This window comes from Pseudomonas flexibilis, assembly GCF_000806415.1.
GTDB classification, from domain to species: domain Bacteria; phylum Pseudomonadota; class Gammaproteobacteria; order Pseudomonadales; family Pseudomonadaceae; genus Serpens; species Serpens flexibilis.
On sequence record NZ_JTAK01000002.1, the window covers coordinates 1 to 109,673 of the forward strand.

The 109,673-nt window shown below is 66.5% G+C and carries 109 protein-coding genes and 1 pseudogene (1 of these 110 running past the window's edge); 52 read left to right on the plus strand and 58 right to left on the minus strand.

Going from position 1 to position 109,673, the window contains the following annotated elements; all coding sequences use genetic code 11:
* Positions 1–292: 292 nt before the first annotated feature.
* Genes yacG through yaaA form a run of 3 tightly spaced genes read right to left on the minus strand, consistent with a single transcriptional unit; the run spans position 293 to position 1,891 of the window.
* Positions 293–490 (minus strand): DNA gyrase inhibitor YacG, encoded by a 198-nt coding sequence (gene yacG / locus PT85_RS03745; RefSeq protein WP_027591058.1) that lies wholly within the window; start codon positions 488–490, stop codon positions 293–295.
* Positions 475–1,098: a dephospho-CoA kinase gene (gene coaE / locus PT85_RS03750; RefSeq protein ID WP_039605990.1), complete on the minus strand. Its 624-nt coding sequence runs from the start codon at positions 1,096–1,098 to the stop codon at positions 475–477. The genes yacG and coaE overlap by 16 nt, the downstream gene beginning before the upstream one ends.
* A gap of 13 nt (positions 1,099–1,111) precedes the next feature.
* Positions 1,112–1,891 (minus strand): peroxide stress protein YaaA, encoded by a 780-nt coding sequence (gene yaaA, locus PT85_RS03755; protein WP_039559544.1) that lies wholly within the window; start codon positions 1,889–1,891, stop codon positions 1,112–1,114.
* A 247-nt stretch (positions 1,892–2,138) separates the two neighbouring features.
* On the opposite strand from yaaA, the gene PT85_RS03760 reads away from it, so the two are divergent.
* The 4 genes from PT85_RS03760 (at position 2,139) to moaE (ending at position 4,948) form a co-directional block, all read left to right on the plus strand.
* Entirely contained in the window at positions 2,139–3,515 is a 1,377-nt protein-coding gene (locus PT85_RS03760; RefSeq protein WP_039559546.1) for a PhoH family protein, read from the plus strand.
* A 248-nt stretch (positions 3,516–3,763) separates the two neighbouring features.
* Positions 3,764–4,249 carry a cyclic pyranopterin monophosphate synthase MoaC gene (gene moaC / locus PT85_RS03765; RefSeq protein ID WP_039605991.1) on the plus strand — a complete coding sequence of 162 codons (486 nt, stop codon included), beginning with the start codon at positions 3,764–3,766 and terminating at the stop codon, positions 4,247–4,249.
* Entirely contained in the window at positions 4,246–4,494 is a 249-nt protein-coding gene (gene moaD, locus PT85_RS03770; RefSeq protein ID WP_039605992.1) for a molybdopterin converting factor subunit 1, read from the plus strand. The genes moaC and moaD overlap by 4 nt, the downstream gene beginning before the upstream one ends.
* Before the next feature lies 1 nt (position 4,495).
* The gene (gene moaE / locus PT85_RS03775; RefSeq protein WP_039605993.1) at positions 4,496–4,948 is read left to right on the plus strand and encodes a molybdopterin synthase catalytic subunit MoaE; all 453 of its coding nucleotides are present in this window, start codon (positions 4,496–4,498) and stop codon (positions 4,946–4,948) included.
* Here the strand turns inward: moaE and PT85_RS18160 are convergent.
* From PT85_RS18160 to PT85_RS03785, 3 genes are all read right to left on the minus strand, one after another.
* Complete coding sequence (locus PT85_RS18160) at positions 4,942–5,106, minus strand: hypothetical protein (protein WP_175444350.1); 165 nt, start codon at positions 5,104–5,106, stop codon at positions 4,942–4,944. The two genes, moaE and PT85_RS18160, sit on opposite strands and share 7 nt — an antisense overlap.
* 122 nt (positions 5,107–5,228) lie before the next feature.
* The gene (gene rhlB, locus PT85_RS03780) at positions 5,229–6,704 is read right to left on the minus strand and encodes an ATP-dependent RNA helicase RhlB (protein WP_039559550.1); all 1,476 of its coding nucleotides are present in this window, start codon (positions 6,702–6,704) and stop codon (positions 5,229–5,231) included.
* A gap of 206 nt (positions 6,705–6,910) precedes the next feature.
* A complete protein-coding gene (locus PT85_RS03785) occupies positions 6,911–7,570 on the minus strand; it encodes an alpha/beta hydrolase (protein WP_039605994.1) in 660 nt (219 codons plus the stop codon).
* Between the two features lie 330 nt (positions 7,571–7,900).
* Between PT85_RS03785 and PT85_RS03790 the strand changes: the two genes are divergently transcribed.
* The 4 genes from PT85_RS03790 (at position 7,901) to PT85_RS03805 (ending at position 12,089) form a co-directional block, all read left to right on the plus strand.
* On the plus strand, positions 7,901–8,929 hold the full coding sequence (locus tag PT85_RS03790; RefSeq protein WP_039605995.1) for an amino acid ABC transporter substrate-binding protein: 1,029 nt from the start codon (positions 7,901–7,903) through the stop codon (positions 8,927–8,929).
* A 99-nt stretch (positions 8,930–9,028) separates the two neighbouring features.
* Positions 9,029–10,210, plus strand: coding sequence for an amino acid ABC transporter permease (locus PT85_RS03795; protein WP_039605996.1), 1,182 nt, complete (start codon positions 9,029–9,031; stop codon positions 10,208–10,210).
* A 2-nt stretch (positions 10,211–10,212) separates the two neighbouring features.
* The gene (locus PT85_RS03800; RefSeq protein WP_039605997.1) at positions 10,213–11,310 is read left to right on the plus strand and encodes an amino acid ABC transporter permease; all 1,098 of its coding nucleotides are present in this window, start codon (positions 10,213–10,215) and stop codon (positions 11,308–11,310) included.
* An 11-nt stretch (positions 11,311–11,321) separates the two neighbouring features.
* A complete protein-coding gene (locus tag PT85_RS03805) occupies positions 11,322–12,089 on the plus strand; it encodes an amino acid ABC transporter ATP-binding protein (protein WP_027588791.1) in 768 nt (255 codons plus the stop codon).
* A 77-nt stretch (positions 12,090–12,166) separates the two neighbouring features.
* Here PT85_RS03805 and mvaT read toward each other — a convergent pair whose 3' ends face one another.
* Complete coding sequence (gene mvaT / locus PT85_RS03810; protein WP_027588790.1) at positions 12,167–12,541, minus strand: histone-like nucleoid-structuring protein MvaT; 375 nt, start codon at positions 12,539–12,541, stop codon at positions 12,167–12,169.
* Between the two features lie 350 nt (positions 12,542–12,891).
* Between mvaT and purU the strand changes: the two genes are divergently transcribed.
* Genes purU through PT85_RS03825 form a run of 3 tightly spaced genes read left to right on the plus strand, consistent with a single transcriptional unit; the run spans position 12,892 to position 14,221 of the window.
* Entirely contained in the window at positions 12,892–13,743 is an 852-nt protein-coding gene (gene purU / locus PT85_RS03815) for a formyltetrahydrofolate deformylase (RefSeq protein ID WP_039605998.1), read from the plus strand.
* Positions 13,740–13,949: a hypothetical protein gene (locus PT85_RS03820; protein WP_039605999.1), complete on the plus strand. Its 210-nt coding sequence runs from the start codon at positions 13,740–13,742 to the stop codon at positions 13,947–13,949. Before purU ends, PT85_RS03820 begins: the two co-directional genes overlap by 4 nt.
* Before the next feature lie 38 nt (positions 13,950–13,987).
* Positions 13,988–14,221: a hypothetical protein gene (locus PT85_RS03825; RefSeq protein ID WP_027588788.1), complete on the plus strand. Its 234-nt coding sequence runs from the start codon at positions 13,988–13,990 to the stop codon at positions 14,219–14,221.
* 102 nt (positions 14,222–14,323) lie between these two features.
* On the opposite strand, the gene PT85_RS03830 is transcribed toward PT85_RS03825, so the two are convergent.
* The 3 genes from PT85_RS03830 to PT85_RS03840 all read right to left on the minus strand — a co-directional run bounded on the left by PT85_RS03830 (position 14,324) and on the right by PT85_RS03840 (position 20,216).
* The gene (locus PT85_RS03830; protein ID WP_039606000.1) at positions 14,324–17,377 is read right to left on the minus strand and encodes a multidrug efflux RND transporter permease subunit; all 3,054 of its coding nucleotides are present in this window, start codon (positions 17,375–17,377) and stop codon (positions 14,324–14,326) included.
* 7 nt (positions 17,378–17,384) lie between these two features.
* Entirely contained in the window at positions 17,385–18,491 is a 1,107-nt protein-coding gene (locus tag PT85_RS03835; protein ID WP_027588786.1) for an efflux RND transporter periplasmic adaptor subunit, read from the minus strand.
* Positions 18,492–18,587: 96 nt separating this feature from the next.
* The gene (locus PT85_RS03840) at positions 18,588–20,216 is read right to left on the minus strand and encodes a methyl-accepting chemotaxis protein (RefSeq protein WP_039606001.1); all 1,629 of its coding nucleotides are present in this window, start codon (positions 20,214–20,216) and stop codon (positions 18,588–18,590) included.
* Positions 20,217–20,545: 329 nt separating this feature from the next.
* Between PT85_RS03840 and PT85_RS03845 the strand changes: the two genes are divergently transcribed.
* The gene (locus PT85_RS03845; RefSeq protein ID WP_139182001.1) at positions 20,546–20,746 is read left to right on the plus strand and encodes a hypothetical protein; all 201 of its coding nucleotides are present in this window, start codon (positions 20,546–20,548) and stop codon (positions 20,744–20,746) included.
* 21 nt (positions 20,747–20,767) lie between these two features.
* Here the strand turns inward: PT85_RS03845 and PT85_RS03850 are convergent, their stop codons facing one another.
* The 7 genes from PT85_RS03850 to PT85_RS03880 form a co-directional block, all read right to left on the minus strand.
* Entirely contained in the window at positions 20,768–21,865 is a 1,098-nt protein-coding gene (locus tag PT85_RS03850; protein WP_039606002.1) for a DUF1513 domain-containing protein, read from the minus strand.
* 146 nt (positions 21,866–22,011) lie between these two features.
* Positions 22,012–23,076 (minus strand): imelysin family protein, encoded by a 1,065-nt coding sequence (locus tag PT85_RS03855; RefSeq protein ID WP_039606003.1) that lies wholly within the window; start codon positions 23,074–23,076, stop codon positions 22,012–22,014.
* Between the two features lie 10 nt (positions 23,077–23,086).
* Positions 23,087–24,508 carry a di-heme oxidoreductase family protein gene (locus PT85_RS03860; protein ID WP_039559575.1) on the minus strand — a complete coding sequence of 474 codons (1,422 nt, stop codon included), beginning with the start codon at positions 24,506–24,508 and terminating at the stop codon, positions 23,087–23,089.
* 142 nt (positions 24,509–24,650) lie between these two features.
* A complete protein-coding gene (locus PT85_RS03865) occupies positions 24,651–25,979 on the minus strand; it encodes an imelysin family protein (protein WP_027588780.1) in 1,329 nt (442 codons plus the stop codon).
* 99 nt (positions 25,980–26,078) lie between these two features.
* Positions 26,079–28,148, minus strand: coding sequence for a putative bifunctional diguanylate cyclase/phosphodiesterase (locus PT85_RS03870; protein ID WP_039606004.1), 2,070 nt, complete (start codon positions 28,146–28,148; stop codon positions 26,079–26,081).
* Positions 28,149–28,336: 188 nt separating this feature from the next.
* Complete coding sequence (gene sodB / locus PT85_RS03875) at positions 28,337–28,918, minus strand: superoxide dismutase [Fe] (protein ID WP_039606005.1); 582 nt, start codon at positions 28,916–28,918, stop codon at positions 28,337–28,339.
* Between the two features lie 180 nt (positions 28,919–29,098).
* Entirely contained in the window at positions 29,099–29,710 is a 612-nt protein-coding gene (locus tag PT85_RS03880) for a LysE/ArgO family amino acid transporter (protein ID WP_027588777.1), read from the minus strand.
* Between the two features lie 101 nt (positions 29,711–29,811).
* Here PT85_RS03880 and PT85_RS03885 point away from each other — a divergent pair, with 101 nt between their 5' ends.
* On the plus strand, positions 29,812–30,702 hold the full coding sequence (locus tag PT85_RS03885) for a LysR family transcriptional regulator ArgP (RefSeq protein ID WP_027588776.1): 891 nt from the start codon (positions 29,812–29,814) through the stop codon (positions 30,700–30,702).
* Here the strand turns inward: PT85_RS03885 and PT85_RS03890 are convergent, their stop codons facing one another.
* A complete protein-coding gene (locus tag PT85_RS03890; RefSeq protein ID WP_175444344.1) occupies positions 30,703–30,987 on the minus strand; it encodes a hypothetical protein in 285 nt (94 codons plus the stop codon).
* A 230-nt stretch (positions 30,988–31,217) separates the two neighbouring features.
* On the opposite strand from PT85_RS03890, the gene PT85_RS03895 reads away from it, so the two are divergent.
* Positions 31,218–32,063 (plus strand): coiled-coil domain-containing protein, encoded by an 846-nt coding sequence (locus tag PT85_RS03895; RefSeq protein WP_039606007.1) that lies wholly within the window; start codon positions 31,218–31,220, stop codon positions 32,061–32,063.
* Positions 32,064–32,152: 89 nt separating this feature from the next.
* Here the strand turns inward: PT85_RS03895 and sbcB are convergent, their stop codons facing one another.
* The 3 genes from sbcB to PT85_RS03910 form a co-directional block, all read right to left on the minus strand.
* Positions 32,153–33,604 carry an exodeoxyribonuclease I gene (sbcB, locus tag PT85_RS03900; RefSeq protein WP_039606008.1) on the minus strand — a complete coding sequence of 484 codons (1,452 nt, stop codon included), beginning with the start codon at positions 33,602–33,604 and terminating at the stop codon, positions 32,153–32,155.
* A gap of 41 nt (positions 33,605–33,645) precedes the next feature.
* Positions 33,646–34,053, minus strand: coding sequence for a PilZ domain-containing protein (locus tag PT85_RS03905; RefSeq protein WP_407681078.1), 408 nt, complete (start codon positions 34,051–34,053; stop codon positions 33,646–33,648).
* Between the two features lie 173 nt (positions 34,054–34,226).
* Entirely contained in the window at positions 34,227–34,595 is a 369-nt protein-coding gene (locus PT85_RS03910; protein WP_027588771.1) for a hypothetical protein, read from the minus strand.
* Positions 34,596–34,757: 162 nt separating this feature from the next.
* Between PT85_RS03910 and PT85_RS03915 the strand changes: the two genes are divergently transcribed.
* From PT85_RS03915 to pyk, 3 genes are all read left to right on the plus strand, one after another.
* Positions 34,758–35,564, plus strand: coding sequence for a tetratricopeptide repeat protein (locus PT85_RS03915; RefSeq protein ID WP_039606009.1), 807 nt, complete (start codon positions 34,758–34,760; stop codon positions 35,562–35,564).
* A 67-nt stretch (positions 35,565–35,631) separates the two neighbouring features.
* A complete protein-coding gene (locus tag PT85_RS03920) occupies positions 35,632–36,555 on the plus strand; it encodes a universal stress protein (RefSeq protein ID WP_039606010.1) in 924 nt (307 codons plus the stop codon).
* A 55-nt stretch (positions 36,556–36,610) separates the two neighbouring features.
* Positions 36,611–38,062 (plus strand): pyruvate kinase, encoded by a 1,452-nt coding sequence (gene pyk, locus PT85_RS03925; protein ID WP_039606011.1) that lies wholly within the window; start codon positions 36,611–36,613, stop codon positions 38,060–38,062.
* A gap of 30 nt (positions 38,063–38,092) precedes the next feature.
* On the opposite strand, the gene PT85_RS03930 is transcribed toward pyk, so the two are convergent.
* Entirely contained in the window at positions 38,093–39,142 is a 1,050-nt protein-coding gene (locus PT85_RS03930) for an acyltransferase family protein (protein ID WP_052237603.1), read from the minus strand.
* A 195-nt stretch (positions 39,143–39,337) separates the two neighbouring features.
* Here PT85_RS03930 and PT85_RS03935 point away from each other — a divergent pair, with 195 nt between their 5' ends.
* Entirely contained in the window at positions 39,338–40,231 is an 894-nt protein-coding gene (locus PT85_RS03935; protein ID WP_139181999.1) for an SGNH/GDSL hydrolase family protein, read from the plus strand.
* On the opposite strand, the gene PT85_RS03940 is transcribed toward PT85_RS03935, so the two are convergent.
* From PT85_RS03940 to PT85_RS03950, 3 genes are all read right to left on the minus strand, one after another.
* Positions 40,225–40,578 (minus strand): DUF1428 domain-containing protein, encoded by a 354-nt coding sequence (locus tag PT85_RS03940; protein WP_039559590.1) that lies wholly within the window; start codon positions 40,576–40,578, stop codon positions 40,225–40,227. The two genes, PT85_RS03935 and PT85_RS03940, sit on opposite strands and share 7 nt — an antisense overlap.
* 82 nt (positions 40,579–40,660) lie before the next feature.
* Positions 40,661–41,620 carry a polysaccharide deacetylase family protein gene (locus PT85_RS03945; protein ID WP_052237604.1) on the minus strand — a complete coding sequence of 320 codons (960 nt, stop codon included), beginning with the start codon at positions 41,618–41,620 and terminating at the stop codon, positions 40,661–40,663.
* A gap of 210 nt (positions 41,621–41,830) precedes the next feature.
* Positions 41,831–43,021, minus strand: a complete 1,191-nt coding sequence (locus PT85_RS03950) for a YfaP family protein (protein WP_039606013.1) — start codon at positions 43,019–43,021, stop codon at positions 41,831–41,833.
* Positions 43,022–43,278: 257 nt separating this feature from the next.
* Here PT85_RS03950 and PT85_RS03955 point away from each other — a divergent pair, with 257 nt between their 5' ends.
* Positions 43,279–47,775: a DEAD/DEAH box helicase gene (locus tag PT85_RS03955; RefSeq protein ID WP_065365780.1), complete on the plus strand. Its 4,497-nt coding sequence runs from the start codon at positions 43,279–43,281 to the stop codon at positions 47,773–47,775.
* Here PT85_RS03955 and PT85_RS03960 read toward each other — a convergent pair.
* Both PT85_RS03960 and PT85_RS03965 read right to left on the minus strand, forming a co-directional pair.
* The gene (locus PT85_RS03960; protein ID WP_039606014.1) at positions 47,744–48,250 is read right to left on the minus strand and encodes a hypothetical protein; all 507 of its coding nucleotides are present in this window, start codon (positions 48,248–48,250) and stop codon (positions 47,744–47,746) included. The two genes, PT85_RS03955 and PT85_RS03960, sit on opposite strands and share 32 nt — an antisense overlap.
* A gap of 178 nt (positions 48,251–48,428) precedes the next feature.
* Positions 48,429–49,139, minus strand: coding sequence for an RNA pseudouridine synthase (locus PT85_RS03965; protein ID WP_039606015.1), 711 nt, complete (start codon positions 49,137–49,139; stop codon positions 48,429–48,431).
* Positions 49,140–49,243: 104 nt separating this feature from the next.
* On the opposite strand from PT85_RS03965, the gene PT85_RS03970 reads away from it, so the two are divergent.
* Complete coding sequence (locus PT85_RS03970) at positions 49,244–49,834, plus strand: response regulator transcription factor (RefSeq protein ID WP_027588798.1); 591 nt, start codon at positions 49,244–49,246, stop codon at positions 49,832–49,834.
* 98 nt (positions 49,835–49,932) lie between these two features.
* The gene (locus tag PT85_RS03975; RefSeq protein ID WP_027588799.1) at positions 49,933–50,448 is read left to right on the plus strand and encodes a hypothetical protein; all 516 of its coding nucleotides are present in this window, start codon (positions 49,933–49,935) and stop codon (positions 50,446–50,448) included.
* Positions 50,449–50,501: 53 nt separating this feature from the next.
* Here PT85_RS03975 and PT85_RS03980 read toward each other — a convergent pair whose 3' ends face one another.
* Positions 50,502–50,942, minus strand: a complete 441-nt coding sequence (locus PT85_RS03980) for a YhcB family protein (protein ID WP_027588800.1) — start codon at positions 50,940–50,942, stop codon at positions 50,502–50,504.
* Positions 50,943–51,147: 205 nt separating this feature from the next.
* On the opposite strand from PT85_RS03980, the gene PT85_RS03985 reads away from it, so the two are divergent.
* The 6 genes from PT85_RS03985 to PT85_RS04010 all read left to right on the plus strand — a co-directional run bounded on the left by PT85_RS03985 (position 51,148) and on the right by PT85_RS04010 (position 57,109).
* Positions 51,148–51,777, plus strand: coding sequence for an alpha/beta hydrolase (locus PT85_RS03985; protein WP_039606016.1), 630 nt, complete (start codon positions 51,148–51,150; stop codon positions 51,775–51,777).
* 32 nt (positions 51,778–51,809) lie between these two features.
* Positions 51,810–53,174 carry a tryptophan--tRNA ligase gene (locus tag PT85_RS03990; RefSeq protein ID WP_039606017.1) on the plus strand — a complete coding sequence of 455 codons (1,365 nt, stop codon included), beginning with the start codon at positions 51,810–51,812 and terminating at the stop codon, positions 53,172–53,174.
* A 227-nt stretch (positions 53,175–53,401) separates the two neighbouring features.
* Positions 53,402–54,496, plus strand: a complete 1,095-nt coding sequence (gene zapE, locus PT85_RS03995; protein WP_027588803.1) for a cell division protein ZapE — start codon at positions 53,402–53,404, stop codon at positions 54,494–54,496.
* Positions 54,497–54,647: 151 nt separating this feature from the next.
* Positions 54,648–54,839, plus strand: a complete 192-nt coding sequence (locus PT85_RS04000) for a CsbD family protein (RefSeq protein ID WP_027588804.1) — start codon at positions 54,648–54,650, stop codon at positions 54,837–54,839.
* Positions 54,840–55,104: 265 nt separating this feature from the next.
* A complete protein-coding gene (locus PT85_RS04005) occupies positions 55,105–56,730 on the plus strand; it encodes a methyl-accepting chemotaxis protein (RefSeq protein ID WP_039606018.1) in 1,626 nt (541 codons plus the stop codon).
* A 118-nt stretch (positions 56,731–56,848) separates the two neighbouring features.
* Positions 56,849–57,109, plus strand: coding sequence for a hypothetical protein (locus tag PT85_RS04010; RefSeq protein ID WP_027588806.1), 261 nt, complete (start codon positions 56,849–56,851; stop codon positions 57,107–57,109).
* A gap of 36 nt (positions 57,110–57,145) precedes the next feature.
* Here PT85_RS04010 and PT85_RS04015 read toward each other — a convergent pair whose 3' ends face one another.
* The 10 genes from PT85_RS04015 to napF form a co-directional block, all read right to left on the minus strand.
* Positions 57,146–57,586 (minus strand): DUF3597 domain-containing protein, encoded by a 441-nt coding sequence (locus PT85_RS04015; protein WP_027588807.1) that lies wholly within the window; start codon positions 57,584–57,586, stop codon positions 57,146–57,148.
* A 94-nt stretch (positions 57,587–57,680) separates the two neighbouring features.
* Positions 57,681–58,049 carry a SpoIIAA family protein gene (locus tag PT85_RS04020; RefSeq protein ID WP_039606019.1) on the minus strand — a complete coding sequence of 123 codons (369 nt, stop codon included), beginning with the start codon at positions 58,047–58,049 and terminating at the stop codon, positions 57,681–57,683.
* A gap of 87 nt (positions 58,050–58,136) precedes the next feature.
* Positions 58,137–58,763: a hypothetical protein gene (locus PT85_RS04025; protein WP_027588809.1), complete on the minus strand. Its 627-nt coding sequence runs from the start codon at positions 58,761–58,763 to the stop codon at positions 58,137–58,139.
* A gap of 317 nt (positions 58,764–59,080) precedes the next feature.
* A complete protein-coding gene (locus PT85_RS04030; RefSeq protein WP_407681079.1) occupies positions 59,081–59,689 on the minus strand; it encodes a NapC/NirT family cytochrome c in 609 nt (202 codons plus the stop codon).
* Between the two features lie 18 nt (positions 59,690–59,707).
* Complete coding sequence (locus PT85_RS04035) at positions 59,708–60,148, minus strand: nitrate reductase cytochrome c-type subunit (RefSeq protein WP_039606020.1); 441 nt, start codon at positions 60,146–60,148, stop codon at positions 59,708–59,710.
* A complete protein-coding gene (napH, locus tag PT85_RS04040; protein WP_039606021.1) occupies positions 60,145–61,053 on the minus strand; it encodes a quinol dehydrogenase ferredoxin subunit NapH in 909 nt (302 codons plus the stop codon). Before napH ends, PT85_RS04035 begins: the two co-directional genes overlap by 4 nt.
* Entirely contained in the window at positions 61,050–61,814 is a 765-nt protein-coding gene (gene napG, locus PT85_RS04045; RefSeq protein ID WP_039606022.1) for a ferredoxin-type protein NapG, read from the minus strand. Before napG ends, napH begins: the two co-directional genes overlap by 4 nt.
* Before the next feature lie 44 nt (positions 61,815–61,858).
* A complete protein-coding gene (gene napA / locus PT85_RS04050; RefSeq protein WP_039606023.1) occupies positions 61,859–64,390 on the minus strand; it encodes a nitrate reductase catalytic subunit NapA in 2,532 nt (843 codons plus the stop codon).
* Positions 64,381–64,680 carry a chaperone NapD gene (locus tag PT85_RS04055; RefSeq protein WP_052237605.1) on the minus strand — a complete coding sequence of 100 codons (300 nt, stop codon included), beginning with the start codon at positions 64,678–64,680 and terminating at the stop codon, positions 64,381–64,383. The genes napA and PT85_RS04055 overlap by 10 nt, the downstream gene beginning before the upstream one ends.
* Entirely contained in the window at positions 64,677–65,165 is a 489-nt protein-coding gene (napF, locus tag PT85_RS04060) for a ferredoxin-type protein NapF (RefSeq protein ID WP_037008303.1), read from the minus strand. Before napF ends, PT85_RS04055 begins: the two co-directional genes overlap by 4 nt.
* Before the next feature lie 250 nt (positions 65,166–65,415).
* Here napF and PT85_RS04065 point away from each other — a divergent pair, with 250 nt between their 5' ends.
* Positions 65,416–66,609 (plus strand): sugar transporter, encoded by a 1,194-nt coding sequence (locus PT85_RS04065; protein ID WP_039606024.1) that lies wholly within the window; start codon positions 65,416–65,418, stop codon positions 66,607–66,609.
* A 99-nt stretch (positions 66,610–66,708) separates the two neighbouring features.
* Here PT85_RS04065 and PT85_RS04070 read toward each other — a convergent pair whose 3' ends face one another.
* Both PT85_RS04070 and PT85_RS04075 read right to left on the minus strand, forming a co-directional pair.
* Positions 66,709–68,712 carry a peptidase U32 family protein gene (locus PT85_RS04070; protein ID WP_039606025.1) on the minus strand — a complete coding sequence of 668 codons (2,004 nt, stop codon included), beginning with the start codon at positions 68,710–68,712 and terminating at the stop codon, positions 66,709–66,711.
* 179 nt (positions 68,713–68,891) lie between these two features.
* Complete coding sequence (locus tag PT85_RS04075) at positions 68,892–69,668, minus strand: dienelactone hydrolase family protein (protein ID WP_039606026.1); 777 nt, start codon at positions 69,666–69,668, stop codon at positions 68,892–68,894.
* A gap of 106 nt (positions 69,669–69,774) precedes the next feature.
* Here PT85_RS04075 and PT85_RS04080 point away from each other — a divergent pair, with 106 nt between their 5' ends.
* The 3 genes from PT85_RS04080 to PT85_RS04090 all read left to right on the plus strand — a co-directional run bounded on the left by PT85_RS04080 (position 69,775) and on the right by PT85_RS04090 (position 72,087).
* Entirely contained in the window at positions 69,775–70,119 is a 345-nt protein-coding gene (locus tag PT85_RS04080; protein WP_027591518.1) for a hypothetical protein, read from the plus strand.
* 319 nt (positions 70,120–70,438) lie between these two features.
* The gene (gene ccoN / locus PT85_RS04085) at positions 70,439–71,878 is read left to right on the plus strand and encodes a cytochrome-c oxidase, cbb3-type subunit I (RefSeq protein ID WP_051587509.1); all 1,440 of its coding nucleotides are present in this window, start codon (positions 70,439–70,441) and stop codon (positions 71,876–71,878) included.
* Positions 71,878–72,087, plus strand: a complete 210-nt coding sequence (locus tag PT85_RS04090) for a hypothetical protein (RefSeq protein WP_037009630.1) — start codon at positions 71,878–71,880, stop codon at positions 72,085–72,087. Before ccoN ends, PT85_RS04090 begins: the two co-directional genes overlap by 1 nt.
* Positions 72,088–72,148: 61 nt before the next feature.
* Here PT85_RS04090 and PT85_RS04095 read toward each other — a convergent pair whose 3' ends face one another.
* Positions 72,149–73,000 carry a LysR family transcriptional regulator gene (locus tag PT85_RS04095; protein ID WP_027591521.1) on the minus strand — a complete coding sequence of 284 codons (852 nt, stop codon included), beginning with the start codon at positions 72,998–73,000 and terminating at the stop codon, positions 72,149–72,151.
* 207 nt (positions 73,001–73,207) lie between these two features.
* Here PT85_RS04095 and PT85_RS04100 point away from each other — a divergent pair, with 207 nt between their 5' ends.
* A complete protein-coding gene (locus PT85_RS04100) occupies positions 73,208–73,759 on the plus strand; it encodes a porin family protein (protein WP_039559618.1) in 552 nt (183 codons plus the stop codon).
* Between the two features lie 76 nt (positions 73,760–73,835).
* Here the strand turns inward: PT85_RS04100 and PT85_RS04105 are convergent, their stop codons facing one another.
* Positions 73,836–74,528 (minus strand): GNAT family N-acetyltransferase, encoded by a 693-nt coding sequence (locus PT85_RS04105; protein WP_039606028.1) that lies wholly within the window; start codon positions 74,526–74,528, stop codon positions 73,836–73,838.
* A 228-nt stretch (positions 74,529–74,756) separates the two neighbouring features.
* Between PT85_RS04105 and PT85_RS04110 the strand changes: the two genes are divergently transcribed.
* Entirely contained in the window at positions 74,757–75,008 is a 252-nt protein-coding gene (locus tag PT85_RS04110) for an FmdB family zinc ribbon protein (protein WP_039606029.1), read from the plus strand.
* A 116-nt stretch (positions 75,009–75,124) separates the two neighbouring features.
* Here PT85_RS04110 and PT85_RS04115 read toward each other — a convergent pair whose 3' ends face one another.
* Positions 75,125–75,652 carry an REP-associated tyrosine transposase gene (locus PT85_RS04115; protein ID WP_039606030.1) on the minus strand — a complete coding sequence of 176 codons (528 nt, stop codon included), beginning with the start codon at positions 75,650–75,652 and terminating at the stop codon, positions 75,125–75,127.
* A 187-nt stretch (positions 75,653–75,839) separates the two neighbouring features.
* Between PT85_RS04115 and PT85_RS04120 the strand changes: the two genes are divergently transcribed.
* From PT85_RS04120 to PT85_RS04135, 5 genes and pseudogenes are all read left to right on the plus strand, one after another.
* Positions 75,840–76,679, plus strand: a complete 840-nt coding sequence (locus PT85_RS04120) for a CAP domain-containing protein (protein WP_039606031.1) — start codon at positions 75,840–75,842, stop codon at positions 76,677–76,679.
* A 107-nt stretch (positions 76,680–76,786) separates the two neighbouring features.
* Positions 76,787–76,987 carry a type II toxin-antitoxin system Phd/YefM family antitoxin gene (locus tag PT85_RS04125; protein ID WP_051587529.1) on the plus strand — a complete coding sequence of 67 codons (201 nt, stop codon included), beginning with the start codon at positions 76,787–76,789 and terminating at the stop codon, positions 76,985–76,987.
* A gap of 162 nt (positions 76,988–77,149) precedes the next feature.
* Entirely contained in the window at positions 77,150–77,893 is a 744-nt protein-coding gene (locus PT85_RS04130) for a class I SAM-dependent DNA methyltransferase (RefSeq protein ID WP_039606032.1), read from the plus strand.
* 175 nt (positions 77,894–78,068) lie between these two features.
* Positions 78,069–78,233 (plus strand): annotated as a pseudogene (locus tag PT85_RS18165) (type II toxin-antitoxin system RelE family toxin); the annotation flags it as partial.
* Positions 78,217–78,543 carry a helix-turn-helix domain-containing protein gene (locus PT85_RS04135; RefSeq protein ID WP_039606033.1) on the plus strand — a complete coding sequence of 109 codons (327 nt, stop codon included), beginning with the start codon at positions 78,217–78,219 and terminating at the stop codon, positions 78,541–78,543. The pseudogene PT85_RS18165 and the gene PT85_RS04135, both read left to right, overlap by 17 nt.
* A 79-nt stretch (positions 78,544–78,622) precedes the next feature.
* Here the strand turns inward: PT85_RS04135 and PT85_RS04140 are convergent, their stop codons facing one another.
* Positions 78,623–79,099, minus strand: a complete 477-nt coding sequence (locus PT85_RS04140; RefSeq protein WP_139181996.1) for a hypothetical protein — start codon at positions 79,097–79,099, stop codon at positions 78,623–78,625.
* A 58-nt stretch (positions 79,100–79,157) separates the two neighbouring features.
* Complete coding sequence (locus tag PT85_RS04145; protein ID WP_027591766.1) at positions 79,158–80,099, minus strand: LysR family transcriptional regulator; 942 nt, start codon at positions 80,097–80,099, stop codon at positions 79,158–79,160.
* Positions 80,100–80,210: 111 nt separating this feature from the next.
* On the opposite strand from PT85_RS04145, the gene PT85_RS04150 reads away from it, so the two are divergent.
* On the plus strand, positions 80,211–80,810 hold the full coding sequence (locus tag PT85_RS04150) for an NAD(P)H-dependent oxidoreductase (protein WP_027591767.1): 600 nt from the start codon (positions 80,211–80,213) through the stop codon (positions 80,808–80,810).
* 108 nt (positions 80,811–80,918) lie between these two features.
* Here the strand turns inward: PT85_RS04150 and PT85_RS04155 are convergent, their stop codons facing one another.
* From PT85_RS04155 to PT85_RS04165, 4 genes are all read right to left on the minus strand, one after another.
* Positions 80,919–81,455, minus strand: a complete 537-nt coding sequence (locus PT85_RS04155) for an REP-associated tyrosine transposase (protein ID WP_027591768.1) — start codon at positions 81,453–81,455, stop codon at positions 80,919–80,921.
* A gap of 189 nt (positions 81,456–81,644) precedes the next feature.
* The gene (locus PT85_RS17950) at positions 81,645–81,815 is read right to left on the minus strand and encodes a hypothetical protein (protein WP_155956157.1); all 171 of its coding nucleotides are present in this window, start codon (positions 81,813–81,815) and stop codon (positions 81,645–81,647) included.
* 180 nt (positions 81,816–81,995) lie between these two features.
* The gene (locus PT85_RS04160) at positions 81,996–83,240 is read right to left on the minus strand and encodes a ribonucleotide-diphosphate reductase subunit beta (RefSeq protein ID WP_039606034.1); all 1,245 of its coding nucleotides are present in this window, start codon (positions 83,238–83,240) and stop codon (positions 81,996–81,998) included.
* A 156-nt stretch (positions 83,241–83,396) separates the two neighbouring features.
* Positions 83,397–86,240, minus strand: coding sequence for a ribonucleoside-diphosphate reductase subunit alpha (locus PT85_RS04165; RefSeq protein WP_052237606.1), 2,844 nt, complete (start codon positions 86,238–86,240; stop codon positions 83,397–83,399).
* 665 nt (positions 86,241–86,905) lie between these two features.
* On the opposite strand from PT85_RS04165, the gene PT85_RS04170 reads away from it, so the two are divergent.
* From PT85_RS04170 to PT85_RS18635, 3 genes are all read left to right on the plus strand, one after another.
* Positions 86,906–87,613: a response regulator transcription factor gene (locus tag PT85_RS04170; protein WP_039606036.1), complete on the plus strand. Its 708-nt coding sequence runs from the start codon at positions 86,906–86,908 to the stop codon at positions 87,611–87,613.
* A 123-nt stretch (positions 87,614–87,736) separates the two neighbouring features.
* Positions 87,737–89,332, plus strand: a complete 1,596-nt coding sequence (locus PT85_RS04175; RefSeq protein WP_027591409.1) for an ATP-binding protein — start codon at positions 87,737–87,739, stop codon at positions 89,330–89,332.
* A 161-nt stretch (positions 89,333–89,493) separates the two neighbouring features.
* Positions 89,494–91,632, plus strand: a complete 2,139-nt coding sequence (locus tag PT85_RS18635) for a methyl-accepting chemotaxis protein (RefSeq protein ID WP_039606037.1) — start codon at positions 89,494–89,496, stop codon at positions 91,630–91,632.
* 91 nt (positions 91,633–91,723) lie between these two features.
* Here the strand turns inward: PT85_RS18635 and dgt are convergent, their stop codons facing one another.
* Positions 91,724–93,190, minus strand: coding sequence for a dGTPase (gene dgt, locus PT85_RS04185; protein ID WP_039606038.1), 1,467 nt, complete (start codon positions 93,188–93,190; stop codon positions 91,724–91,726).
* 92 nt (positions 93,191–93,282) lie between these two features.
* On the opposite strand from dgt, the gene PT85_RS04190 reads away from it, so the two are divergent.
* Positions 93,283–93,714 (plus strand): group II truncated hemoglobin, encoded by a 432-nt coding sequence (locus PT85_RS04190; protein ID WP_027591646.1) that lies wholly within the window; start codon positions 93,283–93,285, stop codon positions 93,712–93,714.
* Between the two features lie 35 nt (positions 93,715–93,749).
* Here the strand turns inward: PT85_RS04190 and PT85_RS04195 are convergent, their stop codons facing one another.
* The gene (locus PT85_RS04195; RefSeq protein ID WP_027591647.1) at positions 93,750–94,181 is read right to left on the minus strand and encodes a universal stress protein; all 432 of its coding nucleotides are present in this window, start codon (positions 94,179–94,181) and stop codon (positions 93,750–93,752) included.
* 130 nt (positions 94,182–94,311) lie between these two features.
* Between PT85_RS04195 and PT85_RS04200 the strand changes: the two genes are divergently transcribed.
* The 3 genes from PT85_RS04200 (at position 94,312) to metE (ending at position 97,840) form a co-directional block, all read left to right on the plus strand.
* Positions 94,312–94,866 (plus strand): O-antigen ligase family protein, encoded by a 555-nt coding sequence (locus tag PT85_RS04200; protein ID WP_027591648.1) that lies wholly within the window; start codon positions 94,312–94,314, stop codon positions 94,864–94,866.
* Between the two features lie 92 nt (positions 94,867–94,958).
* Positions 94,959–95,294: a YajD family HNH nuclease gene (locus PT85_RS04205; RefSeq protein ID WP_027591649.1), complete on the plus strand. Its 336-nt coding sequence runs from the start codon at positions 94,959–94,961 to the stop codon at positions 95,292–95,294.
* A gap of 251 nt (positions 95,295–95,545) precedes the next feature.
* A complete protein-coding gene (gene metE / locus PT85_RS04210) occupies positions 95,546–97,840 on the plus strand; it encodes a 5-methyltetrahydropteroyltriglutamate--homocysteine S-methyltransferase (protein ID WP_039606039.1) in 2,295 nt (764 codons plus the stop codon).
* A 233-nt stretch (positions 97,841–98,073) separates the two neighbouring features.
* On the opposite strand, the gene glpD is transcribed toward metE, so the two are convergent.
* Positions 98,074–99,579 (minus strand): glycerol-3-phosphate dehydrogenase, encoded by a 1,506-nt coding sequence (glpD, locus tag PT85_RS04215; RefSeq protein ID WP_039606040.1) that lies wholly within the window; start codon positions 99,577–99,579, stop codon positions 98,074–98,076.
* Between the two features lie 96 nt (positions 99,580–99,675).
* On the opposite strand from glpD, the gene ybaK reads away from it, so the two are divergent.
* The 3 genes from ybaK to PT85_RS04230 are packed head-to-tail and all read left to right on the plus strand — an operon-like array spanning position 99,676 to position 102,452.
* Positions 99,676–100,146, plus strand: a complete 471-nt coding sequence (ybaK, locus tag PT85_RS04220) for a Cys-tRNA(Pro) deacylase (protein WP_039606041.1) — start codon at positions 99,676–99,678, stop codon at positions 100,144–100,146.
* A gap of 10 nt (positions 100,147–100,156) precedes the next feature.
* On the plus strand, positions 100,157–101,647 hold the full coding sequence (glpK, locus tag PT85_RS04225) for a glycerol kinase GlpK (RefSeq protein WP_039559658.1): 1,491 nt from the start codon (positions 100,157–100,159) through the stop codon (positions 101,645–101,647).
* Between the two features lie 16 nt (positions 101,648–101,663).
* The gene (locus PT85_RS04230) at positions 101,664–102,452 is read left to right on the plus strand and encodes a PhzF family phenazine biosynthesis protein (RefSeq protein WP_037009278.1); all 789 of its coding nucleotides are present in this window, start codon (positions 101,664–101,666) and stop codon (positions 102,450–102,452) included.
* A gap of 38 nt (positions 102,453–102,490) precedes the next feature.
* On the opposite strand, the gene PT85_RS04235 is transcribed toward PT85_RS04230, so the two are convergent.
* Positions 102,491–103,600, minus strand: coding sequence for an ABC transporter ATP-binding protein (locus PT85_RS04235; protein ID WP_027591077.1), 1,110 nt, complete (start codon positions 103,598–103,600; stop codon positions 102,491–102,493).
* Positions 103,597–104,520 (minus strand): ornithine carbamoyltransferase, encoded by a 924-nt coding sequence (gene argF, locus PT85_RS04240; protein ID WP_027591076.1) that lies wholly within the window; start codon positions 104,518–104,520, stop codon positions 103,597–103,599. The genes PT85_RS04235 and argF overlap by 4 nt, the downstream gene beginning before the upstream one ends.
* Positions 104,521–104,814: 294 nt before the next feature.
* Here argF and grxD point away from each other — a divergent pair, with 294 nt between their 5' ends.
* Entirely contained in the window at positions 104,815–105,144 is a 330-nt protein-coding gene (grxD, locus tag PT85_RS04245; protein ID WP_027591075.1) for a Grx4 family monothiol glutaredoxin, read from the plus strand.
* Between the two features lie 60 nt (positions 105,145–105,204).
* Here the strand turns inward: grxD and bfr are convergent, their stop codons facing one another.
* The 4 genes from bfr to pyrC all read right to left on the minus strand — a co-directional run bounded on the left by bfr (position 105,205) and on the right by pyrC (position 108,029).
* The gene (bfr, locus tag PT85_RS04250) at positions 105,205–105,675 is read right to left on the minus strand and encodes a bacterioferritin (protein ID WP_027591074.1); all 471 of its coding nucleotides are present in this window, start codon (positions 105,673–105,675) and stop codon (positions 105,205–105,207) included.
* A 198-nt stretch (positions 105,676–105,873) separates the two neighbouring features.
* Positions 105,874–106,095 (minus strand): bacterioferritin-associated ferredoxin, encoded by a 222-nt coding sequence (locus PT85_RS04255; protein WP_027591073.1) that lies wholly within the window; start codon positions 106,093–106,095, stop codon positions 105,874–105,876.
* Positions 106,096–106,308: 213 nt separating this feature from the next.
* On the minus strand, positions 106,309–106,986 hold the full coding sequence (rnt, locus tag PT85_RS04260) for a ribonuclease T (protein ID WP_027591072.1): 678 nt from the start codon (positions 106,984–106,986) through the stop codon (positions 106,309–106,311).
* Positions 106,983–108,029 carry a dihydroorotase gene (gene pyrC, locus PT85_RS04265; RefSeq protein ID WP_039606042.1) on the minus strand — a complete coding sequence of 349 codons (1,047 nt, stop codon included), beginning with the start codon at positions 108,027–108,029 and terminating at the stop codon, positions 106,983–106,985. Before pyrC ends, rnt begins: the two co-directional genes overlap by 4 nt.
* A gap of 202 nt (positions 108,030–108,231) precedes the next feature.
* On the opposite strand from pyrC, the gene PT85_RS04270 reads away from it, so the two are divergent.
* Both PT85_RS04270 and PT85_RS04275 read left to right on the plus strand, forming a co-directional pair.
* Positions 108,232–109,143 (plus strand): flagellar protein MotY, encoded by a 912-nt coding sequence (locus tag PT85_RS04270; protein ID WP_051587475.1) that lies wholly within the window; start codon positions 108,232–108,234, stop codon positions 109,141–109,143.
* A 102-nt stretch (positions 109,144–109,245) separates the two neighbouring features.
* On the plus strand, positions 109,246–109,673 hold the beginning of the coding sequence (locus PT85_RS04275) for an argininosuccinate synthase (protein WP_027591070.1). It continues 793 nt past the right edge of the window; only the first 428 of its 1,221 coding nucleotides appear in the window; its start codon is at positions 109,246–109,248; its stop codon lies off the right edge, out of view.

Consider the following 109,673-nt stretch of genomic DNA (forward strand, 5'->3'; position numbering starts at 1 on the left):
GATGACAGGATCATCACTGCATCCGGTCCAACCTTGCTTATGCGAGCTCACGCCACGGGCAGGCCCTGGATACCGTTCGGACTTGGCGGATGAGTGTGGAAGGGGGCAGAACTCTCTACGTCGCAGGCTCGAAGCCCTAGGGCGGTCGCGTCTTGCACTCCCTTCCCCCGATGATCAGTCGGGGACTATCGCCTCAAAAAGGTCGGTAGTCGAGATACAAGGGCGGTCGGCGCTTTCGGCCGCGTCGGCCACGGCGCGGTTGCCCTGGTGGACAAGAAAGACGTTGTCCACCCTACGAATGCTTGTCCAGGTCCTCGGAGAACAGTTCGTCGTTCAGCGGGTCGCCGGGGATGGCGTGTTCTTCCGCCGCCCAGGCGCCGAGGTCGATCAGTTTGCAGCGCTCCGAGCAGAACGGCCGAGTCGGCGTCGCCGGGGTCCATTCCACCGGGGCGCCGCAGGTCGGGCATTTGACGATTAAAGGTTTGTGCATTGGGGCTGGCCTCCACGCAGGGTCAGGTAAAAGCGGTGCAGGCGTTCGACTTCCTGTTGCAGCCAGGCCAGGTCGCGGTCATTGACGATCACGTCGTCGGCCTTGGCCAGGCGTTCCTCGCGGCTGGCCTGGGCAGCCATGATGGCGCGTACCTGCGCCTCGTCGTTGCCGTCGCGCGAGACGGTGCGGCTGATCTGCACGGCCTCGGGCACGTCGATCACCAGCACGCGCTGGCAGAGTTGGGATTGGCCGGACTCGATCAGCAGCGGTGATTCGAGGATCGCATAGGGCGAGGTGGCGCGGGCCAGCACCTCGATGATTTCCTGGCGAATCAGCGGATGCAGCAGGCGTTCCAGCCAGCGGCGCTCCCCGGCGTCCTGGAAGATGCGCGCGCGCAGCGCGGCGCGGTCCAGGCTGCCGTCGGCCTGCAGGATGTCCGCTCCGAAATGGTCGGCGATCTGCGCCAGCGCCGGGCGGCCGGGCTCCACCACCCAGCGCGCGGCCTGGTCGGCGTTCACCAGGTCGATGCCCAGCTGGATGAAATGGGCGGCGGCGGCGCTCTTGCCGCTGCCGATGCCGCCGGTCAGGCCGAGAATCCAGGGCTTCATGGAAGGCTCCGCATCAGTCTTCGGGATGGTCGCGCAGGAACACCAGCTTGTCGGCGCCGGATTGCTCCGCGCTGAAGCGATAACCCTGGTAATCGAAAGCCTTGAGGCGCTCGGGATCAACGATGCGCTCCCTGATCACATAGCGCGCCATCAGGCCGCGCGCCTTCTTGGCGTAGAAGCTGATGATCTTGTACTGGCCGTTCTTCAGGTCCTTGAACTCGGTGTCGATCACCCGTGCCTTGAGCGCCTTGCGCTGCACGGCGCCGAAGTATTCGTTGGAGGCCAGGTTGAGCAGCACCTCGTCGCCCTGGGCGGCCAGCGCTTCGTTCAGCCAGCCGCTGATGCGCTCGCCCCAGAAGGCATATAGGTCCTTGCCGCGGGCGTTGGCCAGCCGGGTACCCATCTCCAGCCGATAGGGCTGCATCAGGTCCAGCGGTCGCAGCACGCCGTACAGGCCGGAGAGCATGCGCAGGTGGTCCTGGGCGAAGGCGAAATCCTCTTCGCTGAAGTCCTCGGCATTCAGGCCGGTGTACACATCGCCCTTGAAGGCCAGCAGCGCCTGCTTGGCGTTCGCCGGGGTGAAGTCCGGCTGCCAGCTGCCGAAGCGCGCGACGTTGAGCGCGGCCAGCTTGTCGGACAGGTGCATCAGCTCGGCGATCTGCTGCGGAGAGTACTCGCGCAGCTGCTCGATCAGCACCTGACTGTGGTCCAGGTGCTCGGGCAGCGTGTAGCGCTCGGTTGCCGGCGGCGTGTCGTAATCGAGGGTCTTGGCGGGGGATATCACCAGCAGCATGGGCAGGTCTCCGGAAACGTTGCGGGCGATTGTAGGGAGCATCGGGTCACGACTCCACCTATCGGCACCATTGGCGGGCAGGCCGGACACGGAACTGTCATCCGCGCCGGTGACTATCGACAGCGGCCCGTCTCTTGCTTGACCAGCGGGCAGGTCCGGCGGGAACGAGCAGGACGCGGGACTATCCTTTCCCTGGGCAAGCAGGACGGCGACTGCCGCCTGTCCCCGTCAGCAAAGGTGATTGCCAATGGATGACCACGCGAAACCGATCCTCTATGTCCTCGACACCAACGTGCTGATCCACGACCCCAATGCGCTGCTGAATTTCCAGGAGCATCAGGTCGCCATCCCCATGACGGTGCTGGAGGAGCTGGATCGCCTGAAAACGGGCAAGCACAGCACGGCGGCCGAATGCCGACAGGCGATTCGCCTGATCGACCGGACGCTGGGCGAGGCCACGCCCGAGCAGGTAGAGAACGGAGTGCCGATCCAGCGTGGCAAGAGCGGGCCACGGGGCAGCCTGTCGATCCTGATGAATCGCCCGTCGGCGCAGCAGAGCCCACTGCCGGAAACCATCAACGACAACCGCATCATCAACCAGCTCCTCGACCTGAGTCAGCGCCAGCCGGAGCGGGATGTGGTGCTGGTCAGCAAGGACATCAACATGCGCCTCAAGGCGCGCGCCTGCGGCATCGCCGCCGAGGATTACCAGACCGACCAGCTGGTGGATGATATCAGCCTGCTGTCGCGCGGCTATCACACCCTTTCCGGCTCATTCTGGGAGCGGGTCGGCAAGGTGGAAACCCGCCAGGAGCTGGGCCGCACCTGGCACCGGGTGCGGCTGACCGGCAACCTGCCGGCGGTGAATCTCAACGAATTCATCCTCGACGAGCAGGGCTTCGTCGGCTGGATCAAGCACATCGACGGCGACGAGCTGCTGATCCTCGATCTGTACCAGGACAAGCTGCTCGGCCTGGAAGCCTGGGGCCTGCAGCCGCGCGACATCTACCAGGCGCTGGCGCTCTATGCGCTGCTCGATCCGGACATTCACCTGGTCAACCTGTCCGGGGCCGCCGGTTCCGGCAAGACCATCCTGGCGCTGGCCGCGGCCATCGAACAGACCATGGTCAGCAAGCGCTACCGGCGCATCATCGTCACGCGCAGCGTGCAGGGGCTGGACGAGGACATCGGCTTTCTGCCCGGCACCGAGGCGGAGAAGATGGAGCCCTGGCTGGGCGCCATCACCGACAACCTGGAGGCCCTGCACATGGAGGACGAAAGCACGCCGGGCAGTGTCGACTACCTCCTGCAGCGCGTGCCGCTGCAGTTCAAGTCGCTCAACTACATCCGTGGGCGCAGCTTCCAGCAGAGCCTGTTGCTGATCGACGAGTGCCAGAACCTCACGCCGCACCAGATGAAGACCATCATCACCCGCGCCGGCAGCGGCACCAAGGTGGTATGCCTGGGCAACCTGGCGCAGATCGACACGCCATACCTGTCGGCCACCAGCTCCGGGCTCACCTACCTGACCGAGCGCTTCAAGGACTTCGCCCATGGCGTGCACATCACCCTGCAGGGCGTGCCGCGCTCGGTGCTGGCCGAGTATGCGGAGGCGAACATGTAGGGTGGATCGCGCTTTACCGATCCACCGACGCTCCGCCGAGGCGCGCCGTGCCGGCGCGATGGTGGACAAGGAAAACGTTGTCCACCCTACGGACTGGCCGAACATGCATGTATTCGTAGGGTGGATCGCGCTTTACCGATCCACCAACGCACCGCAAGGCGCGCCTGGTGGCTTAGCGAAGCTTGACCAGGCGCAAGCCCACCACCGGGGTGGCGGGTAGAATGGCCCCTCGTTCCGAGGAGAATGCGATGAGCCTGACCCATCTCGATAATCAGGGCCACGCCCGCATGGTGGATGTCACCGACAAGGCGGTGACCTTCCGCGAGGCAGTGGCCGAGGCGCGGGTGCGCATGCGTCCCGCGACCCTGGCGCTGATCCAGCAGGGCGGCCACCCCAAGGGTGATGTGTTCGCCGTGGCGCGCATCGCCGGCATCCAGGCGGCCAAGAAGACCCACGAACTGATCCCGCTGTGCCACCCGCTGCTGCTCACCGGCGTGAAGGTGGAGCTGATGGCCGAGGGCGAGGACTGCGTGCGCATCGAGGCGCGCTGCAAGCTGGCCGGGCAGACCGGCGTGGAGATGGAGGCGCTGACCGCCGCCAGCATCGCCGCGCTGACGATCTACGACATGTGCAAGGCCGTCGACAAGGACATGACCATCGAGCAGGTGCGCCTGCTGGAGAAGGCCGGCGGCAAGAGCGGCCACTACCGGCGCGCAACGGAGGACACCCCATGATTCGCCTGCAGTATTTCGCCCGCTACCGTGAGGCGCTGGGCAGCGACGGCGAGCAACTGGACTGGCAGGACGGCTTCGCCACCCTCGGTGCGCTGCGCGATCACCTGCTCGCCCGCGGCGGCGCCTGGGCGGTGCTGGCCGAGCGCAACCTGATGTGCGCGCGCAACCAGGAGCTGTGCGGGCTCGACGAACCCCTGGAGGACGGCGACGAGGTGGCCTTCTTCCCCACGGTCACCGGAGGTTGAGATGAGCGTTCGCGTGCAGACTGCATCTTTCGATCCGGGTGCCGAGCTCAACGCGCTGCATGCCGCCCAGCTGGGCATCGGCGCGGTGGTCGGCTTCGTCGGCTATGTGCGGGACTACAACGACGGCCAGGACGTGGCCGGCATGTACCTGGAGCATTACCCGGGGATGACCGAGAAGGCGCTGGCGAAGATCGTCACCGAGGCCGAGGCGCGCTGGCCGCTGCTGCAGGTCGAGGTGCTGCACCGGGTCGGCGCGCTGACCCCGGGCGAGCCGATCGTCTTCGTCGGCACCGCCAGCGCGCATCGGCAGGCGGCGTTCGCCGCCTGCGACTTCATCATGGATTACCTGAAGACCCGCGCGCCGTTCTGGAAGCGCGAGGACACCGCCGAAGGCGTCCGCTGGGTCGAGGGCCGCGACAGCGACCAGCAGGCCGCAGCGCGCTGGGATCAGTAGAGGACGGTGTAGAGCTTGAGCAGCACGGTGGACAGGGTGACCACGATGCCCATGGCCATCAGGCAGACGCCGACCATATGGTCACGAAAATTGAAGCCGAAACCCAGCAGCAGGAAGCCGGTGACGATCAACAACAACATCCAATGAAGGCTTTCCACGAGAATTCTCCGGCAATCGATAGCAGCGCAATGATATCTCACCCGCCGACCGGCGGTCTGACCTGCATCAACGCGGCAGCAGGACAGGGCGGGCCGGAGGTCGGCAGCCCTGTCGGCGGAGCTCAGTGCTTGCGCGGCACCGGCTTGAGCAGCTCGTCCGGTGGCATTTCGCACTGGATCTTGCGGCCGATCAGCGCCTCGATGGGCGGCAGGGCGAAGGCGTCGTCCTCGCCGGCGAAGCTGATCGAGGTGCCGCTGGCACCGGCGCGGCCGGTGCGGCCGATACGGTGCACGTAGTCGTCCGGCACTTCCGGCAGGGTGAAGTTGATCACGTGGCTGATGCCGTCGATGTGGATGCCACGGCCGGCCACGTCGGTGGCCACCAGCACGCGGATCTTGCCCTCGCGGAAGCCCTCCAGGACCTTGATGCGCTTGTGCTGCGGCACGTCGCCGGACATTTGCGCGGCGCTCACGCCGTCGCGGGTCAGGCGTTCCTCGATGCGGCGCACCTCGTCCTTGCGGTTGGCGAACACCATCACCCGGCTCCAGTCGTTCTGGGTGACCAGGTTGTAGAGCAGCTTGTACTTGTCCTTGCTGGCCACGGCGTAGACGTGCTGTTCGACGGTCTCGCTGGCCACGTTTTCCGGCTCGATCTCGACGATGGCCGGATCGACAGTCCACTGGCTGGCCAGGTTCATCACGTCGTCGGTGAAGGTGGCGGAGAACAGCAGGGTCTGGCGCTCGCCCTTGAATGGCGTCTGGCGAATGATCTGCCGTACCTGGGGAATGAAGCCCATGTCCAGCATGCGGTCGGCTTCGTCGAGCACCATGACCTCGACCATGTCCAGGTGCACCTCGCCGCGCTGGTGGAAGTCCAGCAGGCGGCCGGGGGTGGCTACCAGGATGTCGCAGAAGCGCTTCTCCAGGCCCTTGAGCTGTTTGTCGAAGTCCATGCCGCCGACGAAGCTCATCACGTTCAGGCCGGTGTACTTGGTCAGGTCCTCGGCGTCCTTGGCGATCTGCACCACCAGCTCGCGGGTCGGCGCAATGATCAGCGCGCGCGGTTCGCCCATGTAGCGCTCTTTCGGCGGCGGGGTCTGCAGCAGCTGGGTGATGGTGGACACCAGGAACGCGGCAGTCTTGCCGGTGCCGGTTTGGGCGCGGCCGATGGCATCCTTGCCCTTGAGGGTGTGACCCAGCACCTGCGCCTGGATCGGCGTGCAGTAGGTGAAGCCCAGATCATGGATGGCATGCATCAGTTCCGGGGCCAGCGGGAAGTCATGGAAGCGGGTCTTGCCTTCGACCGGCTCGACCTTGAAGTCCTCCAGGTTCCAGGACGCGACGGGCGCCTTGGGCTTGCGCGGCGGACGCTCGCGGCGGGGCTTGTCGGCTTCCGGCGCTTGCGGCTTGGGCTGTTCGCTCCTGGCGGCGCGCGGCGGGCGGCTGGTGCGGGTGTCGTCGCGGGGCGGACGGGGAGTCTTGTCACGCGGCGCCTGGCCGTCGGTGGCGCGCTGGCGCTCGGGAACGGTGGGGGTCGCAGTGGGCGGAGTGGTGGGCTCTTCACCCTTCTTGAAAATGTTCTTGAGTGCCTTGAGCACGGTGATCTCGATCGGTGGTTAAGGAATGAACGCCGGCAGTGTAAAGCAAGACGCTCCTTGGGCGAAGGGCCATGCCGGGGCTGGCGGGACCGCGTTCTCGAACGCACCCCGCAGACCCGGTGTCATCCCGGCCGCCAGGGGCAAGGCCGGTGCGCGGGTGTTCGGTACTCGACGCCGCTGCCCGGCATGCGTCCCCCGGCCGCGTTTCAGGACAAGCGTTCCTGCAGCCATTGGCCGATGGCTTCGATTTCGGCCAGGCAGACCTCATGGCCCATCGGGTACTCGTGCCAGCGCACGGGAACGCCTCGCGCGGCGAGGAAGTCATGGGCGGCGCGCCCCAGAACGCGGGGCACCACCTCGTCACGGCTGCCATGCACGCAGAGCACCGGCAAGTTGTCGCGTCCGGCATCCAGCTGCAGCGAGGGTTCGAAGGTGGGCGCGTAGGTCGAGAGCGCCAGCACGCCGCCCAGCGGACCCTGCCAACGCAGGAACGCGGTGTGCAGCACCACGGCGCCCCCCTGGGAAAAGCCGGCCAGGAAGATGCGCGACGGATCGATGCCGCTGTCGCGCTGGGCCTCGATCAACCCGATCACCCGCTGTGCGGACGCCTCCAGCTGAGCCTTGTCGATGGTGCGGCCATCGGCGCCCATGCTCAGGATGTCGTACCAGCTGGGCATCGACCAGCCGCCGTTGATGGTCACCGGCTGGCTGGGCGCCTGGGGTAGCACGAAGCGCGTGCTCGGCAGGGATTCCTGCAGCTGTTCGGCCACCGGTTCGAAATCGAAACGGTCGGCGCCCAGGCCGTGCAGCCAGATCACGCAGGCATCGGCTGGCTGGCGAGGATTGAGGATCAGCGGCTCGGTCATGGTGGCTCCAGGTCGGTGCGGATGCCCCGTTCGGGGGCGTGCCAGCGGGGGTCTGGCGTGATGTCGGGACGGAAAGGATACGCCGGCCGTGCGTTCGGGGGTATCCGCTGTTCTGGTACGCCCCTTGCTCGGCAGGGTTGGCAGCAGTGCCGGAAGTGCGGACCCGATCGCATCGCGTAGGGGCGGAATGGTCGGGCTGAGTTTGCCAACTAGACTGCATGTTCAAGGTTTGCACGGATCACTGCCCACCGCCGCCATTCGGTCGTTCGAACAACACAGGGAATGGTGTGTGCCGAGAATCCAACACAACAAAAGCAACCGGAGGTTCGAATGAAAAGGCTCAAATCCATGATGGCCGTTCTGAGCGCCGTCTCGCTGCTGGGGGCGGCTGGCGCGGCCCAGGCCGGCGCTACCCTCGATGCGGTTAAGAAGAAGGGCTTCGTGCAGTGCGGGGTCAGCGACGGCTTGCCGGGGTTCTCCTATGTAGACGCCCAGGGCAAATACCTGGGCATTGACGTCGACGTATGCCGGGCCGTCGCGGCGGCGGTGTTCGGCGATGCCGACAAGGTCAAGTACAGTCCGCTGACCGCCAAGGAGCGCTTCACCGCCCTGCAGTCCGGCGAGGTCGACGTGCTGTCGCGCAACACCACCTGGACCAGCTCGCGCGACTCCGCCATGGGGCTGAACTTCACCGGCGTCACCTACTACGATGGCCAGGGCTTCCTGGTGAACAAGTCGCTCGGCGTATCCAGCGCGAAGGAGCTGGATGGCGCCACGGTGTGTATCCAGGCCGGCACCACCACCGAACTGAACCTCTCCGACTACTTCCGCGCCAACAACCACACCTACACGCCGATCACCTACGACACCTCGGACGAAAGTGCCAAGTCGCTGGAATCCGGCCGCTGCGACGTGCTCACCTCCGACCAGTCGCAGCTGTATGCGCAGCGCATCAAGCTGGCCAAGCCCGACGATTACGTGGTGCTGCCCGAGGTCATCTCCAAGGAGCCGCTCGGCCCGCTGGTGCGTCAGGGCGACGAGGAATGGTTCGACATCGTGCGCTGGACGCTGTTCGCCATGCTCAACGCCGAGGAACTGGGGGTCGACTCCAAGAATGTCGAGCAGATGGTCAAGGCCGCCAAGAACCCTGACGTCGCCCGCCTGCTGGGCGCCGAAGGGGAATATGGCAAGGACCTCAAGCTGCCCCGCGACTGGGTGGTGCAGATCGTCAAGCAAGTCGGTAACTACGGTGAGGTGTTCGAGCGCAACATCGGCAGCCGCAGCGAACTGAAGATCGAGCGCGGCCTCAACGCCTTGTGGAATCAGGGCGGCGTTCAGTACGCACCACCGGTGCGCTGATCGCTGGCATTCCGCCGCCCGCTGGCGGGCGGCGGTTCCCATCGTGCCCGAGCCGCGGCCCGAATCGGGTCGAGGTGGGTGGCTTCCGAGAGAATTCCCATGCCAGTAGCAACCTCTCCCGGGCGGCGCGGTTCGCTGTTGAGCGATCCGCAGGCCCGCGCCTGGATCTTCCAGGTCGTCGCCGTGGCCGCCGTCGTCGCCTTCGGCTGGTTCCTGTTCCACAACACGCAGGCCAACCTGCAGCACCGCGGCATCACTTCCGGCTTCGGCTTTCTCGATAACGCCGCCGGATTCGGCATCACCCAGCACCTGATCGACTACAGCGAAAGCGACAGCTACGGTCGCGTGTTCTGGGTCGGCCTGCTCAATACCCTGCTGGTCAGCGTGATCGGCATCATCCTGGCCACGGTGCTCGGCTTTGTTCTCGGCATCGCCCGGCTGTCGTCGAACTGGCTGATCCGCCAGCTGGCCACCGCCTACATCGAGGTCTTCCGCAACATTCCGCCCCTGTTGCAGATCTTCTTCTGGTACTTCGCGGTGATCGGCCCGCTGCCGGGGCCGCGCGACAGCCTGAGTCTGGGCAACCTCATTTTCCTGAACAATCGTGGGGTGCAGATGCCGGCGCCCAGCGCCAGCGAGGCGTACGGCCCCTTCATGCTGGGGCTGCTGGCGGCCCTGGTGCTGGTGGTGCTGCTCGGTCGCTGGGCCAGGGCCAGGCGCCTGGCCACCGGTGAGCGTTTTCCGGTGTTCTGGAGCAGCCTGGCGCTGGTGGTAGCCATTCCCGGCGCCTGCGTGCTGCTGTTCGGCTCGCCGGTCAACTGGTCGGTCCCGGAGCTGCAGCGCTTCAATATTCGCGGCGGCTGGGTGGTCATCCCCGAGCTGGTATCGATCGTCATGGCGCTGGCCATCTACACCGCCGCCTTCATCGGCGAAACGGTGCGCTCGGGCATCCAGGCCGTCAGCGGCGGGCAGACCGAGGCCGCTGCCTCGCTGGGCCTGCGTCACGGCAAGGTGCTGCGCCTGGTGGTCATTCCGCAGGCGTTGCGGGTGATCGTGCCGCCGCTGACCAGTCAGTACCTGAACCTGACCAAGAACTCCTCGCTGGCGGCAGCCATCGGCTATCCGGACATGGTGTCGCTGTTCGCCGGCACCGTGCTCAACCAGACCGGACAGGCCATCGAGACCATGGCCATCACCATGAGCGTGTACCTGGCGATCAGCCTGAGCATCTCGCTGCTGATGAACGCGTACAACGCGCGCATCGCACTGGTGGAGCGATAGCTATGGATACACATGTCTTCAAGCCCGATCAGCCCGCGCCGGCGCTGAGCGTAGGGCCGCTCGGCTGGCTGCGCGCCAACCTGTTCTCCGGCTGGTTCAACACGCTGCTGACCCTGCTGGGCCTGTACCTGGTCTGGCAGATCGTGCCGCCCTTGATCGACTGGGCCTTCATCGAGGCCGACTGGCGGGGCGAGACCCGTGCCGACTGCTCTCGCGAGGGCGCCTGCTGGGTGTTCGTCGGCGAGCGCTTCGGCCAGTTCATGTACGGTTTCTACCCACAGGACCAGCGCTGGCGGGTGGACCTCACCGTACTGCTGGCGGTGGTGGGCGCGGCACCGCTGTTCGTGGCGGCGTTTCGTCACAAGCTGCGTTACGGGCTGGCGTTCCTGCTGGTCTATCCGCTGCTGGCCTGGTGGTTGCTGCATGGCGGTTTCCTGGGCCTGATTGCTGTGCCGACCAGCCAGTGGGGCGGCCTGATGCTGACACTGGTGATCGCCGCGGTTGGCATCGCCGGCGCGCTGCCGCTGGGTATTCTGCTGGCGCTGGGGCGACGCTCCGATCTGCCGGCGATCAAGGTGCTGTGCGTGACCTTCATCGAGTTCTGGCGCGGAGTACCACTGATCACTGTGCTGTTCATGTCCTCGGTAATGCTGCCGCTGTTCCTGCCCGAGGGCATGAACCTGGACAAGCTGCTGCGCGCCATGCTCATGGTGATCCTCTTCGAGGCTGCCTATATCGCCGAGGTGGCACGCGGCGGACTGCAGGCCATCCCCAAGGGGCAGTACGAGGCCGCCCAGGCGATGGGGCTCGGGTACTGGCGCATGATGGGCCTGGTAGTGTTGCCGCAGGCGCTCAAGCTGGTCATCCCCGGCATCGTCAACACCTTCATCGCGCTGTTCAAGGACACCAGCCTGGTGATCATCATCGGCCTGTTCGACTTCCTCAACAGCATCAAGCGCGCCACTGCGGACCCGGCCTGGTTGGGCATGTCCACCGAGGGCTATGTATTCGCGGCGGTGGTGTACTGGATCTTCTGTTTCGGGATTTCCCGTTATTCGCAGCGCCTGGAGCGAAGACTGGAAACCGGCCATCGGCATTAAAGGAGTGGACCATGAACCCAGCGACCCCGCAGACCGCGTCCGGCGAGAAGCTGATGATCGAGATGATCGATGTGAACAAGTGGTACGGTCAGTTCCATGTGCTCAAGGACATCAATCTTCAGGTGCGACGTGGCGAGCGCATCGTTATTTGCGGACCTTCCGGCTCGGGAAAGTCCACCACCATTCGCTGCATAAACCGGCTGGAGGAACACCAGGCCGGGAAAATACTCGTCGAAGGGGTGGAACTCACCCGCGATCTGAAGCAGATAGAAGCGATCCGCAGCGAAGTAGGCATGGTGTTTCAGCACTTCAATCTGTTCCCGCATCTCACGGTATTGCAGAACTGCACCCTGGCGCCGATGTGGGTGCGCAAGCTGCCGCGCCGCGAGGCCGAGGAAGTCGCCATGTATTACCTGGAGAAGGTGCGTATTCCCGAACAGGCCAACAAGTATCCCGGCCAATTGTCCGGCGGCCAGCAGCAACGAGTGGCGATCGCCCGGGCGTTGTGCATGAAACCCAAGATCATGCTATTCGACGAGCCGACTTCCGCCCTTGATCCGGAAATGGTCAAGGAGGTGTTGGATACCATGATCGCGCTGGCGGAAAGCGGCATGACCATGCTGTGCGTGACTCACGAAATGGGCTTTGCCCGCACGGTAGCCAATCGGGTGATATTCATGGACCGCGGAGAGATCGTCGAGCAGGCCGATCCGGAGACCTTCTTCCATCATCCCCAGAACGAGCGGACTCGCCTGTTCCTCGGGCAGATCCTTTATTAGAGCGGAGCGATTGATTGCTCCGTCGCTAGAAATGAAAAACGCCAGCATATGCTGGCGTTTTCATGTGCCGCGGGGAATCAGCCGAGCAGGGTGGCCCAGCCTTCCACTTCGTCGGAACCCCACTTGGCTTTCCACTCTTTCAGGATCTTGTGGTTGCCGCCCTTGGTTTCGATGACTTCATTGGTGTGCGGGTTGCGATACTGCTTGACCTTGCGGGCGCGTTTGGCGGCCGGTGCGGCCTTGGCTGCCGCGCGAGTACGCGAGGCGGAGGCCGGGTCGAGGATGGCGATGATATCGGGCAGCGACTTGCCATACTGAGCCATCAGATCGCGCAGGTTCTTCTCGAATTCGATTTCCTTCTGCAGCTTTCCATCCTGCTGCATGGCCTTCAGGCGTTCCTGCAGTTCCTTGATGGCTTCTTCAGTGGCGCGGAATTCGGAAATAAGAGACATGTTTTTTCCTTTTGGAAATGAGGCAGGATTCGTCGGCAAATGATAGTCAGACAAATTCAGCAAGTAAACTGAAAGACCTATTACAAAGATTGTTTTCCGGGGGTGGCTTCACATTATGAGGGCGGTGTCTGCATGAATACACCGTGTTAGAAAAACTCGGGATATTTGCAGGAGCCAGCCGGTTGTATGCCGTGACGCGTATTGCATAATGGCGACCTGCTGGTAATTAGGTGGCAAACGCTGGCGCGAGGCGCCCCGGACCGTGCGTGCCAACGGGTAGTACACGCGGCTATGCAGCCCTTCGTGCGGATGGCTAGAATTGGCCCCTTTGCAATTCTGGAGTTCCCCACATGCGCACGTTCCGGCTGGTAATCGCCTGCCCTGATCGCGTCGGTATTGTTGCCAAGGTCAGTAATTTCCTGGCGACCTATAACGGCTGGATTACCGAGGCCAGCCACCACTCGGATCACCAGAGCGGCTGGTTCTTCATGCGTCACGAGATCCGGGCCGACTCGCTGCCCTTCGATCTGGACGGCTTCCGCCAGGCCTTCGCGCCCATTGCCCGCGAGTTTTCCATGGAGTGGCGCATTGCCGACTCCGCGCAGAAGCGTCGCGTGGTGCTGATGGCCAGCCGTGAATCCCATTGCCTGGCCGACCTGCTGCATCGCTGGCGCAGCGACGAGCTGGATTGCGAGATTCCCTGCGTCATCTCCAACCACGACGACCTGCGCAGCATGGTGGAGTGGCACGGTATTCCCTTCCATCATGTGCCGGTCGATCCGGCCAACAAACAGCCGGCCTTCGAGCAGGTGTCGCAGCTGATCGACGAGTACAGCTCCGATACCGTGGTGCTGGCCCGCTACATGCAGATCCTGCCGCCGGACCTGTGCCAGCGCTATCGCCACCAGGTGATCAACATCCATCACAGCTTCCTGCCCTCGTTTGTCGGCGCCAAGCCTTATCACCAGGCCTCGCTGCGCGGTGTGAAGCTGATCGGCGCCACCTGCCACTACGTCACCGAGGAGCTGGATGCCGGCCCCATCATCGAGCAGGGCGTGGAGCGCGTGACGCACCGCGACAGCATCGAGACGATGGTGCGCCTGGGCAAGGACGTGGAGAAACTGGTGCTGGCGCGCGGTCTGCGCTTCCACCTGGAGGACCGTGTGCTGGTCCACGACAACAAGACCGTGGTGTTCGATTGAGCGACCCGTTCGAGCGCGCCGCCGCCAGCGCCCCGCCGACCCTTGGCGAGGGCTGCCTGCAGCGTTTCGATCCGGAGCAAATGGGCGATGACCTGGGCACCGAGTTCAGCGATGCCGCCGCGCTCTGGGCCGAGTGGCAGCGCTCGGCCGAGGGCGAACAGGACCATCGGTCACAGGACAGCACCGCAGCGGCAGCGCTGGGCTAACGTTCTCAGGGCTGTACTGGCACCCAGAGGATGCTGCCATGAAGCCTGGCAACGCACGGGGCCTGTTTCTCGTGTGTGCATTGGGCGTGGCCTCGGCGGCGGCGGCCGCCTGGCACGAACCGGGACCGGGGGTTGTGCATGGAGTCAGCAAGGGAATGAAGCAATGCCCGATGCCGCCCAATGTGCGCGCGAAGATGGCCCAGGTTGAACCGGGAGATGAACTGCTGCTGTTGCTGTTCGCATTGTCGCAGGGACGCCGGTCGGAGGGATGAGACCGACGGCGACGGAAAGACGAGCCGGTAGCACTCGACAGCCCCGCGGCGTTCTGCCTGCGGGGCTTTTCATTTGTGGGGCGGCCAAAACGACGTTGCGCCCTACGCGGGTTCGCCTTGCGGCTCGGCGACCTGCGCATGCCGCCCGGCCAGCAGGGTATAGACGCTGGGCAGCACGAACAGGGTGAACAGGGTGCCGACGGTCATGCCGCTGGCAATCACCAGGCCGATGTTGAAGCGACTTACCGCACCGGCGCCGCTGGCCAGCAGCAGCGGGATCATGCCGCAGACCATCGCCGCGGTGGTCATCAGCACCGGACGCAGGCGGATGGCCGCCGCTTCCTCCACCGCCTTGCGGGCGCCCCAGCCATGCCGCTCGCGCAACTGGTTGGCGAACTCGACGATCAGGATGCCATGCTTGCTGATCAGACCGATCAGCGTCACCAGTCCCACCTGGGTGTAGATGTTCATGCTCGCCAGGCCGAGGAACAGCGGGATCAGCGCACCACAGATCGACAGCGGCACCGTCACCAGGATCACCAGCGGATCGCGGAAACTCTCGAACTGGGCGGCCAGCACCAGGAAGATGATGGCCACCGCCAGGGCGAAGGTCACGTACAGGGCGCTGCCTTCCTGCACGAACTGGCGCGCCGGCCCAGCGTAGTCGAAGGTGTAGCCACGCGGCGCTTCTTCCCGGGTGATCTGCCGCAGGGTCTCGATGGCCTCGCCCATGCTGACGATCGGCACGCCCTGGATGGTGGCCGCGTTGAGCTGCTGGAACTGGAACAGCTGCGTGGGGCGGGCACGGAGGTAGGTGTGGATCACGGTGGACAGCGGCAGCATCTGGCCTTCTTCGTTGCGCACGTAGTAGCTGTTCAGCCAGCCCGGATCGGCACGGAACTCCCGCTCGACCTGGGCGATCACCTTGTAGCTGCGGCCCTCCACGGTGAAGCGGTTGATCTCGCCCTCACCCAGCAGGATCGCCAGGGTCTGTCCCAAGCTCTGCATGGACACGCCCATCTGCGCCGCCTTCTGGCGGTCGATCTCCACCACCAGCTCCGGTTTGTCGAACGCCAGGTTGACGTCCAGGAAGGCGAACTTGCCCGATTCCTCGGCGTGCTTCTTCACCCGTTCGGCCACGTCCAGCAGCAGTTCGTAATCGTTGGCGGTGTTGATGACGAACTGGAACGGCAAGCCCTCGCCCGTGCCGGGCAGCGAGGGCAGGTTGAAGCCGAAGACCTGCAGGCCGGGTATCTCGTTGAGGCGCGCCTGCACTTGGGGGAGTAGCTCCATCTGGGTACGCTGCCGTTCGTCCCAAGGCTTGAGCAGGAAACCGCCGATGCCGCTCTGCACGCCGTCGAAGCCGTTGATCTGGAACGCGGAGTAATACTCCGGAAAGCTTTGGAAGATCGGCTGGAAGCCCTCCGTGTACTTGTTCAGGTAGTCCAGATTGGTGGCCTGCGGCGCGCTGGACATCATGAAGATCACGCCCTGGTCCTCGTCGGGAGCCAGTTCGCTCTGGGTGAACATCAGCAGTGCCGGGATCAGCGCGAGGATCAACGCGGCGAACACCAGGATCACCGGGCGCGTGTCCAGGGTGGAGGCCAGGGTGCGCCGGTAGCGGTTCTTCAGGCCCTCGAACAAGCGGTCGATGCGCTGGGCCAGCCCCGACGATGGGCTATGCGGGCGCAGCAGGTGGGCACACATCATCGGCGACAGGGTCAGCGCGACGATGCCGGAAATGATCACCGCGCCAGCCAGGGTGAAGGCGAATTCCTTGAACAGCACGCCGGTGATGCCGGTCAGCAGGCCGATCGGCGCATACACGGCCGCCAGGGTGATGGTCATCGACACCACCGGCAGGGCAATCTCTCGCGCGCCGAGCAGGGCCGCCTGGTAGGGCGTGTGGCCTTCCTCGATATGCCGGTGGATGTTCTCCACCACCACGATGGCGTCGTCCACCACCAGGCCGATGGCCAGCACCATGGCCAGCAGGGTGAGCAGGTTGATTGAGTAACCCATCAGCTGCATGAAGAACAGCACGCCGATCATCGACAGCGGGATGGTCACCACCGGGATCAGCACCGAACGCAGCGAGCCGAGGAACAGGAACACCACCAGGATGACGATCAGCACGGCCTCGGCCAGGGTCTTCACCACCTCGTCGATGGACGCCTGGATGAAGCGTGTGGCGTCGTAGGCAATTTCCATGCGCAGGCCGGGCGGCAGCTGGGCCTGCAGTTCCGGCAGCAGGGCGCGCACGCCGTCGATCACGTCCAGCGGGTTGGCGCTCGGGGTGCCGTTGATGCCGATGTACACCGAGGGAATGCCGTTGAAGGAGCTGACGCTGTCGTAGCTTTCCGCGCCCATCTCCACCCGTGCCACATCGCGCAGCAGCACGCGGCTGTCGCCCTCGGTGCGCAGGGGGATGGCGGCGAAGTCTTCCGGGGTCTTCAGGTCGGTGTCGGCATTGAGGCTGGTAACCACGTACTCGCCCTTCACCTCGCCGGCGGAGGACAGGAAGTTGTAGCGGCGCACCGCGTCGGCCACGTCACCGGCCGTCAGGCCGTGGGCCGCCAGGCGCACCGGGTCGATCCACAGGCGCATGGCGAACACCTGGTTGCCGAGGATTTCCGCCTCGGCAATGCCCGGCAGGGTGGACAGCTTGGGTTGCACCACGCGCGACAGGTAGTCGGTGATCTGCGGGTTGGACAGCGATTCGCTGAACACGCTGATGTACATCAGTGCCGTGGAGTCGGCAGCCTGGCGGGCCAGCACCGGGTCTTCGGCCTGCTGCGGAAGGCGGTTCTTCACCTCGTTGGCCTTGGCCAGCAGTTCGGTGAACAGCCGGTCGCCATCGCTGTCGATCCGTGCATAGATGGAAATCACCGACACGTTCTGGCGGCTCACCGAGGTCATGTAGTCGATGCCTTCGGCACTGGCCAGGCTCTGCTGCAGCGGCTGGGTGATGTAGCCCTGGATGGTCTCGGCGTTGGCCCCCGGATAGGCGGTGGTCACGGTGACCAGCACGCTTTCCATCTGCGGATACTGACGGATCGCCAGGCTCTGGAAGGCCTGCGCGCCGAGCAGCAGGAGCAGCAGGCTGACCACGCTGGCCAGCACCGGGCGGCGGATGAAGGGATCGGTCAGGGCCATGGTCGCCTCAGGGAGTGGCCGCGCGGGCGGCAGCCGGCGCCAGGGTGACCGGGCTGCCGTGGTCCAGCTTGAGCTGGCCGGAGGTGACCACCCACTCGCCGGCGTGCAGGCCCTGTTCGATCACCACCAGCCCATCACGGCGCTCGCCGGTGGTCACGAAGCGGCGCTCCGCCACCTGCTGCTTCTGCTCGTCCCCGGCGTCCTTTTCCTGCACCACATAGAGCGCATTGCCGTACAGGCTGTAGGTGACCGCGGTTTCCGGCACCACAATGCGTTGCGGCTCGCCCGGCAGCACCACTTCCAGCTGGGCGAACATGCCGGGCAGCAACCGCTCCTCGGGGTTGGCGAGGCGGGCGCGCAGCTGCAGGTTGCGGGTGCTGTCGTCCACCCGGGGGTTGATGGCGATGATCTCGCCTTCGAAGCGTTCGTCCGGGTAGGCGGCCACGCGGATCAGCACCCGCTGGCCAACCGCCAGCTGGGGCGCGCGGTTCTCCGGCAGGGAGAAATCCGCCTCCAGGCTGGAGAGGTCCTGCAGGGTGGCGATGGGCGCGCCGGCGGCGAGGAAGTCGCCGCGCTCCACCCGGCTCAGGCCGATACGGCCGGAGAAAGGCGCCAGCACGCGGCGCTTGTCCAGGGTGGCGCGCAACTGCTCGACGTTGGCCTTGGCCTGCAGGGCCTGGGCATCCAGGCGGTCGTACTCGCTGCGGGAGATGGCCTGCCGGCCGACCAGGTTGCGGGCGCGGTCGCGTTCGACGTTGGCCAGCGCCAGCGCGGCCTCGGCGGATTTCAGGCTGGCCTGCTCCACCTCGCTGCTCAGGCGCAGCAGCGGCTGGTCGCGCTCGACGCGCTGGCCGGACTGGAACAGAAGCTCGCTGACGGTGCCGGAGATTTCCGCGGTGAGATCCACCCCCTGCACGGCCTTCAGGCTGCCGATGGCCGGCAGGCGTTGCTGCCAGGCCAGGCTGCGCGCCGGTTCCGCCTCGACGCTGATGGGCGGAGGCGGGGCGGAGAACATCTGGACCTGCTGATAGATCGAGTAGCCCTTGTAGGCAGCCAGTGCCAGGACCACTACAGCCACTGCAGCAAGCATGAGCAGCATGCGGCGGAGCACCATGAGGGAGGTTCCTGCGAAGGTGCATCAACCTTAGACAGCGGAACTAGAGGGGTCAAAGCGCGCCGGCGACGCTTCGTCGGCGCGCTGGAGCAGCGATCAGTCCAGGTGGATCTGCCGGGTCACCGTGCCGAGCTCGGCGGAGATCTCCAGCAGTTGGCCGGCGGCCTGGTGGGTGCGCTCCACATGCTGCTGGTTGGCCCGGGCGATACCGGTGATGTCGGTGAGGTTGCGGGTCATTTCCTCGGCGACCGAGGTCTGTTCCTCGGCGGCGGTGGCGATCTGCCGGTTCATGTCACGAATCGCTTCCACCGCCTCGCTGATGCCCCGCAGGATTTCGACGGCGCGGTCCACCTGCCCGACGCCTTCGCCGCTGCTGCGCTGGCCGCTCTCGATGGCCTGCACCGCGTTGCGTGCGCCGCCCTGTACCGCCTCGATGATCTGCTGGATCTCGGCGGTCGATTCGGCGGTGCGGCGGGCCAGGTTGCGTACTTCGTCGGCCACCACGGCGAAGCCGCGACCCTGCTCGCCGGCGCGTGCCGCTTCGATGGCTGCGTTGAGCGCCAGCAGGTTGGTCTGCTCAGCGATGCCGTGGATCACTTCCAGCACCGCACCGATGCGCGCACTGTCGTTGGCCAGGCTGTGCACCACGTCCGCGGTGTGGCTGATTTCCTCGCGAATGCTGGCGATGCTGCTGACCATCAGGCGCATGGCCTGTTCGCCCTGCTCGCAGGCGGCGTCGGCACTGTCGGCGGCCTGCGCCGCCTCGGTGGTGTGGCGAGCGACTTCCTGGGCTGTGGCGGACATCTCCTGCATCGCGGTGGCCACCTGGTCGGTGCGCTCGAACTGGGTGCGGCTGTCGCTGGCCATCTTGCGCGAAACCGCTTCGAGCTGGCGATTGGCGCTGTCCAGTTCTTCGCTGCTGTGCTTGAGCTTGCGGAAGGTCTCGGTGAGGAAGTCGCGCAGGCGGTTGGAGGCCTGGGCCAGGCGGCCGAGTTCGTCCTGGCGGCGGGCGTCCACCGGCTGGCCGAGGCGACCCTGGCTGAGGGCGTCGATATGGCTGATCAGGCGGTTGATGGGTTCGATCAGTTGGCGGCGCAGCATCAGCTGCCCCAGTACGAAGACCACGGCCGCCGAAGCCAGCATGACGAGCAGGCCGAACACCACGGTATTGCGCGTGCTGCGCTCCAGCTCGGGCACCTGATCCTGGGTCCGTTCGCGCCAGGTGACGGTCAGCTGTTCCAACTGGTCGCTGAATTCGCGGTCGATGCCGCGCACCACGTCATCGCCGGCCGAGGCATCGAATCCGCTGTTCAAAAAGGCCTGGCGACCTTGCCGGTAGGCATCGCCAATGCGCCGGTGCTCCTGCTGCAGGTTCTGCAGTTGGCTGCGCAGCTCCCCACTCAGCTGCGGGAGGTTCAGCAGGTCGCCCAGCTCCCCTTGGACGCCCTGTTCCTCCTGCTCGAAGCGGCGCCAGAAGTTGGCGGCTTCATCGTTGCTGCTGCTGCGCAACAGCAGGTTCTTCCATTCCTGCACCTGGGTCTTGAAGCCGATGTTCGCCGAGGCCACGCGCAGGCTGATGGTGGCGGGCCCCTCCAGCAGGCGCTGATACGACCTGGCGCTGTCGTTGAGCATCTGGAAGCAGGCGAGGGCAATCAGCAGCATCAGCAGCAGGCTGCCACCCAGCAGGGTGAGTACCTGGCCGCGCAGGGAACGGGCAAATGGCATGGGAAAACGTCCTTCGAGAGCAGGCCGATCTGTGACCTCTGCAGGGTTTCGGCGTTGCTTACACAAACTTGAGGTGCCGCCGATCGTCTGTCAGGGCAATGTTTGCAACGTGACCGCGAGCGCCCGTAGGGTTTTCGTGGCCTGCGGCAGGCCTTTGGTAAGCGTGATAAGCGTCACAAAAAAAGAACGCAGACATCACTGCATGGCTTTAGAAATCAACGCCTGCTGTCGCTTGTCCCCACGAAGGGCAATCCTGCGTTCCGGCATGGATCGCCTACGTTTTGGCTCTATACGTTCTGCCCAATCAGCCCCTGTGAGGACTACCAACAATGAGACCACTTGTCATGCAGTGGCTGCTGCGCTCCTTTGACAAGACCGCGGTCGTGGCGGCGCTCGCGCTCTGCGGCCTGTGGCTGCTCGGCCAGCCCGGCCAGCGCGTGCTGATCATGCTGGGGGCGGTGTCCACGGCCGGCGTGCTCGGCGGGCTGTTGACCCGCCGGGCCATGGCGCGGAGCGCTCAAGAGGATTAGGTTCCGGCGCCGGCGCGCGTATCAGGCCAGGCGCAGGTGGTTGTCCCAGAAGCCGGCCGGCAGTTCCAGGTACTCGGTGACAATCCGGCTCCCGCGGCAGTCGTAGTGGCGGCAGCGGCCGACACCGGCGCTGACCACGAACCCGTCGCGCGAGGCGGCCACACCAGCGCAGTCCGGCAGCGGTGCGTCGAGCAGCAGCTCGGTGCTGTCCAGATCCCAGATATAGAAGCGGTTGCCACGCGGCGCGGTGATGGCCAGCCGGCGCAGCTCGCTGTGGATGGCCACGCTGGCGGTGTACTGGTGCATTGCCCGGCGCTGCACCTCGCCCAACGGGAAGGGCTGGAACGGCTGGCCGGGGCGCTTGATGGCCACCAGCGGTACTGCGTGTTCGGGATCGCCCTCGTACTGCTGGCCGGTGACCAGGGTGCCGTCGCTGGCCACCGCCATGTGGCGCACGCTGTTCATCTGCTCAGGCAACTGCTCCTTGCTGATCAGGGTGCCGTCGCGGCCCATGATCACCAGGCTCGGTTCCATGTTGTCCAGGTTGAGCATCTCGCGACTATCGGCTTCAGTGCGGATGCCGCCGTTGGCGACCGCCAGGGTTTCGCCGTCGGGCAGCCATAGCAACTGGTGCGGGCCGACGCCGTGGGTGGGGTGTTCCGTGACGCGCTCCAGGCGGCTGTTGCCCTGCAGGCGATAGACGCCCAGCACGCCGCGGCCCGGGTCCGTGGTGTCGTTCTCGGTGCTGTAGAACCAGTCACCGTCCTGGTGGAACACGCCGTGGCCGTAGAAGTGCCGGTGTGCCGGGCTGGCCAGGGTCTGCAGCAGCGTGCCGTCGCGGGTATCGATCAGGTAGCTTTCGCGGCTCGGCCGGCGACCTACGAACACGGCCAGTGGCAGGCTGGGGTGCGGTACCACGTCGTGGCAGCGCTCGGCGATGCGCGTGCTGAAGGCCTCGCGACCATCCAGGTAATAGCCCACGGCATAATGATTGCCGTCGGCATCGTCGCGGGCGGAGAGCAGCAGTGGGGTGGCCTGGCGCTGGACCAGCGTCCAGCCGCCGACGGTGCCGGCGGCGACCAGCAGGCCGCCCAGGGCGAGGAAAGTGCGGCGTTGCATAAGACTCCTCGAAGGCAAGTGGGGAGAGCGAAGGGGCTTTCAGGTGCAGGTCGCGAAAGAGCTCGCTCCCACAGGTCAGTGCCAGGCCTGTGGGAGCGGACTTGTCCGCGAGCCTTCATGTCGCGCTCGCGCGTGAAGCAGCCCGTTCAATCCCCGTCGTGGGCGTTGAAGCCGATCTGGATGCCCAGCGCACGGGCCAGTTCGCCTTCCTGCAGGCGATGCAAGCGGTTCAGGCTGTCGTACAGCGCGTTCAGCGCGGTGCGTCCGGCCTCGTCGGCCAGCAACTGACCGAGCGGCTGGTCCAGTGCGCCCAGGCGCTGCCGGGTGTCGGCATAGGCCGCACCGATCCGCGTGGCCAGTTCGCTGTGCTCGCTGTTCAGCAGGCTGCGCAGACCGTCCTGGTTGGCGCCTTGCCAGAGGCGCTCGGCGCTGTCCACGGCGGCTGCCAGGATGGCCAGGCTGGCACCGCTGCGCCAGGCCTCGGCCTGGTAGGGCTGCGGCACGCCCTTGCTCTGGCGGCCCAGCGGTGCGCCCAGCTTCTTCTTCAGGCCATCGATGGCCGACACCTGGGTGCGCAGCAGGTCGGAGACCGCTTCCTGGGCGTCGGCGTAGCGGTCGTTGGGGAAGCTGCGCAGGCGCGCCTGCATGCCGTCCTCATCCTTCCAGCGCGCCAGCACGTCGCTGCTGAGCGCCTGCTGGTGGTTGCCGATGGCGATCAGCAGAGGGCAGTAGCGCTGTTGGACGGCGCTGTCGCCGAGGTCGATGTTCGGGTCGAACAGCACGTACTCATAGGCAGTGAGGCCCTGGACCACCACGCTGCCCTTGTCCAGCTCGGCCTGGGTCAGCTGCGGCTGGCTGTTGAGCAGGGCCTCGACCTGGCGGGCCACCAGGTTCTTCTTGTCCGGCCAGAACTGCACCTGCCAGGCCAGGTTGTTTTCGCTCAACGGGCCGAGCTGCAGCGGCTGCAGTGCGGACCAGCTGCGATGGGCGCTCAGGTAGCTCGCGCGGGCCTGCTCCAGGCTTTGCTCGCCGGCGCAGAAGGTCTGAGCGCTGTCGACCAGCTGGCGGTCGGCCTCGGCCCAGGCGGTATAGGCCGGCAGCAGCACGCCGTCGGTCAGCGCGGCGCTGACCCGGGTGTACGGCTCCTCGGCGCCGCAGCCGGCCAGCAGCAGGCCCAGCACGGCGACGGCGAGTGGGGTGCGTTGCAACATGGAAACTCCTTCAGAGTGAATTCAGGAAGGCCAGCAGCGCCGCGCGCTGTTCGGCATTGAAGCTCAGCACCCGCTGCTTCGCAGGTTCGGCTTCCCCGCCGTGCCAGAGCACGGCCTCGAGCAGGTTGCGGGCGCGGCCGTCGTGCAGGAACTGGGTATGACCGTTGACCGCCTCGGTCAGGCCGATACCCCACAGCGGCGGGGTGCGCCATTCACGGCCGCTGGCCAGGAACTCGGGCCGGTGGTCGGCCAGGCCCTCGCCCATGTCATGCAGCAGCAGGTCGGTGTAGGGGCGGATGGTCTGGTTGGCCAGCTCCGGCTCGGCGGCGTCGGCGCGCGTCACGTGGCTCGGCGTGTGGCAGGCGGCGCAGCCGACCTCGTGGAACAGCCGCTTGCCGGCCAGCACCCGGGCGTCATCGACGCTACGGCGCGCCGGTACGGCCAGGTTGCGCGTGTAGAACAGCACCTGGTTGAAGATGTTCTCGCTGATCTCCGGATCGCCGCCGTTGGGCATTGTCCGGCAGGCGTCCTGGGCCGCGCTGCAGTTGTCGCCGCGCAGCAGCGGCGTGGACAGGCCCATGTCGTTGAGGAAGGCATCGGCGTTTTGCTGGGCCAGGCTCGGTTGCCCGGCTTTCCAGCCGAAGCGGCCGAGCACCTGCTCGCCGGTGGCCTGATCGCGCACGTAGTTGGGCCGGCCGGAAATGCCGTCGCCGTTGCGGTCGTCCGGGTCGGCGTTGGCCAGGATCGCGTCTTCGGCGATGGCTTCCAGCAGGCCGAGGCCGATCATCGGCGGTGCGATGCGCGCCGAGAACAGCGTGTCCTGATGCAGCGCCCCGTAGCCGAGCTGGTCGATCTGCAGGCGTGGCTGGCGCAGCTCCACCGCGAAGCCGTCGGCGAAATGTTCGGTGCGGGTGTCGTAGGCCACGCGCACACGGCCCTCCGGGGCCACACCGGGAATCGCCATGTCCTGCAGCTGCCCGCCGTACACCGGCTCGGGCACCACGCCGGCCTGGGCCAGCAGCGCGGCGTGCTCGGGGCGGGCCGGCAGCGACAGGCGCACCAGCATCGACACGCTGTGGCTGGCATCGCTGGCCGGCGGATGACCGCGGCCGTCCTTGATGTGGCAGTTCTGGCAGGCGTTGGTGTTGAACAGCGGACCCAGGCCGTCGCGCGCGGTGGTACTGGCCGGGGCGATGACCCAGGGATTGCGGAAGAAGCTGTTGCCGACGTTGAAATCCAGGCGGCGGCTGGGCGGCAGGTTGGCCGAGGGCAGGGAAAAGGCATTGACGTCGCTGCGGTTGACCGTGGCGGCGCCGCCGGACAGGGCTTCGCCGGGTTCGGCGCGGCTGAAATCGAGAGTGGGTGACTGTTCCTGGCAGGCGGCCAGCAGAACAGAGATCAACAGCAGGCTACAGCGGGGGAGGGCGGACATCGAAAACGCTCCGGTGCGGGAAGGCGCACGGGGTATCAAGGCAATGGGAATGATTTCTATCTTGGGATGAGGTCAAAAGTCGCAAGGGCTGAAGGAGCCTGCGGGAGCGGTTGGCCGCTCCCGGAGGGTGCCGGAGCGTCGATCAGAACGCGTGATCGGCGGTGTCCGGATTGAGGTCGCCGATGCCCAGCTTGGCGGCAGCCTGCTCGATGGAGGCGGTCTGCTTGACCAGCGCGGCGATGGCGTCCCGGATCAGCTGCTGGCCTTCGCTGTTGTCGGCGGCGATCAACTGGTCGTAGTGCACGCCCTGCGCGGCACTGTCCACCAGGGCCTGCAGCCGGGCCTGGCTGGCGTCCAGATCGGCCTTCAGGGTGCTGTCGGTGCCGGCGTCGACCTGGGCGACCAGCGAAGCCAGGCTCGGGCCGCTGAGCAGCTCGCCGTTCACCCGGCGGTACTCGCCCAGGTAAACATTGCGGATGCCCAGGCCGTTGTAGAAATGCGAGTTGTGGGTGTTGTCGCTGAAGCAGTCGTGTTCGTCCTCGGTGGAGTTGGCTTCCAGCGAGACCTTCATGCGCTCGCCGGCCAGCTCGCCCAGAGACAGGCTGCCCATGCCGAACAGCATCTTGCGCAGGCCGTTCTCGGCCGATTCGGCCTCCAGGCTGGCGCGGTAGTTGTCGGCACCCGGCTGCCATTGGGCGACCATGTCTTCGAGGTCGGCGACCAGCAGGTCGGTGGCGGCCTTCAGGAAGTCGCGGCGACGCTCGTTGTGGCCGCCGGTGGCGCCTTCGCCCACCAGGAAGTCGCTGTAGGGACGCTGGCCGGCGCCGGCGCCGGTGCCGTTCAGGTCCTGGCCCCAGAGCAGGAACTCGATGGCGTGGTAACCGGTGGCGACGTTGGCCTCGGAACCGCCCAGTTCGTTCAGGCTGGCCAGCAGCTCGCCGTTGATGGTGGTGACGTCGATCACTTCTTCGCCGACGCGGATCTCGGTGTTGGCGATGATGTTGGCGGTGGCGCCCGGGTTGCCCAGGGCATGCTGGTAGTCGCCGGCCACGTAGTCGATCAGCCCCTCATCGAGCGGCCAGGCGTTGAGTTGGCCTTCCCACTCATCGACGTTGGGGTTGCCGAAGCGGAACACCTCGGTCTGCATGTAAGGCACGCGGGCGGCCAGCCAGGCCTGCTTGGCGGCCTCCAGGGTGGCTTCGCCGGGGGCGGCGAGGAAGGCGTCAACGGCGGCCTGCAGGTCCTTGGCGGTGTTCAGTGCGTCGCCGAAGATGGCGGCGGCCAGGTCGGCATAGTGCTTGACCACGGCTTGCGCCTCGGCCTGATCGAAGGCGGCCGCCGCCGGGGCGTTCTGCTGGCTGGCAGGCGCGGCGGACTGGCTGGCAGGCGTGGCGTTCTTGTCGTCGCCACAGCCGGCCAGGGAAATGGCGAGGGCGAGCAGGCTGGCCGAGGCCAGGGGCAAACGGGGCATGGCTGAATCCTTTGCGGGTGTGGGGGAGGGTTTCCTCGTTAACCCGGCAATAATGCGAAAGATTTGCATCCTTGCACAAGGGCTAATTGAGACTCGCCCTCATTCGCGGGGGCTGCTGCGCCTTTCGCGGGGCAGGTTGCCATGCAGCAGCGGAGCCAGCTCACGCGCCGGCAACGGCTTGCTGTACAGGTAGCCCTGGCCTTCGTCGCAGCCTTGGCTGATCAGGTAGCGTTCCTGTTCGCTGGTCTCCACCCCTTCGGCGATGACCTGCAGGGCGAGATTACGGGCCAGCTGGATGATGGCGCGCACGATGGCGGCATCTCCCTCCAGGGTCGGCTCGGTCTTCAGGTCGCGCACGAAGCTCTTGTCGATCTTGATCTTGTCCAGCGGCAGGCTCTTGAGATAGCTCAGCGAGGAATAGCCGGTGCCGAAGTCGTCTATGGCGATCAGCGCGCCGGCCTGACGCAGCCTGAGCAGGTGCTCGGCGGCGGCGTGCACGTCTTCCATCAGGCAGGTCTCGGTGATTTCCAGCTCCAGGCTGCCGGACGGCAGCCGGTGGCGCTGCAGCAGCTCGGCGACCAGGCCGGGCAACTGGCCGTGATGCAGCTGTACGGCGGACAGGTTGACCGCCATGCGCAGGTGCGTGAGGCCCTGGTCGTGCCACAGGCGCAGTTGCCGGCACGCCTGGTCGAGCACCCAGGCGCCGATCGGCAGGATGCTGCCGTTCTGCTCGGCCAGCGGAATGAAATGGTCCGGGGCGATGGGACCGTGCAGCGGGTGTTGCCAACGCAGCAGCACCTCGACGCCGCAGATGTGCTGGGTGCGGTAGTCGATCTGCGGTTGGTAGACCAGGTGCAGCTGATCGCAGGCCAGGGCCTGCAGCAGGTCCTTGTCCAGCTCGCGGCGGCGGCGCATCTCGCGGTCGACGCTGGCGATATAGAACTGGTAGCGGTTGCGGGCGCGGCGCTTGGCCAGTGTCATGGTCAGCTCGGCCTTCTGCAGCAGGTCACCGGAGTCGGCGCCGTCCTCGGGATAGAGGGTGATGCCGAGGGTGGCGCGCAGGTGTACCGGCTGGCCATCCAGCTCGAACGGCTCGTCCAGGCTGTCGAGGATGCTCTGCGCCAGCTCAGCGGCCTGGTAGGGCTGCTGTGGGTCGTTCTGGATCAGGGCGAACTGGTCGCCACCCAGGCGGGCCAGGCACTGCACCTGTCCGGCGTAGCGGCGCAGGCGTTCGCCGACGGCGGCCAGCAGCTGGTCGCCGCAGGGGTAGCCGAACTGCTCGTTGATCTCGCGAAAATCGTCCAGGCCCAGGCACAGCACGGCCACCTGCTGCTGCCGCTGGCCGGCCTCGGCGAGGATGCGTTGCAGGCGTGTCTGCAACTGCAGGCGGTTGGGCAGGTCGGTGAGCGCATCGTGCTCGGCGGCGCGCAGCAGGTTGTGCTCGGCCTGCTGGCGCAGCTGGCTGTGGTGCTCGATGGCGCCGAGCAGGCGGTTGGCGGTATGCACCCACTGCCCCAGCTCGTTGTGTTCGTGGCCCTTGGGCAGCGGCAACTGGTGTTCGCCGGGGCGTTCCGGGTTGATGCGTCCCAGATGGTCGAGCAGGCGCTCCAGCGGGCGGGTCAGCAGCCACTGGTAGATCAGGTGCAGCAGCAGCGCCAGGCCCAGGGCGCGCAGGAGGCCGCTGAGCAGCAGGAACAACGCGTCCTTGAGGAAGGCCTGGCCATAGAGCGCGGTATCCAGGCACAGGCGCAGCTCGCCCACGGGCGCTTCATCAGGCAGTTGTCCCCGGAGTGCCACGCTCAGTGAGTGTTCGCGGCCGAACAGTGCATCGGTCACGGTGCGCCCGGGCAGCTCCAGTGGCGGGCGACTGCGCTCGGCCAGCGGCGGCTCGTCCGCATGACCGATGAAGGCACGGCGCACCGACTCGTGCTGGAACAGCCCTTCGATGACCTGTTCGGCCATGGCGCGATCCAGGGTCAGGGCCGCCTGCGCAGAGGGGTCGCGGAACATGCTGAGGATGCGCTTGGCATCACTGTCCAGGGTCGCGCGCACCTGGTGCAGGGTGTAGAGGATTTGCGCGGAGCTCAGCAACAGGCCAACCGCCAGGGCGGACAGCAGCGCGACCTGGAGCAACTTGCGGGACAGGCGACGGTGGCGTACCTGCGTCAAAGGCGGTGGTTCCTGAACAACGGCATGAAGGAACAGGGCAGGCGGCCTGCTCGCTGTCGATTCCTTCTGTGTCGGAAGGCGGGGCGCAGACTTTAATGCGTCAGAAAAACCGGTACGGTGCGGAAGTCGGCGAATCGCGAGGGGTGCAGCGGGGACCTGCGGCGGCCGAGGCCGCCGCAGGGGGAACGTCAGGCAGCGTAGTTGGCGGCCACGAAGTCCCAGTTCACCAGGTTCCAGAAGGACTCGACGTACTTCGGACGCAGGTTGCGGTAGTCGATGTAGTAGGCGTGTTCCCAGACGTCGCAGGTCAGCAGTGGGGTGTCGCCGCTGGTCATCGGGTTGCCGGCGCCGATGGTGCTGGCCAGAGCCAGGGAGCCGTCGGCCTTCTTCACCAGCCAGGCCCAGCCGGAGCCGAAGGTGCCGATGGCGACCTTGGTGAACTCTTCCTTGAACTTGTCGAAGGAGCCGAAGGCGGCGTTGATGGCGTCAGCCAGGGCGCCGGTGGGTTGGCCACCGCCGTTGGGCTTCATGCAGTGCCAGTAGAAGGTGTGGTTCCACACCTGGGCGGCGTTGTTGAAGATGCCGCCGGAGGAGCTCTTGACGATCTCTTCCAGGGACTTGCCCTCGAACTCGGTGCCGGGGATCAGGTTGTTCAGGTTGGTGACGTAGGCCTGGTGGTGCTTGCCGTAGTGGTATTCCAGGGTTTCGGCGGAAATCTGCGGGGCCAGGGCGTCCTTGGCATACGGCAGCGGCGGCAATTCAAAAGCCATCGAAATTCTCCTCTCTTCAGGGGGCAAGGCAGGCGGCTGGCGGGTTTGCCAGCAAGGGTCTCGGGAGTGTGACTCCCTGTTCTATGAGCCCGGGAATCATAGCATCGGCACCCTGGCATATCCACGCGCGAACCGTGCGGGAAAAGGCTCTGGCGCAACGGCTGCGCGCCGGGCCGAGGCTCACTCGCCCAGCAGCAGGCGCGCGGCGATGCCCAGTAGCGTGGCGGCCACCGCCAGATCGATCAGCCGCCAGGTCAGGGGGCGCGCCAGTTTCGGCGCCAGCCAGGCGGCGCCCAGTGCCAGGCTGAGGAACCACAGCAGCGAGGCGCTGGCGGCGCCCAGCACGTAGGCGCCCGGCACGGCTTCGCGGGCGCCCACCGAGCCGATCAGCAGCACCGTGTCCAGGTAAACGTGCGGGTTGAGCAGGGTCACGGCCAGCGCGGCGAGCAGCACGGCGCGCAACGAACGCGGTCGGCGGCTGGTGTCCTGTTCCAGGCCCTGGGGACGCAGCGCACGCATCAGCGCCAGGCCGCCGTAGTAGATCAGGAATGCCGCACCGCCCCAGCGCGCGACGGCGAGCCACAGCGGATGGCTGGCGAGCAGGCCCGCCAGGCCGAATACCCCCACGGCGACCAGCACGGCGTCGCAGGCTACGCAGAGTAGCGCCACCGGCAGGTGATGTTCGCGCCGCAGGCTTTGCGCCAGTACGAAGGCGTTCTGCGCGCCGATCGCCATGATCAGGCCGGCGGCGATCAGCAATCCGTTGAAATAGCTTTGCCAGGCAACGTGCATCAGACAGGTATCCGCGGTTGGAGAGAAAGCGCTGGCAATTCTCCCTGGCGGGTCTATATAAGAAAAACAAATCCTATTTATGTCTCATTAGGAGAAGCGATTTGTTCGACTACAAATTGCTGGCCGCGCTGGGTGCCGTGGTGGAGCAGGGCGGCTTCGAGCGGGCAGCCCAGATGCTGGGGTTGTCGCAGTCGGCGGTGTCTCAGCGCATCAAGCTGCTGGAAACCCGCGTGGGCCAGCCGGTGCTGGTGCGTTCCACGCCGCCGGCGCCGACCGAACTGGGTCGGCGCCTGCTCAACCATGTGCAGCAGGTGCGCTTGCTGGAGGGTGAGCTCAGTGAGCTGCTGCCCAGCCTGGATGAGGGTGGTCTGCCGGATCGTCTGCGCATCGCCCTCAGCGCGGACAGCCTGGCCACCTGGTGGGCACCGGCGCTGGCGGATTTCTGCGCCGCTCAGGCGCTGCTGCTCGACCTGCTGCTGGAAGACCAGGACGTCGGTCTCAAGCGCATGCGTGCCGGCGAGGTAGCGGCCTGCCTGTGCGCGGTGGAGCGGCCGGTGGCCGGCGCGCGCAGCCTTCCTCTGGGACGGATGCGCTACCGGGCACTCGCCAGTCCGGCGTTCATCGCCCGGCATTTTCCGGACGGGGTGACGCCGCGGCGGCTGGCCCAGGCGCCGGCCATCGTGTTCGGTCCGGATGATCGCCTGCAGCATCGCTATCTGGCGGCGCTGGGACAGGAGGGGGGGTTCCTGCATCATCTCTGTCCGTCCTCCGAAGGGTTCGTACGCCTGATCGAGAACGGCATCGGCTGGGGCCTGGTGCCCGAGATCCAGGTACGCGAGGCGTGCGCGGCGGGCCGCCTGCGCGAGCTGTTGACGGACCGGCCGATCGACGTGCCGCTGTACTGGCACTACTGGCGCAACGGGGGCAGCCTGCTGGCCACGCTGACCGGTCACCTGCAGCGGCGTGCTGGAGAGTGGTTGCTTCCAGACTGATCAGCCCAGCACGCGCTGACCCCGGTAGATGCGCACGCGCAGGTTGTCCGGGGGGCTCTCCTGTTCCCGGTGGGCCTTCAGAACCGCGCTGGCCGAGGGCTGATCCTTTTCGATCAACTGGGCCAGGCGTTCCCCCAGTTGATAGGTTTGCGGTTCGCGCGAGGTACGGCTGGCCATCAGCAGTGCCTCGACCGCGTCCGGCTGGTGCAGGTGGATATCGATGCCCTGCTCGTTGCGCACGCGGCGGCGTAGCAGTTGCATGCAGTCGATGAGGGCCTTGTTCATCTCCATAAAGTCTCCTGACGCCGGCGTGCGGGGAACTGCAGCTCTCCCGGCAGAAGCAAGCGGCATACCAGTCCGTTCGGCAGCACGCCCGGCGGTTTTGCGTGGCGTGCGCCGGGTCCTGCGCGCACCGGGCTGGTGCGCACAGGCAATCGCGTGGTGCGGGCTGCCGGTTGCAGGTTGGCGTGGTTATACTTTCGCCGTTTGCGCCCCTACGTTTCCAAGAGCACACCATGCGTAACGATGCCTTTGATGAAATCGACGATCTGCCCAGCCTGAGCGTTGAGCCCCGTGACCGAGACACGGTTTCCCCGGCGCTCGCCGAGCCGCGGCGGGAAAGTCGAGCGGTGGCCGAGACGCCTGCGCGCGGCCTGGCCGGTGGACTGGTCTGGGCACTGCTGCTGGCGGCGCTGATTGCCCTGGCCGGTCTGGCCTGGTGGAGCTACAAACAGCTGAGCCTGATGTCGCAGCAACTGGTGGCCACTCAGGAGAGCTTCGCGCGCATCAGCGAGGAAGCGGCCGGGCGCATCCAGGACATCAGCGGCAAGGTGGTCGCCACTGAAAGCAGCATCAGCGCCGGCACGGAAAGCCTGCAGCGGCAGCTGCGCCAGATGGAGGGCAAGCTGGAAGCGCTCAGCCGGCAGATCCGCGTGCAGGAAGCCAAGCAGGACAAGCGCCTGGATGCCCTGGAGGGCGAGATCAAGGCCCAGCTGGCCGCTGCCGGCAAGCTTGATGAGCGCATCAAGGCCCAGGGGGGCGAGCTGGCCGCGCTGAAGGGCGTGCCCGAGCAGCTGGGCAAGATTCGCAGCGAACAAGGCAAGCAGGTCGAGGCGTTGCTGGCGCTGGACAAGGTACTCAAGACCCTTACCAACGACGTTCAGGCGCTGAAGAAGCTCAATGCCGGTCCGACCCTCAAGCGCCTGGAGCAGGACCTGCTGGTGCTGCGCAGCGAAGTGGCGGGTCTGCCAAGCGGTACCGGCACCACCGAGTTCGACACCTTCCGCGCCCAGGTGACGCGCAACATCACCACCCTGCAAACGCAGATCCAGACCCTGCAGCGGCAGATCGACGGCCGCTGAGGGGCGTAGGCCCCGGACAACGCTTTCCTTGTCCACCATGGCGACCGCGCCGTGGCCCGCCGGCGGCGACCGGAACCGCGCTGACCGCCCTACAGCTCAGGCGTGACGCAGCCCAGCCGCCGGGCCAGCTCCCCGGCATATGCCTGCCAGTCCAGCAGCAGTGCGCGTTTGGCGCCGTCGGCGCCAGCCAGCTGGGCGTTCAGTTCCTGCTCGAAGGCCGCCAGGGTGTTGGGCGCGCCGCGTGCCGGATCGAGCAGTCGCTCGCGGCAGAACGCCTGCCAGCGCAGCCGTTCCTCTGCCGTCAGGCTGTCTGGAAGATTGCGCGCCCGATAACGGAACAGCAGCTCCGGCAGGCGCGGGTCGTCGAAGGACCAGGCCTCGCTGGCCAGCGCCTGCGGCTCACTGAGGCGCACCTGCTCGCACAGGCGGTGATCACGTTCGCCGAGGAAACCGCCGTACAGCTGTTGCTCGGGGTCATCCTGTCCATTACCGGCGAAGGTTTCCTCGGCATACAGCGCGGCCAGCTTGTCACGCCATTGTGTGGCCTGGTCCCGCAGCAGCATGGCGCGCCGCTGGCACAGCTCCAGATCCAGCCCGAGGCGCTCGCGGTCCTCGCCGCGCAGCACGTTCAGCGGCGCCAGCACCGGACACTTGTTGATATGCACCAGCTTGAGCGGGACCGGCAGTTGGTCGTCGGCCAGATCGTCGCGTCGGGTGTACAGCCGCTCGCGCAGGGTCTCGGCATCCAGTTCCAGCAAGGGCGCGGGATCGGCCTGCAGGTCGCAGACGATCAGTGCGTTGCGGTTGCGCGGATGCCAGGCCAGCGGCAGCGCCACCGCCAGGTAATGGCGCTCGGCGGCGAAGCGCCCGGAAATGTGCACCAGGGGTTGCAGCAGGCGCACCCGCTCCATCACCTGATGCTTGCTGCGCAACTGGTACAGGTACTCGTAGAGGCGCGGTTGCCGCTCGCGCAGCAGGCGTGCCAGGCCAATGGTCGCCGTGACGTCGGACAGCGCATCGTGGGCCTGGCCGTGGTCAATGCCGTTGGCCTGGGTGAGCAGCTCCAGGCGCAGGCTGACACGGCCGTCCTGTTGCGGCCAGACGATGCCTTCCGGACGCAGCGCATAGGCGGCGCGCACCAGGTCGATCAGGTCCCAGCGGCTATTGCCGCCCTGCCATTCGCGGGCATAGGGGTCGAAGAAGTTGCGATACAGCCCGTAGCGGGTGAACTCGTCGTCGAAGCGCAACGAGTTGTAGCCGGCGCCGCAGGTGCCGGGGCGCGCCAGCTCGGCGTGCAGGCGGGTGAAGAATTCGGCTTCGTCCTGGCCCTGGTCGAGCAGGGTCCGCGGGTGGATGCCGGTGATCAGGCAGGCGGCCGGGTGAGGAAGGATGTCGTCGGCCGGACGGCAGTAGAGGTTGACCGGTTCGCCAATGATGTTGAGCGCTTCATCCGTGCGCAGGCCGGCGACCTGCAGTGGGCGATCGCGGCGCGGATCGGTCCCGGTGGTTTCGTAGTCGTACCAGAAAATGCTCGGGGTCACGGTGGCCTCCTGTTGCGAGGCCGCGAGTTTAGAGGCTTTTTTCAGTGAGCGGGCTTATGGCCGGTGAAGGCGAAGTAGTCGCGCAGGGCTTCAACCAGCTCGAGAAACTCCGCCGGTGGCGACTCGAGATGGAAGCCGGAGTCGTAGCTGCCCGGGGTGACGTCTTCTCGGGTCCACTGGCAGGTGGCGTGGAAGTCGATGGGTCGCCAGACGCCCTCGGCGCCGGGAATCTTCAGGCGCATGTCGAAGCGCGCGCCGACCAGCAGCGGCCACTGGCTGATCAGCATCAGCCCCTCGCACGACAGGTTGCCGAGGTAGCCCAGCGGCTTGTCGGTGATCCGGTTGTAGACCTTGAGGTAATAGGGCAATTGCTGGCGCTGAATGCGCCGACGCCCGACGCCGGGCACAGCCTGGTCGTGGCTGACACGCGCTTGGCTCGACTTCTCCAACTCGGGCACTCGTACCTCCAGTTACCAGGAACACCGAACCGCGACCCTGCGGGGAATGGGCCAGCAGTGCAGGCCCCTTCCGCATGGATTCAAGGTGTATTCAAGGAGCGGAGATTAGCCGCTATCGGCGTCGATCTCCAGTGCAGGCGCCGGGGTGCGACATTTGTCGTCAATCAGCGGGCGCCGACGGTTTTCTCCGGATCGAAGTGGCCGAGCTGGCGCAGGGTTTCCAGGCGGGCCTTGGCGCGGTAGGAGTATTCGCTCAACGGGAAGCGATTGATGATGAACAGGTAGGTCTGGGTGGCGTCCACGAACAGGCTCTGCCGCTCCAGGCACTGACCGCGCAGCATGGAAATCTCCGGCTGCATGTAGACGCGCGAACGGCTGGCGCGCTCGGCCAGCGACAGCTCCAGCATCACTTTCTCGCAGTTGCCATCGTCGTAGGCGCGATAGGCCGAGTTCAGGTGCTTGTCCAGGTTGGCGCGGGTGCTGCAACCGGCGACGGCCAGGCTCGCCGCCAGCAGGATGAGGGGGAGTTTCATGAGGGTATCTCCTTTGCTTTGCCATCATATCGACAGTACCCCCGATTTCTTCAATCGAATCGCGCGGCTTTTTGCCCACAACCTCCGTTGGGTGTGAGGTCCGCGCCCGCCCGCCCGACGAGCGGCATTGCTAGACTCAGGCGCCTACGCATCTGCCAAGGAATGCCCATGCGCCGCCTGTCTTCCGCTCTACTCATGCTGCTGTTTCTCGCAGGCTGCTCGCCGACCACTCCGCTGTTCGTGGCCCATGTGGCCACCCACGAAGTGGTCGAGTACAAGACCCTGAAGAGCAAGCGCATGGCCGCGGCGGTGGAAGAGGAGGGCGACCTGCTGACCTACAGCGCCCTGGCCATCCGCGACGCCCACAGTCCGCAGGCCGAGCAGCTCTACCTCTCGGGTTACCGGGACCGCGGCCTGAGCGACGAGGTGCGCGCCATCGCCCTCTACCAGATCGGCCTCATCTACATGAGCCGCTACAACGACCAGCGCGACGATGCCACCGCACAGCTTTACCTCAATCGCGTGCTCGATGAATTCCCCGCCACCCGCGCCGCCGAGCGCGCCGCCGAGCGTTTGATGGCGCTGCGCGGCCGGGTCGACGAGCCGCTGCAGAAGAATGCCCGCGAGCTGCTGACTGACTGGAAGCCCGGGGCCGATCTGGATCTCAACAAGCCCAGCCTGGATCAGGACATGACCCTGCTGTCGCGCCGCGCGGTGCTCAAGAATCGCGTGGCCGAAGCCGAGGAGCTGTATCTGCTGGCTCTGCGCGATCCAGGCGTGGCAGCCTCGATCAAGGAGAAGGCGCTCTACCAGCTGGGGTTGATGTACATGGCGGCGGACAACCCCCGCGCCGACCGCGACAAGGCCATCAACTATCTGCGCCGCCTGCTGGTGCAATACCCGAACGGCGAACTGGCCGACAAGGCGGCCCGCCACCTGGACCGGGTGCTGAACAGCCCGGCGGCCTGATGCAAGTCAAGCCGGTGGCGGCGAACTGTGCTGCAATGGCTCCACAGCCAACCTTCAAGGAGCCGCAATGAAGATCCGCCAACTGCTGGTCGTCATCGACCCCACCCAGGAAGCCCAGCCCGCCCTGCAGCGTGCTGCCTGGGTCGCCCGCCGCAACGGGGCGGCACTGGAACTGCTGCTCTGCGAGCATCAGTCCGCACTCGAAGGTGGTCTGCTGGACGGACCGCGCCTGCAGCACGCACGTGATGGTCTGCTCGAGCAACGGCGCGCCTGGCTGGAGCAACTGGCCGAGCCGCTCCGCGCCGAGGGCCTGACGGTTACCTGCGAAACGCGCTGGGGACGGCCCTTGTACAAGATGATTCTGGCCCGTGTGGGCGAGCTCAAGCCCGACATCCTGTTCCGCAACGCCTATCAGCACAGCCTGCTGCAGCGCCTGTTGTTCACCAGCAACAGTTGGCAGCTGATCCGCAAGTGCCCCTGCCCGCTGTGGCTGGCCGGCGCGCGCGAGTGGCAACCCAAGCGCCTGTGCGCCGCGGTCGATCCGCTGCATTCGGCCGACAAGCCCGCCGCCCTGGATCACCAGTTGCTGGCCATTTCCCGTGAGCTGGCGGAGTCGCTTCAGCTGCAGGCCAGCTACGTGCATGCCTACGCACCACTGCCGCGCACCATGGTGTTCGATGCCGAACTGGTGGCCGATTACGACAGTTACTGCCGCAAGTACGGCGAGCAGCACCGCCAGGCCTTTGACCGCCTGCTGGCCGGTTATCCCGGCGCGGAAGGGCAGGGGCACCTGGTCGAGGGCTTCGCCGAGCAGGCCGTGCCGCGTTTTGTCGAGGAGCAGGACATCGATCTGCTGCTGATGGGGGCGATTGCCCGGGGCCACCTGGACAACGCGCTGATCGGCAATACCGCCGAGCGCATCCTTGAGGCCGTGCGCTGCGATCTGCTGGTGGTCAAGCCGCAGGGATTCGGTAGTTCCGACCAAACATGACTACAGGCGACGGGCGTAGTAGCCTCGGGGCAGACCGAATCAAGGAGTCCCCCGCATGTCGTCCCGTCGCACAAAGATCGTCGCCACCCTGGGCCCGGCCAGCAGCAGTCCCGAAGTACTCGAGCAGCTGATCCTCGCCGGGCTCAACGTGGCCCGGCTGAACTTCTCCCACGGTTCGCCGGACGAGCACAAGGCCCGCGCCCGCCTGGTGCGCGAGCTGGCCGCCAAGCATGGCCGCTTCGTGGCGCTGCTCGGCGACCTGCAGGGGCCGAAGATCCGTATCGCCAAGTTCGCCAACAAGCGCATCGAGCTGAAGGAAGGCGATAGCTTCCGCTTTTCCGTCACCCATCCGCGCGACGCCGGCAACCAGGAGGTGGTCGGCATCGACTACCCGGACCTGATCAAGGACTGCGGCGTCGGTGACGAGCTGCTGCTGGATGACGGCCGCGTGGTGATGCGCGTCGACGCCACCACCGCCGACGAACTGCTGTGCACCGTGCTGATCGGCGGCCCGCTGTCCGACCACAAGGGCATCAACCGCCGCGGCGGCGGTCTGACGGCGCCGGCGTTGACCGCCAAGGACAAGGCCGACATCAAGCTGGCTGCGGAAATGGAGCTGGACTACCTGGCGGTGTCCTTCCCGCGCGACGCCGCCGACATGGAACTGGCGCGCCGCCTGCGCGACGAGGCGGGCAGCAAGGCCTGGCTGGTGGCCAAGATCGAACGCGCCGAGGCGGTGGCCGACGATGAAGCGCTGGACGGCCTGATCCGCGCCTCCGATGCCGTGATGGTGGCCCGTGGCGACCTGGGTGTGGAGATCGGCGACGCCGAGCTGGTCGGCATCCAGAAGAAGATCATTCTGCACGCCCGTCGCTACAACAAGGCGGTCATCACTGCCACGCAGATGATGGAGTCGATGATCCACAGCCCGATGCCGACCCGTGCGGAGGTATCCGACGTGGCCAACGCCGTGCTGGACTACACCGACGCGGTGATGCTCTCGGCGGAAAGCGCCGCCGGCGATTACCCGGTGGAGGCGGTGAAGGCCATGGCGCGTATCTGCGTGGGCGCGGAAAAGCATCCCACCAGCCAGAAATCCAGCCACCGCCTGGGGCAGAAGTTCGGCCGTTGCGACGAAAGCATCGCCCTGGCGGCCATGTATACCGCCAACCACTTTCCGGGCGTGAAGGCCATCATCAGCCTCACCGAGAGCGGCTTCACGCCCCTGATCATGTCGCGCATCCGGTCTTCGGTGCCGATCTACGCCTTCACCCGTCACCGCGAGACCCAGGCGCGCGTGGCGCTGTTCCGCGGCGTGGAAACCGTGCCGTTCGACATGGCCGAGCACGCCCTGGACAAGGTCAGCCAGGCGGCGGTGGACGAGCTGCTGAAGCGCGGCGTGGTGGAACGCGGTGATTGGGTGATCCTGACCAAGGGCGACACCTACCACACCATTGGCGGCACCAACAGCATGAAGCTCCTGCATGTCGGCGAGCCGCTGGTCTGAGGTGGGGCGAGGGGCGTCGTCGGGCGCCCTTCAACGTCCCGGCAGCGGCGTGCCGATGGCGTGCGAACGGGGCGTCAACAACTTGCTGCGCAGCCAGTCGGTCATCGGTTGTTCCACGAACCGGTAGATGCCGACCGCTACCAGCAGGCACAGGCCGATGGTCAGTGGCGCCATCACGAAGGCCAGCGGCCCCGGCGCGTCGAAGACGTGGAAGACCTTGTTGAACACCTTCATCACGTAGGGGTGAAACAGGTACAGCGAAAAACTGGCATCGCCGATCAGCACCACCCGCGGGGGCAGTTGGCGATCTGCCAGGCCATGCACCAGCGCCAGGAAGGCCAGCGCGGCGGGAATGCCCCAGCTGCCGCTGCGCCCCAGCCAGGGATGGAGCAGACCGCTGAAGGGCAGGCAGACGATGCAGGCCACACCCATGACGATGAGTGCCGTGCGGGTCTGGCGCGCAATCCCCGCTGTCCGCCAGGCGGCGGTGTGCCTGTAGAAGGCGTAGCAACCCATGCCCAGCACGAACTCCAGCAGGATTTCATTGGTGTAGAACGCCAGCACCACCGACTCGAAGCGCACCAGCGCGCCCAGCAGCACCAGGCCCAGCAGCAGGCCCGAGGCGATCAGCAGGCGATGCCGGTGGCTGATCGCCATGGCCAGGGCGAACACCGCGTAGAAGAACATCTCGAAGTTCAGCGTCCAGCCCAGGAACAACAGGGGCTGCACGCTATCGCCCTTCAGGTAGGGAATGAACAGCAGCGACTTGAGCAGCCCGGCGACATCGGCCGTGGTGTTGTCCAGCAGGTCGGGCAGCAGCAGGGCAACGCCGAAGACCCCGAAGGTCCCCAGCCAGTAGAGCGGCACCACCCGGATGACGCGCTTGGCGAAGAAATGACGCGTCGACCTCTCGGTGACCAGGGCCATGATGAAGCCGCTGATGACGAAGAAGATGTCCACGCCCCAGGCGCCTTCCCGGAACAGCGGAATGTGGTAGACGACCACGGCGGTCGCCGCGATCGCGCGCAGCAGCTGGATGCTGTCAAGCTTGTCGGCCGAGGCCGTGTGAGCAGATGTCATGCGGAAATCCCTTTCGATAGAGCGCCCGACCACCGTCGAGCACACGGGCCCTTTCCCAGGTCCGCAGCCCAGTCAAGCAGACGGCGGCTGAGAAGCGAGCGGCTTTTTGACAGACGGTCGAATCGCGTCTAGACCCTGCCACGGTCGTGCATTCGGCCGACCGCCAAGGACGATGCCACCACAGGGAGAAATGCCATGCGAACACTGGCCGGCCTGACACTGCTTGTCTGGGCGCTGAGCGTGCGTGGAGACGCCGTCCAGGCCCCTGGAACGGACGTGAAGTGGCTGCATGGCCTGCCCTCCATCGTCTGCTGGGGGGACTCGCTGACCACCTCCAGCTACCCGCACTTCCTGGCCAAGCTGACCGGGCGCACGGTCACCAACCGTGGCGTGGGCGGCAACACCAGCGCGCAGATCGCCGCCCGCCAGGGAGGCCGGCCGACCTACGTGAAGCTGACCGGCGGCAAGATACCCAGCAGCGGCACGGTGGACGTCGCGGAGTTCACCGTGGTGCCCATGACCCAGTACGGCCGGCAGCAGCTCGAAGGCACGCTGGGCGGCGTGCGCGGCGTGCTGCGTCGCCACTCCGACACGGCCTACACCTTCACCCGTGCCCAGGCGGGGGATGCCGTGGACGCGCCGGTCGCCCTGCCGTTTCTGATGGATATCGGCGACACCGACCACGAGATCGCCGTGATCTGGGCGGGGCGCAACAACTACGACGAACCGCAGCAGGTCATTTCCGACGTGCGCGCCATGGTCGAGTTCCTCAAGCCCCTGCACAAGCGCTTCCTGGTCATGCCGCCGCCGAATGCCGATTTCGCCCATGAATACATTGGCGGCCGACACTACGCGGACTTCGTCGCCATCCGCGACGGGTTGCGCGAGGCCTTCCCGAACAACTTCCTGGATATCTGGCAACTGCTGGTGGAAAGCTACGACCCCCGGGACCCCGGCGATGTCGCGGACTACCGGCACGGCATCGTGCCCCGCTCGCTGCGTGATGACCGCATCCACCTCAACGAGAAGGGTGCGCGGCTGGTGGCCGAGAAGGTGCGTGACTACCTGATCGACTTCAAGGGCTACTGATCGAGGATCATCTCGAAACCGCCGAAGATCAGGCGCTTGCCGTCATAGGGCATCGGATTGGTTTCCGGAGCCAGGCGTGGATCGCTCATCACCTTCTGGTGGGCGGCATCGCGCACGCTCTTCGACGGCCAGAGAATCCAGGAAAACACCACCGTTTCCTCCGGCGTGCGCTGCACGGCCATCGGAAAGGACGTCAGCTTGCCCTCCGGCACATCGTCGCCCCAGCACTCGACCACCTTGAGCGCACCATGCTCCTTGAACACCTGCGCGGCGATCTGTGCGTGGTGCTGGTATTGCTCCCGGTTGGCGGTCGGCACGGCCGCCACGAAGCCATCGACATAGGTCATGTCGGATTCTCCTATCGGTACATGGAGCTGATCAGGCTAGGCCGCATACGGTAAATGGCGAGCGCAGCGACCGGAGCAGCGCTCAGTGCCGGGCCGCCAGCTCGCGGCAATCCGGCCAGGATACGGCGTCGCCGAGTGCGGCGAATACCCCGGGCAGGGCAGCGCTTGCCTTGCCATGCACGTCATGAAACAGCAGCACGCCACGGCGTTTTATCAGCATCAGCCCCAGCATGCGCTGGCCGATGGCCTCGGCGTCGAGCGCGCGCTGCCAGTCCTGGGAATCGAGGTTCCACAGCGCCACTTGGATGCCCTGGGCCGTGAAAAAGGTGCCGCTGTCCGCCGTGCGCTGGCCATACGGCGGGCGGAACAGCGGCAGGAGCGTGGAATCTGGCAGCGTGCTGTGCAGCAGCGCGCGGCTGGTGAGGACCGAGTCCTGCCAGCCGTCCCAGCGGGCGTGCGAGCGATGCTCCCAGCCATGGGAGGCCACGCACTGGCCGGCATACAGGCGATCCAGCGCCTCGCCGCCGTCTCTGCTCAGACGCGCTTGCAAGTTCTCGCCGAGCACGAAGAAGGTCGCGTTGCGGCCGTGCCGCGCCAGCATGGCTCGCGTGGCTTCAGTGTGGGCGCCGGGCCCGTCATCGAAGGTCAGGAAGAACTGGCGGTCGTCCAGTTCGTCGCCGGACCACTCGTGGCGGCCGAAGGTGGCGATTTCGCTGCTGACCGTGGGGAACAGCGCGGCGAGGCGCATCTGTTCCGTCAGGTAGGCCTGGCTGAACGCCGTCAACTGGCTATGCCAGGTGGCCAGCCCGCCGCCGAGCCCGGCCAGCGCGTTCTGCGCCGCCTCTCCGAGCGTGGCGAAGTCGTCGAGCGGGCCGACGCAGCTCCAGTCGCCGGCCCGGCAGTCGGCGCTGGCCAACTGGTAGTTGCGCCAGGCGCGCGCCCGCTCCGCTTCCAGCCACTGATCGAGCGAGGCCTGATTCAGGCGCTTGATGCGCAGGTGCGCCAGCAGCTGGGCCTCGTCGCGTGGGGGCAGGCCGTGCATCGTGCTGGCGTAGACCAGCAGGGCGGCGCGCGAGGCGCGGTCGAAGCCGGCCGGCGTGTCCAGTGGCTCGACCCAGGTGCGCAGGTCGAGCGTGGCGACGTCGGCCGGGCCGGCCGCATGGGCGGCGCTGCCGGCCCAGGCCAGTCCAGCCAGCAGGGCGATGGCCAGGCCGAGGGGCCAGGCCGAGGGGCCAGGCCGCGCGCCGCGCCATCAGCGCGCGCCGTTCTGCAGCATGCGCTCGATGGCCCGGTCATAGACCGCATTGGCCTTCTGGTCGCGGGCGTAGCGGTACTCGCGCAGCGCGTCGGACCATTGCCCGGCAGTCTCGTAGATGCGGCCGTTGTTGTAGTGCGAGCTGGCGCGCACGGTGGGCGCCGAGGCGCCGCTGGCCAGGGCGATGGCCTTGCGGTTGGCCCACAGGGCCTCGGCCACGCGGTTGGCCTTCTGGAAGGCCAGGCCCAGGTTGCTGTAGGCCTGGCCGTAATTGGCATCCTCGTCGATGGCTGCCCGGTAGAGACGGATCGCTTCGTCGTACTGGCCAGCGTGGTAGGCCTGCTCGCCCTGGCGATTCAGCCCTTTGGCGCGCTGCAGCCGGTCGGCGCCGTAGTCGGTGCGCTGGCTGACCAGGGTGCCCACCACATTGCCGAACTCCGAGGTGCTCAGCCGCTCCAGGCTGGAGACGTTCTTGAGGGTATTGAAATCCTCGATGTCGCCCGACTCGGTGACCGCAAACACGGTCCACAGGTTGCCCACCTGGTTGCGCGGTACGTAGTAGGTCTTGATCAGCGTTTGGCCGACATAGACGAACACCTTGGCGTTGCTCTCGGACAGCCGGTTGCTGTTCATCCGCGCGCGGTCGCTGAAGTTGTGCACCGCATAGACGTAGCGCGAGCCGTCGTGCTTGCGCTCGATGGTGATGGTCTCCGGGCCGTAGCTGGTGGTGTCGTCGACATCCAGCAGGGCATCGCGGCCGCGCATGTTGCTGAAATAGACGTGGTTGCCGGGGAACAGCAGGTGGGAATCCAGGTCTTCGGGATAGCGGCCCCAGTTGAGGACGATGCGCATGCCGTCGAGGTTTTGCATCACCGGGCTGATCGCGTAGGTCATGCCGTCACAGGGGCACTTGACCACCAGGTCGGAATAGCCGGGCTTCTTGACGATCAGCAGGCTGTCGCTGGCGTCGAACGCCGGGTTCAGGGTGGCCTCGCCGCGGGCGTTGGTCACTGCCGTCACCGACTGCTCGCCGTTCTTCTGCAGGATCAGCGAGGCGCCTTCGATTTTCTGGTCGCGGATGGTGGCGCTGAGGATCTGGATGTCCAGCGGCGCCGCCTGGGCGACGGGGGCGAAACAGGCCAGCAGAAGGGCAAGCGGGCTCAGATACTTCACTAGCGTTGTGTACATCGGTTTTCTCTGGGAATTTCGTTGGGATCGGTAGGCGCACACGCGTCGGACGTGATCGAGACCCGCGGCCCTCTAACTCAAGCGTTTCAAGCTCGCGGCATAGTGCCGTCGTGGGCCTTCGGGCGAAATGCCCCGTGTCAACGCCTTGCTGCATGAAAATGCTCCTGCCGGGCGCTCCGTTGGCTTTGAAGGTCTCTTCGTTGGCTCGCCGACCGCCAACGCTTGAGTGCTTTCCCTGCCCGTTCCATAGTGCCGGCATGAACCGCGCCGCCGACCATGACCCGCTGGCCGCCTTCCACCCCGCCGTGCAGGGCTGGTTCCGGCGCGCCTTCGCCGCGCCGACCCCGGCGCAGACCGCGGCCTGGCCGAGCATTCGCGCCGGGCGTTCTACCCTGGTGGCGGCGCCCACCGGCTCGGGCAAGACGCTTACCGCCTTCCTTGCCGCGCTGGACGACCTTCTGCGCCAGGGCCTGGCCGGGTCGCTGGGCGAGACCACCCAGGTGGTGTATGTCTCGCCGCTCAAGGCGCTGTCCAACGACATCCATCTCAACCTGGAGCTGCCGCTGGCCGGCATCGCCGAGGAACTGCAGCGCCTGGGCCTGCCGCCGGTAGAGATCCGCACGGCGGTGCGCACCGGCGACACGCCGCAGGCCGAGCGCGCGGCGCTGCGCAAGCGCGCGCCGCACATCCTGGTGACCACGCCCGAATCGCTGTATGTGCTGCTCGGCTCGCCTTCCGGACGGGCCATGCTCGCCGGCGCGCGCAGCGTGATCGTCGACGAAATCCACGCGGTGGCCGGTAACAAGCGCGGCAGCCATCTGGCCTTGAGCCTGGAGCGCCTGCAGGCGCTGTGCGCCTGGCCGCTGGTGCGCATCGGCCTGTCCGCCACGCAGAAGCCGCTGTCGGCGGTGGCGCGCTTTCTCACCGGCGGGCAGGATTGCACGGTCGTCGACATCGGCCACCAGCGTGCCCTGGACCTGGCCCTGGAAGTACCGCCTGTGCCGCTCGAGGCGGTGATGAGCAACGAGGCCTGGGAACTGGTCTACGACCGGCTGGCCGAGCTGGTCCGCGAGCGGCGCACCACGCTGGTGTTCGTCAACACCCGGCGGCTGGCCGAGCGGGTGGCCCGGCACCTGTCCGAGCGCCTCGGCGAGGCGGCGGTGGCTGCCCACCACGGCAGTCTCGCCAAGGAGCAGCGCCTGCAGGCCGAGCGGCGGCTGAAGGCGGGCGAGCTGCGCGTGCTGGTGGCCACCGCCTCGCTGGAGCTGGGCATCGACATCGGCGACGTGGAGCGGGTCTGCCAGATCGGCTCGCCGCGTTCCATCGGCGCCTTCCTGCAGCGCATCGGTCGCGCCGGTCACCAGGTCGGCGGGGTTTCGAGCGGACGGATCTTTCCCACCTCCCGGGACGAGCTGATCGAATGTGCCGCGCTACTCGATGCCGTGCGGCGTGGCGAGCTGGATCAACTGCATATCCCGCGCGCGCCGCTGGACGTGCTGGCCCAGCAGATCGTCGCCGAGGTGGCCTGCCAGGAATGGCGCGAGGACGCGCTGCTGGCGCTGATCCGCCGCGCCGAACCCTATGCCGACCTGGATGAAGCGCACTATCAGGCGCTGCTGCGCATGCTTGCCGAGGGCTATACGCGCCGGCACGGCGCGCACCGCGCCTACCTGCACCGTGACGCGGTGACCGGCACCCTGCGCGGCCGGCGCGGCGCGCAACTGACCGCGCTGACCAGCGGCGGCACCATTCCCGAGACTGCCGATTACGCGGTGCTGCTCGAACCCCAGGCGCTGAACATCGGCACGGTGAACGAGGACTTCGCGGTGGAAAGCCTGGCCGGCGATGTGTTCCAGCTCGGCAACCAGTCCTACCGCATCCTGCGCATCGAACCCGGGAGGGTGCGCGTGGAGGACGCCCATGGCCAGCCACCGAACATTCCCTTCTGGCTCGGCGAGGCGCCGGGGCGCAGCGACGCGCTGTCCGCCGCCGTGGGGCGCTTGCGCGGGGAGGTGGAGCGGCGGCTGATCCCCAATGCCCTCGGCGGGGCGCCCCCGGTGGACAAGGAAAACGTTGTCCACCCTACGCAGGGTGTGCAGCCCGGTAGGGCGGTCAAAAACGCAGCGTTGGCCGCCGCAGGCGTTGGTGGGGCGCCATTGGTGGAGAGGTGCGCACCCGACCGCCTGGAGCCGGCCATCGCCTGGCTCACCGACGAGCTCGGCCTGCCGCTGGCCGCCGCCGAGCAGATCGTCGACTACCTGGCCCGAGCCCGGGCCGCGCTGGGTGCGCTGCCCACGCAGCACTGCCTGGTGATGGAGCGCTTCTTCGACGAATCCGGCGGCACGCAACTGATCATCCATGCGCCGTTCGGCAGCCGCATCAACCGCGCCTGGGGGCTGGCGCTGCGCAAGCGCTTCTGCCGCACCTTCAACTTCGAGCTGCAGGCGGCGGCCACCGAGGACGCCATCATCCTCTCGCTGTCCACCAGCCACAGCTTTCCCCTCGACGAGGTATGGCGCTACCTGCGTGCGGCCAGTGCCGAGCAGGTGCTGATCCAGGCGCTGCTCGACGCGCCGCTGTTCGGCGTGCGCTGGCGCTGGGTGGCCGGGGTTGCCCTGGCGCTGCCGCGCATGAGTGGCGGGCGCAAGGTGGCGCCGCAGATTCAGCGCATGCGCAGCGAAGATCTGCTGGCCACGGTATTCCCCGATCAGGTGGCCTGCCTGGAAAACATCGTCGGCGAGCGCGAGATTCCCGATCATCCGCTGGTGGCGCAGACCCTGGAGGACTGCCTGCACGAAGCTATGGACAGCGAAGGCTGGCTGGCCCTACTGCGCCGCATGGAGGCCGGCGAGGTGCGTCTGCTGCAGCGCGACCTGCCGGAGCCCTCGCCCCTGGCCGCCGAGGTGCTCAGCGCGCGGCCCTACGCCTTTCTCGACGACGCGCCGCTGGAGGAGCGGCGCACGCAGGCGGTGCTGGCGCGGCGCTGGAGCGACCCGCAGTCCACCGACGACTTGGGCCAGCTGGATGCCGAGGCCATCCTCGCCGTGGCCGAGGAAGCTTGGCCCCAGGCGCGCACCGCCGACGAGTTGCACGAGGCGCTGATGGCCCTGGCCTGCCTGACCGATGCGGAAAGCCGCAGCGATCCGCAGTGGCCGGCGCTGCTGGAGGCGCTGGCCGCCAGCGGGCGGGCGACGCGCATGAGCGTTGCGGTAGGTGAAGGCCTGTGGCTGCCGCTGGAGCGCCTGGCGCAGTTTCGCGTGCTGTATCCCAACGCCGAATACGCGCCGAGGCTGACGATTCCCGCCGCGTTCGCAGAAGTCGGCGATGAGGACGCCGTGCGGGTGGATGTGGTGCGCGCGCGCCTGTCGGGCGCTGGCCCGCTGCCGTTGCCGCGCATCGCCCGCGCCCTTGCGCAGCCGGCCAGTGCGGTGGCGCAGGCGCTGGCCGCGCTGGAGCGCGAGGGCTATGTGCTGCGTGGGCGCTTCACCCCTGGCAGCCGCGAGGAAGAGTGGTGCGAGCGGCACCTGCTGGCGCGCATCCATCGCTACACGGTCAAGCGTCTGCGCCGGGAGATCGAGCCGGTGGAGCGCCGCGATTTCCTGCGCTTCCTGTTCGACTGGCAACGGCTTACCCCGGCGACCCGTGGCGAAGGGGCGGACGCCGTGGCGGCCGTGCTCGAGCAGCTGGAGGGCTATCAGGCGGCGGCCGCCGCCTGGGAAGGCGAGCTGCTGCCGGCGCGCCTCAAACGCTACGACAGCGCCTGGCTGGATGCGCTGTGCCGCTCCGGTCGGATGGTCTGGGCTCGCCTGGCCGGGCGGCAGACGGCCGGCGCCGGGCCGGTGCGCGGCACGCCGATCGTGCTGTTGCCGCGGCGCCGGCTGGCGCTGTGGATGTCCCTGGCCGGCACTGCCGAGGCGCAGCCGTCGCCGCGCGCCCGGCGGGTGCTGGACGTGCTGGAACGCCAGGGTGCGCTGTTCTTCGACGAGCTGCTGCAGGACGCCCATCTGCTGCGTAGCGAGCTGGAGGATGCCTTGGGCGAGCTGGTCGCCCTGGGCCTGCTGAATGCCGACGGCTTCGCCGGCCTGCGCGCGCTGCTGACGCCGGTCGGCAAGCGCCCGACCCGCACGGGACGGCGGGCGCGCGGCGGTGCTCTGATGGGCGGCATGGCCGATGCGGGGCGCTGGGCCTTGCTGCGTCGCCCGGCTGAGGAAGGCGCTGCTGCAAGGGCTGGCAGGCGCCAGCCCTTGGCCGGGGGAGAGGGTGAGCCCGACCCCCTGGAACACATCGCCCGCGTGCTGCTGCGCCGCTACGGTGTGGTGTTCTGGCGCCTGCTGGAGCGCGAGGCCGACTGGCTGCCGCCGTGGCGGGAGCTGCTACGCGTCTATCACCGCCTGGAGGCGCGCGGGGAAATCCGTGGCGGGCGTTTCGTCACCGGCATCAGTGGCGAACAGTTCGCCCTGCCCGAGGCGGTCGGCCTGTTGCGCGAGGTGCGCCGCCGGCCGGCGGCCGGTGAGCTGATCCGCGTCAGTGGCAGCGACCCGCTGAACCTGGCCGGCACCCTGCTGCCTGGCGAGAAAGTGCCGGCGCTGCCGGGCAACCGCCTGCTGTATCGCGACGGTGTGCCGGTGGCGACGCGGATTGCCGGCAAGGTCGAGTTCCGCGATGTGCCGGACGAAGGCGAGCGGGAGCGCTTGGGTCAGGCGCTGGTACGTGATGAATGGCTCACTGGCCGCGCACGTGGGCCGGCGGGTTGACCAGCTGATCGACCACCATCAGCGCGCGGGGGAACGAGGGGTAGCCACCCTTGGCCACGTCCAGCCCGGCATAAGCCTCCCGGTAGCGCAGGGCATGGGCGCGGTCGGCCTGCGGCGCCAGGAAGGGCTCGTTGTAGATCTTGTAGAGCAGCGCCAGTGCGTGCGGATGGCGGCGTTCGGCGGAGCGTTCGAGCAATGGCAGGATGCGCTCCAGCGCCGCGCGCTGGCGGATCAGCGACACTGCCTGGTAGAGCGCCACTTCGCCACGGGGGTCCTGGTCGGCGATGCGCGCCAGCAGGGCATCGGCCAGTTCCAGGCTGCTCTGTGGGCCTGAGGTGACCAGCAGGCGGGCCTGCATCAGGTCGTTTTCCTGCAGCAGGCGCTGGGCGTGGCTGTCGAGCACGAGCGGCTCGCAGGGCTTGGCGGCACAGCCGCCCAGCGCCAGGGCGGCGCCAAGGAGAATCCATCGGGTCATGTACGGGTCCGTCGTCCGCAGGGTGGGCACCCTGCTTGGTGATAGTCGAGGAACCGGATCAGTGTGGATCGGCGCTGGCTGATTTGCGAAGCAGCGCACGGATTGGCGCGCGTGACGGGCGCGCCGTCGCCGGTGCGTGGTGGCCAAAAAAGGGCGTTGACCACCCGACGCCGAAAGCCTAGAAACGCTCGTTCGGCTTCAGGTAGCGCCATTGCCCCTGCGGCAGCTTGGCCATGCTCACGGTGCCCAGGCGGATGCGCCGCAGGCTGACCAACTGCAGACCCACCAGTCTGCACAATGTGCGGATGTCGCCCGGCTGGGGCGCCTTCAGGGCCAGGCGCAGGTGGGTTTCGTTCTGCCAGCTGGCCTTGCACACCGGCAGGGTGCGTTCGCCCTGGCGGATGCCGCGCTTGAGCTTGTCCAGGCCGCCATCGACGAGCGTGCCCTTGACCTCGGCAACGTATTCCTCTTCCAGCGGCTTGTGGCGGTTGGTCAGGTGACGGGTCACGCCCCAGCTCTGGGTGAACACCAGCAGGCCGCTGGCCTCGCGCTCCAGCAGACCGACCGGCTGCTGGCGTACCAGATGCTTGTGCACGGCGCGCAGAGTAGGGTCATCCTCGGCCCAGCGATTCTCGCGGGTCAGCAGCGCCAGGGCCTGCTCCACGCTGCAGCCGGCCGGCTTGTGCAGCAGCAGGGTGGCCGGCGGCACATCCTCGGCCTCGGCGCCGGGCAGCAGCACGATGGGCTCGTCGGTCACCTTGAACTGCGGCTGTTCCACCACCTCGCCAGCGACGGTGACCCAGCCGCCTTCGATGTACAGCTCGGCTTCGCGACGCGAGCAGCCGAGCAGTTCAACGAGGCGTTTGGACAGACGGACGGGTTCGGACATGGCAGTGGGCTCCTGAAGGGGCTGCGATTGTAGCCCCAGGTCAATAAACAGGCGGGGGTATTTGACGATAGAATGCGCGCCTCAATTGCCCGAAGGGCTGTTCGATGTCCTGCGTCTATCTGATCGACGACGACGAACTCATCCTCGACCTGCATGCCGAGCTGTTAGGCGCAGCCGGCCTGAAGGTTCGCCGTTTCTCGTCCTCGCGCGCCTTCCTGTCGTCCTATGTGGCGGCGGGCGACTGCGAGTGCATTCTCTCCGACCTGCGCATGCCCGAACTGGGCGGGCTGGAACTGCAGGCCGAGCTGCTGGCGCGCGGTGTCGAAACGCCGTTGATCTTCATCACCGGGCACGCCGACGTGGCCACCGCCGTGGAAGCCATGCGCCGGGGGGCCTTCGACTATGTGGAAAAGCCCGTGGACGGCCGGCAGTTGCTGGCGCGGGTGCGTGCCGCGCTGGCGCGCTGCGCCGAGCTGCATCAGGCCGGCCAGGCCCGACGCGCGCGCGAGCAGCGGTTGGGCTTGCTCACCGCGCAGGAGCGGCGCATCGCCGAGTGGGTGGTGCAGGGCAAATCCAGTCGGGAAATCTCCGAGCTGGCGTCGATCAGCGTACGGACGGTGGAAAATCACCGGGCCCGCATCATGGACAAATTGCAGGTGAGTTCGGTGGTGGAGATGGTGCGCATGCTGTTGTAGACCGCTTCGGTGGTCGCGGACAGGGAACTGTTGATGCCCCGGTGGGTCGTTTTTCATGAGCGAACGCTCCATGTGTGTTCCCATGAAGAGGCTTACCCATGAAAAGATTTATGAGCTTGTCCGTATTGGCCGCCGCGCTGTTGCCGGTTGCCGTTCTGGCCGCGCCGACGGCGGGAACCCAGGAAATCACGCTCAGTGGCGCCGGCAGCAGCGACAAGGATTTCGATTCCACTCTGCTGAACGTCCAGGGCAGTTGGGGGCAATACCTGAATGATTCCTCCCTGTGGGGGATCCGCCAGTTCGTCGGTATCTTCGATACCGAGGGAGAAAGCACCAAGTTCCAGGGTGCGACCCGGGTGTTCTACGACTACCACTTCGGCACCGGCAACACTCGGCCGTTCATTGGCGCCAGCCTTGGCGGCATTTATGGCGACAATGTCGACGACACCTTCATGGCCGGCCCGGAAATCGGCCTCAAACACTGGGTCAACGACAGTACCTTCATCACCGGTATGGTCGAGTACCAGTTCCTGTTCGACAGCGGCAGCGAGGCCGAAGATACCTACGATGACGGCACGCTCTTCTACAGCCTGGGTTTGGGCTACAACTTCTGAACCCTGCCCTGAAACGAAAACCGGAACCCTAGGGTTCCGGTTTCTTTTGGGGCTCAGGGATGTTTGAGCCCGTAGTGTTCGTCCAGGGTGCCTGGTGCGCCGGCCGGCTTGGGGGCGTAGTCCTTGGGCGCCTGGGAGTCGAGCAGGTCGGATTCCGGAGCCTGCAGACGCTCGCGCTTCTGCTGGTCGTGCAGGGCTGACAACAGACGTTGGCGTGTCACTTCGTCCAGCGCCAGGCGATCGATGCCCTCGGTGAGGTGTTCCTGCACATCCTGGTAGCTCTGGGTGAGCTTGCGCACCAGGGCGGCCGTGGTATTGAAATGAGTGACCACTTCACTCTGGTAGGTTTCAAAACGCTCCTGCAGTTCGTCGAGCTGACTCTGGGTGCGGCTCGGCGCGGCACCAGGTGCCAGGCGGGAAATCAGAAAACCGATGACGACCCCGACAAGCAGGGCAATGGCCGGCACCAACCAGACCATGAGCGACTGTTCCACGAGTCCTTCCTCTATCTGCGGGTTTGTTTTACGTTAGCGACCCCAGTCTGCCCCCGAATGCCGCACCGTACAATGCTACGAAACGCCGGGATTTACTGGTGGCGCGGCCGTCTGTCCGGCGGCGCGCCGTTCTCCGGTGGTGCGTGCACCGCCCGGACCTGAACCAAGACGAGTCGACCCCCAACCGGGTCACGGAGTTCCTGCCTTGCTCACCCGCGAAACCCCTCTGCAGCTCGACGGCCCCAGCGGCGCGCTCGAAGCCCTCTACCTGCCAGTGCCCGACGCGCGCGGCCTGGCGCTGATCTGTCATCCCAACCCGGTCAAGGGCGGCACCATGCTCAACAAGGTGGTCTCCACCCTGCAGCGCACCGCCCGCGACGCCGGCTACAGCACCTTGCGCTTCAACTACCGGGGCGTGGGCGCCAGCGCCGGCAGCCACGACATGCACATGGGCGAGGTGGATGATGCCGAGGCGGCCTGCGACTGGCTGCACGCCCAGCATCCCGAGCTGCCGCTGAGCCTACTCGGTTTCTCCTTCGGCGGCTTCGTCGCCGCCGCGCTGGGCGGGCGTCTGGAGGCGCGTGGTCAGCAGCTGGAGCACATCTTCATGGTCGCCCCGGCGGTGATGCGCCTGGACGAGAACGTGCCGTTGCCGCAGACCGGCACGCTGACCCTGATCCAGCCCGAGGACGACGAGGTGGTGCCGCCCGAAGCGGTCTACGCCTGGTCCGAAGCCCTGGCGCGTCCCCATGAGCTGCTGAAAGTGGCAGAATGCGGCCACTTCTTCCATGGCAGGCTGACCGACCTCAAAGAGCTGGTCAGCGAGCGCCTCTGAGCCGCCTGCCACACGTTCGACGGATTTGACACATGACCACGCGCATCCTTACCGGCATCACCACCACCGGCACCCCGCACCTGGGCAACTACGCCGGCGCTATCCGCCCGGCCATCGTCGCCAGCCGCGCCGCTGATGCGGACTCCTTCTACTTCCTGGCCGACTACCACGCGCTGATCAAGTGCGACGACCCGGCGCGCATTCAGCGCTCGCGTCTGGAAATCGCCGCCACCTGGCTGGCCTGCGGTCTGGATACCAACAAGGCGACCTTCTATCGCCAGTCGGACATCCCCGAGATTCCCGAGCTGACCTGGCTGCTCACCTGCGTGGCCGGCAAGGGCCTGCTCAACCGTGCCCACGCCTACAAGGCGGCGGTGGACAAGAACGTCGAGGTCGGTGAAGACCCGGATGCCGGTGTGACCATGGGCCTGTTCAGCTACCCGGTGCTGATGGCCGCCGACATTCTGATGTTCAATGCCCACAAGGTGCCGGTCGGCCGTGACCAGATCCAGCACGTGGAAATGGCCCGTGACATCGGCCAGCGCTTCAACCATCTGTTCGGCCAGGGCCGCGAGCTGTTCACCCTGCCCGAGGCGGTCATCGAGGAAGAGGTGGCGACCCTGCCGGGCCTGGACGGTCGCAAGATGTCCAAGAGCTACGACAACACCATCCCGCTGTTCGGCAGCGCCAAGCAGCTCAAGGACGCCATCGCCCGCATCGTTACCGACTCGAAGCTGCCGGGCGAGCCCAAGGACCCGGACAACGCCCACCTGTTCACCCTCTACCAGGCTTTTGCCAGCGCCGAACAGCAGGCCGCCTTCCGTGCCGACCTGCTGGCCGGGCTGGGCTGGGGCGAGGCCAAGCAGCGCCTGTTCGAGTTGCTCGACAACGAGCTGGGCGAAGCGCGCGAACGCTACCATGCGCTGATCGCCAAGCCGGCCGACCTGGAGGACATCCTGCTGGCCGGCGCCGCCAGGGCGCGGCGCATCGCCACTCCGTTCCTGGCCGAGCTGCGCGAGGCGGTGGGCCTGCGCTCCTTCCGCGAGCAGGTGCAGGTCGCCGGCGCCAGCAAGAAGAAGGCCGCCAAGACCGCACGCTTCGTCAGCTTCCGCGAGCCGGATGGCAGCTTCCGCTTCCGCTTCCTGGCCGCCGACGGCGAGGAATTGCTGCTGTCGCGGCCGTTCAGCGACCCGAAGAGAACCGGTCAGGTCAGCCAGCGGCTGGTCGCTCAGGGGCCGGATGCGCTGGAGCTGCGCGAGGACGAGGGCACCCAGTTCACCCTGTGGCTGGACGACGAGTGCATCGCCGACAGCCCGAGCTTCGCCGATCCCGAGGCCCTCGACGCGGCCATGCTGCGGGTGCGCGACGCCATCGCCGGGCTGGCCGCCGAAAGCTGACTTCGTTGTTGGTTCGGCGCCGAGCCGCTGGGGTGGGAGCGGACTTTTCCGCGAGCTTTGGGTATGGCCTGGAAAAGAGCTCGCGAATGAATTCGCTCCTGCGGGCACGCGCCGGTCGCCACTTTTCATGACCTGAGGAAAGAGCTGCCTTGAACGATCTGAGCAAATTGCCAAGCACCGAGGGCGCCGTTAAAGTGTCGGCCCCCTCCACCAACCCCGACGCTGCCATGACTCCACTCCAGCGCTATCAGGCCGATCTGCAACGCCCCGACTTTTTCCACGACGCCGCCCAGGAAAACGCCGTGCGTCACCTGCAGCGCCTGTACGACGACCTGGTGGCCGCACAGCAGCAATCGAGCGGCCTGCTCGGCAAGCTGTTCGGCAAGAAGGCGCAGGGCCCGATCAAGGGCATCTACTTCTGGGGTGGCGTGGGTCGCGGCAAGACTTACCTGGTGGATACCTTCTTCGACGCGCTGCCGTTCGAACAGAAGATGCGCACGCACTTCCACCGCTTCATGAAGCGCGTGCACGAGGAACTGAAGACCCTCAAGGGCGAGAAGAACCCGCTGCCGATCATCGCCAAGCGCTTCGCTGGCGAGGCCCGGGTGATCTGCTTCGACGAATTCTTCGTGTCGGACATCACCGACGCCATGATCCTCGCCACCCTGCTGGACGAGCTGTTCAAGAACGGCGTGTCGCTGGTGGCCACCTCCAACATCGTGCCGGACGGCCTGTACAAGGACGGCCTGCAGCGCGCCCGTTTCCTGCCGGCCATCGCCCTGCTCAAGCAGCACACCGAGATCGTCAACGTCGACAGCGGCATCGACTACCGTCTGCGCGCCCTGGAGCAGGCCGAGCTGTACCACTGGCCGCTGGACGCCGAGGCCGAGCTGAGCCTGGAGCGCAGCTTCAAGAGCCTGCTCACCGAGAATTGCACGGTGCGTGAAAACGAGCCGCTGATGATCGAGAACCGCATCATCCGCGCCCGCAAGGTGGCCAACGACATCGCCTGGTTCGAATTCCGCGAGCTGTGCGACGGCCCGCGCAGTCAGAACGACTACATCGAGCTGGGCAAGATCTTCGAAGCGGTGCTGGTGGCCAACGTCGAACGCATGGATGCCATGAAGGACGATATGGCGCGGCGCTTCATCAACCTGGTGGACGAGTTCTACGACCGCAACGTCAAGCTGATCCTCTCCGCCGAAGTGGAACTCAAGGACCTGTACGCCGGCGGCCGCCTGGAATTCGAATTCCAGCGCACCCTGAGCCGTCTGCTGGAAATGCAATCCCACGAGTTCCTGGCGCGCCCGCACAAGCCCTGAGTGCGTGATCGCCGCTGCAGGGCTGGCATAGAGCCAGCTCTGCAGCGATTCATGTTCCACGAGCCTCTGTCCCGCCCTTTGCCGGGTGGATGAAACCTTTCCCCGACCCGCCACTCCACTGCACTGAACCCATCAGTGAGGGAGATTTGCCATGAGCAGTGCAGGCGACAAGGCCCGCGGTATGGCCAACGAAGCGGCAGGCAAGGTCAAGCAGGGCGTCGGTGAAGCCACCGGCAACCAGGGCATGCGCCAGGAAGGCAAGATCCAGGAGCGCAAGGGCGAAGCCCAGCAGGTCAAGGGCGACGTCAAGGACACCCTGAAGAAAGGCATCGACAAGGCCTGACCTTCCCCCACCGCCCGCCGATGGGCTTTCCGGCCCATCGGCTCCCCTTCGATTCCGTTCCTTCAATCAGGCCGCAACGCGTTCGATCTTGCCGTCGCCGGCGTTCGGATAGGTGGAATGCTGGCGCCATTTTATTATCTTTTTCCTAATGAATGCCGCTCCGTTGCCGATTAGATGATCAGCGGCAGGCGGGCTCGTGGGGCCGCTGCCCACTGACAGACACGCAAAAAAAGAACAAACCTTCAGCGGAAAAGGGATTCCCCCCATGTTTCTCAGGCGATTCAAGGTTGGCCATCGGGCCATCGTCAGTTTTTCCATCGTGGCCCTGCTGGTCGTGCTGCTCGGCGTGTTCGCCAAGAGCCAGATGCAGGTGATTCGCGGCGCCACGCTCACCATGCAGGACAACACGCTGCCCAGCTATCGCGCCCTGGGCTGGATCGGCGAGCAGATGCTGCGCCTGCGCATCATGTCGTTTCGTCTCTATGTGGACCGCGAGCCCGACAAACTCAAGGCCAGTCTGATCCGCGCGGACGAGATCGCCAACGATCTCGCCAAGGCGGTGAACGATTACGAGAAGTTGGTGGTCAGCGAGGCAGAGCGCGAGCAGTTCCGCCTGGTGCGCCAGGCCATGCAGGACTACGTGAACATCCACAAGAGCCTTGTGGACGCTTCCGCCCGGGGCGAGCTGGAGCCGATGCGCGCCCTGCTGGGCGGCGACTACAACCGTCTGTCCATCGAGCTGGGTAAGCAGTTGAACCGGCTCATCGAGATCAAGGGGCAGATTGCCGGCGATTTCGCCCAGAAGGCCCATGAGCAATACGAACTGGCCGATATCGGCGTGCTGGTGTTCATGGCGCTCGCCGCGCTGCTGACCATCGTGCTGGCCAGCGTGCTGACCCGCAGCATTGTTGCGCCGCTCTCCGAAGCGGTACGCATGGCCGAAGTGGTGGCCAACGGCGACCTTACCCACGCCATTCGTGTGGAAGGCCGGGACGAGCCGGCCCAGCTGCTGGCCGCCCTGGAACGCATGCAGCAGAACCTGCGGGATACCCTGCAGCGCATCGTGGATTCCTCGAACCAGCTGTCCTCGGCCGCCGAAGAGCTGAATACCGTCACCGAGAACTCCAGCCGCGTGCTGCAACAGCAGAACCAGGAAATCGAGCAGGCGGCCACCGCGGTCAACGAGATGACCACCGCCGTGGATGAAGTGGCCCGCAACGCCACGGCTACCTCGGAAGCCTCCCAGGCCTCCGACCGCACCGCGCGGGAAGGTCGCAACCAGGTGGAGCGCACTATCGAATCCATCAACCAGATGACCCGCGAGGCCGGCAGCAGCGCCCAGGAAGTCGACAACCTGGCGGGCCAGGTGCGCAGCATCAGCACCGTGCTGGACGTGATTCGCGCCATCGCCGAACAGACCAACCTGCTGGCGCTCAACGCCGCCATCGAAGCGGCCCGGGCCGGTGAGGCGGGGCGCGGCTTTGCCGTGGTGGCCGATGAGGTACGTGCCCTGGCGCATCGTACTCAGCAGTCCACCCAGGAAATCGAGCAGATGATCCAGGCGGTGCAGCAGAGCACCGACCAGGCCATGAGCGCGATGCAGACCAGCAACCAGCGCGCGCAGAGCACGCTGGAAATCGCCCATGCCGCCGGCGAAGCGCTGCGCCAGATCACCGAGTCGATCGGCCATATCACCGAGCGCAACCTGATCATCGCCAGCGCTTCGGAAGAGCAGGCCCAGGTGGCTCGCGAGGTGGACCACAACCTGGTCAACATCCGCGACCTGGCCATGCAGACCTCCGCCGGCGCCAACCAGACCAGCGCCGCCAGTCACGAACTGGCGCGTCTGGCGGTGCGCCTGAACGAGCTGGTGACCGGCTTCCGCCTGTAAAGGGGATGAAGCGGCCAGCCCGGCGTCGGGCTGGCCGCTTTCGTCGGAACGTCTTGCAGGGGCCCGCAGGCTGGGCCAGCCTCCCTCAACACCAATGGGTATCCGCGAGGGCCTGGCCATGCAACGTCTGCATTGCACCTACCGCAACCACACCATCGTCGCCGACGTGATCGAGTACGAGGGCAGCCCGTTGCCCTGGGCGGCCGGCTGCCGCATCACCGCGCCCGACGGGCGCAGCAGTCGCCGGTTCCCGCTGCCCCACGAACGCGCCTTCCTGTCCGACCGGGACAAGGCCGAACAGGTATCCCTGGCCCACGGCAAGTGGCTGGTCGACCAGCATCTCGACCAGAGCCGCGAACTGTTCGCCTCGGCGGCCTGAACGAAAACGGGGCTGCCCTGCGCAGCCCCGTTCGGGTCACAGCAGTTCCGGGGGAATCGTGCCGCCGTGCTCGGCCAGGCGCTTCATGACCTCCTTGTGCAGCCACATGTTCATCTGCGCCGAGTCCGCCATCTTGTCCGGCGGGCAACCCAGCTCAGTGGCCAGCTCCTTGCGGGCTTCCAGGCTGCTGTTCAGGCCGAGCAGCTTGAGCAGGTCGACAATCGAGGTGCGCCAGTTCAGCTGCTCCGAATGCGTGGCGGCCATGCTCTCCAGCTTGGCGGCCACATCGACCTGGCTGACCGGTGCCGCCGTGGCGCCCGGTGCCGCTGTTGGGCTCGGCGGCACCACGCCGGAATCGACCGTGGTGCCGCCCGCGGCGGTGGTGGTCCCGGATGGCGGGGCGCCCGCCGGGCGCTCCGTGGCATGTGCGTCACGGCCGATGCCGAGTTTTTCCTTGATCAGATCGAACAGGCCCATGGGTGGATCCTCCGCTGGTGGTGGTTCTGATGCGACCGCGGATTCGGGCGGGCATTCACTGGTCGGCGGGCTGATCGATAGAGGGTGGCGCGGCTCAGGCTTCGTTGAGCCAGTCTTCGGCTTGCGGTTCCTGGTCGGTGCGAAAGGCGCGAACCTGCAGGCCGGGGATCAGCGCGCCCTCCAACTCGCTGGCGTGGCGCAGCCAGGCGGTGTCGGTCAGCACGGCGCAGCGCTCGAAGCGCTGGATCAGCCGGAACAGTTGCGGCAGGCGCGCCAGCTCGACGGCGAAGGCGCCGAGAGTGGGCAGATCGAAGGCTTCCAGGCGGTAGAGCAAACGGCCCTTGTGCAGGCCGGTGGAGGCATTGAGCAGATGGTCGAGCAACTGGGCCATGGCGTCGCTGTCGAGCTTGCCGTGGATCTCCAGGTCGACGCGGTTCTCACCGCTGCGCTTGACCGTGAACATGACGTGTTCCTCACCTGCGGGTTGCTACAGGCAGGCTAGTTCACCGTTGGCGGGCTGTCGGGCGAGGACCCGGCAGCCCGGGGCTGTTCAGCGCAAGCGCATTTCCTTGCCGCTCTTGGCACCGGCCGGGGGGGCCATCTCGGTGGGGGCGGGAATATCGATATGGCGGGTCGCCGGCAGGCGCTTGAGGCGATTCAGCACCGAGACCACCGAGTCCAGCGAGCGCAGGGTGTTGATCTCCACGTGGGGATTCTCAACCGGCCGGCGGGTATGGATCTGGTACTGGCGCCACCAGACCACGGTCTTGCCGGCCTGCGCGGGCAGGTCCAGGGTCAGGATGCGCGTCATCTCCGCATAGGGGATGAACCTATCGACGCGGGAGGCGACCTCGGCGGGCAGGTGCAGGCCGTCCTCGTCGAAGAAAGCGTCGAGCTCCGCGCGGGGTTCGACGCGCCGCTTGGCGGGCATCAGGGCCAGCACCCCTGCCAGCACCCCCAGCGCCAGGCAGGCAATGCCGGCTTCGGGCTGGCCGAGCAGAAACGCCGGCACGCTCAGCAGCAACAAGGGGAACCACAGCCATTTCCAGAAACGCTTGTAGACATTCGGCGAGTCGCTCGGGGTCGGCAGGTCCGCAGGATTGCGGGAAAAGCTGTCGATCGTCTCGGGGAAGATCTTGATGATGGTTTTCGGGACGGTGTCTGCGGGGGTCGTCATGCGTCGTTATCCTTGAATATCCGAGGCGTCGACCTTGCAAAAGGGGCCGCCATCGGTCCTGGCCCGGCATTGCCGGGGTCCGCCCACAGCCCGGACGGCGGACAAAGGGCAGCGACACGCGCGCCTGATTGATCCGTCAACGGGTAATGGCTATGTGGCAGCAAGCGAGAGTACAGGGTTGCCGAATCGGCGCAAAGACCCGCTTTTCAGAAAAAGCGCGACGTTGATGCCGCGTTGGCGGGGCGTTGCGCCACAGGGGGTTCCGGCTACGAAAGATGCTCTGAAAATGGGGCGCAGACGCGCCCCGGAACTCGGATTCAGCGGGTCGAGACGGGGTGCAGCACGTCTGCGGGCAGCGCGCCGGGAAGCGTATCGCCAAACCCCTGGTCGATGGCTGGCAGCTTGTGGGCAATGCCCTTGTGACAGTCGATACAGGTCTGACCCTCGGCGAAGCCCTTCTGGTGTGCGTTCGAGGAACGGCCGGCCTGTTCGGCATAGTCGAAATAGCTGAAGTCGTGGCAGTTGCGGCATTCCTGCGAATCGTTGCGCTTCATGCGCGCCCATTCACGCTGCGCCATGACCGCGCGCTTGGCCTCGAACTTTTCCGGGGTGTCGATGCTGCCCAGCATCTTGTGCAGCAGTTCGTTGGAGGCATAGAACTTGCGCACCATCTTCGGCCACCACTCCTTGGGCACGTGGCAGTCCGAGCAGACCGCGCGCACCCCGGTGCGGTTGTTGTAGTGAATGGTGTTGCGGTATTCCTGGTACACGTTCACTTCCATCTCGTGGCAGGAGATGCAGAACGTCTCGGTGTTGGTCCATTCCATGGCGGTGTTGAAGCCACCCCAGAAAATGATGCCCAGCACGAAGGCCAGGCCGACGGCGCTGAATACCAGCCCGATCGCCCAGGCCCACACTTTCTTGATCTTGTTCATGACGAGTCCCTACAGGCCTGGGGCCGGGCTGAATACGTTGTCCACCAGCTGCTTGGCATCGGTCTGCGGCACGTGGCACTGCAGGCAGAAGTAGCGGCGTGGGCTGACGCTCGAAAGCTCCTGGCCTTCGCGGTCGCGAAAGTGGGTCAGCGACACCTTGGTGGCGCCAGTGGCCTGAGCGCGGCTCCAGGAGTGGCAGTCCATGCACTTGTTGTAATTGAGGGTCACCTGGTAGTTGGTCACGCTATGCGGGACCAGCGGCGGCTGCTGCACGAAATCACGTGGCAGCAGGCCGCCGGCGTCACGGATCTCGCGGTAGTTCTCGGCCGGATGTTCCGCGCCGCCGACAGCGGTTTCGCGCAGGCTCTTCACGCCCTCGGCGCTGGCCGAGAACGGGAGGGCCAGCATGAGCGCAGCGATGCCCACGGCTTTCTGGATGGCAGTTTTCATGATTCGCTCCTGTTGAAACGCGTCGTCAGGCGGAACACATCCTGGCTGCACACATCGACACAACGGCCGCAGGTGGTGCAGTCGGAAGAAAGAATGAGGGGATGGTCTTGTCCGGCCGCCTTGAGGGCGGGACGGATGACCTGGGGTTCGGGGCAGACCTTGAAGCAATCCATGCAGTCGTCGCAGGCCCGGCGGCGGGGCGCCGCCACGCGCAGCAGGGCGAACTTGCCCAGCAGCCCGTAGAACGCGCCGACCGGGCAGACGTGGCCACACCAGCCACGTGCGGCAAACAGCAGGTCGTAGAGAAACACGGCGGCCACCACGCCCCAGGCCGCGCCGGCGCCGAAGATCAGCGCGCGGTGCAGCATGGAAATGGGGTTCACCCATTCCCAGGCGATGCCGCCGCTAATCAACGACACCAGCAGAGTGGCCAGCAGCAGCCAGCGCCGCAGGCTTTCCGGCGGTGTTGGCGAGGTCTTGATCTTCAGCGTGCGACGCAGCCAGCCGGCGGCGTCGGTCACCGGGTTGATCGGGCAGAACCAGGCGCAATACAGGCGCCCGCCGATCAGCCCGTAGAACAGCAGCACGATCAGCGCGCCGGTGAGCGCCGCCGTCTCCGGCAGATGCCCGGCCAGCAGGCCTTGCAGCAGCATGTAGGGATCGGTCAGCGGCAGGGTGTCGAGCGTGACGCTCGACGCCAGGTTGCCCTTGACCGGCCACCAGGCCTGTTCCAGATGGCCATTGCGGGCCAGCCACAGGCTGATCGGACCGATCAGGAACAACCCCAGGAAACCCAGCTGCGAAGCGCGGCGCAACAGCAGGAAGCGGTTGGCGCCGAGCCAGCCCTTGGTTTCCAGGGCGGCGGCGGTCGGCTTGCGCCCGGCCACGCTCCTGGGCGAACTCATGGCGCTTCTCCCGTATCGAGCCCGCGTACCGGCAACTGGATCTGGTCACCGATCAGCGAACCGCCGGCCTTGTCCTTCTCCTCCCAGCCCTTGCGGTAATGGTCGGCGGCCTTGGCCTGGGCCAGCGGGCGCGGCAGCACCTTGATGGCCGAGGCCTCGGGCAGCACACAGGCCTGCTCGCACTTGCCGCAACCGGTGCAATGCTCCGAATGCACGGTCGGCAGCAGCAGGGCGTGGCGGTCCGAACGCGGGTTGTGGTAGCGCTCCAGGGTGATGGCTTCGTCGATCACCGGGCAGACCCGGTAACAGACGTCGCAGCGCAGCCCGAGGTAGTTCAGGCATTGCTCCTGATCGATCAGCACCGCCAGGCCCATGCGCGCATCGTTGATGTCGGTGAGCGCGTGGTCGAGGGCGCCGGTCGGGCAGGCCGGCACGCAGGGAATGTCGTCACACATCTCGCAGGGCACGTCGCGCGCGGTGAAGAACGGCGTGCCGGTGGGCACGGGCTCGCCGAGCGTGGCGAGCTTGAGCGTGTCGTAGGGACAGGCGCGCACGCACAGGCCGCAGCGCACGCAGGCTGCGAGGAAGTCCTCCTCCGCCAGCGCGCCCGGCGGACGCAGCGCGGTCGGCGCCAGGGCGCGAGCCTGGTGGCCGTAGAGCCCCACGCCGAGCCCCAGCACACAGGCGCCACCGATCGCTGCGGCGGACTGCTGCAGGAAGCGGCGACGGCTGTTGGCGGGCATGTCTGGTTTGTCGGTCATGGCAGCGACTCGGGGTCCGGGGGCGCCGTGGCGCCCCGTTCACCTCAGGCCTTGAGCACCTTGACGGCGCATTTCTTGAAGTCCGTTTCCTTCGAGAGCGGGCAGGTGGCGTCCAGCAGCAGCTTGTTCACCAGCCGGCCCTCATCGAAGAACGGCATGTACACCAGGCCGCGCGGCGGCTTGTTGCGGCCACGGGTTTCGATGCTGGCCACCACCTCGCCGCGCCGCGACACGATGCGTGCCTGCATGCCGCGCTGCAGGCCACGGGCCTTGGCGTCGTCCGGGTGGATGTAGAGCACTGCCTCGGGTACCGCCTTGTGCAGCTCGGGCACGCGGCGGGTCATCGAGCCGGTGTGCCAGTGTTCCAGCACGCGGCCAGTGGACAGCCACAGGTCGAATTCCGCGTCCGGAGACTCGTGCGGCGGCTGGTAGGGCAGGGCGAAGATGTTCGCCTTGCCGTCCTTGTGGCCGTAGAAGCGCACGCCTTCGCCGGCGGGCACGTACACGTCGTAGCCTTCGCGGAAGCGCCACAGGGTTTCCTTGCCATCCACCACCGGCCAGCGCAGGCCGCGGGCGCGGTGGTAGACGTCGAAGTCCGCCAGGTCGTGGGCATGGCCGCGACCGAACTGGGCGTATTCCTCGAACAGACCCTTCTGCACGTAGAAGCCGAAGTGCTTCGACTCGTCGTTCATGTAGTCCTTGATGGCGTGTTCGTTGACGCGCTTGAGGTCCTTGAGGTCGAAGCGGGTGGTCATCTTGTTGGCGAACAGGATGTCGTACAGGGTCTTGCCCCGGTGCTCCGGCTGCTTGGCCAGCAGCTCTTCAGGCCAGACTTCCTCCACCTTGAAGCGCTTGGCGAATTCCAGGTACTGCCACAGGTCCGAGCGCGACTCGCCCGGCGCCTTGACCTGCTGGCGCCAGAACTGGGTGCGGCGCTCGGCGTTGCCGTAGGCGCCTTCCTTCTCCACCCACATGGCGGTGGGCAGGATCAGGTCGGCGGACAGCGCCGACACGGTCGGGTAGGGGTCGGACACCACCACGAAGGCTTCCGGGTTGCGCCAGCCCGGCAGGATTTCGTGGTTGATGTTCGGACCGGCCTGCATGTTGTTGGTGGTCGAGGTCCAGTAGCACTTCAGCGTGCCGTCCTTGAGTGCACGGCTCTGCGCCACGGCGTGCAGGCCGACCTTGGCCGGGATGGTGCCTTCGGGCAGGTCCCACAGCTTCTCGGTCAGCGCGCGGTGCGCCGGGTTGGTGACCACCATGTCCGCCGGCAGGCGGTGGGCGAAGGTGCCCACCTCGCGGGCGGTGCCGCACGCCGACGGCTGGCCGGTGAGCGAGAACGGCCCGTTGCCCGGCTCGGAGATCTTCCCGAGCAGCAGGTGCACGTTGTAGATCATGTTGTTCACCCAGGTGCCCCGGGTGTGCTGGTTGAAGCCCATGGTCCAGAACGAGACGACCTTCTTGTCCGGGTCGGCGTACAGCTCGGCCATGCGCTTGAGCTTGTCGGCCGGCACCTTGGACAGCTTGGCGGTGTACTCCAGGGTGTAGGGTTCGACGAACTTGGCGAACTCCTCGAAGGAGATCGGCGTGTGGGCGTTCGGGTCGCCCTTGCCGTTGTAGCCGTTCTGGGTGGCGGCCTGTTCGCGCGGGTCGTTGGCGCGCAGGCCGTAGCCGATGTCGGTGACGCCCTGGCGGAAGTTCACGTGCTTCGCCACGAACGCCTGGTTCACCTTGTCGTTCTGGATGATGTAGTTGCAGATGTAGTTGAGGATGGCCAGGTCGGTCTGCGGCTCGAAGACCATGCCGTTGTCGGCCAGCTCGAAGCTGCGGTGCTCGAAGGTGGAGAGCACGTGCACTTCGCAGGGCTTGTGGGTCAGGCGGCGGTCGGTGATGCGGCTCCAGAGCACCGGGTGCATCTCGGCCATGTTCGAGCCCCAGAGCACGAAGGCGTCGGCCTGCTCGATGTCGTCATAGCAGCCCATCGGCTCGTCGATGCCGAAGGTGCGCATGAAGCCGACCACCGCTGAGGCCATGCAGTGGCGGGCGTTGGGGTCGATGTTGTTGGTGCGCAGGCCGGCCTTGTGCAGCTTGGAGGCCGCGTAGCCTTCCCAGATGGTCCACTGGCCGGAACCGAACATGGCCACCGAGTCCGGGCCGTGCTGCTTGATGGCTGCCTTCCACTTGGCCGCCATGGTGTCCAGCGCTTCCTCCCAGCTCACCGGGGTGAACTCGCCGTCCTTGTCGTACACGCCGTTCTTCTTGCGCAGCAGCGGCGTCTGCACGCGGTCGGCGCCGTACATGATCTTGGACAGGAAGTAGCCCTTGATGCAGTTCAGGCCACGGTTGACCGGCGCATCCGGGTCGCCCTGGGTGGCCACCACCTTGTCGTTCTGCACGCCGACCAGCACCGAGCAGCCGGTGCCGCAGAAGCGGCAGGGCGCCTTGTCCCAGCGCACGGCGTTGCGCGTACCGGCCTGTTCGGCGGACAGCACCGTGGTGGGCACGGCCATCCCTGCGGTTGCGGCAGCGGCGGCGACAGCATTGGCCTTGATGAAATCGCGTCTGTTCAATGACATGGTTGGACTCCCGTTGCCGGTTGCAGGGTTGTTAGCGCCGGATCGAACGCCTCGGCGTGTTCCCCGTTGAATTCGTAAGCCAGGGTTGCGGACAGCACTTGCGGCACCTTGTGGGCCGCGATGATCGAGTCGGCGACGGAGTAGTCCACGCCGTCCTCCACCGTGACGATCATGCGTCCGGCGTCGAAATCCTCGGCGTGCACCTGCACGCCGGGAATCTGTTCAAGGCCGGCGCGGGCGGTGGGGATCTGCTCGGGCATGACCCGCAGCACCAGGCTCACGATTCTCATGCGGCCTCCTTCTTCGATTGGGTGGTGATGGCGTCGACCGGGCAGGTCGCGATGCACTGCCCGCAGCCGTTGCAGCGGTCGGTGTCCAGCTCGGGTCGGGCAATGCCGCCCAGGCGGGGCCGGAAACGGATCGCGTCGGCCTCGCAGCGTTCGGCGCACAGCCGGCACTCCACCCCCCGTTGGGTCAGGCAGGCCGGGTCGATATGAGCGCGCCAGATAAAGGGCTCGCCGGCGTCGTCGCCCAGCAGCGCACCGCGCGTGCAGGCCTGAACGCAGTCGCCGCACAGGGTGCAGCCGGTAGTGGAAAAATCGATGACGGGAAACCCGCCGCTGCCCGCCTTGAGTATCCCGGGGCCACAGGCGCGGATGCAGGCGTCACAGCGGTCGCAGCGCTCTGAGAACAGCGACTCGGCCACGGCCCAGGGCGGTCGCGCGCCGGGTACGGAAAGACCGGCGGAAAAGAAACGACGCTTCGATGCGTCCATACGGCTAATCCTCGTTGTTAATGTGGATTAAGCCGTTTGTCGCATTTTCGGAAACTGACCCAGGTCAATGATCGCCGCGTCATTTCGGCGCATTGGCTGATATCGATGCGTGCCTGAGAGGCGCTCGCATCGCCGCGCGTCGTCCACGCCGGCGGGGGTGGTTGGCGGCGGCCTGGCCGAGTTCTAGAATGCGCGCCTTCCCTCCCGCTCCTGTTGGCGTTCCGTCCTCCGACGCCTGGTTTTCCTCTCCATGACAACGTCGCATACCGCCCAGCCGGGTCGTTGGCTGTCTGTGGCCGCGCTGGCCCTGGCCGCCTTCATTTTCAACACCACCGAATTCGTGCCCGTGGCGCTGCTCACCGACATCGGCGCCAGTTTCGGCCTGCCGCCCGAGCGCGTCGGCCTGATGCTGACCATCTATGCCTGGCTGGTGGCGCTGGCCTCGTTGCCCCTGATGCTGCTGACCCGGCATATGGAGCGGCGCCGCCTGCTGATGGGCGTGTTCGGGCTGTTCGTCCTCAGCCACCTGCTGTCGAGCGTGGCCTGGAGCTACGCGGCGCTGGTGGCCAGCCGCATCGGCATTGCCTTTGCCCATGCGCTGTTCTGGTCGATCACCGCGTCGCTCGCCCTGCGCGTGGCGCCGGCCGGCCGCGAGGCGCAGGCGCTGGGCCTGCTGGCCACCGGCACCACGCTGGCCATGGTGTTGGGCATTCCGCTCGGTCGCATGGTGGGCGAGTGGTTGGGCTGGCGCGTGACCTTCCTGGGGATTGCCGGGCTGGCGCTGCTCACGGCGATCATCCTGGCGCGCACGCTGCCGCTGCTGCCGAGCCAGAACGCCGGTTCGCTGAAGAGCCTGCCGGTGATCTTCCAGCGCCCGGCGCTGGTGGTGGTGTACGTGCTCACCGTGCTGGTGGTGACCGCGCAGTTCACCGCCTACAGCTATATCGAGCCGTTCGCCCGCGAGGTCGGCGGCTTCATCGGCAACCAGATCACCCTGTTGCTGCTGCTGTTCGGCGGCGCCGGGCTGGTGGGCTCGGCGCTGTTCAGCCGCTACAGTCCGCGCTACTCGCGACCGTTTCTGCTCGGCGCCATCGGCGCCCTGGCGCTGTGCCTGCTGCTGCTCGAGCCGTTGTCGCAGAGCTTCGGCCCGCTGGGTGCGCTGTGCTTCTTCTGGGGCATCGCCATCCTGTGCTTCACCCTGGCGCTGCAGTCGCGCGTGCTGAAACTCGCCTCGGATGCCACCGACGTGGCCATGTCGCTGTTCTCCGGGCTGTACAACGTGGGCATCGGCGCCGGCGCGCTGCTGGGCAGCCTGGTCACCCGCCAGGTTGGGTTGGAAAGCATCGGTTGGGTCGGCGGCCTGCTGGCCCTCTGCGGGCTACTCATCTGCGCGGTAGCGATGCTGCGCATCGCCCCGCCCATGACCCCGGCGCAGGCGGGATAACCGTAGGGTGGTCAATGCGCAAGCATTGACCACCGTTTGCGCACCGAACCGGCAGCCATAACGGCGCCGGAACCCCGGGCCGCCGCCGGGCGCCCTGCTTCAGCGTCCCGGCTTGCTGCGGATGGTCTTGAGCAGGTCTTCCGGCGTGATGGAGGCCACCACCTGGCTGGCCGCGCTGCCCGGCTGCGGCAGGTTGAGGATGTGGCCCTTGATCTTGCCGATCACGTGCATTTCGCACGGCTTGCAGTCGAACTTCAGGGTCAGCACCTCGTCGCCGTGCACCAGCTGCATCGGCGCCACCTTGGTGCGTACGCCGGTCACGCCCTTGGCCTGCTTCGGGCACAGGTTGAAGGAGAAGCGCAGGCAGTGCTTGGTGATCATCACCGGCACCTCGCCGGTTTCCTCGTGGGCCTCGTAGGCCGCGTCGATCAGCTCCACGCCGAAACGCTTGTAGAAGGCACGGGCCTTGTCGTTGTAGACGTTGGCCAGGAAGGTCAGGTGCGATTCCGGGTACACCGGCGGCGGCACGGCCACCGGCTTGCGGAAGCCGCGCGGATGCTCCAGCACGCGCGCGGCGGTCAGTGCCTCCACGGTGTCACGGCGCAGGCCCTTGAGCTGCGAGGCGGGCACGAAGGGCACCAAGGGCGCATCGATCTCCACGGCGTCGGCGTGGTAGATCGTGGTGCCCAGCTGGCCGAGCAGGTCGCGCAGCTGCTCCAGCGCCTGCTCCGGCTTGTTGGCCGCGCTGAACGGGCCTTCCAGGGTCTGGCTGACGCGCACGCCGTCCTCGCTGGTGGCGGTCAGCGTCAGGCGCTGCTCGTCCAGTTCGGCTTTCCACGACAGGCCGATGCGCCGCTCGGCGGAGGTCTTTTGCAGCGCCTGCTGCCAGTTGTGGTCCAGGTTGCGGCTCAGCGGATGGTGCGGGCGCAGCTGGCGCAGGGCCGCCGGCAGCTCGTTGGGCTCCACGCGGTACTGCCAGCGCGGCGCGCCGTCTTCTTCGAACTGCTGTTGCAGCTCCACCACGCTGGCGCGGAAACCCACCACCTCGCGCTTGACCAGCACGTTCAGCCCGTCGCCGTTGGACAGCGGCTCGTGGGTCACGGCCACGAAGTCCTGCTTGCCGACCTTGAGCACTTCGCCCACCGGCAGGCCGGTGAAGGTCGGCGAGTCGAAGGCGCCGATGTCTTCCTTGCGGTCGTTGACGAAGTAGTCGGTGCTGCCGCGGTGGAAGGTCTTGTCCGGGTCCGGCACGAAGAAGTGCTCGGTGCGGCCGCGGGAGGCGCGTTCCAGGTCCGGGCGTTCGAGGAGGATGTCGTCCAGGCGCTGGCGGTAATAGGCGGTGATGTTCTTCACGTAGCCCATGTCCTTGTAGCGGCCTTCGATCTTGAAGGAACGCACGCCGGCCTCGACCAGCGCGCGCAGGTTGGCGCTCTGGTTGTTGTCCTTCATCGACAGCAGGTGCTTGTCGTAGGCCACCACGCGGCCCTGGTCGTCCTTAAGGGTGTAGGGCAGGCGGCAGGCCTGGGAGCAGTCGCCGCGGTTGGCGCTGCGGCCCGTCTGCGCATGGGAGATGTAGCACTGGCCCGAGAAGGCCACGCACAGTGCGCCGTGGATGAAGAATTCCAGGGTGGTGTCCACCGCCGCGTGGATGGCGCGGATTTCCGTGAGGTTCAGCTCACGGGCCAGCACCAGCTGGCTGAAACCGGCGTCGCCGAGGAAGCGCGCCTTCTCCAGGGTGCGGATGTCGCACTGGGTGCTGGCGTGGATCTCGATCGGTGGAATGTCCAGCTCCATGATGCCCATGTCCTGGATGATCAGCGCGTCCACGCCGGCGTCGTACAGCTGATGGATCAGCGCGCGCGCCGGCTCCAGCTCGTCGTCGTGCAGGATGGTATTCAGGGTGACGAACACCCGCGCATGGAACAGGTGGGCGAACTCCACCAGCCGGGCGATCTCCTCGACGCTGTTCTCGGCATTGTGCCGCGCCCCGAAGCTCGGCCCGCCGATGTACACGGCATCCGCCCCGTGCAGGATCGCCTCGCGGGCGATGGCCGTGTCGCGGGCGGGACTGAGCAATTCGAGGTGGTGCTTGGGCAGGGACATGGCGATCAGGCTTCGGGGGCGAAAACGAAAGGGGCGCCATTGTAGCGGCAAATGGTCACGGGGCGGACGCTGCCCGATACTCCGGCACAGAACCTGTAGGGGCGGCGCCACCCCGAGCCCGTGGGAGTGAATTCATTCGCGAGCTTTCGGGGTTGCACCCTCACGGCGGGGCTACGAGGCTACCGGGCAAACGCCTCATCCAGCAGGTTGTTCATGGCCTGGAACGCCCGCTCGGCCACCAGCGGGTGGTACTCGTTGCGCCCCGGCACGTTGGCGTAGGGGTCGGTGAAGGAGTGCACGGCATTGCCGTAGCTGACCAGTTGCCAGTCCACGTCGGTCTTCTGCATGGACGCGACGAACTCATCCACCTGCTGCTTGGGCACCGCCGGGTCGTCGGCGCCGTGCAACACCAGCACGCTGCCCTGGATGTTGCCGTTGTCGGCGGGATTGGGCGTGTCGAGGTTGCCATGGAAGGACACGAAGGCCTTGAGCGGCGCGCCGCTGCGCGCCAGCTCGAGGATCGCTCCACCGCCGAAGCAGAAGCCGATGGCGCCCACCTGTTGCGTATTCACCTTGTCGGTGTGCTTGAGCAGCGCGTCCAGCGAAGCCTGGGCCCGCTTGCGCATCAGCGGGTGATCGCCACGCAGCGCGCCGGCCACCTTGCCCGCCTCCTCCGGGCCACTGGGGCGCACCTCCTTGCCATAGAGATCGGCGACGAACACCACGTACTTGTCGCTGGCGGCGCGCGCGGCCTTCTCGGCGGCGCGCTCGGTGGCGCCCAGCCAGTTGGGCACCATCAGCAGCCCGGGGCGTGGGGTGGTCACCGAATCGTCGTAGACCAGCAGGCCCTGATAGGGTTGGCCGTCGATCTGGTAGTCGATGCGTTCCACCTTGACCTCGGCGTGGGCCAGACCGATGGAGGAGACGAACAAGAGCGGCAACAAGGCGGTCTTCATGGCGGATCTCCGGTGCGGGAATGCTGAAACCCTAGCAGGGGTAGCGAGCGCTGAGCGCAAGCCGGGCTATGTTCAAGAGACCGTACTCCCGGAGGGGAAACTGGCCATGAGCAGGTTCGACATCGAAAGCTGGTGCAAGAAGAGTCCCACCGACAAGTCCGAGCCGATGGGGCAGATGAGTTTCCATATCAGCGAGAACGACCACCTCAACCTGGAGCAGGCCGAAGAGCGCCTGCAGAACAGCGGCGAACCGGAAGCCTGGGTGGACGTGGACATGACGTCCTTCCAGTTGGTCACGCCCCCCGAATGCGGGCCGTTGTCGGACTGCCGCCTGCGTGTCTACCTGCGCGAGGACGACCAGCGCGGCCAGTTCCACCTGGTCGGCCACCGCGCCAGCGACGGCAGCCTGGTGTACACCAACGCGATCATGGTCGACATGCTGATGGAATGAGGCCGCTGCGCTCAGTACCGGCCGGCCGGTGACGCAGGGAAGGCTGGCTCGCTGAGGTCGCGGTGCTTGATTCTGATCATGGGGCGCAGCCGCCGCGAGCGGCTAGGATGGCGGTGTCTGGGTGATAAATAGAAATTAGTAAATTGATATTCAAATATTATTAGTTTGTTTTGATTTAACCGGATCGACACACTAGCCAGGCCTGTCAGTCAGAAGGCCTGCGCTGCCGCATGGGCGTGTCTGACCAGGGGTACCGGCCGCAGAGCCGGCCCGACGAGTCGTGCTGACAGGCTTCCCAGCGTGCATAGGACTCCCGGTAATGATCCCCGCAGACGATTCCTTTCCTTCCCCTTCCTACAACTACGCCGTCGTACGTCAATTCACCCTGATGACCCTGTTCTGGGGGGTGGTGGGCATGGCCATGGGCGTGGTCATCGCGGCCCAGCTGGTCTGGCCGGAGCTTAACCTCGGCCTGCCCTGGACCAGCTTCGGACGCATCCGGCCCATCCACACCAACCTGGTGATCTTTGCCTTCGGCGGCGGCGCGTTGTTCGCCACCTCCTTCTACGTGGTGCAACGTACCAGCCGGGCGCGGCTGGTCTCGGACGGCCTGGCCCGCTTCGTGTTCTGGGGCTGGCAGGCGGCCATTGTGGCCATGCTGATCAGCTATCCGCTCGGCTACACCACCTCCAAGGAATACGCCGAGATGGAATGGCCGATCGCCCTGTGGATCACGCTGGTGTGGATCGCCTACGCCTATCTGTTCTTCGGCACCATCGCCCGGCGCACCGTCAGTCACATCTACGTGGGCAACTGGTTCTACGGCGCCTTCATCGTGGTGACCGCCATGGTGCACATCGTCAACCACATCGCCACCCCGGTGAGCTGGCTGAAGTCCTACCCGGTGTATTCCGGCGCCACCGACGCAATGATCCAGTGGTGGTACGGCCACAGTGTGGTCGGCTTCATCCTCTCGGTGGGCTTCCTCGGCATGATGTATTACTTCGTGCCCAAGCAGGCCGAGCGGCCGATCTACTCCTACCGGCTGTCCATCGTGCACTTCTGGGCGATTATTTCGCTTTACATCTGGGCCGGTCCGCATCACCTGCACTACACCGCGCTGCCCGATTGGGCGCAGACCCTCGGCATGGTGATGTCGGTGATTCTGCTGGCGCCCAGCTGGGGCGGCATGATCAACGGCATGATGACCCTCTCCGGGGCCTGGCATAAACTGCGCGACGACCCGATCCTGCGCTTCCTGGTGGTATCGCTGGCGTTCTACGGCATGTCCACCTTCGAAGGCCCGATGATGGCGGTGAAGACGGTCAACTCGCTCTCCCACTACACCGACTGGACCGTCGGCCACGTGCACGCCGGCGCCCTCGGCTGGGTCGCGATGATCAGCATCGGCACGCTCTACCACATGATTCCCCGCCTGTGGGGGCGCGAGCGCATGTACAGCAGCCGGCTGATCAGCGCGCACTTCTGGCTGGCGACCATTGGCACCGTGCTGTACATCGCCTCGATGTGGGTGAACGGCATCACCCAGGGTCTGATGTGGCGCGCGGTGAACCAGGACGGCACGCTGACCTATTCGTTTGTCGAGGCGCTGGAAGCCAGCCACCCCGGCCTGATGATCCGCCTGTTCGGCGGCGCCATCTTCGCCAGCGGCATGTTGCTGATGGTCTGGAACAGCTGGCGCACCGTGCGCGCCGGTCAGGTGAACCCGTTACCCCTTGCCCTGGAGGCTCGTGCCTGATGATCTTCGTGCTTCTTTCCGTGCTGGTCGGCGGGCTGTGCCTGGCCGTGCTGCGCACCCCCGACGCCGACCTGCGCCAGGCCGCCCTGCAGCCCTTCGCCGACGATCCGCCGGCGGCGCGACAACTGGAACAGGAAACCGGCTTGCGCTGCGAGCGCGTGGTCGAGGTGCCGTTCGAAGACCCGCGACCTTTCCATCTGGAGGCCTGAGTTTTCCCCCACGTCCAGGGACGGACGCTCCCCTTCGCGCCGCATGCGGCGCGTTTTTTGTTCAGAGCAGCGGCGACCAGTCGCCCGACTCGCCGACAACGTCCCGCACGCAGTCGATGGCGCGGGCAACGGTTACCGAGCAGCGCTCGCGGGCGTAGATCAGGTAGACCGGGTAGGTGAACTCCGGCGCCAGCGGAACCCGTTCGAGCACGCCGCTCTCCAGGTAGCCCTGCACCACGCGGCTGCGAAAATAGCCGCTGCCGCCGGCTTCCAGCAGGAACTGCAGGGCCAGCGGGCCGAGGTCGAAGCTCAGCGACGGATGCGCGAGGTCATGCAGGGCCGCGTCGTGCCGGCGACGGAACTCATCGCCCCAGTCCACATACACGTAGGGCGCCGGTTGTCGCGGGTTGCGTACCTGGATGAGCTTTTCCTCCATCAGCAATTCGCTCTGCAGGCCCGGCCCGTACAGCGGCTGGTAGACCAGGACGGCATCCAGCCTGCCGTCCTCCAGCTCGCGCACCAGGCTCGCTCCGGCGCCACTGCGGCTATGCACCTCCAGCCCCGGCAGCGCCTGGCGCAGGGCGCAGACCCACTTGAGCATCAACGGAGCGCACAGGCTCGGCTCGCCGCCCAGGTGCAGCGTTTCGGCACGTTCGGCCGGCAGCGGCAACACCTGCTGCGCCTCGTCCCAGGCCTGCACCATGCGGCTGGCGAACTCCACGAACGCTTCGCCATCGGGCGTCAGCCGCGCACCGGAACGATTGCGCACGAACAGGCTGCAGTCGAGCTGGCTTTCCAGCGTCTGCACGCGCGCCGTCACCGCCGCCTGGGTCAGGTGCAGACGTTCCGCCGCGCCCACGAAACTGCCGCAGCGCACGATCTCCAGAAAGGTACGTGCCAGATCGACCGCCATACCGACCCCCCGGCTTGAAATGAGGCGGCGAGTATACGCCCGCCGGGCCGCAGGCTTTCGCATCACACACCGTTGCAGGCAGTTGCGCCATTTCCCGTGAACTGTGTCACAGCGCTGGGCCCGGACGGCAGGCCGGCATTGAGCACAAAACAGCCATGAAGTCACAATGCCATCACTGAGGAAGTACTTGCCTGTTATGGAGAAATGATGAACGCAATCAAGACTTTGGGCTTAATGACCGCCGGTGCCTTTGTGCTGGCCTGTGGCATTGCCCAAGCCGATGAAACGCCGCGCGTGTATGTAGGCGTGGGCTACTCGCACATGACGCTGGACGGGGGCACGGCCGACTACACGCTGCCCATCACGACCTTCCACGCGGGGGTCGAGATCGCGCCCAACCTGAGCGTCGAAGGCCGCTACGGCATCAACGCCGGGGATGACGAGCAGTACGACTCGGGCGTGCTGGTGACGTACGAAGTCAAGAGTTATTGGGCCGTCGTGCTCAAGGGCCGGGTGCCGGTCACCGACGCCTTCTCGTTCTACGGCATGGCCGGTGTGAACAGCCTGTCAGTCGACTTCCACGGGCAGAGCTTGGGCTGGCCGCTGTACACGCTCAGCGGCTCGGCCGAGGAAACCGGAACCACGCTGGGTGCCGGTGGCGAGCTGAGACTGGGTGATTCGCTGGCGCTGACTGTCGAATACCAGCGGATGCATGAAGACGTCTCCGGCTACAACCTGGGACTGAACTACCGCTTCTAAGCGCGGCGCCCGATAGGCGTGCACCGGCGGCGGTCAGCCAGGCGCTGTCCGCCCCACCCACGCCGCGCGGCGGGCATCAATGCAAGCGTGTTGCCCGCCGTTCCTCCATATGCGCCTGCGCCTGGCGCGCCAGCTGATCCAGCAGGCGGTCGCGTTTGCGTTCGGCGTCGCCCATGGCGTCGCGGCCATGCTGCTTGAGCAGGTAGCTGTAGATCTGCCGTACCTCGGTGGACTGGAAGATCGGCTCCAGATCCTGCACCGCCAGCGTGCCGTGGCTGGCTTCGCGGCGGGTGTTCAGCACCACCTGCGGGCCGTGGGCGGCAATCGCCTGGAAACCCAGCGCCTCGAAAAACGGCGCCTTGCCGGCCACGCACGCCACCTGGGCGTGGGGATAACGGGCGATCATCTCCGCCACCAGCGCGCTGCCGATGCCGTGCTTGCGGTGGCTGGCCTGCACCGCCAGGTACAGCAGCGCGCAGGCCTGCGGGTCGTCCATATAGGGCAGGTACAGCGCGAAGCCCAGCACTCGCGCCGGGTCCTCATCGTCCAGCGCCAGCATGAGCTTCGGCTGGCCCGGCTGCGCGCCGTCCATGCGCTCCAGGTAGCGATGTACCTCGAAGCCCACCACGTACTGATAGAGCTGATACAGCGGATTGCTTGGCGTCAGCGACACCGGGCTGATATCGCTCAGGTAGTCCACCACCATCTGCAGCACCTGGGCTTTCAGGGACTCGGGCGGCGGGGTGTCCAGATGGGCGAGGGTGAACATGGGAAGACTCCGGGCTGACGCGGCGCGCCATTGTACCGATCCCGTCAGGGATGCGCGGAGGCGTGGGAGGATGTCGGCCCGGCGGGCCGCCAGAAGCTCGCGAATGAATTCGCTCCCACGGTCGACTTGTCCGCGAGCTTTGCGCTTTACGTAGCTACCTCCGGGGGGAGCTGTGCAACGCCAGCCGGAACGCTAAAGTAGCGCCACCCGCAACACCGGAGAGCCTCCATGCCCACCTACGACTACCGCTGCGAAGCCAACGGCCAGGTCTACGAAGTCCACCATCCGATGGCGCTCAGCCCCAGGACCTGGGGCGACCTGCGCGCCGCCTGCTGCTCGCTGCCCGACGATGCCGCGATCCCCGACAACGCCCCGGTCACCAAACTGATGAGCGCCGCCGGGGTGGTCAACAGCCGCGTCCTGAAGAACCCCGAAGCGCCGGCCTGCGCGCGTGGGGGTTGTGCCGGCAACTGCGTGTAGTGCCCCCGGCCGGTGGACAAGGCTGCGCCGTTGTCCTCCCTACACCGTCGCGACCCCGGCGTAGGGTGGAAGACTCGCGCAGCGATCTTCCACCACAAATGGCACCCATGCCCGTCTCACTCTCCCCAGCGCCCAATCTCGTCTCCAACCCCAGCCCAATCGGGCGCATACACCCCATCGCGCACCGCCCGATGAAAACTCGACCACGGCCAGTCCGCCACGCGCGCCACATGGCCATGCTTCACCGGGTTGAAGTGCAGATAGTCGAAATGCCGCTGGTAATCGCCATCGTCGCGGATCAGATGTTCCCAGTAGCGCCGCTGCCAGATGCCGCGCTCGCCACGGGCGGCCTGTGAGGTATCTGGCGTACCGTGCCCGGGCAGACGGCGCGAAAAGGCGGCCTTGATGATCCTCCAGCGCCCGGCGAAATCGAGGTCGCCTGCCGGCAGGGTCCAGATGCAATGCATATGCTCCGGCAGCACGACCCAGGCATCGATATGGAACGGATGCCGCGCGTGGGTGGCGCGCACCGTGGCACGCAACAGATCGACCTCTCGCGCGAGCAAGTCGCTACGCCGGTCGCGCAGGTTCACCGTGAAGAAATAGGTGGCGCCCGGTACGCGGGCGCAACGGTAGTTGGACATGGTTCCTCCGTGAACCCCTGGCTCCCGTCCGGTGGACAAGGCTGCGCCGTTGTCCACCCTACGCTAGCCGCAACCCCGGCGTAGGGTGGAAAACTCGCAAAGCGATTTTCCACCGTGGCGTTCCGACCCCACCGGAAACCCCGCGCCCTTTGCCGGATCACAACTGCATCCGCAAAAGGAGGTTGCCATGCCCGCCCGCGCCCCACTGCTGCGTTGTGCCCCGCTAACAGCCCTGCTGTTCATCGCCCACCTTGCGGCCGACGAAGCCCAGCAACTGATCCAGTCCATCAACCAGTACCGTGGCGAGGCGAACGGCTGCGCCGACGCCCCCGCCACGGCGCTGCCGCCGCTCAGGGCGGATGCGCGACTGGTAAGCCCTGACGAGGATTGGGAGGCCTCACTGGAGCGCAACGCCTACCCGCTGCAAAGCGCCGAAGCCATCCGCCTCAGCGGTCCAACCGACGCCAAGGCGGCGATGCAGGCGCTGCGGGAAAGTTTCTGCCGGGTGCTGCTCGATCCGCAGTACCTGGACATCGGCGTCAGCCAGCACCAGGAGCAATGGCGCATTGTCCTGGCGCGACCGCAACAGCAGGCCCAGCTCGGCGACTGGCAACAGGAAGGCCGGCGTCTGCTGGAACTGATCAACGCCGCGCGCGGGCAGGCGCGGATGTGCGGCAAACAGGCCCAGCCGGCCACCGAACCGCTGAGCTGGAACGACACCCTGGCCAGCGCCGCCGACACCCACAGCCGGGCCATGGCCAGCGGCAACTTCTTCGCCCACCGCGACAAGGACGGCCGCATCCCCGGCGACCGCGCCGAACTGGCCGGCTACAGCGCCAGCCTGATTGGCGAAAACCTCGCCGCCGCGCATATCAGCGCCCAGCAGGTGCTCGACGGCTGGCTGGCCAGCCCCGAACACTGCGCCAATCTGATGAACCCGCAATTTCGCGAGATGGGCGCGGCTTATGCGCAGGACGACAACAGCGACGCAGGCATCTACTGGACGGCGGTGTTCGGGGCGCCGTAGGAGTCGGGCATGGCGAACTAAATTTGGTCTGAAATTGGCCTAAGTGCTACGCAACGCATCGCTGGCTACCTGCTGAGTGGGGTGGTAGCGCAAAGAGGAGTCCTTTAATGCGCGTTGAAACGATCAGTTACCTGAAGAAACACGCGGCCGACCTGCAGCTCGACGAGCCGATGGTGGTCACCCGCAATGGCGTGCCGGCGTACGTGGTGGAGTCCTATGCCGAGCGAAAGCGTCGTGACGAGACGGTCGCGTTGGTGAAATTGCTGGCTATGGGCTCCCGCGAATATGCGCAGGGCAATCCCTGGTAGAAGCCTTCCTCTTTCGGCATCGCTAGGGGCGCCCGGTGGACGGGCTCGCACAGGTCGATAGTGGCTCAGCCTGCTGTTCCGGCTGTTCGGCACGCCCCGCTTGAGGCGCACGAGGGCTCAGGCCGGTATGATGCCCGGCCATTTTTGGCGAGCAGTCCCACCATGCCCGGCAACGCCCTCTACACCGACCTGTCCGGTTACTACGACCTCATGTGCGCCGATATCGACTATCAGGCGCAGAGCCACGGCGTGCATCGGCTGCGGCAGCTGTTCGGCAATGGGGGAAACCGTCACCTGGACCTGGCCTGTGGCACCGGCCCGCACGTGCGGCACTTCCTCGACGCCGGCTACCGGAGCAGCGGCCTCGACATCAACCAGCCCATGCTGGAGCTCGCGGCCGAGCGCTGCCCGGAAGCGCAGTTCTCCCGGCAGGACATGTGCGGTTTCACCGTGGAGGAACCGCTCGACCTGATCACCTGCTTCCTCTATTCCATTCACTACAGCGGCAGCATCGAGCGGCTCCAGGCCTGCATCGCCAGCGCCCATGCCGCGCTGGAGGAGGGCGGGCTCTTCTGCTTCAACGCCGTCGACAAGGACAAGATCGACAACGCGCTGTTTGTCGCGCACACCGCCGAACATGCAGACGGCCTGCTCCACTTCCGCTCCGCCTGGCACTACGGCGGCGCGGGTGAGCGGCAGTCGCTGAAAGTGCGCATCGCCCGTACCGTGGCGGACGAAACCCAGGTCTGGCACGACGAACACCCCATGGTCGCGGTGAGCTTCGCCGAACTGCAGGCGCTGCTGCAGCCGTACTTCGAGGTGCATGTGCTGGAGCATGACTACGAAAAGATCGTGCCGTGGGACCAACGCTCCGGGAACGCGCTGTTTGTCTGCGTGAAGGCCTGAGAAGAAGCGCTGTCGGCCAGCCCGGCCGGTAGACAAGGCGCAGCATTTCTCACTGTCCTGAGCATCACCGGACGTAGGGTGGAAAACTCGCGAAGCGATTTTCCACCGTGGAGGTGCAGGAGCCTTGCTTCGGGGATGCGCGCTGTTTGGGAGGTGGGGGCCATGCCCGCACTAAGCCCTCGCTCACATGCCCAACGTCCAGAACGTCAAGGCGCTCGCCCATCACCAGTACGGCTACAGGCTCCGGGTGGGCAACTACCGCATCCTGTTCGACTGGGACGGCGGCGTGAAAATCGTCAGCATCGAAGAGGTCAGGAAGCGCGATGAACACACCTACTAACGTGCAGATCATCCACGGCGCGGACGGCCGTCCCGCCTTCGTCGTGGTGCCTTACGCCGACTATATCGCCAGCCACCCTGTCGAAGATCTGGTACCCAACGAGGTCGTGGGCTACATGATCAAGGACGGCATGACCGCCATCGCCGCCTGGCGCCGGCATCTGGGGCTGACCCAGGCCGAGGTGGCCGAGCGCCTCGGCATCTCGCAGCCCGCCTATGCGCAGCAGGAAGCCGCCGAGCGCCCCCGCAAGGCGACACGCGAGCGAATCGCAAAGGCCCTGGATATTCCGGCGCCGCTGCTGAACCTGTAAACCGCGCGCAGCACGCAGAACGGGTGGCCCAAACCGCCATATCAAATGCGGATGGACCACGCCATTGGCCGCCCCGCCATCATTGCTCCGGGTGGAATCTGGGCTCCAGAAAGGCGACCGGAAATTCCGGCCGTGGCCTGCCCACCTGGGTGGAGCGGCGGTCATGGGCCCGGCGGGCCAGGAACACGATGGAGCCATCCGGCTTGCGCATGAGGTTGCCGGCCTTCACGCTGCCCAGCGTGGCCAGCAACCAGCGTGACTCTTCGCGGAACCGCTCGAAATCCACGTCCTGGAAGTTGCGCATGGGGATAAAGGCGACGACCGCGCCTCTTCTGACAGCGGCCCACCCTATGGACAAGTCGACAAATTCACTCTGGTCGCAGTCCTGTTCCGGCAGCGTCGTTTCGGTCATGGAATGGCCTCGCAGGATGTCCGAATCATCGGCGCAGCCAGTGGCAGGCTGATCAATGTCCATTGAATAACAGCGCCACTGCTGCGCTGCCCTACGGTATGGCAGCGTCAATGAAAAAGGCTTGTCGTGGAGCAAGCCTTTCATGGTCTGCACAGGTGACCGGTACTCAGGCGTAGGTGGACCTCGCCACTCGGGGGGCTCGTTAAATAAATCTGTCCCCTTTTCTCTTCGGCCGCGACTCCACCACCGCAAGGCGTGCCGGCAGCTTCGCCAGCAGGGCATCCACCGCCACCCGCGTCTTCAATGGCAGGTGCGGGGTCTGTGGCCACAGGGCGCTGATCGGGTAGGTCAGGCTCGGCTGCTCCGCCAGCACCTCTCGCAACTCTCCGCGCAGCAGGTACTCGCGAGCCAGCCAGTAGGGCAGCCAGGCGATGCCGAGACCGGCCAAGGTAGCGTCGGTGACGGCGCGAAGGTCGTCCATCCGTAGACGGGCTTTGGGTCTGATCGCCTGTACCTGGCCATCGACACGCACCTGCCATTCGAGCATCCGGCCCAGGCGCGTGTAGGCCACGGCGTCGTGCTGCTGCAACTCCGCGAAGCTGCCAGGCTCGCCATGGCACTGCAGATAGGCCGGCGATGCGCAGAACGTCATGCCGTGCTCGCCCAGCCGGCGGGCCACCAGGTCGCTGCTGTCGGGCAGGACGCCGTTGCGGATCGCCAGGTCGAAGCCTTCCTCCACCAAGTCCACGGTGCGGTCGCTGAAGGACATTTCCAGCACCAGCTCGGGATGCTGCTGCGCCAGCTCGATCAGGATGGGCGCGATGCACAGATGGCCGAACAGCACCGGCATGGACACCCGCAGCTGGCCGTTGACCTGCCACTTGCCGCTTTCCAGCGCCGTTTCGCCCGCGCGGATTTCCTCCAGGGCCCGCAGGCAGTGCCCATGGAACCTCGAGCCTTCGTCGGTCAGGCTCAGGCTACGCGTGGTGCGGTGGAACAGCAGCACGCCCAGGCGCTGCTCCAGACGGGCAATGCTCTTGCCCACCGCGGAGCGGGTGATGTGCAGCTGGCTGGCCGCCTGGGCGAAGCTGCCGGCCTCCGCCACCACGACGAAGACGTCGACGCCGTTCAGGCTGTCTCGCATGGCTTTGTATCCATAGGGGAACCAATCAAGAGAAATACTATCGCCATTGGTGAGAAAAATGGAATGGTAGGCTATGCGCATTCCCACAAACTCCCCAACTGGAGCGCATTCATGAGCAAGATCCTCGTCCTCAAGTCCAGCATCATGGGCAGCAACTCCAGGACCAACGCCCTGATCGACAGTTTCCTGGCTGAACGACTGGCCAAGGGGCATCTCGATGAGGTGCTGGTGCGCGACCTGGCCAGCCTCGATCTGCCGGTGCTGGACCATGAGCTGTTCCACGCCCTGCGTGGCGTCGGCCAGCCGAGCGAGCGCGCCCGACAGGTGGTGGCGCTGTCAGATCAGTTGATCGCCGAGCTCAAGGCCAGCGACCTGCTGTTGATAGGCGCCCCCATGTACAACCTGAACGTGCCGACGCAGCTGAAAAACTGGTTCGACCTGGTGGCCCGCGCGCAGGTGACCTTCCGCTATACCGAAAGCCATCCGGTGGGCCTGATCGAGGGTGTCCGCGCGGTGGCCTTCAGCTCGCGTGGCGGTGTGCACCTAGGGCAGGCGAGCGACGCGGTCACTCCTTATCTGCGCGCGGTACTCGGCCTGGTCGGCATCGCCGAGGTGGAATTCGTCTACGCGGAAGGCCTGGACGCTCGCCCCCACGGCGTCGAGAAAGGCCTGGCCGACGCCCATGCGCAGATCGTCAGGCTGAGCGCCTGAAGGTCGCCTCGCCGATGCCATCTCTGCAAGGCATCGGTAGATGAAATGTCGGCCTGTTTTATTGATGGCTCCCACGCGCTGCGTGGGAGTCTTGCCGGTGGCTCCACGTCAACTCGGCAGCCGGTCGATCACCAGCAGCCCGGCTTGTCCCTGATAGTCGCGAGCACTGGAGTAGCGCCAGTGCTCGGCCAGATCCACATAACCGCGACGCACCGGATTGTGGTGGATGTAATCCAGCTTCTGGCGCATGACCTCCTCGCTGCAGACCAGCTCGGCATGGCTGCCTTCCTGCCAGAGCTGGTATTCCCGATCTTGCTTGTGTGCCCGCTTGCTGAAGCTCAGCCGCTGCAGGACCGACTCCGCGCCGCGTCGTTGCAGGTCGTCGAGGATCCGGCGGGCCGTGTAGGACTTGAAGCTGCTGACGCAGCGGGCCAGATCGGGTGCCTGCGCGAGATAGTGCAGGTGGTTTTCCATCACCACATAGCCATATAGCCGGAGCCCTTGGTGGGTCTGCTGGTAACGCCAGCAGTCGAGCAGGATGTCGACCAGTGCAGGACGGGAGAACAGCGGTAGCCACTCCATCACGGTACAGGTCAGGAAGTGCGGTTGCGCGGGATCGGTAATGACGTAGCGGCTGCGGCCCATGGGATTCGTCCGTGAATCGGTTAGTGGGTCTGGCGTCGTACTCGGCTGATGGCTCCCACGCTCTGCGTGGGAGCCTAGCCGGTGACGCTCTGCGTCGCTACGGGGGCGGGTGGACGCAGGAGCGCCGAGGGCGACGTTCCCACGCGGAGCGTGGGAACGATCAATCATCCATCAGGCCAAGCGCCCCTCTTAAGACTGCTCAACAGTTACAGCTATTTCAGCTTGCCCTGACTCAAGGTTCATGGCTGCCCGAACAGTCGACTTATCTTTAACCAAGAGCACAAGTGCAACAACAGCCGCAACGAACATCACGCCAATGACAACAGCAACAACAACGCCGAGATTTTCTTCGTTATCCATAATAAAGATGCCGCGAATATTGTTTATGGACCGGCACGGTCCAGTCTCTAGCCTCAAAAGAACGCCAGCTGCACTGGGAGATAAGGTTAAGATTGAAATTGAATGTTCAGGGCATGGAGCTGCCGAATATATCCGACAGCTCCATAATGGCGACTCATCTTTACGCCTATCGAGAGTCCATCAATCCCAGGCCAGCGCCCCACCCGTCTGATATTCCGTGACGCGAGTCTCGAAGAAGTTCTTCTCCTTCTTCAGGTCCATGATCTCGCTCATCCACGGGAACGGGTTGGTGGTGCCCGGATACTGCTCCGGCAGCCCAATCTGCGTCAGGCGGCGGTTGGCGATGAACTTGAGGTAGTCCTCCATCATTGCCGCGTTCATGCCCAGCACGCCGCGCGGCATCGTGTCGCGGGCGTATTCGATTTCCAGTTGGGTGCCCTGCAGGATCATCTGGGTCGCTTCGTCCTTCATCTCGGCGTCCCACAGGTGCGGGTTTTCGATCTTGATCTGGTTGATCATGTCGATGCCGAAGTTCAGGTGCATGGATTCGTCGCGCAGGATGTATTGGAACTGCTCGGCGGTGCCGGTCATCTTGTTGCGGCGGCCCATGGAAAGAATCTGGGTGAAGCCGCAATAGAAGAAGATGCCTTCCAGCACGCAGTAGTAGGCGATCAGGTTGCGCAGGAACTGCTTGTCGGTCTCGACGGTGCCGGTGGTGAAGGTCGGGTCGGAGATCGAGCGGGTGTACTTGAGGCCCCAGCTGGCCTTTTTCGCGACGCTGGGAATCTCGTGGTACATGTTGAAGATCTCGCCTTCGTCCATGCCGAGGGATTCGATGCAGTACTGGTAGGCGTGGGTGTGGATCGCCTCTTCGAAGGCCTGGCGCAGGATGTACTGGCGGCATTCGGGGTTGGTGATCAGGCGGTACACGGCCAGCACCAGGTTGTTGGCCACCAGGCTGTCGGCGGTGGAGAAGAAGCCCAGGTTGCGCTTGACGATGCGGCGCTCGTCCTCGGTCAGACCGTCGGCGCTTTTCCACAGGGCGATGTCGGCGGTCATGTTGACCTCCTGCGGCATCCAGTGGTTGGCGCAGCCGTCCAGGTACTTCTGCCAGGCCCATTCGTACTTGAAGGGCACCAGTTGGTTGAGGTCGGCGCGGGCGTTGATCATGCGCTTCTCGTCCACGCGCACGCGGGCGCTTTCGCCTTCCAGTTCGTTGAGGCCTTCCTGGATGTCCAGCTCGTCCAGCGCGCGCTTGGCGCGGGCCACGGCGTCGGAGTCGCCGGCGCTGACGGTGCGGGCCTGCTCGACGGAGCCGCCGACGGCATGGTCTAGGGCGTCGGTCTGCGCGGTGGCTTGCGCGGCGGCGGCCTTGGCGGCGGGGGTGGTTTCTTCAGGTTGGTCGAATTCGTCCCAGCTCAGCATGAGGTGTGCTCCTGATCGGGGGACCGGCGTGGGGCCGGTCGTTGTTCGGGTGGCTGTGGTGCACGCAACGGCACCGATGGCGTTTGGCGCGGCCTGGCGGGCCCCGCAGGGCGGGGCCGTGGTGGATATGGAAAGCGATATCCACCCTACGGTCGGTTACTGGCAGGCTTCGCAGTCGGGGTTGTCGATGCTGCAGGCTTTCGGCACCGGGGCGGGAGCCGGGGCGGCTTGCAGGCTTTCATCGATCACCGAGCTCACGGCGTTGAGCTTGCCGGTGGTGATGGTCGACTTCTCGGTGCTGGTGGCGGCCAGGGCGCGGAGGTAGTAAGTGGTCTTCAGACCCAGGTACCAGGCCATGCGGTAGGTGACGTCCAGTTTCTTGCCCGAGGCGCCGGCGATGTACAGGTTCAGCGACTGGGCCTGGTCGATCCACTTCTGGCGGCGGCTGGCGGCTTCGACGATCCACTTGGTGTCCACTTCGAAGGCGGTGGCGTACAGCGCCTTGAGGTCGGCCGGGATGCGTTCGATCTGCTGCACGGAGCCGTCGTAGTACTTGAGGTCGTTGACCATCACCGGGTCCCACAGGCCGCGGGCCTTGAGGTCGCGCACCAGGTAGGGGTTGATGACGGTGAACTCGCCCGAGAGGTTCGATTTCACGTACAGGTTCTGGTAGGTCGGCTCGATGGACTGCGACACGCCCACGATGTTGGAGATGGTCGCGGTCGGCGCGATGGCCATGATGTTGGAGTTGCGGATGCCACCCTTCACGCGCTCGCGCAGCGGGGCCCAGTCCAGGCTCTCGGTGCGGTCGACCTGGATGTATTGCTCGCCACGGGCGTCGATCAGGCGCTGCAGGGAATCCAGCGGCAGCACGCCCTGGCTCCACAGCGAACCCTCGAAGGTCTGGTAGGCGCCGCGCTCGTCGGCCAGGTCGCACGAGGCCTGGATGGCGAAGTAGCTGATCGCTTCCATGGAGCGGTCGGCGAACTGCACGGCGGCGTCGGAACCGTAGGCGATGTGCTGCTGGTACAGGGCGTCCTGAAAGCCCATCAGGCCCAGACCCACCGGGCGGTGCTTGAGGTTGGCGTTCCGCGCCTGGGGCACGCTGTAGTAGTTGATGTCGATGACGTTATCGAGCATGCGCACGGCGGTGCGCACGGTGCGCTCCAGCTTGGCGAGGTCGAGCTGGCCATCGACGATGTGGTTCACCAGGTTCACCGAACCCAGGTTGCACACGGCGATTTCGTCGGCGTTGGTGTTCAGGGTGATCTCGGTGCACAGGTTGGAGCTGTGCACCACGCCCACGTGCTGCTGCGGGCTGCGCAGGTTGCACGGGTCCTTGAAGGTGATCCACGGGTGGCCGGTCTCGAACAGCATCGAGAGCATCTTGCGCCACAGGTCCTTGGCCTGGACGACCTTGTGCAGCTTGAGCTTGCCGTAGCCGGCCAGGGCTTCGTAGTACTCGTAGCGCTCTTCGAACGCCTTGCCGGTCAGGTCGTGCAGGTCGGGTACGTCGGAGGGCGAGAACAGCGTCCAGGGGCCGTCCTGGAACACGCGCTTCATGAACAGGTCGGGCACCCAGTTGGCGGTGTTCATGTCGTGGGTGCGGCGGCGGTCGTCGCCGGTGTTCTTGCGCAGTTCGAGGAATTCCTCGATGTCCAGGTGCCAGGTTTCCAGGTAGGCGCACACCGCGCCCTTGCGCTTGCCGCCCTGGTTGACGGCCACGGCGGTGTCGTTGACCACCTTGAGGAAGGGCACGACGCCCTGGCTCTTGCCGTTGGTGCCCTTGATGTAGGCGCCCAGCGCGCGCACCGGGGTCCAGTCGTTGCCCAGGCCGCCAGCGAACTTGGAGAGCAGGGCGTTATCGCGGATGGCGCTGTAGATGCCGCCCAGGTCGTCCGGCACGGTGGTCAGGTAGCAGGAGGACAGCTGCGGACGCAGGGTGCCGGCGTTGAACAGGGTCGGCGTGGAGGCCATGTAGTCGAAGGACGACAGCAGGTTGTAGAACTCGATGGCGCGTTCGTTCTTCTTCGGCTCTTCCACGGCCAGGCCCATGGCCACGCGCATGAAGAACACCTGCGGCAGCTCGAAGCGCACGCCGCCCTTGTGGATGAAGTAGCGGTCGTAGAGGGTCTGCAGGCCCAGGTAGGCGAACTGCTGGTCGCGCTCGTGATCCAGCGCGGCGCCCAGCTTGGCCAGGTCGAAGGTCTTCAGCTGCGGGTCGAGCAGTTCGAACTCCACGCCCTTTTCCACGTAGGCGGTCAGCGCCGGCGCGTACAGGTCGGCCATTTCGTGGTGGGTGGCGCTGTCGGCCACGCCGAGGAAGGAGAGAGCTTCGGCGCGCAGGCTGTCGAGCAGCAGGCGGGCGGTCACCTGGCTGTAGTTGGGCTCGCGCTCCACCAGGGTGCGCGCGGTCATCACCAGGGCGGTGTTGACGTCCTTGAGGGACACGCCGTCGTAGAGGTTCTTCAGGGTCTCGCGCTCGATCAGTGCGCCGTCCACCTCGGCCAGGCCTTCGCAGGCTTCGCGGATCAGCGTCTGCAGGCGGCCCAGGTCCAGCGGGCGCTGGCTGCCGTCGTCCAGGGTGACGCGGATGCTCGGGTGCGGCTGGGCCACGTTGTGGGCCTCGGCGGCGCGCTTGCGTTCCTGGGAACGGGCTTCGCGGTACAGCACGTAGTCGCGGGCGACCTTCTGCTCGCCGGCGCGCATCAGCGCCAGTTCCACCTGGTCCTGGATGTCTTCGATATGGATGGTGCCGCCCGACGGCATGCGGCGGGTGAAGGTGGCGGTCACCTGCGCGGTGAGGTGGGCCACGGTGTCGTGGATACGGCTCGACGCCGCTGCCTGACCGCCTTCCACGGCCAGGAAGGCCTTGGTGATGGCCACGCTGATCTTGTCGTCGGTGTAGGGCACCACGGTGCCGTTACGCTTGATGACCTTCAGGCTGCCGGGCGCGGTGGCGCTCAGTTCCGGGCTGATGGCGGTATTGTCGGTTTGCATGGGCTGCTCCACGTTTCCAATGCTTCTTCCGCGTGACGGCTATGGCCGCTCGCCGGGCAAAAAAACGCCATGCCGGGGAAAAATCGCCGGCAAATTGGCGTGACAAGGGGATGGGGTGGCATACGGCGTAAACGCCTCCCTGGCTCCCGGATTGATCGAGGCACGCGCCTCGCTCGCAACACCTGGTGACTGACCTCAGTTCGTGCCCGCAGGGGCGTCGTCTGTCGACAGCGGCGATTCCTCGCCCGTGGCGTTGCCCGTCCGGCCTGTTCGGCCCTTGACGGGTTGGATTCCTTTCGTTCTCTCGGGTTCCGCCGAAACACAACATGTAGTGTGTTCTGCTTGATGCGGCGCAAGATAATGGCAGCCGACGGGAAAGACAAGCCACCCCGCCGAGCCCTTCTGTGGATAAGCCTGTGGGTTTCCTTTGCACACCCCGCTGCAATGGGCATGGCGGCTCGCTCAGCGCTTTTCATCGTTTTGTGAGGGATTTCTCCCCCTATATGTAGTGGCGGGGAAACCCGGGGGAGCCGCGTCAGCCTCAGTGCTTTTCAAGGTGCGCCCTGATCGCGGCCGAAGCCGCTCCCTGGCAAGCCAGGGCCGTGTCGGCCCGGCGCGGCAAACCCGATACAATGCCGGCCATTCGCAAGCCAAGGAGAGATGTCATGCCGGACCGCTGTCACATCCTCATCGTCGAGGATGACGCCCGCCTGGCGGAGTTGACCCGCGACTACCTCGAATCCCAGGGGCTGGCGGTGAGCGTGCAGGCCGATGGCCGGCGGGCGGTCAATCAGATCCTCGCCGAGCGTCCCGCGCTGGTGGTGCTGGACCTGATGCTGCCGGGCGAGGACGGCTTTTCCATCTGCCGGCGGGTGCGCGAACAGGGCTACGACGGCCCGATCCTGATGCTCACCGCGCGTACCGACGACCTCGATCAGGTGCAGGGCCTGGAGATGGGCTCCGACGACTATGTGTGCAAGCCGGTGCGTCCGGTGGTGCTGCTGGCACGCATCCGCGCCCTGCTGCGCCGGCACGAGGCGCCCGCCGAGGCGGTGCAGCGCCTGAGCTTTGGCTCGCTGCAGCTGGACCACGCGCGCCTCGAAGCCACCCTGGGCGGCGAACGCGTCGACCTGACCGGCGCCGAGTTCGACCTGCTCTGGCTGCTGGCGCTCAACGCCGGACGCACGCTGTCGCGCGAGGAGATCTTCACCCAGCTGCGCGGCATCGAATACGACGGCCAGGACCGCTCCATCGACGTGCGCATCTCCCGCATCCGCCCCAAGCTCGGCGACGACCCGGTCACCCCACGCCTGATCAAGACCATCCGCGGAAAGGGCTATCTGTTCGTGCGCGAGGTGGCGGAGGAGCTTTGATTCGGCGGCCGGCCGCCGCCGCAGCGGTGTGGCAGTGGACAAGAAAAGCGTTGTCCACCCTACGATCCCCATTGCGGGGCAGGCCGGTTAGACTCCTGCCCATTCTGGTCAGGAACGCGCCCTGTGAATTCCATCTTCCTGCGTATCTACGCCGGCATGCTGGCCGCCCTGGTGCTGGTGGCACTGCTGGCGGTGGGCAGTCTTCAGCTGGTCAACGCGCTGCGCCACGACCACTACCGCGAGCGCCTGGCCCAGGGCTCGTTCCGGCTGATGGCCGACAACCTGGCCGGCATGGACGCGGTGGAGCGCACCCGCGCCATGGCGCTATGGGGGCGACTGTTGGGCACGCCGCTGCATCTGGAGAGCCTGGCCGACGTGCAGCTGGATAGCCGTGGCCGCACGCGCCTGCTGCGCGGTCAGGTGCTGGTCGAGCGGCTGAATCCTTCGCTGATCTACAGCCTGGTCAGCGAGAAGGAGCGTCTGGTGCTCACCGCGACCGTGGAGCAGGTCAGCGAGCAGCTGGCGCGCGCCACGCTGTTCCTGATCAGCGACGAGCTGCGCCGCTACCCGGCCCCCGAGCAGCGCCAGCGCCTGGCCGAGCTGGCGGAGGCCAAGGGCTTCGGCTACCCCGTGCACCTGCGCGCCATGGACCAGATGGAGCTGGACGCCGACCAGCGCCGGCGCCTGGTCGAGGGCGATACGGTGATGGCGCTGGCCAGGGGCGGCGACTCGATCCGCGTGATGGTCGGCCAGGTCGATACGCCGTGGATTCTGGAGATCGGCCCGCTGTACCCGCTCAATCCCTACCCGCCGCAACTGCTGGTGCTGTTCACCGTGCTCGGGCTGAGCCTGATCGGCCTGACCCTGTACGCCCTGGTGCGCCGCCTGGAATACCGCCTGCGCGGCCTGGAGGCGGCGGCCACGCGGATCGCCGCCGGCAAGCTGGAGGCGCGGGTGCCGGAAGGCGAGGGCGACTCGGTGGGGCGGCTGGCCGCGGCCTTCAATGCCATGGCCGAGCACGTGCAGCGGCTGATCAGCGTGCAGCGCGAGATGGTGCGCGCCGTCTCCCACGAGCTGCGCACGCCGGTGGCGCGCCTGCGCTTCGGCCTGGAGATGGTCGAGGACAGCGAGGACGCGGCGCAGCGGCGCAAGTACCTGGCCGGCATGGACCACGACATCCAGGAGCTGGACCGTCTGGTCGACGAGATGCTGGTCTACGCCCGTCTGGAGCAGGGCTCGCCGCAGCTGGATTTCCAGGACGTCGATCTGCCGGCGCTGCTGGAGCGGGTGATGGACGAGGCGGCGCCGCTGCGCGTCGAGGTGCGTCTGGAGCGCGGCGTCTGGCGCCCGGCGCCCGATGGCGGGCTGATTGAAGCGGAGCCGCGTTATCTGCAACGGGCGGTGCTCAACCTGGTCAGCAACGCCCTGCGCCATGCCGAGCGACGGGTGCGGGTGAACTACAGCATTGCCGGCGACGTCTGCCGGGTGGATGTCGAGGATGACGGCCCCGGCGTGCCCCGCGAGGCCTGGGAGCGCATCTTCACGCCCTTCCTGCGCCTGGATGACAGTCGCGCCCGTTCCCTGGGCGGCCACGGTCTGGGGTTGTCCATCGTGCGGCGCATCATCCACTGGCATGGCGGGCGCGCCTCGGTGGGCCGCAGCACGCTGGGCGGTGCCCGTTTCACGTTGACCTGGCCGCGCCGCCAGGCGCGAGCCTGAGCGCAGGCAGGAGATGACGCACCGCGGCGGGGCTGGTGTTACAAAAAAATGACGTCAATGCACCCGATTCGCTCAGGTGACGGCCAAGGGTGCCGATAACCCCGAAAGGCCTGGTGGAGTTCGGCCAGGAAAAAAGTGGTCCTGTTAGGGAGTTGTTGGCCATGTCCCCTTCGCGTCTGTCCATTGCCTGGAAAATCACCCTGCTGGCGGGGTTGTGCCTGGTGCTGATCGTTGCCGTGCTGATCGGCGCCTCGCTGCAGCAGACCCAGCGCAGCAGCGTGCTGGTCAAGGAGGCCGGCAGCGCCATGCTGCAGGAGGCGGCCGGCGAGCGCATCAGCGCCTATGGCCAGACCCAGGCACTGCGCATCCAGCGTCTGTTCATGGACACCTATCAGTACGGCAGCGGCATCCTCGGCCAGGTGCAGCTGATGCGCGAACAGTCCATTGCCCGCATGGACAGCGCGTTCGATTTGCGTGAAGACCTCGTTCGCCTGGCCGGTAACGCGCTGCAGAACAACGCGGACCTGTTCGGCCTCTACCTGGTCTTCGAGCCCGATGCGCTGGACGAGAAGGACGCGCTGTTCGCCGAGCGCGCCGAGTTCGGCGCCAACGAGACGGGGCGTTTCAGCATCTACTGGTCCCGCGACGGCGAGACGCTGGAGCACGAGACCATCAGCGAAGCGCTGATCAATGACGCCACGCCCGGCAAGAACGGCCTGCCCTACAACAGCTGGTACCGCTGTCCGCACGAGCGCCAGCGGGTGTGCGTGATCGATCCCTACGTGGACGCGGTGGACGGCAGGAACATCCTCATGACCTCGATTGCCTTCCCGCTGCTGCGCGACGGCAAGGTGGTCGGGGTGTTCGGCGTGGACATCAGCCTGAACCGCCTGCAGACGCTGGCCAGCTCCGCCAACCAGACGCTGTATGGCGGCCAGGGCCACATGGGCGTGATCAGTACCGCAGGCCTGCTGGCCGGCTACAGCGGCAACGCCGGGCTGCTCGGCGAGGGCTTCGCGACCGCCTATCCGGGTCATGATGACCTGCTGCAGCGCATCGCCCAGGGCCGGCCGCAAGTCAGCCAGTACGGCGAGATGCTGGAAGTCCTGCACCCCTTCGCGCCCATCCCCGACAGTCCGTCGTGGTCGGTGCTGCTGGAGATTCCCCAGCGCATCGTGCAGGCCCCGGTGCTCGACCTGGAGCGTCAATTGGACCAGCGCCGGCTGAGCGACAGCCTGGTGTCGCTGATGCTCGGCCTGCTGGCCACCGGCGTCGGCCTGCTGCTGATCTGGCTGACCGCGCGCAGCGTGACCCGGCCGATCCTCGCCGTGGCGGACATGTTCAAGGACATCGCCAGCGGCGAGGGCGATCTGACCCGCCGCCTGGACTACGCGCGGCAGGACGAGCTGGGCACGCTGGTCGGCTGGTTCAACCGCTTCCTCGACAAGCTGCAGCCGATCATCGCCGAGGTGAAGCAGGCGGCGCAGGCGACCCGCGCCACCGCCGACCAGTCGCTGGCGCTGGCGTCGCAGACCAACGAGGGCATGCAGCGCCAGTTCCGCGAAGTGGACATGCTGGCCACCGCCGCCCAGGAAATGAGCGCCACCGCCCAGGACGTGGCCAGCAACGCCGCCAAGGCCGCCGAGGCCACCCGCGGCGCGGAGGAGGCCTCGCGCATGGGCCGCGAGGTGATTGCCCGCACCACCCGCGATTTCGAGACGCTGATGCGCGATCTGGATGGCGCCATGCAGCACATGAGCGGGCTGACCGCCAACAGCGAACAGATCGGCAGCGTGCTGGAGGTGATTCGCGGCATTGCCGAACAGACCAACCTGCTGGCGCTCAACGCCGCCATCGAGGCGGCCCGCGCCGGCGAGGCCGGACGCGGCTTCGCGGTGGTGGCCGACGAGGTGCGCGGCCTGGCCCAGCGCACCCAGGAATCGGTGGGCGAGATCCAGTCGGTGATCGAGACGCTGCAGACCGATACCCGCGGCTTGTCCGTATCGATGAAGGACAGCTTCGAGCAGGCCCAGGAGAACGTCGGCCAGGTGGCCGAGGCGGTCACGGCGCTCGGTCGCATTGGCGAGGCGGTCGGCGTGATCCACGACATGACCCTGCAGATCGCCAGCGCCGCCGAGGAACAGAGTGCAGTGGCCGATGAGATCAGTCGCAACGTCGCCGGCGTACGCGGCGTGACCGAAACCCTCACCGGCCAGGCCGAGGAGTCGGCACGTATCAGCCAGACCCTCAACGGCCTGGCCAACCAGCAACAGGCGCTGATGGACCAGTTCAAGGCGTAGGCAGGCGACGCGGCGCTGCGACGGCGGCCAGGACCGCCGCCGGGCACCGCCGCGGTGTACCGGGGTGGCCGGGCTTGTGGGAGTGGCTCCCCTACAACGCCGCCAGCGTGTGGTACTCGTCCTGCGCCAGCTGGTCGGTCATGCCGCTGACGAAGTCCTGTAGCAGCCGGCAGCGGTGGTAGAACTCCCACAGCGGCTCGCCGGCGCTTTCCTCCACCGCCGCCAGGTAGGCACGCAGTAGCTGGCTGGGCAAGCGGCGCGTGAGCATCTGCAAAAGCGGCGAACCGCATGGCCGGCCGGCGGCCAGCGCGCGAAACTCCTCGGCCCGCGCCCGCAGCAGTGGCGCGTAGAAATCCAGCAGTCCCTGCAGGATGCGATAACCCTGCAGATGCAGGGTCTCCACTTCCCGGTGGCAGAACACCTTGTCGGCGGCCACGCTCTTGAAGGTCTGCACGATGGCCGCCTCGGCACTGCCGTCCTCCAGCAGGGCGCGGTCCAGCGTGCCGGCATGCACGGCCTCGATCTGCGCGATGAACTGCGCGGCGGCGTGCTTCACCAGTGGGTGGATCATGTTCACCCGCAGCCAGATGAAGAACTCGCCGGTCGGGTTGACCGGCTCCTGGCCGGCGCGCTTGAGCGCGTAGTCCAGGCGCTGGCGGAAGGATTGCCCGCCATCCAGGGGCGACTCCGGGTCGGCCAGTTCCCGGTAGCGGGCCAGCAGCGCGGTTGCCAGCTGGTCGAGATCGAAGAAACCCTTTTCCACCGAGTCCTCGATGTCCGCCAGGCAGTAGGCGATGTCGTCGGCCGCCTCCATGATGTACACGGCCGGGTGACGTGTTCCCGGTGCGCGTCCCAGCGCCGCCCACAGGTTCTGGATGAAAGCCTGTTCGGACACATAGAAGCCGGGCTTCTTGTGCAGGTAGGCGCCAGGCGTGCCCCTGGGCGGATGGGGCGTGTCCGCACAGCGCACGTACTTGAGGATGGCGGCGGTCTGGCTGTAGGTGAGGTTCAGGCGCAGCAGGCGGAACACCAGGCGGATGCCCTGGGCGTTGCCCTCGAAGGTCTTCAGGTCGTGCAGCAGCCGGACCACCCGCTCCTCTTGCGCAGCGGTGCCGGGCAGTGCAGCGTCCAGCAGGGTATCCAGGTTGCGCTCGAACCATTCGCCGATGGCGAACTCGCCGAAATGCCCGAACGGCGGATTGCCGATGTCATGCAGCAGGCAGGCCATCTCCACCAGGCTTTCCAGCGCGGATTCCAGCCCGTCCAGCCCGTAGTCCGCCGCGCGCGAACCCAGCTGCTTGTACAGGGTGCGCACGATGAAACGACCGGTCTGCTGCACCTCCAGCGAATGGGTCAGGCGGCTGCGCACGGCGGCGTTGCGTTCCAGCGGGAACACCTGGGTCTTCTGCTGCAAGCGGCGCACCGCCGCGCTGTGCACAATGCGCCCCCGATCGCTTTCCAACTGGTCGATCAGGTAGGCCAAGTCGTCGCTCGCTGCCCGGCGTTCGTAGGGGCGTTGGGCGGACAGCGTCTGGCGGAAGTCGGGCGCAGCGGGCATGGGCATCTCCGAAGGCAAGGCGGATGAACCGGTTGGTGGAGCGACGCCGGGACTCTACCATGCGCCCCTGACTGTTTTGAGCGGGACACTCAATGAACACTGCTACCCCTGTTTTCGGCGTCGGTGACGCGTCCTACCAGGCCGCCGGCGGCCAGGCCGGCTTGCGGCGCCTGGTCGAGGATTTCTATCGGGCGATGGACACGCTGCCCGAAGCCGCCTGCGTGCGGCAGCTGTACCCCGAGTCGCTGGAGCTGGCCAAAGACAAGCTGGCGACCTTCCTGAGCGGTTGGCTGGGCGGGCCGAGGGAATATGCGGCGCGCTTCGGGCCGATCAGCATCCCGGCGTTCCACACGCGCTGGCGGGTCGGTGAAGAGGAGCGGGAAGCCTGGCTGGCCTGCATGGCCTGGGCCATTGCGCGGCAGGATTATGCGCCGGCTTTCGCGGAGTACCTGCTGACCCAGTTGCGGGTACCGGCCGAGCGGGTGCACCAGGCCAGTCTGGCGGCTCGCGGCGAGCAGCCCTGAAAGAAAAAGGGCCGACGATTTGTCGGCCCTCTCGATCACTTCACCAGCAGCACCGGCACCGGCACTTCATGCACCACGCGGGTGGCGACCGAGCCCATCAGCAGGCCGGAGAAGTTGCCCAGGCCCCGGGTGCCCATCACCACGGTGTCGCAGCTCAGCTTCTCGACGGCCAGGCCGATCTGCTCGGGGATGTTGCCCTGTGCGGTGTGGCGGCTGTGGGTGATGCCGGCGGCCTGCAGCTGCGCGGCCGGCCAGTCGAGCAGGTGCTGGGCCTGGCTGGTTGCCGACTGCTCCATGCGCTCGATGAGCTCACCGGTCACGTATTCGCCGTAAACGATGGGCGGCTGCTGCACGTTGAGCAGATGCACGTTCAGCGTGGCCGAATGTTCGCGCGCGAAGTCGATCAGGTACTGGACTGCCCGCTTGGAACTGTCCGACCCGTCGAATGCCACCAGTACGTTGCGCATTATTCCGTCTCCTGTTGTGTCTATAGGCACAGGATAGTCCAGCGGCCTGTCCGACCGTGAGCGCGGGCTGGGCATGGCCGCGTGTCGATTTGCCGCAGGGAGGCTTTCGCAACCGCTCTGGGAGGCCTCTATGAACCGCCACTACTACATCAGCGACACCCTCGATGAGCTGGAGCTCCTGGAACGGGAGCTGGAAACCAGCGGCATTCCCACGGAGCAGATCCACGTGCTCAGCGAGCAGGACGCCGAGCTCGAGCGGCACCGGGTGCATGGCGTGCCCTCGGTGATGAAGACCGACGTGTTCAACTTGGGCTGGCGCGGCGCGCTGGTAGGCCTGGCGCTCGCCGTGCTGGTGCTGCTGGTGGCCTGGTGGGCCGGCTGGACCGCCACCCGCGCCGGCTGGGCGCCGTTCGTGTTCCTGGCGCTGGTGCTGTTCGGTTTCTCGGTGTGGGAGAGCGGTTTCTTCGGTTTCCAGCGGCGCAACCAGCATTTTCAGGCCCTGCAGAAAACCCTGGAGGAGGGTCGCCATGTGCTGTTCGTCGACGTGGAGCCGGAGCAGGAGGTGCCCCTGCGCGTGGTGATGGCGCGCCACGCCGGATTGCGCGAGGCCGGCACCGGCCCGGCACTGCCGCACTGGCTGAGCGCCGGCCAACAACGTCTGAACCGCTTGCGCAAGATGATCTGAAGACGGATTGACGCCGCCGGGCGAGAGACGTCAACTAGAGCCGCCGCCCCCCGCCCGGGCGGCGGTTTCCGTCACCTGATCGAGCACTGCGCATGAGCACCAGCAAATCGAACATTCCCTACAGCCAGCGCGAGCAGGGCTACCGGGAAAAGGCCCTGAAGATGTACCCCTGGGTGTGCGGCCGCTGCGCCCGTGAATTCTCCGGCAAGCGCCTGAGCGAGCTGACGGTCCATCACAAGGACCACAACCACGACAACAACCCCGAGGACGGCTCGAACTGGGAGCTGCTCTGCCTGTACTGCCACGACAACGAGCACTCGCGCTATACCGACAACCAGTACTTCGCCGAGGCCACCCCGGGCGGCGACAAGGGTCCGAAGGAAACCTTCAAGGCCTTCGCCGGACTGGCGGATCTGCTGAAGAAGTAACTCACGCCAGCCTGTGCGCGTAACGGCGGACAGGAACGGCGTTGTCCGCCCTACGTAGCGGCGTCGGCCGCGATGACCACGGCGGAACACCAAACCATGGATTGTCCCCGCGTGGCCTCGATCGGCGGCCCGATAAAAGCGCGGAGCGCCCTACGTTCATGAATTAATCTCGTGTTGCTCAATAGAATCTTGAGTTTGTTTCAGCTTTCCAGCGCGCCGAGAATGCCGGCCACGGTTACTGGAGAGCACAGATGGCTATTGCCCACACCCTCGGATTCCCCCGCATCGGCCGCGACCGCGAGCTGAAGAAAGCCCTCGAAGCCTACTGGAAGGGCGCGCTGGACGAGGCCGGCCTGCGCCAGGTCGGCCGCCAGCTGCGCGCCGAACACTGGCAACTGCAGAAGGACGCCGGCATCGACCTGCTGCCGGTCGGCGATTTCGCCTGGTACGACCAGGTGCTCACCCATTCGCTGATGTTCGGCGTGGTCCCCGAGCGCTTCCGCCCCCGCGATGGCGGCCTGCCGAGCCTGGACACCCTGTTCGCCATGGCGCGCGGCGTCAGCGGCGGCTGCTGCGGCGGCGCCCATGCCCAGGAAATGACCAAGTGGTTCGACAGCAACTACCACTACCTGGTCCCCGAGTTCACCGCCGACCAGACGTTCCGGCTGAGCTGGGAGCAGCTGTTCGAGGAAGTCGCCGAAGCCCGTGCGCTGGGCCATGCGGTCAAGCCGGTGATCATCGGCCCGCTGACCTATCTGTGGCTGGGCAAGTGCAAGGGCGGCGACTTCGAGCGCCTCGACCTGCTGGAACGCCTGCTGCCAGTGTATGGAGAAATCCTCCAACGCCTGAAGACGCTGGGCGTGGACTGGGTACAGATCGACGAGCCGATCCTCGGCCTCGACCTGCCGCAGGCCTGGAAGGCCGGCTTCGAGCGTGCCTACAACCTGCTGCAGCGCGAGCCCGGCAAGAAGCTGATCGCCACCTACTTCGCCGGCCTGGAGGACAACCTGGCGCTGGCCGCCGGCCTGCCGGTGGACGGCCTGCACGTGGACCTGGTGCGCGCCCCGGAGCAGTTCCCGGTGGTGCTCGACTGGCTGCCGGCCTACAAGGTGCTGTCGCTGGGCGTGGTCGATGGCCGCAACGTCTGGCGTACCGACCTGGACAAGGCCCTGGGCGTGCTGCAGCAGGCGCAGGCGCGCCTGGGCGAGCGGCTGTGGGTGGGCTCCTCCTGTTCGCTGCTGCACAGCCCGGTGGATCTGGATCGCGAGGATCGGCTGGATGCCGAGCTGAAGGGCTGGCTGGCCTTCGCCGTGCAGAAGTGCGCGGAAATCGCCGTGCTGGCCGAGGCCCTGCGCGATCCGCAGTCGGCGCGCGTGCAACAGGCGCTGGCCGACAGCCGCGCCGTGCAGGTGGCCCGCGCGGCCTCGCCGCGCATCCACAACCCGGCGGTGCAGGCGCGCCTGTCGGCCGTCCGCCCCGAGGACAGCCGGCGCCAGTCGCCGTTCGCCCGGCGCATCGCCGCGCAGCGCGAGCACCTGCACCTGCCACTGTTCCCGACCACCACCATCGGCTCCTTCCCGCAGACCGCCGAAATCCGCCAGGCACGCCAGGCCTTCAGGCAGGGGACGTTACCGGCGGCCGAGTATGCCGCAGCCATGCGCGCCGAGATCCGCCACGCGGTGCGGGTGCAGGAACAGCTGGGACTGGACGTGCTGGTGCACGGCGAGGCCGAGCGCAACGACATGGTCGAGTACTTCGCCGAGCAGCTGGACGGCTACGCCTTCACCCGCTTCGGCTGGGTGCAGAGCTACGGTTCGCGCTGCGTGAAGCCGGCGATCATCTACGGCGATATCAGCCGGCCGCGGCCGATGACCGTGGAATGGATCCGCTACGCCCAGGAGCAGACCGCCAAGGTGATGAAGGGCATGCTGACCGGCCCGGTAACCATGCTGATGTGGTCGTTCCCGCGCGACGACATATCCCGCGAACAGCAGGCGCGCCAGTTGGCGCTGGCGATCCGCGACGAGGTGTGCGATCTGGAGGCCGCCGGCATCCGCGTCATCCAGATCGACGAGGCGGCCTTCCGCGAAGGCCTGCCGCTGCGCAAGGCCCGCTGGCAGGCCTACCTGGACTGGGCCGCCGAGGCCTTCCGGCTGACCGCCAGCGGCGTGGGCGACGAGACGCAGATCCACACCCACATGTGCTACAGCGAGTTCAACGATGTGATCGCTTCCATCGCCGCGATGGACGCCGATGTCATCACCATCGAGACCTCGCGCTCGCAGATGGAACTGCTGGAGGCGTTCCGCGCCTTCGACTATCCGAACGAGATCGGCCCGGGCGTGTACGACATCCACTCGCCCCGGGTGCCGACCGTCGAGGAGATGGTCGCGCTGCTGGGCAAGGCCGCCGAGCGCATTCCGGTCGAGCGGCTGTGGGTCAACCCGGACTGCGGCCTGAAGACCCGCGGCTGGCCGGAGACCGAGGCCGCGCTGGTGAACATGGTGGCGGCGGCGCGCCGGCTGCGTGAGCGGCACGCGGGCTGAGGCTGGCGGGTGGATCCCGACCGATGCGTAGGGTGCACAACCTCTTGCTTGTCCACCAGCGGCCCCGCACGTGATCTCAATCCGTAGGGTGGAAAACTCGCGTAGCGATTTTCCACCGGCCCGGGCTGCGTGCGCACCGGCGGTAGACAAGGCTTCGCCGTTGTCTACCCTACGGCTCAGCCGCGTAGGGTGGACAACGGTTTTCTTGTCCACCGCTGGCAGCGCATGTCCGGTCAGCGCATCTTCAACGGCTCCCGCTGCAGGTAGGCCTCCAGCCCCGCGTGCTGTTCCGGGCCGAGGAACAGCCCCAGCTTGCTGCGCCGCCAGAGGATGTCCTCGGCGGTTTGCGCCCATTCCTCGCGACGCAGGTAGTCCACTTCCCGGGCGTACAGGTTGGCACCGAAGTGTTCGCCCAGATCGCCCAGCCCCGTTGCGCTGCCCAGCAAGCACCAGCTGCGGCTGCCGTAGCTGACCGCCCAGCGCCGGGCCAGGTCGGTTGGCAGCCAGGGCGCCTGGTCGAGCAGTTGCGCGGCCAGGCGCTGCGGGTCGCTCATCTCTTCGCCGCCCGGCAATGGCGCGCCGGCGGTCCAGCGCGGGCCCATATCTCGCAGCCAGGGCTTGAGCAGCTCCAGGGCCGACTCGGCCAGGCGCCGGTAGGTGGTCAGCTTGCCGCCGAACACCGAGAGCAACGGAGCCTGATCAGCCGCGCCGTGCAGCTCGAGGAAATAGTCGCGGGTCACCGCCGACGGGTCGCCGGACTCGTCGTCGAGCAGCGGACGCACGCCGGAAAAGCTGTGCAGGATGTCGTCGCGCTCCACCGGCTGGCGGAAATGCCGGTTCACCACGTCCAGCAGGTACTCGGTTTCCTGCTCGCTGATGCGCACCTGCTCGGGGTCGCCGTGGTACTCGCGGTCGGTGGTGCCGATCAGGCTGAAACGCTCCAGCCAGGGGATGACGAAGACGATGCGCCGGTCCTCGTTCTGCAGGATGTAGGCCTGCTCGCCGGGGTACAGGCGCGGCACCACGATATGGCTGCCCTGCACCAGGCGCACGCCGTGGCGTGGCTGGCGCTGCAAGCCGTCGCGCAGGAAATCCGCCACCCAGGGGCCGCAGGCGTTGACCAGCGCGCGGGCGCGCACCACCGAACGGCTTCCGTCGACGCGCTGCAGTTCCAGATACCAGAGGCCATCGCGGACCTGGGCGGACAGGCAGCGGGTGCGGGTGTTCAACCGGGCGCCGCGCTCGCGGGCGGCCATCGCGTTGAGCACCACCAGGCGGGCGTCGTCCACCCAGCAGTCGGCGTACTCGAAGCCCCGGGTCATGTCCGGGCGCAGCGGACTGTCGGCGCCCAGACGCAGGGCGCGCGAGCCGGGCAGGGTGCGCCGGCGGCCCAGGTGGTCGTAGCAGAACAGACCGAAGCGGATCATCCAGGCCGGGCGCAGGTGCGGGCGGTGCGGGAGGATGAAGCGCAGCGGCTTGATGATGTGCGGCGCCTTGGCCAGCAGCACTTCGCGTTCGGCCAGCGCTTCGCGCACCAGGCGGAACTCCCGGTGTTCCAGGTAGCGCAGGCCGCCATGGATCAGTTTGCTGCTCGCCGAGGAGGTGTGGCTGGCCAGGTCGTGCTGTTCGCAGAGGTAGACCTTCAGGCCGCGTCCGGCGGCGTCGGCGGCAATGCCGACACCGTTGATGCCACCGCCGATCACGGCCAGGTCGTAGGGGTCTTCGCAGGGTTCGTTCATGCCACGCTCAAGGGCCAGGATTGCCGGAACACTGTAGCGCTGGCGCGCGGCGGCCGCTAACGTAGCCTTTCGTCGATCCCTGCACAGCAAAGCACCATGACTCCAGCCATCGATCAGCTCAAGAAAGCCCGCGTCGAGCACCGCGTCCTCAGCTACGAACACGATCCCAAGTCGCCGTCCTACGGTCTGGAGGCGGCGGAGAAGCTCGGCCTGGCGCCGGAACGGGTGTTCAAGACCCTGCTGGCGGCCACCGAGAAGAACGAGCTGCTGGTGGCGGTGGTGCCGGTGGCCGGCAGCCTCGACCTCAAGGCGCTGGCCCAGGCGGCCGGCGTGAAGAAGGTGGACATGGCCGACCCGGCCGCCGCGCAGCGCGCCACCGGCTATCTGGTCGGCGGCATCAGCCCGCTGGGACAGAAGAAGCGCCTGCGTACGTTCATCGACGAATCGGCCCGCCAGCAGCCCTCCATCCATGTCAGCGCCGGGCGGCGCGGGCTGGAGGTGGAGCTGAGCGCCGAGGCGCTGGCGCAGCAGACCCAGGCGACGTTCGCCCCCATCGGCCGTGGATAACGGAGTCTTCATGAGCGACTACCTCCTCGCCATCGACCAGGGCACCACCAGTAGCCGGGCGATCATCTTTTCGGCCAGCGGCGGCGCGGTGGCCAGCGCGCAGCAGGAATTCGCCCAGCATTTCCCGCGGGACGGCTGGGTCGAGCATGCCGCCGAGGACCTGTGGGACAGCACGCTCGCCGTGTGCCGCCAGGCGCTGGCCAACGGCGGGCTGCGGGCGGCGGACATCCGCGCCGTCGGCATCACCAACCAGCGTGAGACCACCCTGGTGTGGGACGCCGCCACCGGTGAAGCCATCTACCCGGCCATCGTCTGGCAGGACCGGCGCACCGCCGATTACTGCGCCGAGCTCAAGGCCGCCGGCCATGAGGCGGACGTGGCGGCGCGCACCGGGCTGCTGATCGATCCGTATTTTTCGGCCACCAAGCTGCGCTGGATCCTCGACAACGTGCCGGGCGCCCGCGCGCGCGCCGCGCGCGACGAGCTGCGCTTTGGCACCGTGGACAGCTTCCTGCTCTGGCGCCTGACCGGCGGCCGGGCGCACCGCACCGACGCCAGCAACGCGGCGCGCACGCTGCTGTTCAACATCCACACCCAGCGGTGGGACGAGACGCTGCTGGCGCTGTTCGACATCCCCGCCAGCCTGCTGCCCGAGGTGCTGGATTGCGCGGCGGACTTCGGCGAGACCGACGCCCACTGGCTGGGCGCGGCGCTGCCGGTGCTGGGCATGGCCGGCGACCAGCAGGCGGCGCTGATCGGTCAGGCCTGCTTCGCGCCGGGCATGGTGAAGAGCACCTACGGCACCGGTTGCTTCCTGATCCAGAACACCGGCGCCGAGCCGCTGATCTCGCGCAACCGCCTGCTGACCACCGTGGCCTACCGGCTGAACGGCGAAACGACCTATGCGGTGGAGGGCAGCATCTTCGTCGCCGGCGCCGCCCTGCAGTGGCTGCGCGATGGCCTGCGGCTGATCGAGCACGCCCACGAGAGCGAAGCGCTGGCCCTGCAGGCCGGCGACGCCGGCGGCGTGTACCTGGTGCCGGCCTTCACCGGCCTGGGCGCGCCCTACTGGGACCCGAAGGCGCGCGGCGCGATCTTCGGCCTGACCCGCGACACCGGCATCAAGGAAATCGTCACCGCCGGCCTGGAAGCGGTCTGCTACCAGACCCGCGACCTGCTCGAAGCCATGGGCCAGGACGGCGCCGCGCCGCTCAGCGCGCTGCGCGTGGATGGCGGCATGGTGGTCAACAACTGGCTGGTGCAGTTTCTCGCCGACATCCTCGGCGTGCCGGTCGAGCGCCCGCAGGTCAACGAGACCACCGCGCTGGGCGCCGCCTATCTGGCGGGCCTGCAGGCCGGGCTGTATCGCGACCTGGACGAGGTCGCCGGCCACTGGCAACAGCAGCGGCGCTTCGAGCCGTGCATGCCGGCGCAGCGTCGCGAGGCACTCTATGCCGGCTGGCTGAGCGCGGTGCGCCGGGTGCGCAGCGAAGCGTCATGAACGATTGGAGAATGCGATGAAGACACTGCCGTTCCACCAGGTCGACGCCTTCAGCGACCGTCCGTTCGCCGGTAACCCGGCGATCGTCTACCGCCTCGATGCCTGGCTGCCTGACGCGCGCATGCAGCAGATCGCCGCCGAGCACAACCTGGCGGAAACCGCGTTCGTGGTGCGCGAGGGGCAGGGCTGGCGGATTCGCTGGTTCACGCCCCAGGAAGAGGTGCCGCTGTGCGGCCATGCCACCCTGGCGGCGGCCAGGGTGCTGTTCGACGCCTACCAGGAACCGGGTGACTGCCTGAGCCTGCAGAGCCAGTCCGGCGAGCTGCGCGTGCGGAGGCTCGGCGAGCGGCTGGAACTGGATTTCCCGGCGCTGGCCGGTGAGCCGATTACCGCGCCGGCCGGGCTGGCCAAGGCGCTGGGCCACGAACCCGAGACGGTGCTGTCCGGTCGCGACAGCCTGCTGGTGGTGCTGGCCGACGAGACCGCCGTGCGCACCTGCGCGCCCGACCTGAAGGCGCTGGCGGCGCTGCCCTGGCTCGGGGTGATCGTCACTGCGCGCGGGACTGATCACGATGTGGTGTCGCGTTACTTCGCGCCGGCCATCGGCATCGATGAAGACCCGGTCACCGGTGCCGCGCACTGCATGCTGGTGCCCTACTGGGCGCAGCGCCTGGGCCGTGCCGAATTGCGCGCGTACCAGTGCTCGCAGCGCGGCGGTGAACTCTTGTGCCGGGTGGAGGGCGAACGCGTGCGCCTGGCCGGGCATGCGGTGCTGGTCAGTCGGGGCGAATTGCTGGTGGGCTGAAATACAGAAGGCGGCCCGAGGGCCGCCTTTCCGATGGTTCAGCTGGCGCTGCTGTAGCGCCGTACACCGGCGTTTGGCAGCGTGGCATTGGCTGCGATGCTGCCCTGGGCTGGGAACAGCACCAGGTGGTCGGCGCTGACCTGGATGCCCACGGTTTCGCCGGGCAAATGGTCGATGTGGCTCGGGAAGATGGCTTCCAGCTGGGTGCCGGTGGGCAGTTGCAGGCGGTACAGCGTCGAAGCGCCCAGGAAGGTCTTGCCGGTGATGCGCACCTGGAGGTCGCTGTCCGGCGCGTAGACCAGGTCGTCGGGGCGCAGCAGTACGTCCACGGCACTGCCGCTTGGCCAGCTGTAGGCACGGTTGCCGTGGATATCGCCGAGTTCGGTACGCACCGATTCCGGGTCCTGCAACTGTCCGCGAATGAAATAGCCCTGGCCGACGAAGCTGGCCACGAAGGGCGTCAGCGGCTCGTGGTAGAGGTTGTAGGGGGTATCCCACTGCTCCAGGCGACCGTCACGGAACACGCCCACCTGATCGCTGACGGCGAAGGCTTCTTCCTGGTCGTGGGTAACCAGGATGGCGCTGGTGCCGCGCGCCTTGAGGATGTCGCGCACCTCGCGGCTGAGACTGCGGCGCAGCTCCACGTCCAGGTTGGAGAAGGGCTCGTCGAGCAGCAGTAGGCGCGGCTCCGGCGCCAGGGCGCGGGCCAGCGCGACGCGTTGTTGCTGGCCACCAGAGAGTTCGTGCGGGTAACGCTTGCCCAGGTGGCCAAGCTTGACCAGATCGAGCAGCTCGCCGGTGATGCGCTCGCGCTCGGGGTGCTTGCGGATGCCGAAGGCGACGTTCTCCGCCACGGTCAGGTGCGGGAACAGCGCGTAGTCCTGGAAGACCATGCCGATGCGGCGCGCCTCCGGCGCCAGGGTGAAGCCGGCGCGGGAGATCACCTCGCCGGCCAGGCGGATCTCGCCGTGGCTGACCGGTTCGAAGCCGGCGATGGCGCGCAGGGTAGTGGTCTTGCCGCAGCCCGAGGGGCCGAGCAGGCAACCGATGTCACCGGCGTTCAGGTGCAGGTTGAGCTCCTGGACGATCATCTGGCCCTGATAACCGCAGGCCAGGTTGTGCAGCTGAAGCAGCAGTTTGGACGTCATGCGTTCTTGGTGTAGCCGGGGGCGACGAGGAATTCGAGCAGCGCCTTCTGGGCGTGCAGACGGTTTTCGGCCTGGTCCCAGGCCAGCGAGCGCGGGTCATCCAGCAGGTCGTGGCTGATTTCCTCGCCACGGTGCGCCGGCAGGCAGTGCAGGAAGATCACGCCCGGGTCGGCCAGATCGAGCAATGCGCGGCTGACCTGGTAACCCTTGAAGCTCGCCAGGCGTGCCTGGGCTTCTTCTTCGTGGCCCATGGAGGCCCAGACGTCGGTGCTCACCAGGTGGGCGCCGGCCACCGCCGCACGCGGGTCGCGCAGCAGGGTCACGCGGTCGCCGGCCTTGGCCAGCAGCTCGGCGCTCGGCTCGTAGCCCTCCGGGCAGGCGATGCGCAGCTGGAAGTCGAACTGGATGGCCGCCTCGATATAGGAGTTGCACATGTTGTTGCCATCGCCGATCCAGGCCACCGTCTTGCCGGCGATGCTGCCGCGCTGTTCCAGGTAGGTCTGCATGTCGGCCAGCAGCTGGCAGGGGTGCAGCTCATCGGACAGGCCGTTGATCACCGGCACCTGGGAATGGGCGGCGAAGTTGGTCAGGGTGCCGTGGGCGTAGGTGCGGATCATGATGGCGTCGAGCATGCGCGACATGACGATGGCGGTGTCGCTGATCGGTTCGCCGCGACCCAGCTGGGTGTCGCGCGGCGAGAGGAACAGGCTCTGGCCGCCGAGCTGGATCATGCCGGCTTCGAAGGAGACCCGGGTACGGGTCGAGGCCTTCTCGAAGATCATGCCCAGTACGCGATTCTTCAGGGGTTCGTAGAGGATGCCGCGATTGCGCAGGTCCTTCAGCTCGATGGCTCGTCGCAGTAGCCCGTTGAGCTCCGCGGGGGTGCAGTCCATCAGCGAGAGAAAGTGCCGTACGCTCATTGTCGTTACCTTGATCACGTTGTCAGGCCCTGTGGCGAAAGAAAATAAGCGCCAACGTCAGAGGAGGGACCTGCTAGAAGGTCGCCGAGGGCGACGAAATGGAAAGGGCCGGATGTTATCGGGAAATGTCGCAATGGCGCAAATTGCCCGGTGTCCGGCGCCGCAAGCAGCATAGGTGATGGGCGTCGGGAGGGTGCGTAAAGAAGCCTGAGCGCAGGACTAGGCTTTCCGTTACAATGCCGCGCAAATGCCGGCCCGGGGGCCGGCAGGTCATTTGTAGCCGAGGTGCCCCTCATGGATATCATCGAAACCATCAAAGAGCAGATCGCCAACAACACCATCCTGCTGTACATGAAGGGCTCGCCCAATGCCCCGCAGTGCGGCTTCTCCGCCCGTGCCGCCCAGGCCGTGATGGGCTGCGGCGAGAAATTCGCCTACGTGGACATCCTGCAGAACCCGGAAATCCGCGCCGAGCTGCCCAAGTACGCCAACTGGCCGACCTTCCCGCAGCTGTGGGTCAACGGCGAACTGGTCGGTGGCAGCGACATCATGCTGGAGATGTTCGAGAAGGGTGAGCTGCAGACCCTGATCAAGGAAGCCGCGGCGGCCCGCAAGGACGCCTGATCCGGCCTCTGAACAAAAAGCCCCGGCACTGCCGGGGCTTTTGCGTTGCGGACGGGAGAATTACTCGTCCATCTGCGATTGCAGGTAGTTTTCCAGGCCGACGGCCTTGATCAGGCCCAGCTGGGTTTCCAGCCAGTCGACGTGTTCCTCCTCGGACTCGAGGATGTCTTCCAGCAGCTCGCGGCTGCCGTAGTCGCCGACCTGTTCGCAATAGGCGATGGCGGCGCGCAGGTCCTGCAGGCCCATCTGTTCCAGGCGCAGGTCGCATTCGAGCATTTCCTTGGTGTTCTCGCCGATCAGCAGCTTGCCGAGGTCCTGCAGGTTGGGCAGGCCTTCGAGAAACAGGATGCGCTTGATCAGCTTGTCGGCATGCTTCATCTCGTCGATGGATTCATCGTACTCATGCTTGCCGAGCTTGTTCAGGCCCCAGTCCTCGTACATCCGCGCGTGCAGGAAGTACTGGTTGATGGCCACCAGTTCGTTGCCAAGGATCTTGTTGAGGTGCTGGATGACCTGAGTATCGCCTTTCATGATGCTCCGCCTGAGAGGAAATGCGTGTTGGCGAGTCTGGCCGCAGTGTCCCCGGGTGTCAAACCTAAGCCCTTGATGGCAAACGGAATGAAAAGGCGTCTCGCCTACGGTTTTAGCCAGGCTGCGAAGGGGCTTGCTGCATGGCGCAGGCATGAAAAAGCCGGGCGACTGCCCGGCTCGGGAATTCGACGGATTGATTCAGGCCGGAGAGAACAGGGCCACGCCGCCCAGCATTGCGGCCTGGCCGGCCTGCACTTCGCTCAAGGTCTCGCGCACCACCTGCTTGGCCACACAGGCGCATTTGCCGCACTGGGTACCCACGCCCAGGTTCTCGCGCACCTCCCGGTAGCTGCAGCAGCCTTCGTAGATCGCGTCGCGGATGTGGTTGTCGGTGACACCTCGGCAAAGACAGACGTACATGGCGGGGGCTCGTCGCACTGAAATCGGGATGCGGCGGATACTAATGTTAATGAGAACGATTGTCAAAATTTGCTGCTGAGCGGAGCGGTCACACCGTAGGGGGGATCACGCTTCATAGATCCACCGACGCGCCGCAGGCGCGCCGTAGCGGCGCGGTGGTGGACAAGGAAAACGTTGTCCACCCTACGAACGCGCCGGCCAGCTCGATGAGGATCAGTCTTCCCCGAAGGTGTCCCAGCCGCCCATTTCCTTCCAGCGATTGACGATGCCGCAGAACAGGTCGGCGGTCTTTTCCGTGTCGTAGCGGGCCGAATGGGCTTCGCGGGCGTCGAACGGAATGCCGGCAGCCTGGCAGGCCTTGGCCAGCACCGTCTGGCCATAGGCCAGGCCGGCCAGGGTGGCGGTGTCGAAGCTGGAGAAGGGGTGGAACGGGTTGCGCTTGAGGCCGGTGCGCAGCACCGCGGCATTGAGGAAGCCGAGGTCGAAGCTGCTGTTGTGGCCGACCAGCACCGCGCGCTTGCAGCCGTAGGACTTCAGCGACTTGCGTACGCCACGGAAGATGTCGGCCAACGCTGGCTCTTCCTGGACCGCCATGCGCAGCGGGTGGTCCAGCTTGATGCCGGTGAACTCCAGCGCCGCCTGCTCGATGTTGGCGCCTTCGAACGGCTCGATGCGGTGGAAGTAGGTGTGCTCCGGATAGAGCAGCCCCTGCTCGTCCATGCCGATGATGGTCGCGGCGATCTCCAGCAGCGCATCGGTCTGGCAGTTGAAGCCGCCGGTCTCCACGTCGACCACCACCGGCAGGTAGCCGCGGAAGCGGCGGGCCATGGGATGCTTCGGGCCGCTGGAGCGGATTTCCAGTTCGTCGTCTTCGTACAGCTCTTCGCTCACGCGCGTTCCTCCAGTACCCGCCAGCGCAGGGTTTCGCCCGCGCGCAGCGGCATCAGGCGGTGGTCGCCGAACGGCAGTTCGGCCGGTGCCTGCCAGTCTTCGCGCACCAGGGTGATGCGGTCGGTGTTGCGTGGCAGACCGTAGAAGTCCGGACCGAACTGGCTGGCGAAGCCTTCCAGCTTGTCCAGCGCGTTGCGCGACTCGAACGCCTCGGCGTACAGCTCGATGGCGGCGTAGGCGGTGTAGCAGCCGGCGCAACCGCAGGTGGCTTCCTTGGTGTGGCGGGCGTGCGGTGCCGAATCGGTGCCCAGGAAGAACTTCGGGTTGCCGCTGGTGGCGGCATCCAGCAGGGCTTCCTGATGGGTGTTGCGCTTGAGGATCGGCAGGCAATAGAAGTGCGGGCGGATGCCGCCGACCAGCATGTGGTTGCGGTTGTACAGCAGGTGATGGGCGGTGATGGTGGCGCCCACGTTGGCCGAGGCTTCGCGCACGAACTGCGCGGCGTCGCCGGTGGTGATGTGCTCGAAGACCACCTTCAAGGTCGGGAATCGCTCCACGACACGGATCATGTGGGTATCGATGAAGGCCTTCTCGCGATCGAACACGTCGATGTCGCTGTGGGTCACTTCACCATGCACCAGCAGCGGCAGGCCGACGTCGGCCATGGCTTCCAGTACGGGGAAGATATTGTCGATGCTGGTCACGCCCGACGCGGAGTTGGTGGTGGCGCCGGCCGGGTAGAGCTTGGCGGCATGGACGAAGCCGCTGGCCTTGGCTTGACGGACATCTTCGGCGGAGGTGTTGTCGGTGAGGTACAGCACCATCAGCGGTTCGAAGGGGCTGCCCGCCGGGCGTGCGGCCAGGATGCGCTGGCGGTAGGCGTCGGCTTCCTGCGCGTTGCGTACCGGCGGCACCAGGTTGGGCATGACGATGGCGCGGCCGAAGGTACGGGCGGCATCGGCCACGGTCTGCGCCAGGGCGGCGCCGTCGCGCAGGTGAATATGCCAGTCGTCGGGACGCAGCAGGGTAAGGCGGTCGGTCATGAAGAGGATCCGGGCGATGAAACGTGCGCGAATGCTACCGGAAAATGCGCTCGCCGGCTGCCCGCCGAGACGATGAACCGCGGCGTTGCGCAGGTTTCGATCGGTGGCGTTCTGTGAAACGTCGCACAGGAAGCCCCTCAAGTTTTCGCCCGCGGCTCCGATATGCCGGGGGAACGCCGTAAATCCCTGGAGCCCTCCCATCGTGCGCCTGCAGTATGCCGCTCTGCTCAGCCTGTTCGTCAGTCTGCCGTCGGTCGCCCTGACCTTCCAGCCGCGCCTGGAGCATGCGGAGTGGCGCGCCGAGGGTGATCAGTTCGAATGCCGGCTGATCCAGCCGATCAAGACCTTTGGTGGCGTGGGCCAGTTCGTGCGCCGCGCCGGCGAGCAGCCGACCTTCCAGCTGATCAGTCGCGAGCGCTGGCTGGGCAATGGCGCCGCCACGCTGCTGGTGGCCGCTGCGCCCTGGCGCCCGGAGCACAGCGACGTCAGCATTGGCAAGGTCAAGGTCGACGGCGACCAGGTGCTGCTCAAGAGCGACAACCAGCAGGCGGCGCGCCTGCTCACCGGCCTGATGGAGGGGCGTTCGCCGCTGGTGCGCCATCGCACCCGGCAGACCAACGAATACATGGAAGTACGCCTCCTGCCGGCGCGCTTCGGCCAGGCGTTCCGCGAGTTCCAGCAGTGCACCACGCAACTGCTGCCGGTCAACTTCGACCAGGTCAAATACCTGCAGCTGAGTTTCGCCAACAGCGGTATCGACCTGGGCGACGCTGCCCGCCGGGAGCTGGATCGCGTGCTGCTGTTGCTCAAGGCCGATCCGACCATCAACAGCATTCGCCTGGAAGGCCATTCCGACAACACCGGCAACCGCCTGACCAACCGCGACCTGTCGCGCCGCAGGGCGATGGCGGTGGCCGCCTACCTGAAGGAAAAGGGCATTCCCGAGGGACAGATCAGCATCCGCTTCCACGGTGAGCGCTACCCGCTGGTGCCCAACAACAGCGAAGCCAATCGCGGCAAGAACCGCCGTGTCACCCTCTACCTGGAGCGGTTGACCGAATCCGACGCGGAGCAGGAGCGCCTGGCCCGCGGCAACTCCGCCCAGCCGGCCTGAAGCGAGGCATTGCGGGCCACCGAGGGCGCTGCGGGCCTGTCATTTGCGGCCCGTCATCAGTAGAATTGCGGGCTTTCCCGTACTACCCGTGGAGCTGATGGCATGTCGGACGTTAAGAAGGTGGTTCTGGCCTATTCCGGTGGCCTGGACACCTCGGTGATTCTCAAGTGGCTGCAAGATACCTACAACTGCGAAGTGGTGACCTTCACCGCTGACCTGGGCCAGGGCGAAGAAGTCGAGCCTGCCCGCGCCAAGGCCAAGGCCATGGGCGTCAAGGAAATCTACATCGACGACCTGCGCGAAGAATTCGTCCGCGACTTCGTGTTCCCGATGTTCCGCGCCAACACCATCTACGAAGGCGAATACCTGCTGGGCACCTCCATCGCCCGTCCGCTGATCGCCAAGCGCCTGATCGAGATCGCCAACGAAACCGGCGCCGACGCCATCTCCCACGGCGCCACCGGCAAGGGCAACGACCAGGTGCGCTTCGAGCTGGGCGCCTATGCGCTCAAGCCGGGCGTGAAGGTGAT

Bases quoted from the DNA above. Each gene is read 5' to 3' on its own strand.
- yacG (WP_027591058.1), bottom strand. From the start codon at position 490: ATGCACAAACCTTTAATCGTCAAATGCCCGACCTGCGGCGCCCCGGTG.
- coaE (WP_039605990.1), bottom strand. From the start codon at position 1,098: ATGAAGCCCTGGATTCTCGGCCTGACCGGCGGCATCGGCAGCGGCAAG.
- yaaA (WP_039559544.1), bottom strand. From the start codon at position 1,891: ATGCTGCTGGTGATATCCCCCGCCAAGACCCTCGATTACGACACGCCG.
- PT85_RS03760 (WP_039559546.1), top strand. From the start codon at position 2,139: ATGGATGACCACGCGAAACCGATCCTCTATGTCCTCGACACCAACGTG.
- moaC (WP_039605991.1), top strand. From the start codon at position 3,764: ATGAGCCTGACCCATCTCGATAATCAGGGCCACGCCCGCATGGTGGAT.
- moaD (WP_039605992.1), top strand. From the start codon at position 4,246: ATGATTCGCCTGCAGTATTTCGCCCGCTACCGTGAGGCGCTGGGCAGC.
- moaE (WP_039605993.1), top strand. From the start codon at position 4,496: ATGAGCGTTCGCGTGCAGACTGCATCTTTCGATCCGGGTGCCGAGCTC.
- PT85_RS03785 (WP_039605994.1), bottom strand. From the start codon at position 7,570: ATGACCGAGCCGCTGATCCTCAATCCTCGCCAGCCAGCCGATGCCTGC.
- PT85_RS03790 (WP_039605995.1), top strand. From the start codon at position 7,901: ATGAAAAGGCTCAAATCCATGATGGCCGTTCTGAGCGCCGTCTCGCTG.
- PT85_RS03795 (WP_039605996.1), top strand. From the start codon at position 9,029: ATGCCAGTAGCAACCTCTCCCGGGCGGCGCGGTTCGCTGTTGAGCGAT.
- PT85_RS03800 (WP_039605997.1), top strand. From the start codon at position 10,213: ATGGATACACATGTCTTCAAGCCCGATCAGCCCGCGCCGGCGCTGAGC.
- PT85_RS03805 (WP_027588791.1), top strand. From the start codon at position 11,322: ATGAACCCAGCGACCCCGCAGACCGCGTCCGGCGAGAAGCTGATGATC.
- mvaT (WP_027588790.1), bottom strand. From the start codon at position 12,541: ATGTCTCTTATTTCCGAATTCCGCGCCACTGAAGAAGCCATCAAGGAA.
- purU (WP_039605998.1), top strand. From the start codon at position 12,892: ATGCGCACGTTCCGGCTGGTAATCGCCTGCCCTGATCGCGTCGGTATT.
- PT85_RS03825 (WP_027588788.1), top strand. From the start codon at position 13,988: ATGAAGCCTGGCAACGCACGGGGCCTGTTTCTCGTGTGTGCATTGGGC.
- PT85_RS03830 (WP_039606000.1), bottom strand. From the start codon at position 17,377: ATGGCCCTGACCGATCCCTTCATCCGCCGCCCGGTGCTGGCCAGCGTG.
- PT85_RS03835 (WP_027588786.1), bottom strand. From the start codon at position 18,491: ATGGTGCTCCGCCGCATGCTGCTCATGCTTGCTGCAGTGGCTGTAGTG.
- PT85_RS03840 (WP_039606001.1), bottom strand. From the start codon at position 20,216: ATGCCATTTGCCCGTTCCCTGCGCGGCCAGGTACTCACCCTGCTGGGT.
- PT85_RS03845 (WP_139182001.1), top strand. From the start codon at position 20,546: ATGAGACCACTTGTCATGCAGTGGCTGCTGCGCTCCTTTGACAAGACC.
- PT85_RS03850 (WP_039606002.1), bottom strand. From the start codon at position 21,865: ATGCAACGCCGCACTTTCCTCGCCCTGGGCGGCCTGCTGGTCGCCGCC.
- PT85_RS03855 (WP_039606003.1), bottom strand. From the start codon at position 23,076: ATGTTGCAACGCACCCCACTCGCCGTCGCCGTGCTGGGCCTGCTGCTG.
- PT85_RS03860 (WP_039559575.1), bottom strand. From the start codon at position 24,508: ATGTCCGCCCTCCCCCGCTGTAGCCTGCTGTTGATCTCTGTTCTGCTG.
- PT85_RS03865 (WP_027588780.1), bottom strand. From the start codon at position 25,979: ATGCCCCGTTTGCCCCTGGCCTCGGCCAGCCTGCTCGCCCTCGCCATT.
- sodB (WP_039606005.1), bottom strand. From the start codon at position 28,918: ATGGCTTTTGAATTGCCGCCGCTGCCGTATGCCAAGGACGCCCTGGCC.
- PT85_RS03880 (WP_027588777.1), bottom strand. From the start codon at position 29,710: ATGCACGTTGCCTGGCAAAGCTATTTCAACGGATTGCTGATCGCCGCC.
- PT85_RS03890 (WP_175444344.1), bottom strand. From the start codon at position 30,987: ATGAACAAGGCCCTCATCGACTGCATGCAACTGCTACGCCGCCGCGTG.
- PT85_RS03895 (WP_039606007.1), top strand. From the start codon at position 31,218: ATGCGTAACGATGCCTTTGATGAAATCGACGATCTGCCCAGCCTGAGC.
- PT85_RS03910 (WP_027588771.1), bottom strand. From the start codon at position 34,595: ATGAAACTCCCCCTCATCCTGCTGGCGGCGAGCCTGGCCGTCGCCGGT.
- PT85_RS03915 (WP_039606009.1), top strand. From the start codon at position 34,758: ATGCCCATGCGCCGCCTGTCTTCCGCTCTACTCATGCTGCTGTTTCTC.
- PT85_RS03920 (WP_039606010.1), top strand. From the start codon at position 35,632: ATGAAGATCCGCCAACTGCTGGTCGTCATCGACCCCACCCAGGAAGCC.
- pyk (WP_039606011.1), top strand. From the start codon at position 36,611: ATGTCGTCCCGTCGCACAAAGATCGTCGCCACCCTGGGCCCGGCCAGC.
- PT85_RS03930 (WP_052237603.1), bottom strand. From the start codon at position 39,142: ATGACATCTGCTCACACGGCCTCGGCCGACAAGCTTGACAGCATCCAG.
- PT85_RS03935 (WP_139181999.1), top strand. From the start codon at position 39,338: ATGCGAACACTGGCCGGCCTGACACTGCTTGTCTGGGCGCTGAGCGTG.
- PT85_RS03940 (WP_039559590.1), bottom strand. From the start codon at position 40,578: ATGACCTATGTCGATGGCTTCGTGGCGGCCGTGCCGACCGCCAACCGG.
- PT85_RS03945 (WP_052237604.1), bottom strand. From the start codon at position 41,620: ATGCACGGCCTGCCCCCACGCGACGAGGCCCAGCTGCTGGCGCACCTG.
- PT85_RS03950 (WP_039606013.1), bottom strand. From the start codon at position 43,021: ATGTACACAACGCTAGTGAAGTATCTGAGCCCGCTTGCCCTTCTGCTG.
- PT85_RS03955 (WP_065365780.1), top strand. From the start codon at position 43,279: ATGAACCGCGCCGCCGACCATGACCCGCTGGCCGCCTTCCACCCCGCC.
- PT85_RS03960 (WP_039606014.1), bottom strand. From the start codon at position 48,250: ATGACCCGATGGATTCTCCTTGGCGCCGCCCTGGCGCTGGGCGGCTGT.
- PT85_RS03965 (WP_039606015.1), bottom strand. From the start codon at position 49,139: ATGTCCGAACCCGTCCGTCTGTCCAAACGCCTCGTTGAACTGCTCGGC.
- PT85_RS03970 (WP_027588798.1), top strand. From the start codon at position 49,244: ATGTCCTGCGTCTATCTGATCGACGACGACGAACTCATCCTCGACCTG.
- PT85_RS03975 (WP_027588799.1), top strand. From the start codon at position 49,933: ATGAAAAGATTTATGAGCTTGTCCGTATTGGCCGCCGCGCTGTTGCCG.
- PT85_RS03990 (WP_039606017.1), top strand. From the start codon at position 51,810: ATGACCACGCGCATCCTTACCGGCATCACCACCACCGGCACCCCGCAC.
- zapE (WP_027588803.1), top strand. From the start codon at position 53,402: ATGACTCCACTCCAGCGCTATCAGGCCGATCTGCAACGCCCCGACTTT.
- PT85_RS04000 (WP_027588804.1), top strand. From the start codon at position 54,648: ATGAGCAGTGCAGGCGACAAGGCCCGCGGTATGGCCAACGAAGCGGCA.
- PT85_RS04005 (WP_039606018.1), top strand. From the start codon at position 55,105: ATGTTTCTCAGGCGATTCAAGGTTGGCCATCGGGCCATCGTCAGTTTT.
- PT85_RS04010 (WP_027588806.1), top strand. From the start codon at position 56,849: ATGCAACGTCTGCATTGCACCTACCGCAACCACACCATCGTCGCCGAC.
- PT85_RS04015 (WP_027588807.1), bottom strand. From the start codon at position 57,586: ATGGGCCTGTTCGATCTGATCAAGGAAAAACTCGGCATCGGCCGTGAC.
- PT85_RS04020 (WP_039606019.1), bottom strand. From the start codon at position 58,049: ATGTTCACGGTCAAGCGCAGCGGTGAGAACCGCGTCGACCTGGAGATC.
- PT85_RS04025 (WP_027588809.1), bottom strand. From the start codon at position 58,763: ATGACGACCCCCGCAGACACCGTCCCGAAAACCATCATCAAGATCTTC.
- PT85_RS04035 (WP_039606020.1), bottom strand. From the start codon at position 60,148: ATGAAAACTGCCATCCAGAAAGCCGTGGGCATCGCTGCGCTCATGCTG.
- napH (WP_039606021.1), bottom strand. From the start codon at position 61,053: ATGAGTTCGCCCAGGAGCGTGGCCGGGCGCAAGCCGACCGCCGCCGCC.
- napG (WP_039606022.1), bottom strand. From the start codon at position 61,814: ATGACCGACAAACCAGACATGCCCGCCAACAGCCGTCGCCGCTTCCTG.
- napA (WP_039606023.1), bottom strand. From the start codon at position 64,390: ATGTCATTGAACAGACGCGATTTCATCAAGGCCAATGCTGTCGCCGCC.
- PT85_RS04055 (WP_052237605.1), bottom strand. From the start codon at position 64,680: ATGAGAATCGTGAGCCTGGTGCTGCGGGTCATGCCCGAGCAGATCCCC.
- napF (WP_037008303.1), bottom strand. From the start codon at position 65,165: ATGGACGCATCGAAGCGTCGTTTCTTTTCCGCCGGTCTTTCCGTACCC.
- PT85_RS04065 (WP_039606024.1), top strand. From the start codon at position 65,416: ATGACAACGTCGCATACCGCCCAGCCGGGTCGTTGGCTGTCTGTGGCC.
- PT85_RS04070 (WP_039606025.1), bottom strand. From the start codon at position 68,712: ATGTCCCTGCCCAAGCACCACCTCGAATTGCTCAGTCCCGCCCGCGAC.
- PT85_RS04075 (WP_039606026.1), bottom strand. From the start codon at position 69,668: ATGAAGACCGCCTTGTTGCCGCTCTTGTTCGTCTCCTCCATCGGTCTG.
- PT85_RS04080 (WP_027591518.1), top strand. From the start codon at position 69,775: ATGAGCAGGTTCGACATCGAAAGCTGGTGCAAGAAGAGTCCCACCGAC.
- ccoN (WP_051587509.1), top strand. From the start codon at position 70,439: ATGATCCCCGCAGACGATTCCTTTCCTTCCCCTTCCTACAACTACGCC.
- PT85_RS04090 (WP_037009630.1), top strand. From the start codon at position 71,878: ATGATCTTCGTGCTTCTTTCCGTGCTGGTCGGCGGGCTGTGCCTGGCC.
- PT85_RS04095 (WP_027591521.1), bottom strand. From the start codon at position 73,000: ATGGCGGTCGATCTGGCACGTACCTTTCTGGAGATCGTGCGCTGCGGC.
- PT85_RS04100 (WP_039559618.1), top strand. From the start codon at position 73,208: ATGAACGCAATCAAGACTTTGGGCTTAATGACCGCCGGTGCCTTTGTG.
- PT85_RS04105 (WP_039606028.1), bottom strand. From the start codon at position 74,528: ATGTTCACCCTCGCCCATCTGGACACCCCGCCGCCCGAGTCCCTGAAA.
- PT85_RS04110 (WP_039606029.1), top strand. From the start codon at position 74,757: ATGCCCACCTACGACTACCGCTGCGAAGCCAACGGCCAGGTCTACGAA.
- PT85_RS04115 (WP_039606030.1), bottom strand. From the start codon at position 75,652: ATGTCCAACTACCGTTGCGCCCGCGTACCGGGCGCCACCTATTTCTTC.
- PT85_RS04120 (WP_039606031.1), top strand. From the start codon at position 75,840: ATGCCCGCCCGCGCCCCACTGCTGCGTTGTGCCCCGCTAACAGCCCTG.
- PT85_RS04125 (WP_051587529.1), top strand. From the start codon at position 76,787: ATGCGCGTTGAAACGATCAGTTACCTGAAGAAACACGCGGCCGACCTG.
- PT85_RS04130 (WP_039606032.1), top strand. From the start codon at position 77,150: ATGCCCGGCAACGCCCTCTACACCGACCTGTCCGGTTACTACGACCTC.
- PT85_RS04135 (WP_039606033.1), top strand. From the start codon at position 78,217: ATGAACACACCTACTAACGTGCAGATCATCCACGGCGCGGACGGCCGT.
- PT85_RS04140 (WP_139181996.1), bottom strand. From the start codon at position 79,099: ATGAAAGGCTTGCTCCACGACAAGCCTTTTTCATTGACGCTGCCATAC.
- PT85_RS04145 (WP_027591766.1), bottom strand. From the start codon at position 80,099: ATGCGAGACAGCCTGAACGGCGTCGACGTCTTCGTCGTGGTGGCGGAG.
- PT85_RS04150 (WP_027591767.1), top strand. From the start codon at position 80,211: ATGAGCAAGATCCTCGTCCTCAAGTCCAGCATCATGGGCAGCAACTCC.
- PT85_RS04155 (WP_027591768.1), bottom strand. From the start codon at position 81,455: ATGGGCCGCAGCCGCTACGTCATTACCGATCCCGCGCAACCGCACTTC.
- PT85_RS17950 (WP_155956157.1), bottom strand. From the start codon at position 81,815: ATGGATAACGAAGAAAATCTCGGCGTTGTTGTTGCTGTTGTCATTGGC.
- PT85_RS04160 (WP_039606034.1), bottom strand. From the start codon at position 83,240: ATGCTGAGCTGGGACGAATTCGACCAACCTGAAGAAACCACCCCCGCC.
- PT85_RS04165 (WP_052237606.1), bottom strand. From the start codon at position 86,240: ATGCAAACCGACAATACCGCCATCAGCCCGGAACTGAGCGCCACCGCG.
- PT85_RS04170 (WP_039606036.1), top strand. From the start codon at position 86,906: ATGCCGGACCGCTGTCACATCCTCATCGTCGAGGATGACGCCCGCCTG.
- PT85_RS18635 (WP_039606037.1), top strand. From the start codon at position 89,494: ATGTCCCCTTCGCGTCTGTCCATTGCCTGGAAAATCACCCTGCTGGCG.
- dgt (WP_039606038.1), bottom strand. From the start codon at position 93,190: ATGCCCGCTGCGCCCGACTTCCGCCAGACGCTGTCCGCCCAACGCCCC.
- PT85_RS04190 (WP_027591646.1), top strand. From the start codon at position 93,283: ATGAACACTGCTACCCCTGTTTTCGGCGTCGGTGACGCGTCCTACCAG.
- PT85_RS04195 (WP_027591647.1), bottom strand. From the start codon at position 94,181: ATGCGCAACGTACTGGTGGCATTCGACGGGTCGGACAGTTCCAAGCGG.
- PT85_RS04200 (WP_027591648.1), top strand. From the start codon at position 94,312: ATGAACCGCCACTACTACATCAGCGACACCCTCGATGAGCTGGAGCTC.
- PT85_RS04205 (WP_027591649.1), top strand. From the start codon at position 94,959: ATGAGCACCAGCAAATCGAACATTCCCTACAGCCAGCGCGAGCAGGGC.
- metE (WP_039606039.1), top strand. From the start codon at position 95,546: ATGGCTATTGCCCACACCCTCGGATTCCCCCGCATCGGCCGCGACCGC.
- glpD (WP_039606040.1), bottom strand. From the start codon at position 99,579: ATGAACGAACCCTGCGAAGACCCCTACGACCTGGCCGTGATCGGCGGT.
- ybaK (WP_039606041.1), top strand. From the start codon at position 99,676: ATGACTCCAGCCATCGATCAGCTCAAGAAAGCCCGCGTCGAGCACCGC.
- glpK (WP_039559658.1), top strand. From the start codon at position 100,157: ATGAGCGACTACCTCCTCGCCATCGACCAGGGCACCACCAGTAGCCGG.
- PT85_RS04230 (WP_037009278.1), top strand. From the start codon at position 101,664: ATGAAGACACTGCCGTTCCACCAGGTCGACGCCTTCAGCGACCGTCCG.
- PT85_RS04235 (WP_027591077.1), bottom strand. From the start codon at position 103,600: ATGACGTCCAAACTGCTGCTTCAGCTGCACAACCTGGCCTGCGGTTAT.
- argF (WP_027591076.1), bottom strand. From the start codon at position 104,520: ATGAGCGTACGGCACTTTCTCTCGCTGATGGACTGCACCCCCGCGGAG.
- grxD (WP_027591075.1), top strand. From the start codon at position 104,815: ATGGATATCATCGAAACCATCAAAGAGCAGATCGCCAACAACACCATC.
- bfr (WP_027591074.1), bottom strand. From the start codon at position 105,675: ATGAAAGGCGATACTCAGGTCATCCAGCACCTCAACAAGATCCTTGGC.
- PT85_RS04255 (WP_027591073.1), bottom strand. From the start codon at position 106,095: ATGTACGTCTGTCTTTGCCGAGGTGTCACCGACAACCACATCCGCGAC.
- pyrC (WP_039606042.1), bottom strand. From the start codon at position 108,029: ATGACCGACCGCCTTACCCTGCTGCGTCCCGACGACTGGCATATTCAC.